115 protein-coding genes (2 of these 115 cut by a window edge) are annotated in these 112,106 nt (G+C 69.7%); 45 read left to right on the forward strand and 70 right to left on the reverse strand.

Annotation, left to right across the window (positions count from 1 at the left end; all coding sequences use genetic code 11):
• From J4030_RS06980 to J4030_RS06990, 3 genes are all read left to right on the forward strand, one after another.
• Positions 1–449: the 3' portion of a VOC family protein gene (locus J4030_RS06980; protein ID WP_208048493.1), read on the forward strand. Its footprint begins 337 nt before the window's first position; the window shows 449 of its 786 coding nt (coding positions 338–786); its start codon lies beyond the left edge, outside the window; the stop codon is at positions 447–449.
• Positions 450–572: 123 nt separating this feature from the next.
• The gene (gene purB, locus J4030_RS06985; RefSeq protein ID WP_208048706.1) at positions 573–1,985 is read left to right on the forward strand and encodes an adenylosuccinate lyase; all 1,413 of its coding nucleotides are present in this window, start codon (positions 573–575) and stop codon (positions 1,983–1,985) included.
• A gap of 347 nt (positions 1,986–2,332) precedes the next feature.
• The gene (locus tag J4030_RS06990) at positions 2,333–2,614 is read left to right on the forward strand and encodes a metal-sensitive transcriptional regulator (protein ID WP_208048494.1); all 282 of its coding nucleotides are present in this window, start codon (positions 2,333–2,335) and stop codon (positions 2,612–2,614) included.
• 13 nt (positions 2,615–2,627) lie between these two features.
• On the opposite strand, the gene J4030_RS06995 is transcribed toward J4030_RS06990, so the two are convergent.
• The 6 genes from J4030_RS06995 to J4030_RS07020 all read right to left on the reverse strand — a co-directional run bounded on the left by J4030_RS06995 (position 2,628) and on the right by J4030_RS07020 (position 8,852).
• Positions 2,628–3,281, reverse strand: a complete 654-nt coding sequence (locus J4030_RS06995; RefSeq protein ID WP_208048495.1) for a VOC family protein — start codon at positions 3,279–3,281, stop codon at positions 2,628–2,630.
• Positions 3,282–3,348: 67 nt separating this feature from the next.
• Complete coding sequence (locus tag J4030_RS07000; protein WP_208048496.1) at positions 3,349–4,176, reverse strand: RNA methyltransferase; 828 nt, start codon at positions 4,174–4,176, stop codon at positions 3,349–3,351.
• A gap of 52 nt (positions 4,177–4,228) precedes the next feature.
• Positions 4,229–5,527, reverse strand: a complete 1,299-nt coding sequence (locus J4030_RS07005; RefSeq protein WP_208048497.1) for an ROK family transcriptional regulator — start codon at positions 5,525–5,527, stop codon at positions 4,229–4,231.
• A gap of 20 nt (positions 5,528–5,547) precedes the next feature.
• On the reverse strand, positions 5,548–6,963 hold the full coding sequence (locus tag J4030_RS07010) for a sugar ABC transporter permease (protein ID WP_208048498.1): 1,416 nt from the start codon (positions 6,961–6,963) through the stop codon (positions 5,548–5,550).
• Complete coding sequence (locus tag J4030_RS07015; protein WP_307864600.1) at positions 6,960–7,733, reverse strand: ATP-binding cassette domain-containing protein; 774 nt, start codon at positions 7,731–7,733, stop codon at positions 6,960–6,962. The genes J4030_RS07010 and J4030_RS07015 overlap by 4 nt, the downstream gene beginning before the upstream one ends.
• A gap of 153 nt (positions 7,734–7,886) precedes the next feature.
• Positions 7,887–8,852: a sugar ABC transporter substrate-binding protein gene (locus J4030_RS07020; RefSeq protein WP_208048499.1), complete on the reverse strand. Its 966-nt coding sequence runs from the start codon at positions 8,850–8,852 to the stop codon at positions 7,887–7,889.
• Between the two features lie 10 nt (positions 8,853–8,862).
• Between J4030_RS07020 and J4030_RS07025 the strand changes: the two genes are divergently transcribed.
• The 3 genes from J4030_RS07025 (at position 8,863) to J4030_RS07035 (ending at position 11,215) form a co-directional block, all read left to right on the forward strand.
• Entirely contained in the window at positions 8,863–9,120 is a 258-nt protein-coding gene (locus J4030_RS07025; RefSeq protein ID WP_208048500.1) for a hypothetical protein, read from the forward strand.
• Positions 9,121–9,405: 285 nt separating this feature from the next.
• A complete protein-coding gene (gene xylA, locus J4030_RS07030) occupies positions 9,406–10,599 on the forward strand; it encodes a xylose isomerase (RefSeq protein WP_208048501.1) in 1,194 nt (397 codons plus the stop codon).
• Positions 10,600–10,684: 85 nt separating this feature from the next.
• On the forward strand, positions 10,685–11,215 hold the full coding sequence (locus J4030_RS07035) for a hypothetical protein (protein ID WP_208048502.1): 531 nt from the start codon (positions 10,685–10,687) through the stop codon (positions 11,213–11,215).
• Between the two features lie 42 nt (positions 11,216–11,257).
• Here the strand turns inward: J4030_RS07035 and J4030_RS07040 are convergent, their stop codons facing one another.
• Positions 11,258–12,178: an SGNH/GDSL hydrolase family protein gene (locus tag J4030_RS07040; protein WP_208048503.1), complete on the reverse strand. Its 921-nt coding sequence runs from the start codon at positions 12,176–12,178 to the stop codon at positions 11,258–11,260.
• Between the two features lie 259 nt (positions 12,179–12,437).
• Positions 12,438–13,016 carry a TetR/AcrR family transcriptional regulator gene (locus J4030_RS07045; RefSeq protein WP_208048504.1) on the reverse strand — a complete coding sequence of 193 codons (579 nt, stop codon included), beginning with the start codon at positions 13,014–13,016 and terminating at the stop codon, positions 12,438–12,440.
• Between the two features lie 84 nt (positions 13,017–13,100).
• Between J4030_RS07045 and J4030_RS07050 the strand changes: the two genes are divergently transcribed.
• From J4030_RS07050 to J4030_RS07075, 6 genes are all read left to right on the forward strand, one after another.
• Positions 13,101–13,982: an SDR family oxidoreductase gene (locus J4030_RS07050; RefSeq protein ID WP_208048505.1), complete on the forward strand. Its 882-nt coding sequence runs from the start codon at positions 13,101–13,103 to the stop codon at positions 13,980–13,982.
• 107 nt (positions 13,983–14,089) lie between these two features.
• Complete coding sequence (locus J4030_RS07055; protein ID WP_208048506.1) at positions 14,090–15,502, forward strand: ferric reductase-like transmembrane domain-containing protein; 1,413 nt, start codon at positions 14,090–14,092, stop codon at positions 15,500–15,502.
• Positions 15,503–15,520: 18 nt separating this feature from the next.
• A complete protein-coding gene (locus J4030_RS07060; RefSeq protein ID WP_208048507.1) occupies positions 15,521–16,039 on the forward strand; it encodes an FMN-binding protein in 519 nt (172 codons plus the stop codon).
• A gap of 56 nt (positions 16,040–16,095) precedes the next feature.
• On the forward strand, positions 16,096–16,827 hold the full coding sequence (locus J4030_RS07065) for an FAD:protein FMN transferase (RefSeq protein ID WP_208048508.1): 732 nt from the start codon (positions 16,096–16,098) through the stop codon (positions 16,825–16,827).
• A gap of 278 nt (positions 16,828–17,105) precedes the next feature.
• Entirely contained in the window at positions 17,106–18,536 is a 1,431-nt protein-coding gene (locus J4030_RS07070) for an HNH endonuclease signature motif containing protein (protein ID WP_208048509.1), read from the forward strand.
• Positions 18,537–18,683: 147 nt separating this feature from the next.
• Positions 18,684–19,331 (forward strand): dihydrofolate reductase family protein, encoded by a 648-nt coding sequence (locus tag J4030_RS07075; RefSeq protein WP_208048510.1) that lies wholly within the window; start codon positions 18,684–18,686, stop codon positions 19,329–19,331.
• Between the two features lie 9 nt (positions 19,332–19,340).
• Here J4030_RS07075 and J4030_RS07080 read toward each other — a convergent pair whose 3' ends face one another.
• The 3 genes from J4030_RS07080 to serS are packed head-to-tail and all read right to left on the reverse strand — an operon-like array spanning position 19,341 to position 22,133.
• Positions 19,341–20,123: an HAD family hydrolase gene (locus tag J4030_RS07080; RefSeq protein WP_208048511.1), complete on the reverse strand. Its 783-nt coding sequence runs from the start codon at positions 20,121–20,123 to the stop codon at positions 19,341–19,343.
• 34 nt (positions 20,124–20,157) lie between these two features.
• The gene (locus tag J4030_RS07085; RefSeq protein WP_208048512.1) at positions 20,158–20,799 is read right to left on the reverse strand and encodes a hypothetical protein; all 642 of its coding nucleotides are present in this window, start codon (positions 20,797–20,799) and stop codon (positions 20,158–20,160) included.
• Between the two features lie 26 nt (positions 20,800–20,825).
• Positions 20,826–22,133, reverse strand: a complete 1,308-nt coding sequence (gene serS, locus J4030_RS07090) for a serine--tRNA ligase (protein ID WP_208048513.1) — start codon at positions 22,131–22,133, stop codon at positions 20,826–20,828.
• Between the two features lie 120 nt (positions 22,134–22,253).
• Between serS and J4030_RS18465 the strand changes: the two genes are divergently transcribed.
• Positions 22,254–23,186: a diacylglycerol kinase family protein gene (locus J4030_RS18465; RefSeq protein ID WP_208048514.1), complete on the forward strand. Its 933-nt coding sequence runs from the start codon at positions 22,254–22,256 to the stop codon at positions 23,184–23,186.
• Between the two features lie 3 nt (positions 23,187–23,189).
• On the opposite strand, the gene J4030_RS07100 is transcribed toward J4030_RS18465, so the two are convergent.
• Positions 23,190–24,200 carry an Lrp/AsnC family transcriptional regulator gene (locus J4030_RS07100; RefSeq protein ID WP_208048515.1) on the reverse strand — a complete coding sequence of 337 codons (1,011 nt, stop codon included), beginning with the start codon at positions 24,198–24,200 and terminating at the stop codon, positions 23,190–23,192.
• Between the two features lie 154 nt (positions 24,201–24,354).
• Here J4030_RS07100 and J4030_RS07105 point away from each other — a divergent pair, with 154 nt between their 5' ends.
• Positions 24,355–26,097 carry an MFS transporter gene (locus J4030_RS07105; RefSeq protein ID WP_208048516.1) on the forward strand — a complete coding sequence of 581 codons (1,743 nt, stop codon included), beginning with the start codon at positions 24,355–24,357 and terminating at the stop codon, positions 26,095–26,097.
• A gap of 84 nt (positions 26,098–26,181) precedes the next feature.
• On the opposite strand, the gene pheA is transcribed toward J4030_RS07105, so the two are convergent.
• Positions 26,182–27,108: a prephenate dehydratase gene (gene pheA, locus J4030_RS07110; RefSeq protein WP_208048517.1), complete on the reverse strand. Its 927-nt coding sequence runs from the start codon at positions 27,106–27,108 to the stop codon at positions 26,182–26,184.
• Between the two features lie 62 nt (positions 27,109–27,170).
• On the opposite strand from pheA, the gene J4030_RS07115 reads away from it, so the two are divergent.
• Complete coding sequence (locus tag J4030_RS07115; RefSeq protein ID WP_208048518.1) at positions 27,171–27,800, forward strand: TMEM165/GDT1 family protein; 630 nt, start codon at positions 27,171–27,173, stop codon at positions 27,798–27,800.
• Between the two features lie 21 nt (positions 27,801–27,821).
• Here J4030_RS07115 and J4030_RS07120 read toward each other — a convergent pair whose 3' ends face one another.
• Genes J4030_RS07120 through J4030_RS07130 form a run of 3 tightly spaced genes read right to left on the reverse strand, consistent with a single transcriptional unit; the run spans position 27,822 to position 30,028 of the window.
• Positions 27,822–28,694: a DUF5926 family protein gene (locus J4030_RS07120; protein ID WP_208048519.1), complete on the reverse strand. Its 873-nt coding sequence runs from the start codon at positions 28,692–28,694 to the stop codon at positions 27,822–27,824.
• A gap of 43 nt (positions 28,695–28,737) precedes the next feature.
• Positions 28,738–29,154, reverse strand: a complete 417-nt coding sequence (locus J4030_RS07125; protein WP_307864601.1) for an ATP-binding protein — start codon at positions 29,152–29,154, stop codon at positions 28,738–28,740.
• 46 nt (positions 29,155–29,200) lie between these two features.
• Positions 29,201–30,028, reverse strand: coding sequence for a glycerophosphodiester phosphodiesterase family protein (locus J4030_RS07130; protein WP_307864602.1), 828 nt, complete (start codon positions 30,026–30,028; stop codon positions 29,201–29,203).
• A 266-nt stretch (positions 30,029–30,294) separates the two neighbouring features.
• Between J4030_RS07130 and J4030_RS07135 the strand changes: the two genes are divergently transcribed.
• Together J4030_RS07135 and J4030_RS07140 are read left to right on the forward strand one after the other, a co-directional pair.
• The gene (locus J4030_RS07135) at positions 30,295–31,104 is read left to right on the forward strand and encodes a sigma-70 family RNA polymerase sigma factor (RefSeq protein ID WP_208048521.1); all 810 of its coding nucleotides are present in this window, start codon (positions 30,295–30,297) and stop codon (positions 31,102–31,104) included.
• A 119-nt stretch (positions 31,105–31,223) separates the two neighbouring features.
• On the forward strand, positions 31,224–32,003 hold the full coding sequence (locus tag J4030_RS07140) for an ANTAR domain-containing protein (protein ID WP_208048522.1): 780 nt from the start codon (positions 31,224–31,226) through the stop codon (positions 32,001–32,003).
• A 30-nt stretch (positions 32,004–32,033) separates the two neighbouring features.
• Here J4030_RS07140 and J4030_RS07145 read toward each other — a convergent pair whose 3' ends face one another.
• The 4 genes from J4030_RS07145 to J4030_RS17885 all read right to left on the reverse strand — a co-directional run bounded on the left by J4030_RS07145 (position 32,034) and on the right by J4030_RS17885 (position 36,458).
• Complete coding sequence (locus J4030_RS07145; RefSeq protein WP_208048523.1) at positions 32,034–33,512, reverse strand: UDP-N-acetylmuramoyl-L-alanyl-D-glutamate--2,6-diaminopimelate ligase; 1,479 nt, start codon at positions 33,510–33,512, stop codon at positions 32,034–32,036.
• Positions 33,513–33,619: 107 nt separating this feature from the next.
• Positions 33,620–34,201, reverse strand: a complete 582-nt coding sequence (locus J4030_RS18470; RefSeq protein ID WP_208048524.1) for a NifU family protein — start codon at positions 34,199–34,201, stop codon at positions 33,620–33,622.
• Complete coding sequence (locus J4030_RS07155; protein ID WP_208048525.1) at positions 34,198–36,141, reverse strand: ferrous iron transporter B; 1,944 nt, start codon at positions 36,139–36,141, stop codon at positions 34,198–34,200. The genes J4030_RS18470 and J4030_RS07155 overlap by 4 nt, the downstream gene beginning before the upstream one ends.
• The gene (locus J4030_RS17885) at positions 36,138–36,458 is read right to left on the reverse strand and encodes a FeoA family protein (protein WP_307864603.1); all 321 of its coding nucleotides are present in this window, start codon (positions 36,456–36,458) and stop codon (positions 36,138–36,140) included. The genes J4030_RS07155 and J4030_RS17885 overlap by 4 nt, the downstream gene beginning before the upstream one ends.
• Before the next feature lie 262 nt (positions 36,459–36,720).
• On the opposite strand from J4030_RS17885, the gene J4030_RS07165 reads away from it, so the two are divergent.
• Positions 36,721–38,391 (forward strand): APC family permease, encoded by a 1,671-nt coding sequence (locus J4030_RS07165; RefSeq protein ID WP_208048526.1) that lies wholly within the window; start codon positions 36,721–36,723, stop codon positions 38,389–38,391.
• Between the two features lie 119 nt (positions 38,392–38,510).
• On the forward strand, positions 38,511–39,494 hold the full coding sequence (locus tag J4030_RS07170; protein ID WP_208048527.1) for a cation diffusion facilitator family transporter: 984 nt from the start codon (positions 38,511–38,513) through the stop codon (positions 39,492–39,494).
• A gap of 65 nt (positions 39,495–39,559) precedes the next feature.
• Here J4030_RS07170 and fumC read toward each other — a convergent pair whose 3' ends face one another.
• On the reverse strand, positions 39,560–41,002 hold the full coding sequence (gene fumC / locus J4030_RS07175) for a class II fumarate hydratase (protein WP_208048528.1): 1,443 nt from the start codon (positions 41,000–41,002) through the stop codon (positions 39,560–39,562).
• Positions 41,003–41,051: 49 nt separating this feature from the next.
• Between fumC and J4030_RS07180 the strand changes: the two genes are divergently transcribed.
• Positions 41,052–42,533 (forward strand): cryptochrome/photolyase family protein, encoded by a 1,482-nt coding sequence (locus J4030_RS07180; RefSeq protein WP_208048529.1) that lies wholly within the window; start codon positions 41,052–41,054, stop codon positions 42,531–42,533.
• A 58-nt stretch (positions 42,534–42,591) separates the two neighbouring features.
• Here J4030_RS07180 and J4030_RS07185 read toward each other — a convergent pair whose 3' ends face one another.
• The 5 genes from J4030_RS07185 to J4030_RS07205 all read right to left on the reverse strand — a co-directional run bounded on the left by J4030_RS07185 (position 42,592) and on the right by J4030_RS07205 (position 47,218).
• Positions 42,592–43,245 (reverse strand): cyclopropane-fatty-acyl-phospholipid synthase family protein, encoded by a 654-nt coding sequence (locus J4030_RS07185; protein WP_208048530.1) that lies wholly within the window; start codon positions 43,243–43,245, stop codon positions 42,592–42,594.
• Positions 43,246–43,314: 69 nt separating this feature from the next.
• A complete protein-coding gene (locus tag J4030_RS07190; RefSeq protein WP_208048531.1) occupies positions 43,315–43,476 on the reverse strand; it encodes a hypothetical protein in 162 nt (53 codons plus the stop codon).
• Between the two features lie 130 nt (positions 43,477–43,606).
• Entirely contained in the window at positions 43,607–44,539 is a 933-nt protein-coding gene (locus J4030_RS07195) for an aldo/keto reductase (protein WP_208048532.1), read from the reverse strand.
• A 64-nt stretch (positions 44,540–44,603) separates the two neighbouring features.
• Positions 44,604–46,583, reverse strand: a complete 1,980-nt coding sequence (gene acs / locus J4030_RS07200) for an acetate--CoA ligase (protein WP_208048533.1) — start codon at positions 46,581–46,583, stop codon at positions 44,604–44,606.
• A 32-nt stretch (positions 46,584–46,615) separates the two neighbouring features.
• Positions 46,616–47,218 (reverse strand): acetate uptake transporter, encoded by a 603-nt coding sequence (locus J4030_RS07205; protein ID WP_208048534.1) that lies wholly within the window; start codon positions 47,216–47,218, stop codon positions 46,616–46,618.
• Between the two features lie 367 nt (positions 47,219–47,585).
• Here J4030_RS07205 and J4030_RS07210 point away from each other — a divergent pair, with 367 nt between their 5' ends.
• Positions 47,586–47,873 carry a hypothetical protein gene (locus J4030_RS07210; protein WP_208048535.1) on the forward strand — a complete coding sequence of 96 codons (288 nt, stop codon included), beginning with the start codon at positions 47,586–47,588 and terminating at the stop codon, positions 47,871–47,873.
• Positions 47,874–48,103: 230 nt separating this feature from the next.
• On the opposite strand, the gene J4030_RS07215 is transcribed toward J4030_RS07210, so the two are convergent.
• Positions 48,104–48,805 (reverse strand): metallophosphoesterase, encoded by a 702-nt coding sequence (locus tag J4030_RS07215; RefSeq protein ID WP_208048536.1) that lies wholly within the window; start codon positions 48,803–48,805, stop codon positions 48,104–48,106.
• A gap of 172 nt (positions 48,806–48,977) precedes the next feature.
• On the opposite strand from J4030_RS07215, the gene J4030_RS07220 reads away from it, so the two are divergent.
• Positions 48,978–49,673 (forward strand): bifunctional 2-polyprenyl-6-hydroxyphenol methylase/3-demethylubiquinol 3-O-methyltransferase UbiG, encoded by a 696-nt coding sequence (locus J4030_RS07220; protein WP_208048537.1) that lies wholly within the window; start codon positions 48,978–48,980, stop codon positions 49,671–49,673.
• Positions 49,674–49,730: 57 nt separating this feature from the next.
• Here the strand turns inward: J4030_RS07220 and J4030_RS07225 are convergent, their stop codons facing one another.
• Together J4030_RS07225 and J4030_RS07230 are read right to left on the reverse strand one after the other, a co-directional pair.
• Complete coding sequence (locus tag J4030_RS07225) at positions 49,731–50,930, reverse strand: ATP-binding protein (RefSeq protein WP_208048538.1); 1,200 nt, start codon at positions 50,928–50,930, stop codon at positions 49,731–49,733.
• Between the two features lie 134 nt (positions 50,931–51,064).
• A complete protein-coding gene (locus J4030_RS07230) occupies positions 51,065–51,406 on the reverse strand; it encodes a nuclear transport factor 2 family protein (RefSeq protein ID WP_243762990.1) in 342 nt (113 codons plus the stop codon).
• A 154-nt stretch (positions 51,407–51,560) separates the two neighbouring features.
• Here J4030_RS07230 and J4030_RS07235 point away from each other — a divergent pair, with 154 nt between their 5' ends.
• Complete coding sequence (locus tag J4030_RS07235; RefSeq protein ID WP_208048540.1) at positions 51,561–52,334, forward strand: helix-turn-helix domain-containing protein; 774 nt, start codon at positions 51,561–51,563, stop codon at positions 52,332–52,334.
• Between the two features lie 87 nt (positions 52,335–52,421).
• On the opposite strand, the gene J4030_RS07240 is transcribed toward J4030_RS07235, so the two are convergent.
• The 3 genes from J4030_RS07240 to J4030_RS07250 all read right to left on the reverse strand — a co-directional run bounded on the left by J4030_RS07240 (position 52,422) and on the right by J4030_RS07250 (position 56,511).
• Positions 52,422–53,132, reverse strand: a complete 711-nt coding sequence (locus J4030_RS07240; RefSeq protein ID WP_208048541.1) for a VC0807 family protein — start codon at positions 53,130–53,132, stop codon at positions 52,422–52,424.
• A gap of 100 nt (positions 53,133–53,232) precedes the next feature.
• A complete protein-coding gene (locus J4030_RS07245) occupies positions 53,233–55,767 on the reverse strand; it encodes an ABC transporter permease (protein ID WP_208048542.1) in 2,535 nt (844 codons plus the stop codon).
• A gap of 3 nt (positions 55,768–55,770) precedes the next feature.
• Positions 55,771–56,511 carry an ABC transporter ATP-binding protein gene (locus tag J4030_RS07250; protein WP_208048543.1) on the reverse strand — a complete coding sequence of 247 codons (741 nt, stop codon included), beginning with the start codon at positions 56,509–56,511 and terminating at the stop codon, positions 55,771–55,773.
• A 135-nt stretch (positions 56,512–56,646) separates the two neighbouring features.
• Between J4030_RS07250 and J4030_RS07255 the strand changes: the two genes are divergently transcribed.
• Positions 56,647–57,747 (forward strand): GNAT family N-acetyltransferase, encoded by a 1,101-nt coding sequence (locus J4030_RS07255; protein WP_208048544.1) that lies wholly within the window; start codon positions 56,647–56,649, stop codon positions 57,745–57,747.
• Positions 57,748–57,814: 67 nt separating this feature from the next.
• Here the strand turns inward: J4030_RS07255 and J4030_RS07260 are convergent, their stop codons facing one another.
• Together J4030_RS07260 and pdxY are read right to left on the reverse strand one after the other, a co-directional pair.
• The gene (locus J4030_RS07260; protein ID WP_208048545.1) at positions 57,815–58,525 is read right to left on the reverse strand and encodes a L,D-transpeptidase family protein; all 711 of its coding nucleotides are present in this window, start codon (positions 58,523–58,525) and stop codon (positions 57,815–57,817) included.
• Positions 58,526–58,667: 142 nt separating this feature from the next.
• Entirely contained in the window at positions 58,668–59,513 is an 846-nt protein-coding gene (pdxY, locus tag J4030_RS07265) for a pyridoxal kinase PdxY (RefSeq protein WP_208048546.1), read from the reverse strand.
• Between the two features lie 64 nt (positions 59,514–59,577).
• Between pdxY and J4030_RS07270 the strand changes: the two genes are divergently transcribed.
• Entirely contained in the window at positions 59,578–59,898 is a 321-nt protein-coding gene (locus J4030_RS07270) for a rhodanese-like domain-containing protein (protein WP_208048547.1), read from the forward strand.
• A gap of 38 nt (positions 59,899–59,936) precedes the next feature.
• Here the strand turns inward: J4030_RS07270 and J4030_RS07275 are convergent, their stop codons facing one another.
• The 8 genes from J4030_RS07275 to J4030_RS07310 form a co-directional block, all read right to left on the reverse strand.
• Positions 59,937–60,131 carry a hypothetical protein gene (locus J4030_RS07275; RefSeq protein ID WP_208048548.1) on the reverse strand — a complete coding sequence of 65 codons (195 nt, stop codon included), beginning with the start codon at positions 60,129–60,131 and terminating at the stop codon, positions 59,937–59,939.
• A 75-nt stretch (positions 60,132–60,206) separates the two neighbouring features.
• A complete protein-coding gene (locus J4030_RS07280) occupies positions 60,207–61,067 on the reverse strand; it encodes an Fpg/Nei family DNA glycosylase (protein WP_208048549.1) in 861 nt (286 codons plus the stop codon).
• 93 nt (positions 61,068–61,160) lie between these two features.
• On the reverse strand, positions 61,161–61,862 hold the full coding sequence (locus J4030_RS07285; RefSeq protein ID WP_307864604.1) for a DUF899 family protein: 702 nt from the start codon (positions 61,860–61,862) through the stop codon (positions 61,161–61,163).
• Between the two features lie 142 nt (positions 61,863–62,004).
• A complete protein-coding gene (locus J4030_RS07290) occupies positions 62,005–63,342 on the reverse strand; it encodes an MFS transporter (protein WP_243762992.1) in 1,338 nt (445 codons plus the stop codon).
• A 54-nt stretch (positions 63,343–63,396) separates the two neighbouring features.
• Entirely contained in the window at positions 63,397–63,834 is a 438-nt protein-coding gene (locus J4030_RS07295) for a MarR family winged helix-turn-helix transcriptional regulator (RefSeq protein WP_208048551.1), read from the reverse strand.
• 86 nt (positions 63,835–63,920) lie between these two features.
• Positions 63,921–65,249: a hypothetical protein gene (locus tag J4030_RS07300; RefSeq protein WP_208048552.1), complete on the reverse strand. Its 1,329-nt coding sequence runs from the start codon at positions 65,247–65,249 to the stop codon at positions 63,921–63,923.
• 2 nt (positions 65,250–65,251) lie between these two features.
• Positions 65,252–65,905 (reverse strand): ABC transporter ATP-binding protein, encoded by a 654-nt coding sequence (locus J4030_RS07305; RefSeq protein WP_307864605.1) that lies wholly within the window; start codon positions 65,903–65,905, stop codon positions 65,252–65,254.
• On the reverse strand, positions 65,902–66,726 hold the full coding sequence (locus tag J4030_RS07310; protein WP_208048553.1) for a CPBP family intramembrane glutamic endopeptidase: 825 nt from the start codon (positions 66,724–66,726) through the stop codon (positions 65,902–65,904). The genes J4030_RS07305 and J4030_RS07310 overlap by 4 nt, the downstream gene beginning before the upstream one ends.
• 179 nt (positions 66,727–66,905) lie before the next feature.
• Here J4030_RS07310 and J4030_RS07315 point away from each other — a divergent pair, with 179 nt between their 5' ends.
• Positions 66,906–67,589 (forward strand): YitT family protein, encoded by a 684-nt coding sequence (locus J4030_RS07315; protein WP_208048554.1) that lies wholly within the window; start codon positions 66,906–66,908, stop codon positions 67,587–67,589.
• Between the two features lie 24 nt (positions 67,590–67,613).
• Here the strand turns inward: J4030_RS07315 and J4030_RS07320 are convergent, their stop codons facing one another.
• On the reverse strand, positions 67,614–68,153 hold the full coding sequence (locus tag J4030_RS07320; protein WP_208048555.1) for a DinB family protein: 540 nt from the start codon (positions 68,151–68,153) through the stop codon (positions 67,614–67,616).
• Between the two features lie 271 nt (positions 68,154–68,424).
• Here J4030_RS07320 and J4030_RS07325 point away from each other — a divergent pair, with 271 nt between their 5' ends.
• From J4030_RS07325 to J4030_RS07335, 3 genes are read left to right on the forward strand one after another with little or no spacing between them, the layout of a single operon-like run.
• On the forward strand, positions 68,425–69,519 hold the full coding sequence (locus J4030_RS07325; protein ID WP_208048556.1) for an acyl-CoA desaturase: 1,095 nt from the start codon (positions 68,425–68,427) through the stop codon (positions 69,517–69,519).
• 53 nt (positions 69,520–69,572) lie between these two features.
• Positions 69,573–70,139 carry an AAA family ATPase gene (locus J4030_RS07330; RefSeq protein WP_208048557.1) on the forward strand — a complete coding sequence of 189 codons (567 nt, stop codon included), beginning with the start codon at positions 69,573–69,575 and terminating at the stop codon, positions 70,137–70,139.
• Entirely contained in the window at positions 70,136–71,020 is an 885-nt protein-coding gene (locus J4030_RS07335) for a hypothetical protein (protein WP_208048558.1), read from the forward strand. Before J4030_RS07330 ends, J4030_RS07335 begins: the two co-directional genes overlap by 4 nt.
• Here the strand turns inward: J4030_RS07335 and fahA are convergent.
• The 3 genes from fahA to hppD are packed head-to-tail and all read right to left on the reverse strand — an operon-like array spanning position 70,996 to position 74,622.
• Entirely contained in the window at positions 70,996–72,192 is a 1,197-nt protein-coding gene (fahA, locus tag J4030_RS07340; protein ID WP_243762993.1) for a fumarylacetoacetase, read from the reverse strand. The two genes, J4030_RS07335 and fahA, sit on opposite strands and share 25 nt — an antisense overlap.
• Positions 72,189–73,394 (reverse strand): homogentisate 1,2-dioxygenase, encoded by a 1,206-nt coding sequence (locus J4030_RS07345; protein ID WP_208048560.1) that lies wholly within the window; start codon positions 73,392–73,394, stop codon positions 72,189–72,191. Before J4030_RS07345 ends, fahA begins: the two co-directional genes overlap by 4 nt.
• A gap of 22 nt (positions 73,395–73,416) precedes the next feature.
• Positions 73,417–74,622, reverse strand: a complete 1,206-nt coding sequence (gene hppD, locus J4030_RS07350; protein ID WP_208048561.1) for a 4-hydroxyphenylpyruvate dioxygenase — start codon at positions 74,620–74,622, stop codon at positions 73,417–73,419.
• 130 nt (positions 74,623–74,752) lie between these two features.
• Between hppD and J4030_RS07355 the strand changes: the two genes are divergently transcribed.
• Entirely contained in the window at positions 74,753–75,271 is a 519-nt protein-coding gene (locus J4030_RS07355; RefSeq protein WP_208048562.1) for an Lrp/AsnC family transcriptional regulator, read from the forward strand.
• A gap of 70 nt (positions 75,272–75,341) precedes the next feature.
• On the opposite strand, the gene J4030_RS07360 is transcribed toward J4030_RS07355, so the two are convergent.
• Positions 75,342–76,049, reverse strand: a complete 708-nt coding sequence (locus J4030_RS07360) for an esterase family protein (RefSeq protein WP_208048563.1) — start codon at positions 76,047–76,049, stop codon at positions 75,342–75,344.
• Positions 76,050–76,113: 64 nt separating this feature from the next.
• Here J4030_RS07360 and J4030_RS07365 point away from each other — a divergent pair, with 64 nt between their 5' ends.
• A complete protein-coding gene (locus J4030_RS07365; RefSeq protein WP_208048564.1) occupies positions 76,114–76,746 on the forward strand; it encodes a hypothetical protein in 633 nt (210 codons plus the stop codon).
• Positions 76,747–76,926: 180 nt separating this feature from the next.
• On the opposite strand, the gene J4030_RS07370 is transcribed toward J4030_RS07365, so the two are convergent.
• On the reverse strand, positions 76,927–77,709 hold the full coding sequence (locus J4030_RS07370) for an alpha/beta fold hydrolase (RefSeq protein ID WP_208048565.1): 783 nt from the start codon (positions 77,707–77,709) through the stop codon (positions 76,927–76,929).
• Between the two features lie 306 nt (positions 77,710–78,015).
• Here J4030_RS07370 and J4030_RS07375 point away from each other — a divergent pair, with 306 nt between their 5' ends.
• Positions 78,016–78,426 (forward strand): ester cyclase, encoded by a 411-nt coding sequence (locus J4030_RS07375; RefSeq protein WP_208048566.1) that lies wholly within the window; start codon positions 78,016–78,018, stop codon positions 78,424–78,426.
• Positions 78,427–78,490: 64 nt separating this feature from the next.
• On the forward strand, positions 78,491–78,955 hold the full coding sequence (locus tag J4030_RS07380) for a hypothetical protein (RefSeq protein WP_208048567.1): 465 nt from the start codon (positions 78,491–78,493) through the stop codon (positions 78,953–78,955).
• Between the two features lie 317 nt (positions 78,956–79,272).
• Here the strand turns inward: J4030_RS07380 and J4030_RS07385 are convergent, their stop codons facing one another.
• Positions 79,273–81,072: a glycoside hydrolase family 15 protein gene (locus J4030_RS07385; protein ID WP_208048568.1), complete on the reverse strand. Its 1,800-nt coding sequence runs from the start codon at positions 81,070–81,072 to the stop codon at positions 79,273–79,275.
• A 184-nt stretch (positions 81,073–81,256) separates the two neighbouring features.
• On the opposite strand from J4030_RS07385, the gene J4030_RS07390 reads away from it, so the two are divergent.
• Together J4030_RS07390 and J4030_RS07395 are read left to right on the forward strand one after the other, a co-directional pair.
• Positions 81,257–82,024, forward strand: coding sequence for an SDR family NAD(P)-dependent oxidoreductase (locus tag J4030_RS07390; protein WP_208048569.1), 768 nt, complete (start codon positions 81,257–81,259; stop codon positions 82,022–82,024).
• A 106-nt stretch (positions 82,025–82,130) separates the two neighbouring features.
• Complete coding sequence (locus tag J4030_RS07395) at positions 82,131–82,883, forward strand: MIP/aquaporin family protein (protein WP_208048570.1); 753 nt, start codon at positions 82,131–82,133, stop codon at positions 82,881–82,883.
• Positions 82,884–82,937: 54 nt separating this feature from the next.
• Here J4030_RS07395 and J4030_RS07400 read toward each other — a convergent pair whose 3' ends face one another.
• From J4030_RS07400 to J4030_RS07410, 3 genes are read right to left on the reverse strand one after another with little or no spacing between them, the layout of a single operon-like run.
• Positions 82,938–83,921, reverse strand: coding sequence for an NAD(P)-dependent alcohol dehydrogenase (locus J4030_RS07400; RefSeq protein ID WP_208048712.1), 984 nt, complete (start codon positions 83,919–83,921; stop codon positions 82,938–82,940).
• A 57-nt stretch (positions 83,922–83,978) separates the two neighbouring features.
• Complete coding sequence (locus tag J4030_RS07405) at positions 83,979–84,737, reverse strand: iron-sulfur cluster assembly protein (protein WP_208048571.1); 759 nt, start codon at positions 84,735–84,737, stop codon at positions 83,979–83,981.
• Between the two features lie 4 nt (positions 84,738–84,741).
• Entirely contained in the window at positions 84,742–85,785 is a 1,044-nt protein-coding gene (locus tag J4030_RS07410; protein ID WP_208048572.1) for an amidohydrolase family protein, read from the reverse strand.
• 139 nt (positions 85,786–85,924) lie between these two features.
• On the opposite strand from J4030_RS07410, the gene J4030_RS07415 reads away from it, so the two are divergent.
• Positions 85,925–87,361, forward strand: a complete 1,437-nt coding sequence (locus tag J4030_RS07415) for a helix-turn-helix domain-containing protein (RefSeq protein ID WP_307864606.1) — start codon at positions 85,925–85,927, stop codon at positions 87,359–87,361.
• A 20-nt stretch (positions 87,362–87,381) separates the two neighbouring features.
• Entirely contained in the window at positions 87,382–87,711 is a 330-nt protein-coding gene (locus J4030_RS07420) for a putative quinol monooxygenase (protein WP_208048573.1), read from the forward strand.
• 101 nt (positions 87,712–87,812) lie between these two features.
• On the opposite strand, the gene J4030_RS07425 is transcribed toward J4030_RS07420, so the two are convergent.
• Positions 87,813–89,231 carry an amidase gene (locus J4030_RS07425; RefSeq protein WP_208048574.1) on the reverse strand — a complete coding sequence of 473 codons (1,419 nt, stop codon included), beginning with the start codon at positions 89,229–89,231 and terminating at the stop codon, positions 87,813–87,815.
• Between the two features lie 103 nt (positions 89,232–89,334).
• Positions 89,335–90,570, reverse strand: coding sequence for an MFS transporter (locus tag J4030_RS07430; protein ID WP_307864607.1), 1,236 nt, complete (start codon positions 90,568–90,570; stop codon positions 89,335–89,337).
• 165 nt (positions 90,571–90,735) lie between these two features.
• On the opposite strand from J4030_RS07430, the gene J4030_RS07435 reads away from it, so the two are divergent.
• Complete coding sequence (locus J4030_RS07435) at positions 90,736–91,632, forward strand: polysaccharide deacetylase family protein (RefSeq protein WP_243762995.1); 897 nt, start codon at positions 90,736–90,738, stop codon at positions 91,630–91,632.
• Entirely contained in the window at positions 91,619–92,869 is a 1,251-nt protein-coding gene (locus J4030_RS07440) for a hypothetical protein (RefSeq protein ID WP_208048576.1), read from the forward strand. The genes J4030_RS07435 and J4030_RS07440 overlap by 14 nt, the downstream gene beginning before the upstream one ends.
• 47 nt (positions 92,870–92,916) lie before the next feature.
• Here the strand turns inward: J4030_RS07440 and J4030_RS07445 are convergent, their stop codons facing one another.
• The 10 genes from J4030_RS07445 to J4030_RS07490 form a co-directional block, all read right to left on the reverse strand.
• On the reverse strand, positions 92,917–94,554 hold the full coding sequence (locus J4030_RS07445) for a phosphoribosyltransferase family protein (RefSeq protein WP_208048577.1): 1,638 nt from the start codon (positions 94,552–94,554) through the stop codon (positions 92,917–92,919).
• On the reverse strand, positions 94,551–95,309 hold the full coding sequence (locus tag J4030_RS07450; protein WP_374221982.1) for an HAD family hydrolase: 759 nt from the start codon (positions 95,307–95,309) through the stop codon (positions 94,551–94,553). Before J4030_RS07450 ends, J4030_RS07445 begins: the two co-directional genes overlap by 4 nt.
• The gene (locus J4030_RS07455; protein ID WP_179478073.1) at positions 95,228–95,818 is read right to left on the reverse strand and encodes a TerD family protein; all 591 of its coding nucleotides are present in this window, start codon (positions 95,816–95,818) and stop codon (positions 95,228–95,230) included. The genes J4030_RS07450 and J4030_RS07455 overlap by 82 nt, the downstream gene beginning before the upstream one ends.
• The gene (locus tag J4030_RS07460) at positions 95,815–96,948 is read right to left on the reverse strand and encodes a DUF475 domain-containing protein (RefSeq protein WP_208048579.1); all 1,134 of its coding nucleotides are present in this window, start codon (positions 96,946–96,948) and stop codon (positions 95,815–95,817) included. Before J4030_RS07460 ends, J4030_RS07455 begins: the two co-directional genes overlap by 4 nt.
• A gap of 59 nt (positions 96,949–97,007) precedes the next feature.
• Complete coding sequence (locus J4030_RS07465) at positions 97,008–97,595, reverse strand: TerD family protein (protein WP_208048580.1); 588 nt, start codon at positions 97,593–97,595, stop codon at positions 97,008–97,010.
• 61 nt (positions 97,596–97,656) lie between these two features.
• Positions 97,657–98,637, reverse strand: coding sequence for a hypothetical protein (locus J4030_RS07470; RefSeq protein WP_208048581.1), 981 nt, complete (start codon positions 98,635–98,637; stop codon positions 97,657–97,659).
• Positions 98,634–99,200: a TerD family protein gene (locus tag J4030_RS07475; RefSeq protein ID WP_208048582.1), complete on the reverse strand. Its 567-nt coding sequence runs from the start codon at positions 99,198–99,200 to the stop codon at positions 98,634–98,636. Before J4030_RS07475 ends, J4030_RS07470 begins: the two co-directional genes overlap by 4 nt.
• Before the next feature lie 13 nt (positions 99,201–99,213).
• Complete coding sequence (locus J4030_RS07480) at positions 99,214–99,621, reverse strand: hypothetical protein (protein WP_208048583.1); 408 nt, start codon at positions 99,619–99,621, stop codon at positions 99,214–99,216.
• Positions 99,622–99,756: 135 nt separating this feature from the next.
• Positions 99,757–101,016 carry a toxic anion resistance protein gene (locus J4030_RS07485; protein ID WP_208048584.1) on the reverse strand — a complete coding sequence of 420 codons (1,260 nt, stop codon included), beginning with the start codon at positions 101,014–101,016 and terminating at the stop codon, positions 99,757–99,759.
• Between the two features lie 139 nt (positions 101,017–101,155).
• Positions 101,156–101,989, reverse strand: coding sequence for a LysR family transcriptional regulator (locus J4030_RS07490; protein ID WP_208048585.1), 834 nt, complete (start codon positions 101,987–101,989; stop codon positions 101,156–101,158).
• Positions 101,990–102,058: 69 nt separating this feature from the next.
• Between J4030_RS07490 and J4030_RS07495 the strand changes: the two genes are divergently transcribed.
• The 4 genes from J4030_RS07495 (at position 102,059) to J4030_RS07510 (ending at position 105,092) form a co-directional block, all read left to right on the forward strand.
• On the forward strand, positions 102,059–102,922 hold the full coding sequence (locus J4030_RS07495) for an NAD(P)H-binding protein (protein WP_208048586.1): 864 nt from the start codon (positions 102,059–102,061) through the stop codon (positions 102,920–102,922).
• A gap of 65 nt (positions 102,923–102,987) precedes the next feature.
• Entirely contained in the window at positions 102,988–103,548 is a 561-nt protein-coding gene (locus tag J4030_RS07500) for an NADPH-dependent FMN reductase (protein ID WP_208048587.1), read from the forward strand.
• Between the two features lie 46 nt (positions 103,549–103,594).
• A complete protein-coding gene (locus J4030_RS07505; protein WP_208048588.1) occupies positions 103,595–103,942 on the forward strand; it encodes a YciI family protein in 348 nt (115 codons plus the stop codon).
• A 16-nt stretch (positions 103,943–103,958) separates the two neighbouring features.
• Positions 103,959–105,092, forward strand: coding sequence for a hypothetical protein (locus J4030_RS07510; RefSeq protein WP_208048589.1), 1,134 nt, complete (start codon positions 103,959–103,961; stop codon positions 105,090–105,092).
• A gap of 15 nt (positions 105,093–105,107) precedes the next feature.
• Here the strand turns inward: J4030_RS07510 and J4030_RS07515 are convergent, their stop codons facing one another.
• The 3 genes from J4030_RS07515 to J4030_RS07525 form a co-directional block, all read right to left on the reverse strand.
• Positions 105,108–105,950: a TrmH family RNA methyltransferase gene (locus tag J4030_RS07515; protein WP_208048590.1), complete on the reverse strand. Its 843-nt coding sequence runs from the start codon at positions 105,948–105,950 to the stop codon at positions 105,108–105,110.
• Positions 105,951–106,057: 107 nt separating this feature from the next.
• A complete protein-coding gene (locus J4030_RS07520; RefSeq protein WP_208048591.1) occupies positions 106,058–106,243 on the reverse strand; it encodes a hypothetical protein in 186 nt (61 codons plus the stop codon).
• A 339-nt stretch (positions 106,244–106,582) separates the two neighbouring features.
• On the reverse strand, positions 106,583–106,831 hold the full coding sequence (locus J4030_RS07525) for a hypothetical protein (RefSeq protein ID WP_208048592.1): 249 nt from the start codon (positions 106,829–106,831) through the stop codon (positions 106,583–106,585).
• An 81-nt stretch (positions 106,832–106,912) separates the two neighbouring features.
• Between J4030_RS07525 and J4030_RS07530 the strand changes: the two genes are divergently transcribed.
• Entirely contained in the window at positions 106,913–107,809 is an 897-nt protein-coding gene (locus J4030_RS07530; RefSeq protein WP_208048593.1) for a LysR family transcriptional regulator, read from the forward strand.
• A gap of 193 nt (positions 107,810–108,002) precedes the next feature.
• Here the strand turns inward: J4030_RS07530 and J4030_RS07535 are convergent, their stop codons facing one another.
• The 3 genes from J4030_RS07535 to J4030_RS07545 all read right to left on the reverse strand — a co-directional run bounded on the left by J4030_RS07535 (position 108,003) and on the right by J4030_RS07545 (position 111,560).
• Complete coding sequence (locus tag J4030_RS07535) at positions 108,003–109,124, reverse strand: phospholipid scramblase-related protein (protein ID WP_208048715.1); 1,122 nt, start codon at positions 109,122–109,124, stop codon at positions 108,003–108,005.
• A gap of 89 nt (positions 109,125–109,213) precedes the next feature.
• The gene (locus J4030_RS07540) at positions 109,214–110,395 is read right to left on the reverse strand and encodes an acyl-CoA desaturase (RefSeq protein WP_208048594.1); all 1,182 of its coding nucleotides are present in this window, start codon (positions 110,393–110,395) and stop codon (positions 109,214–109,216) included.
• 49 nt (positions 110,396–110,444) lie between these two features.
• On the reverse strand, positions 110,445–111,560 hold the full coding sequence (locus J4030_RS07545) for a ferredoxin reductase (protein ID WP_208048595.1): 1,116 nt from the start codon (positions 111,558–111,560) through the stop codon (positions 110,445–110,447).
• A gap of 98 nt (positions 111,561–111,658) precedes the next feature.
• On the opposite strand from J4030_RS07545, the gene J4030_RS07550 reads away from it, so the two are divergent.
• On the forward strand, positions 111,659–112,106 hold the beginning of the coding sequence (locus tag J4030_RS07550; protein ID WP_208048596.1) for a CdaR family transcriptional regulator. 779 nt of this gene lie beyond the right edge of the window; only the first 448 of its 1,227 coding nucleotides appear in the window; it begins with the start codon at positions 111,659–111,661; its stop codon lies beyond the right edge, outside the window.

A 112,106-nucleotide genomic window follows, 5' to 3' on the forward strand; every position in this document is an offset into this window, starting at 1 on the left:
GCGACCTCGGGCGACTGGCGTTCTGCACCGACCCCACGGGCGCGTACTTCGCGCTGTGGCAGGCGGGCGCCCACAAGGGTTTCGGCATCGTGGCGGAGCCGGACACGGTCGTGTTCCACACCCTGCTCACCCGCGATCTCGCCGGTGCCAAGGCGTTCTACACCGAGCTCTTCGGCTACACGTACGACGATCGCTCACCCGACCTCAGCATCGCGCGACTGCCGGACGGCGCCGAGGTGGCCGGCTTCCACCAGGCCGACCAGATGGCCGCCGATGTCCCCGCCAACTGGCTGGTGCACTTCGCGGTGAGCGACCGCGACTCCTCCGCGCAGATCGCGCAGAGCCTGGGCGCCCAGGTGCTGATGACCAGCGACTCCCCGATGGGCCCGGAGGCGCTGCTCCAGGGCAAGCACGGCGAGGTCTTCACCGTCGTACAGGTCACCGACTGACCACCTTGCCGACTGCGCATGTCGTAGCCGGATCCGACCCGAAACGGCGCGCGACATGCGCAGTCGGCGGATCGGCCCGGAGCGATTCGCGGGGTACGACGGTGGGCTGAGAGGATGACCGCCATGCGTTCGCTCGCCTCCGCCACCCCGCCGATCGCCCTCGGTGCCCTCGACGGCCGGTATCGCGGAGTCGTCTCCGCGCTGGTCGACCACCTCTCGGAGCCGGCCCTCAACCGGCAACGCGTGCACGTCGAGGTGGAGTGGCTGATCCACCTCACCACGGTCGGCGCGGTGCCCGGCGTTCGCGCCCTCACCGAGGCCGAGCAGGCCCAGCTGCGCGCGATCCCGCAGGACTTCGACCTCGCCGACATCGAGGAGCTCGCCGAGATCGAGCGCGAGACCGTGCACGACGTCAAGGCGGTCGAGTACTACCTGAAGCGCCGGCTGCCCTCGATCGTCGGCGAGCAGGACGCGCCCGCGCTCTCCGAGCTGATCCACTTCGCGTGCACCAGCGAGGACATCAACAACCTGTCGTACGCGCTGATGGTGCAAGGCGCCGTCACCGGCGTCTGGGCACCCAAGGCGGCGCGCCTCGTCGAGCAGATCGCCGGCATGGCGCGCGAGCTGGCCGACGTGCCGCTGCTCGCGCACACCCACGGACAGCCGGCCACGCCCACCACGATGGGCAAGGAGATCGCCGTCCTGGCCCACCGCCTGGGCCGGCAGCTGCGCCGCGTCGAAGGCGCCGAGTACCTCGGCAAGATCAACGGGGCCACCGGCACGTACGGCGCGCACACCGCCGCCGTGCCCGGCACCGACTGGATCTCCATCAGCCGCGACTTCGTGGAATCCCTCGGCCTGCAGTGGAATCCGCTGACCACCCAGATCGAGAGCCACGACTGGCAGGCCGAGCTCTACGCCGACGTGGCGCGCTTCAACCGAGTGCTGCACAACCTGTGCACCGACTTCTGGACCTACATCTCGATGGGCTACTTCGCGCAGGTGCGCGGCCAGGGCACGGTCGGGTCGAGCACGATGCCGCACAAGGTCAACCCGATCCGGTTCGAGAACGCCGAGGCCAACCTCGAGGTCAGCAACGCGCTGCTCGACGTCCTCGCCGCGACCCTCGTGCAGTCACGCCTGCAGCGCGACCTCACCGACTCCTCGATGCAGCGCAACATCGGCACGGCCTTCGGGCACTCGATCCTGGCGCTGGACAACGCCGGCCGTGGCCTCGCCGGCCTGGACGCCGTCCCCGCGGCCATGGCCGCCGACCTGGACCGCAACTGGGAGGTGCTCGGTGAGGCGATCCAGTCCGCGATGCGCGCGCTCGGAGCGGCCGGCGTCGACGGAATGGACCAGCCCTACGAACGCCTCAAAGAGCTCACCCGCGGGCGCCGGATCACCGGTGACGATCTGCGCGAGTTCGTCCGGGGGCTCGGCTTCCCGGCGGAGGTCCAGGAGCGGATGCTCGCGCTGACGCCCGCAACGTACGTCGGCCTCGCACCGCAGCTGGTGGACTTCCTCGACCGCTGAGCACCAGCCGAACGACCGGTGCGCGCCCGCGTCCCTCGTTGTGGCCCGCTCGGCCCCACACGGCGCCCGCCCGAGTACGTCGTTATGGCCCGCTCGGCCCCAAACGGCACCCGCCCGCACACCGCGGGCCTCGTTATGGCCCGCTCGGCCACAAACGGCGCCCGCCCGCACACCGCGGGCCTCGTTATGGCCCGCTCGGCCCCCAACGACCCGCCCGCGCGCCCCGCGTACGTCGTTACGGCCCGCTCGGCCCCGAACGATCCGCCCGCGCCCTCCGGTCGGATACCCCCGGAGGGTACCCTTGGGTCACTATCAGCGGCACGGCGAGATGTAGAGGATTGGTCGAGATGGCCGGTTATTCAGGCAGCAAGCAGGACTACCTCACCCGTCTGCGCCGGGTGGAGGGCCAGGTCCGGGGCATCCAGCGGATGGTGCAGGAGGACACCTACTGCATCGACGTGCTCACCCAGGTCAGCGCGATCACCAAGGCACTGCAGTCGGTGAGCCTCGGGCTGCTGGAGGACCACATCGGGCACTGCGTGGTCGATGCCGCACGGGACTCCGATGAAGCCGCGCACGACAAGGTGGCGGAGGCCTCGGCGGCGATCGCCCGGCTCGTGAAGAGCTGAGCGACGCCCGCGATCAGATGGTGACGGGACCGGCAGCGGTCTCGAAGCTCACCGAGATCAGGCCGGGCGTGCCGTGCGGTGCGGCGAAGTCGAAGATGATGCCGGGCTCCCACTCGTCGCGGTCGACGCCGGGCTCGCCGTTGAGCCCGAGCCAGTCGCGCACCCGCACGGGCGAACCACCGATCTGCAGGCGCGTCAGGCTCGCGTCCGTCGGACCGTCGCTGGATGGATGCGGCACACCGTCGGCCCACTGGATGAAGTAGGGCACCTGGGCATCGGACGTCAGGCCCTTCACGCCGAGCTGCTTCCAGGACAGTTCGACGCCGTCCGGACGGTGCCGGTTGCCCGGGGCGGCCGCCCGTCCGACCAGTCCCTCGGCGATGCCGATGTCGCTGACGCGCACGACCCAGGCGAGCCATCCACCGCCGGCTTCGGAGCACGCGCGGACGGCCTGCCCGAAGGGCGCCTTGTCCGATGCGGGGTGGTCGAGCACCTCGACGACCTCGACGAAGCGCTCATTGCGCAGCGGGATGATCATGTTGCGAGTGCCGAACCGCGGGTGGATCCCGCCATCGCCGGGTTCGACCCCGAGGAGGGCCCCGACGCGCTTCGCCGTCGCGATCAATCCGTCTGCGCCGGCGGCGTACACCACATGGTCGACTCGCATGCTGAGCATCGTGCCACCCGTTGCCAGGCGGCTCCAAGTTGGGTATGAGATGGCGACTCGGGCGCCCTCAGCCGGGGGTGTGGACGGTGGCCGAGCGACGCTGCCGGACCGCCTCGTAGAGGAGGATCGCCGCCGAGGTGGCGACGTTCAACGAGTTGGCGGTGCCGGACATCGGGATGGCGACCCGCTCGTCCGCCGCGTCGAGCACCTGGTCGGTCAGACCCTGCTTCTCGGTGCCTACCGCGATCGCGACCGCGCCGGTGAGATCGACGTCGGTGTACGACGTGCGGGTGTCGGGGGTGGCCGCCACCAGCCGCACTCCGCGGGCGCGCAGCCAGGCCAGCGTCTCCTCGGTGGGGGCCGTCGCGACCGGCACCGCGAAGACCGTGCCCTTGGAAGCACGTACGACGTTGGGGTTGCCCCAGTCGGTGACCGGGTCGGCCGAGACGACGGCGTCGACCCCGGCGGCGTCGGCCGTGCGGAGCATCGCTCCCAGGTTGCCCGGCTTCTCGACGCCCTCGGCGAGCAGGATCAGCGAGTCATCCTCTGTCGCAACGTCGGTCAATGCCGCCCCCGCGAGCGCGACGACGGCCACGAAGCCGTCGGCGCCTTCCCGGTAGGCGATCTTCTCGAACGCCACACGGTTCAACCTGGCGATCTGCGCGCCCCGCTCGTCGGCTTCCCGGACCAGCTGCGCGACCTCGGTGCCGGCGGATGCCAACTCCGGGCAGTAGAGCAGCTGCCGGGGCGCGACTCCGGCATCCAGCGCGAGCCGCAACTCGTCGTACCCCTCGATCAACGTCAGCCCGAGATCGTCGCGTCGCCGGCGCTTGCGCAGCGCGACCACGTCCTTCAGCCGCGGGTTGGACGGCGAGGTGATGAGGAGTTCGGACACGACGACGACCCTACGGTCCGAACCTGCCCCGCTCCGCCGACCCGGCCGAGGATCACTGGAGGCGCCGGGCGACTCCTACCGCCGCACGCCGGCCGCTACCGTGCGGCGCCTGTGGTGGAACCGCGTCGAGACCCCCCAGCACCTCCGTCTGGCTGCGGTGTGCCGATGCCGTCTCCAACGGGTCGCTGAGCAGACCGGCGAAGACGAGCTCCGCTGCTCCCAATAGGGGCGCGTCCTCGCCGAGAGCGCCGATGCACACCCGCGCCGGTTCACCGGGTGCTCTGGCCATCAGCGCGTCGAGCGACAGTTGCAGACGCTCCTGGCGCTCGTTCAGGAGCAGACTGAGCGACCCGCCGATGACGATGAGCTGCGGGTTGACGAGGTGCGAGATGCTCGCCAGCCCGACGGCCAGCCACTGACACACATCGTCGATCGCCGTCTGAGCGAAGACATTTCCGCCGTCGGCGTCTCGCATGACGTCTTCGATGCCCGCCGCGGGCGTCGGTCCGGAGCGGCCGGCCCGGGCGAACAGGGCGCGCTCACCGACGACCTGCTCGAAACATCCCTGGTTGCCGCAGTAACACAGCGGTCCCCCCGGCTGCACCACGATGTGGCCGATCTCCCCCGCGAGCCCGTGGGCACCCAGCAGCGGGCCGCCGTCGACGAGAAAGCCTGCCCCGACACCCACCCGGGCGATCAGGTACGCGACGTCGTCGACGTCGCGCGCAACCCCGCGCAGATGCTCGGCCACCACACCGAGGTTCGCGTCGTTCCCGAGATAGATCGGGATGTCCGCGCCGAACGCGGCCCCGAGCATCGCGATCAGGTCCACGTCCGCCCAGTGCAGGTTCGGGGCCGTGAGGATCCGGGAGTCGTGCCGGCGGACCGTTCCCGGCACACTCACGCCGACACCGATGAGCCAGCTCTGCCCCGGGATGCTGTCGGCCAGGACGCGGACGCCGGCGACGACCTCTGCGACGATCTCCTGGGGCGCGACCAGATCGGCCAGGTCGATGGAATGGCGCGCCAACACCCGGCCTCCGAGAGCGACCGCCGCCACCGTCAGATGACTGACGGCGACGTCGACCGCCACGGCGTACGGGCCATCGGTCCGCGGCCCGACGATCGGCGATGGCCGACCCGCCGTGCCACGCGCGGCGGGCGCGTACTCGGAGACCAACCCCATTTCCTCGAGCTGCGCGACCAGCACCTTGATCGTGCTGCGGTTGAAACCGGTGTTGTGCGTCAGCTCCGCACGTGACAGGCGACCGTGCCGATGGATCTCGGACAGGACGATGCAGAGGTTCTGACTTCGGATGGACTGGTGGCCAGATGGAGTCGGACGCGCCATAACCCAAACCCGCCGGGACTCTAGAGGCCGGAGGAACCTGCTCGACGACGAGACAGCGCGTCGACGGCGGCGGCCAACATCAGGACCACTCCAGTAACGATGTACTGCACAGCGGCGCTGTTAGTGCCCTTGACGAGGTTCGACATGCCGTTGTAAATGACCTCGACCACGGCACCACCGACCACGGCATCGATCATCCGGCCCTTCCCGCCGAAGAGGCTGGTGCCACCGATGACGGCCGCACCGACCGCCAGCAGCAGGGTGTTGCCGCCGTAGTTGGCGACGCTGACCGACTGCACGTTGGAGCCGATCATGATGCCGCCGATGGCTGCCATCGCCGAACACAGCACGAACACCGAGATCCGGATCCGATCGACCGGGATACCGGCTCGTCGTGCTGCTTCCTCGTTACCGCCGACCGCGTAGACGTGACGGCCGTAGCGGGTGCGGCTCAGGACGAAGGTCCACACGACGAAGAACGCGATGATGATCGGCACGACCCACGGCACACCGAGCAGCTCCGCCGCAGCCACTTTCACCAGCTTGCCGTCGACGGTCTTGAAGCCGGCCGCCTGGTTGATCGAGCGGTTCTTGTTGAGCGCGTAGACGGCGAGGAACGTGCCCACAGCGACGGCGCCGATCTTGAAGGCCAGGACGCCGAGGGGCTCGGTGTTGAGGCCGCGAGTGCGGCGGCCGTTCTGAGCGAGCAGCTTCACGGCCGCGTACCCGGCCACGATGAGGATCGCGAGCAACCACCCCGCCCATACGGGCATCTGGTTGCCTTCGAAACCGTTGACCACCGGGTCGGTGATCGTGATGTCGCCCTTCTGGCCCTTGCCGTTGTTCGCGATGTACAACGCGACACCCTGGAACGCCAGGAAGAAGGCGAGGGTCACGACGAAGGAGGGAATGCGCACCTTCGCGCGCAGGAACCCGATCAGGAATCCGATGATGACGCCGGTGAGGATGGCGGCACCGATGGAGACCGGCCACGGGGCGTGGTAACCCACCATCAGTCGCACCATGACCGTGGCACAGACGCCGGCGGCGAAACCGGCGGAGAGGTCGATCTCACCGAGCAGCAGGACGAAGACCAGTCCCATGGCGATGAAGATCGGGCCGGCGCCCTCGGTCAGCATGTTGCCGAAGTTGAACAGACCCTTGAACGTCGGTTGCAGGATGCTGAACACGATGACGAGCAGGACGAGGCCGGTGACCGCGGGGAGCGAGCCCATCTCGCCGCCGCGCAGCCGCTGCACGTAGTTGGTGACGTACGCCGACACGCTGTTGCCCGTGGGCACCGTCGACGCGACGGCCTCGAGGGAACCGGGACTCGGCGTCGCGGTCTTCGAACCAGCGTCGTTCGCGCTGTGCGCGCCCTCGGCGTTCTCGCCCTGAGCGTCGAGCGGGGCCTGGGGTGTGCTGCTGTCGTTCATTCTCCGACTCCCGTTGTCATGGCCGGCACGCCAGCGGTCTTGCCGGTGGTGATGAGTTCGACCAGCTGCGTCTGATTGACCTGGGAGCGGTCCACGATGGCGGCCATCTTGCCCAGATAGAGCGCGGCGATCCGATCGGACACCTGCAGCACGTCGAGCATGTTGTGGGAGATCAGCACGACGGCCAGACCCCGATCGGCCAGCCGGCGTACGAGCGCCAGCACCTGTGCCGTCTGGGCGACGCCGAGGGCCGCGGTGGGTTCGTCGAGGACGACGAGCTTGGAGTTCCAGAGCACCGCCTTGGCGATGGCGACCGTCTGGCGCTGGCCTCCGGACAGGCTGGAGACGCGCTGACGCACCGACTTCACGGTGCGGACGGACAGCGACGCGAGGGTCTCCTCGGCCGCGTGCTCCATCGAGTTCTCGTCCAGCACCACCCGCGAAACGCGCTCCCGACCGAGGAACATGTTCTGGACGATGTCCAGGTTGTCGCACAACGCGAGGTCCTGGTAGACGATCTCGATCCCCAACGCCGACGCGTCGCGCGGCGTGTGGATGTTCGTCCCCTGTCCGTCGAACGCGTATTCGCCGGAATCGATCGTGTAGGTGCCGCTGATGCACTTGACCAGCGTCGACTTGCCCGCGCCGTTGTCGCCGACCAGGGACGTCACTTCGCCGGCGCGAGCCTCGAAATCGACGTTCTGCAGGACGTGGACCGGACCGAAGCTTTTGTTGATGCCGCGCATCTGTAGGAGTGGCTGATCGGGCACTGGGGCGATACCTCCGGTTCGATGTGTGCCAGGCAGCGTCCCGGAAAAGACACGACCCAGTGATGCCCGCTTCCGGGTCGGCCGGCGGATGCCGACCGACCCGGAAGGGCGGACCTTATTGCTCCGACACCTGGGTGCCGGTCGAGCGGTTCGTTACTTGACGCCGTTGCTGGTGCACATGGCCGCGTAGCTGCCGGTGCACACGGTGTTCTTCGGCACGTAACCGTCGTTGACCGGTCGCGCCACGTTCGCCTTGGTGATCACGATCGGCGTTGCCAGGATCGAGGGCACCTTGGCCTTGGTGGTGGGGTCCTCGACCGTGGCCGTGGTCGAGGGAACCTTGCCGGTCACCAGCTGCGCGATCGCGTTGATCGCCGGGCTGGCCTCTTCGGTGGTCGGCTTGTAGATGGTGAAGCACTGGGTGCCGTCCATGACGCGCTGCAGACCGGCTGCCGAGGCATCCTGTCCGGACACCGCGACCTGACCGGCGAGCTTGGAGTTCTTCAGATCCGTGATCACGGCGCCGGCCATCGTGTCGTTGGCGACCATGACGGCCTTGATCCCCGGGTTCGCGGCGAGCATGGTGCTGAACTCACGTCCGGCGGTCGGTGCGTCCCAGTTACCGTCCTGCTCGGCCACCTTCGACCAGCCGGCGGTCTTGCTGAGAACGCTCTCGTAGCCCTGCTTGAAGAGGGTCGCGTTGTTGTCGGTGGACGCTCCGTCGATCTGCGCGTACTTGACCGCGGACTTGCCCTTGACCTGCGAGCACTGGGTCAGGGCAGTGCCCTGAGCGACGCCGACCTTGACGTTGTCGAACGACACGTAGAGGGACGCGCCGCCACCCGGGGTCAACCGGTCGTAGTCGACGGTCAGGACGCCGTTCTTCTTGGCCTGCTGCTCGATGGCCGCGCCCGATGCCGGGTCGAGGTTGACGATCATCAGGACCTTGACCTTGTTCGCCAGCATGCCGTTGGCGATGGTCTTCATCGTGGCCGCGGAGCCGTTGGCGTTCTGGATGTCGCAGTCCAGGTTGTCCTTCTTGCAGTCCGCCTTCAAGGCCGTGGGGTCCGCGGTGATCCAGCGCGGCGAGGAGGTCGTGTCCGGCAGGATGATGCCCACCTTGGCGCCCTTGCCGTCGAACGAGCCGCTCGCTGCCCCGCCGGAACTGCTGGAGGAACTGCCCGAGGAGGACGCAGAAGAGCTCGAAGAGCTCGACCCCGAGGCGCTGCTGGAGCTGCCGCCCGACTTGCTGGAGCTGCCACAGCCGGTGAGGGCCATGGTCCCCACCGCCCCGGCTGCGATGAGGATGTTCATGCCTTTGCGCATCAATCCCGCCTTTCGCGGTTGTCTGAACGCGCCGGCCTCTACGGTCGACACGGTGATGTAACGCAGCACAACTTATGCCGGTAGCGTTGCTCTCGGTAGCAACCGATCATAAGCGTAACGATTCTGTGACCTGCGCCACAGTCAACCATCAGGGAGCGGCTGATCTCAGTCGTTCCACGAGGCCGCCCCGACAGATCGAACACGCGATTGTGCCGCCACCAGCGGCATATGTCCGCCGTCGAGGGTGCAACGTCATACCCCTGCGGGCGCCGTGGACCGTCATGCGGCCGCGCTGGGTTCGACCAGCAACGATCGTGATCCGCCTACCGACGCATGGGAGTTATGTATGGCACTCATCCCTACCCGCGAAGACAAGTTCAGCTTCGGGCTCTGGACGGTCGGGTGGCAGGCGCGAGATCTGTTCGGTGAGGCCACCCGGCCGGTGCTGGCCGGCGTCGCGGCGGTGCACAAGCTCGCCGAACTGGGCGCGTACGGCATCACCTTCCACGACGACGACCTGATCCCACCGGGCAGCTCGACCACCGAGCGGGACCGCATCGTCACCGAGTTCAAGCAGGCGCTCACCGACACCGACATGGTCGTGCCGATGGTGACCACAAACCTGTTCGGCGACCCCATCTTCAAGGACGGCGGTTTCACCAGCAACAATCGCTCGGTGCGCCGGTACGCGCTGCGCAAGGTGATGCGCAACATGGACCTGGCCGCCGAACTCGGCGCGGAGATCTACGTGTTCTGGGGTGGCCGCGAGGGCTCCGAGGTGGACTTCGCCAAGGACGTCCGCTCTGCACTGGACCGCTACCGCGAAGGCATCGACCTGCTCGCTCAGTACTCGATCGACAAGGGGTACGGGATGCGGTTCGCCATCGAGCCCAAGCCCAACGAGCCCCGTGGGGACATCCTGCTGCCCACGATCGGGCACGCCCTCGCGTTCATCTCCCAGCTCGAGCACGCCGACATGGTCGGCATCAACCCCGAGACCGGCCACGAGCAGATGGCCAGCTTGAACTACACCCACGGCATCGCCCAGGCGCTGTGGCAGGACAAGCTGTTCCACATCGACCTCAACGGTCAGAAGGGTCCGCGCTACGACCAGGACATGGTGTTCGGGTACGGCGACCTGCTGCAGGCGTTCTCCACCGTGGACCTGCTCGAGAACGGCGCCCCCGGCGGCGGCCCGGCGTACACCGGGGACCGGCACTTCGACTACAAGCCGTTGCGCACCGAGGACATGGACGGAGTCTGGGAGTCGGCACTCGCCAACATGGAGCTCTACCTCGAGCTGCGCGAACGGTCCAAGGCGTTCCGGGCCAGCCCGACGGTGCAGGAGGCCCTGGCGGCGTCAGAGGTCGCCGAGCTGGCCCAGCCGACGCTTAACAAGGACGAGACCTGGGAGATGCTGCTGACCGACGACGCGGCGTACGAGGGCTTCGACCGCGACGCAGCGGCCACCAGGGGATACGGCTTCGCGCGCATCCAGCGCCTGACCATGGAGCACCTGCTCGGGGTCGCAGCGGACTGATCACCGAGCTCGGGTCGTCCGCGGGTGCCGGGTTCCGGCCCGATCCCGCGGACGACACGGGTGATCGTTGCTACGTTTTGCAGGCATGACGGAGCTTGCTGCTTTCGACTTCCCCACGTTCGTCGCCGCCTACGACGCGAAGCGGCGCGAGCGAGGGCTCGGCTGGTTCGAGTTCGCGGGCGAACTGTGGGACCAGTCGGCCGACCTCAATGCCGAACGCGAGGATGACCACCCCTTGTGCGGCGGTGCCGTGTCGAGACTGGGCGCGAGGGGCGAGACCTCCTGCCAGTACGCGTTGTTCATGCTGCGCTGGCTCGACCGGGCGCCCGAGGAGTTCCTCACCGGGCCGGTCGCCGACGTCGGTGAGACCCGGCTTCCCGATCCTGGCCCCGACCGCCGACTGCGCTGGGACCTGCCCCGGCTGCACACTGCGCTCGACGACCAACGCCGCGAGCGAGGTCTGACCTGGGCGCATTTGGCGGAACAGATCGACTGCACCCCTGCACGACTCACCAACCTGCGGACCGCGCGTCAGGCCGATCTGGCTCTCGTGATGCGCGTGACGCAGTGGCTGGGCAGGCCGGCGGCGGCGTTCGTCCATTCCGCCCGGTGGTGAGAGCGCACCGCGCCGTCACCACCGGGGGATGTCAGGACCGGATCAGTGACCGGCGTGGGTGCGGATGCCGAGCTGCAGCACGGTCTGGCGCGCGATGGCCGCCTCACCCACGGCGTTCGGGTGCACGGGGTAGGCGTTGATCGGTCCGACCGCCGGCTCGATCCACCGCTTGTTCGCGGGCTGGCACGCGTCGTGGCCGACCGAGCTGGGCGCCATGTCGATGAATCGCGACCCGGTCTGCTGCGCCGCGCGACGTACGACGCTGTTCAACACGTCCTGCTGGTGGTGCAGCCAGGGGACGTCGCCCAGCGAGATCGGCATCGCCGGGTAGCAGGCCAGCGATCCGGTCGACGGCAGGATCTCCGGGTAGCCGATGATCGCGACCGTCGCGTGCGGAGCCTTCTTGTGCACCGCCTGCAGCGCGGTCACCAGGTGCGGGTAGGTCTGGTTGACGATCGCGTCGGTGAACGTCGACCCGTACTTCTTCTGGCACGGGTTGCCCGTCACGTCGGTCGCCGAGATGGCAGCGCAGCCGAAGAACGAGTCGACGAAGACGTTCTCGTCGTTGCCGCCGATGGTCATGGTCACCAGGCGGGTCTTGTTCGTGACCGCGTCGAGCTGCGGGGCGACGCCGGCCGACTGGGATGAGTAGAAGTCCGAGGTCTTCGCACCACTGCACGTGACGTCGGTGAACGAGGTCGGCTTCGTAACGGCAGCGATGTCGTGGGCGTAGTTCAGGGTCGAGCGGCTGCACGCGGGCGGGGATCCCACCACGAAGGGGTTGACGCCGGCCGCGGAGGAGTAGCTGTCGCCGAGTGCCACGTACGGCGAGGTCTTCACTGCGTGATGGTGGTGGCGGTGCCCCCACGACGAGGACGCCGTCGCGGACGCCGGTCCGGCGGCGACGACAGCCATCGAGGCGGCGAACAGGGTGGCAGTGAGAACGCTGGTGGTGCGACGCATGAACATCTCCGGTAACGGTCAGGGGAATCGTTCCTGACCGCGTGCCCCGGGTCAGCAGGCGTCCGGGACGCCCGTCCTGCAACGTAGCAAGCACCTACCCGCGGGGCAATGACCCCGAACGCCGCTCGCATAAGGGTGGGTTGTCGCCCTGGCGGTCACTTTCCTGCGCGCGGGCAGGCCGGTCGGGTGGGTCGTCGGCCTGACGGTCACTTTCCCGCGCAGATGAGCGCGGGAGCCCGATCACGCGGCGCCTCGCCGGTCAGCCCAGGGACAGCGTCGCCGCTCGGAGGTCGTCGAGGGCGGCCACCGCATGATCGGCGAGCCCTTCGCCGTCACCGGAGTCGCCTTCGGACCACGCAGCGAAGCCCCGCTTGAAGGCCAGCACCCCCAACTCCGCGGCGAGGTGGGCCGTCGGGTCCGCGACACCGCGGGAGGTCAGCGCGTCCGTCATGGCCGCCGCGAGACCGACACTCTTGAGGGCGTCGCGTTCCTGGAGTTCCGTGCTGGCCGCCACCGCCGCCCTGATGCGGGGGCCGATCTCGCGGTTCGTGGGGCCCATCGCGCTCGACGCGCGCCGCAGCCCGGCCGCGACGGCCTCCAGCGGGGTGGCGTCCGACGGTGCCTCGGCGATCCCGTCCGCGAGCAGCCGACTGAGAGTCTCCTGGCCGGCGACCAGCAATTCCCGCTTGTCGGAGAAGTGCCGGAAGAAGGTGCTCTTGGTGACGCCGGCCCGGTCGGCGATCTGCGCCACGGTGGTGGCGTCGTACCCCTGCTCGGTGAACAGGTCGACCGCGGCGACGACCAGTCGCTGGGTCGCCCCGGGTTGCCATCGAGCCATCGGCCCATCTTAGGTGATGGGACATCTGTCTCATCACGATGTACGGTGATGGGACATCAGTCCCTTCACTGTCAGGAGCACCTCATGCAGGTATTCGTCACCGGAGGCACCGGCACGATCGGCTCGCCCGTCGTCGCCGAGCTGCTCGCCCACGGCCACACCGTCCTCGCACTGGCGCGCTCGGAGGACTCGGCGCGAGCGCTGGAAGCCGCCGGCGCGGAGCCGTTGCGAGGCGCGTTGGGAGACCTCGACGTTCTGCGCGCCGGTGCGGCACGGTCCGACGGAGTGATCAGCCTGGCGTTCGGGCGCGACTACAGCACTCCCGAAGCGCTCGCCGCGGGCATCGCCGAGGAGAGTGCCGCGCTCGGAGCCCTGGGCCAGGAACTTGTCGGGAGCGACCGTCCTATCGTCGCCGTCTCGGGCACCCCCTGGGTGCCGGGACGTATGTCCACCGAGGCCGATCCGCTGCCGACCGACGGTCCGGTGGGCGGCCGAGGCCGCTCGGTCAACGCGCTGCTGGACCTGGCCACCCAGGGTGTCCGGAGCACGGCCGTCCGGATGCCCCGCACGGTCCACAACGAGGGTCGGGGAGGCTTCGCCGGCCTGCTGACGGATGCAGCGCGTCGTACCGGAGTGTCCGGCTATCCGGGTGACGGCGCACAGCGCTGGCCGGCCGTGCACGCCCTCGACGCGGCGGCCCTGTTCCGGCTGGCCCTCGAGTCGGCGGAGCCCGGCACCGCCTGGCACGCCGTGGCCGACGAGGGCGACGCGGTGCGTGACATCGCGACGGTCATCGGCGGGCAGCTCGACCTCCCCGTCGAGTCGGTGCCGCAGGAGACGTTCGGCCCGTTCGGCGTCATCTTCGCGATGGACCAGCCGGCATCCAGCGCGCACACCCGCGACGCCCTCGGGTGGCGGCCGACCCACCCCAGCCTGCTCGACGACCTGCGGAACCTCCGCCCCTGAACGAGGTTTCCGCTCCCTGAGAGCGGACTGAGAGATTCCCGGGCGCTCACAGGGAGCGCATAGCCTGGTCGCAGCCAGCCTCAGAATGAGCCGTCACAGTCTCGGACATGACCCAGCTCCCGGTGCACCAGATGACGCAGGTGCCTCCGCTGACCCCCCTCCCCCGGCGGGACCGTTCAGCGGTCGTCCGTGACGCGTCCGGGGCCGCGCTGTGGCTGACGCTGCTGTTCGTGTGCGCACTCTGGGTGCACGACGGCGGCGTCTCCGACCTCGCGGCGTGGGGCACCGGAATGACCTCCCTCGGACGCATCTTCGGGCTTCTCGGCTCGGCCCTGCTGCTCGCTCAGGTGTTCCTGATGGCACGGGTGCCGTGGGTCGAACGCGCCTGGGGCCAGGACCACCTGGCCCGCATCCACCGGGTGGTCGGCTTCACGTCGTTCAACCTGATCGTGGCCCACATCGTGCTCATCTGGCTCGGCTACGCCTCGACCGGGCCGCAGGGCCTGTGGGGCACGCTCGTCGAATTCACGCTCAACTACCCCGGCATGCTGCTCGCCATCGCGGGCACGCTCGCGCTGATCATGGTGGTGCTCACGTCCGTGCGCGCGGCACGGCGTCGGCTGCGCTACGAGTCGTGGCACCTGCTGCACCTCTATGCCTACCTCGCCGCAGGTCTCGCCCTGCCACACCAGCTCTGGACGGGCAAGGAATTCCTGAGTTCCCCGGTCTCGACGATCTTCTGGTGGGGCCTGTACGCCGGGTGCGCCGCGGCCGTGCTGGTCTACCGGGTCGCGCTGCCGGCGACCCGCGCGCTGCGCCATCAGGCTCGAGTGGTCGACGTACGCCACGAGTCGCCCTCGATCGTGTCGGTGACCGTGGCAGGACCACGGCTCGGCCGGCTGCCGGTGCGCGGGGGGCAGTTCCTGCAGTGGCGGTTCCTCGACGGTCCGGGCTGGACGCGGTCGCACCCGTACTCGCTCTCGGCCGCCCCCGACGGTCGCACGCTACGACTGACGGCCGCGGTCGTCGGGGACGGGACCGATCGACTGCGCGGACTGCGGCCCGGCACCCGGGTGCTGATCGAGGGCCCCTACGGACGGCTGCACGAAGGTGTGCGCACTCAGCGCAAGGTGCTGCTCATCGGGGCCGGTGTCGGCATCACCCCGCTGCGCGCACTGCTCGAAGCCCTGCCGGCCGCACCGGGCGACATCACCGTGGTGCAGCGGTCGCGATCCAGCGATGAACGGGTCCTGGGTGCGGAGATCGCCGACCTGGCGAGCCGACGCGGAGCGCGCTACGTGGTCGTCGAGGGAAACCGGATCCGCGGACGACGTAGCTGGCTCTCCGAGAGTGCCTCTGCCTGGAGCGACGAGGCGGCACTGCTCGACATCTGCCCCGACCTGGTGGAGCACGACATCTTCATCTGCGGCACCCCACCGTGGATGGACGCGGTGCGCGCGGCCGCCCGCAGCGCCGGCGTCCCCGCAGCGCAGATCCACACCGAGCGTTTCGACTACTAGGCCCACCGGAGAATCCCCATGCGCCGCATCACCATGGCCTTCCTGGCCACCGTCACCCTGATCGTCCTGCTCTTCAGCTACCCCACCTCGACCAACCGGGTCGCTTCCGCCGCCTCGGTCGCGACCACCACCGGTGTCTCGACCAGCAGTTCCAGTTCGGCTGCCCCGAGCGGCTCCAGCACGTCCTCGGGCACGTCCTCCGGATCCTCCGGCGGGTCGGGTGGCCCGACCGGCACCACCAGCAGCAGCACGACGAGTGCCGCCATGTCGTACACAGGGACGGCCGTCGACACGCAGTACGGGCCGGTGCAGGTGCGGATCACCGTCTCCGGAAGCAAGATCACTGCCGCCACCGCCGTGGAGTACCCGTCCGGGAACGGCCGCGACCAGGAGATCAACGCCACGGCGATCCCCCAGCTGAACTCCGAGGTCGTCCAGAAGCAGACGGCGAGCATCGACATGGTGTCGGGCGCGACGTACACCTCCACCGGCTACCTGCAGAGCCTGCAGTCCGCGATCGACCAGGCGCACTTGTGACCGCGGCGGCAGCGAGCCGGCTGACCCGCACGACCCGTGCCTGGGTGGAGCAGGTCATGGGTTTGCCGATCTCCATCCACGTCCGCGCTCAGGACCTCGAGCGCGCCGACATCCGGTCCGCCGTACGACGCACCTACGACCACCTGCGCACCGTCGACGCCGTGTTCTCCACCTGGCGCGACGACAGCGATCTGCTGCGGGTCCGCCGCGGCACCTTGCATCCTCGGGACGCCCACCCATGGGTCGGCGAGGTCCGCACCCTGTGCGAGGAGGCGTCCGCGGCCACCGACGGCCGCTTCACGACAGACCTCGTCGGGCCCGACGGGACCCGCGGGTGGGACCCGACCGGGCTGGTCAAGGGATGGGGGGTCCGCGAAGCGGCACAACACCTGAGCGCAGTCGCCGGCGTGCGGTTCTGTGTGAACGCGGGCGGCGACCTGGTCTGCGGGGGCGGCCCACGCAGCGATGCGATCGACGCGACCTGGCGCGTCGGCCTCGAGGATCCCGTAGACCCCCAGCACATCACCCGGGTCGTCGCCCTGACCGACGGTGCGCTCGCGACCTCCGGGACGGGCGCGCGCGGGCAACACATCGTCGACCCCGCCACGGCCCGCCCCGTCGAGACCGACCTCACCTCGATCAGCATCACCGGCCCGGACCTGATGTGGGCCGATGTGTGGGCCACCGCGTCGTTCGTCGATCCGGGCCTGCTCGCCTCGCATCCGGATCCCCGGTGGCAGGAGTACGAGATTGTCGGCCGAACGCCACAGAATCCCGCGGCGGGGTAACTGGCCCTGACCCAAGACGTTGCACGCTCGCGGGGCTGCTGACCGGACCCGAAATCGCACCATGGATCCCTCTGCGCGAGACGCTCGCCTACGTGGCCCACGGTGAGTGTGGATAACCCCAGAAACCCCCACCTCGAAAGAGGGGATGTGGATAACTCCCGCGCGAATCGACACTATTCGCAGTCCTATTCGACGCGTTTACCCTTGCGCTGCGTATCGAACACGCGTATGATTCAAGGTGTAGGAACGGGTGAGGGCGAGTAGCCGCAGGAGGGGCCATGGCGCAGTCGACGACCGACACGCGGGTGCCTGCGGCACGCGGGACCGGTGCCCGGCTGATGACCCAGTTGGAGCAGTTCTCCGCCGCACTGGATGAATGGCCGGACGCGCTGTGGCAGTTGGACGAGACTGCCCTGGCCAAGGTGGTCGGGTCGATGTTGCGGTTCTCCTCCCGGGCGGAGAACGTCGCTGCGTTGGCGACCTCGGACGCCCTGGGTCGCGGGACCGTGGCGAACTCGACCGCCACCGGGGCTCCGGCGTGGGTCGCCCAGCAGGCGGCGGGTGTCGACCCGACCGTGGTGCGCCGGGTCGGGGTCGTGGGGGTCGACTGTGCCGACCCGCGCAATCACGTCGTGGCGGAGGCGTTGGCGACCGGGTCGGCGAGTGTGCCGGTTGCGGCGGCCGCGTTGCGGGAGGTGCCGCGGATCCTGCCGCAACTGCCCTGCGCGGACCGGGATGACCTGTTGGGTCGGTACCTGTCGCTGTCGGATCACGGTTGGCGGACTCTGCGGGAGCTGAGCACCCGGATCCTGGGCGAGTACGCCCCCGAACGCCTCGTGCGAGACGAGGAACGCCAGCAGGACTGCGAATCGGTGTACTGGGCCGACCTACCTTCGGGGTTGACCCGGTTCGTCGCCGAACTCTCCGGCGGGCACGCCGCGGTGGTCAAACACGCCCTGCGCGCCCTGTCCGCACCCACACCACAGCCTTGCCCGACCGGCACCGACCCCAGCCCGATCAGCGGCGACGCTCATGCTCCGCTCGAAACCGGTCCCACCGTTCCCGAGCGAGACCTGCGCACGCCTGCGAAGCGCCGCGCGGACGCCCTGGTGCGGCTGGTCGACACCGCAGCCGGGGTCCTGGACGGCACTGCACCGCGGCCGGTCGGGGAATTCGGTGGCACCGCCAAGATCCTGATCACGCTGGACTACAACACCCTCCACGCCGGGCTCCGCAAGGCGGGACGACTCGGCCAACACGGTTCGACCGACGGCGGATCCGATCCGACGTACCTGCCCGGGATCGGACACACCACCGACGGGGACTACCTCGACGCGGGCACCCTGCGTCGATTGGCGTGCGACGCCGACCTCATCCCCGCCGTCCTCGGCACAGACTCTGAACCCTTGGACGTCGGCAGGGCCAAACGCCTCTTCACCGGCGGTTTGCGCACCGCGATCATCCACCGGGATCAGCACTGCACCTTCCCCGGCTGTGACCGGCCACCGGACTGGTGCGACGCCCATCATGTGAGGCCCTGGTGGGCCGGCGGAGAGACAACTTTGACCAACGCAGCACTGCTCTGCGCACGGCACCACACCATCGTCCACCGCGACCTGCTCACCGCCACCGTCACCAACGTCGGCGTCACCTGGGACCTCACTCCAGGACGAATGCCCTGCCAACCCCGGCACCGATCAGCCGCCTAGACGTGAGGCTGACGGCGTTCTCCGCCGTTGACGGCGTTCAAAGGCCGTCAACGGATGCGAACGCCGTCAGGACAGGTCGCGTGGCCACACCGCCAGCGCGCCGCCGCTACGGTCGACGGGTCGACCACCACCAACGGAGGCACCAGCATGTCGAAGGTCCGAGTCCACAACTTCTCCGTGTCGCTCGATGGATTCGCCACCGGCGAGGGGCAGACCCTGGAGACACCGTTCGGCCATGCGTCGATGCGGCTGATGCAGTGGGCGCTCGGCACCCGCACCTTCCAGGCGATGTTCGGTGAGGACGACGGCTCCAGCGGGGTGGACGAGGCGATGGCCTCCCGTTGGCAGACCGGTATCGGCGCGGAGATCATGGGGCGCAACAAGTTCGGCCCGCAACGCGGTCCCTGGCAGGACGAGGAGTGGACAGGGTGGTGGGGCGACAACCCGCCGTTCCACACGCCGGTCTTCGTGCTGACCCACCACCTACGGCCCGATCTCACGATGCAGGGCGGGACGACGTTCCACTTCCTGGACGCCTCGCCGGCTGAGGCGCTCGAGACCGCGCGCGAAGCGGCCGGCGACCTCGACGTGCGCATCGGCGGCGGGCCGTCGACCGTGCGCGACTTCCTGGCCGCCGACCTGATCGACGAGCTGCACCTCGCGCTGGTCCCCATCGTGCTAGGCCGCGGAGTGCGGCTCTGGGACGGCCTCGAGGGGCTGGAGGAGCGCTTCGACATCGAGGCGGTCAGCGCCCCCGGTGGAGTCACACACCTGACCCTGACCCGGAAGGCGTGACGCCCGCGCTCACAGCAGCGAGAGCAGCACCGTGGCCAGGCCGTCGTCGTCGACCGTGCCGGTGATCTCGTCGGCCACGGCCAGCACGGCGTCCGGCGCCTGCCCCATCGCCACCCCGCGGGCCGCCCAGGTGAGCATCTCCACGTCGTTGTAGTGGTCGCCCACCGCGACGGTGTCCATCGGCTCGACGCCGAGCGTGCGGCGCACCTGCTCCAGCGCAGATGCCTTGGAGACGCCCTCGGGGTTGATGTCCAGCCACGCGGTGAAACCGATCGCGTAGTTCACCCCGTGCAGGCCGAGGCGCTCGGCCAAGGCGACGAAGTCCTCCGACGTGCCGGTCGGCGAGCGGAACGTCACGCGCGTGGTGCGGGTGTGCAACAGCTCCTCCCATGACACGACGCGCTGCTCCCCGAGCAGCTCACCCTCGGGGAACGGCGCGCTCACCAGGTACCCGACGCCGAGCTGCTCGCTCGCGACGACCCCGTCGGCCCACTGCCCCTCCAGCGCCATCAGGGCTCGCTCGGGGTCGAAGGTCACCGACTCCACGACGTCGTAGCCGCCGCGCCCGTCGAGCGTGATGGTTACCGCGCCGTTGGAGCACACGGCGTACGCCGGGCCGATGCCCAACTCGGTGGCGATCGGCAGCGTGCCGATGAGCGACCGACCGGTTGCCAGGACGACATGGTGCCCGGCGTCGCGCACACGGGCGACGGCGTCGCGTACGACGGGTGACAGCGACTCGTCGTAGCGCACCGTGGTGCCGTCGATGTCGAGTGCGATCAGAAGCGCCATGTGCGCCACCCTACGGAGCGCGAACCGCTTCTCCTCACAACCTGATTCGCAACACGTCGGCGTTGCGTTCGCGTACCAGCACGCCGACCGCGAGCGCAAGTGCCAGGAACCCGAGCAGCAGCTCGATCCACATCGCCCAGCCGACCGAGAACGTCACGGTGATGCCGGAAGCCTTCGCGTTGCTCGCCAACTTGCCGTAGAAGCCGCCCGACTGGGAGTTGACGACGACAGCGGAATAGATGACCACGGCGATCTGGGCGATGGCCGCGACCACTGCCGCGATGCCGGCCGGACGGGGGGATCTGCGTAGCCCGCGGAGCACACCAGCCACCAGGAGCACCGCGGCGCAGATGCACACCAGCCACCCGCCGAGGCTCGACGCGTGACCGGGAACGGGGGGCGCGTCGGCCACGTCAGTGCCGAGGTCGCCGAACCCGTTGAGGTGGATGTGGAACAGGTTGCCGGAGAAGACACCGGTCAGGTGGAAGGCGACCACGGCCCACTGACCCCAGCACAACAGGACCATCACCAGCGCGACGGGCACCAGCAACCACGAGCCGACATTGCGACCTGCGGGTGCCGACTCCTCGGCGCCGGCCAGGTCCTCCTCGTCCACCGTGTCCTCGGAGTCGACCTGCGGTGCTGCGTCCTTGCGCGTGCTGCCCTCGTCCGTCACGCGATCGAGGGTAACGAGCAGGCCTGTCAGGCCGGCCGCAGCACCTCGAGCCCCAGGAAGGGCTGCAACGCGTGCGGCACCACGACGGAACCGTCGGCCTGCTGGTGGTTCTCCAGGATCGCGACCAGCCACCGGGTGGTGGCCAGCGTGCCGTTGAGCGTGGCGACGGTCTCGGTGCGGCCCTCTGCCGTGCGGTAGCGGGTGTTCAGCCGGCGCGCCTGATACGTCGTGCAGTTGGAGGTCGAGGTCAGCTCGCGATAGCGACCCTGCGTCGGCACCCACGCCTCGCAGTCGAACTTGCGCGCCGCCGGGTTGCCGAGGTCGCCGGCCGCGGTGTCGATGATGCGGTAGGGCACCTCGATCTTGGCGAGCATGTCCCGCTCCCACATCAGCAGCCGCTCGTGCTCGGCCTCCGCGTGCTGCGGCTCGCAGTAGGAGAACATCTCGACCTTGTGGAACTGGTGCACCCGCACGATGCCGCGGGTGTCCTTGCCGTACGACCCGGCCTCGCGTCGGTAGCAGGCCGACCATCCGGCGTACCGCTTGGGACCGCCGGACAGGTCGAGGATCTCCCCGGCGTGGTAGCCCGCGAGCGCGACCTCGGACGTACCGGTCAGGTAGAGGTCGTCGGCCTCGAGTCGGTAGACCTCGTCGGCGTGCGCGTCGAGGAACCCCGCGCCCTGCATCACGTCGGCCTTCACCAGCGTCGGGGTGATCATCGGGGTGAACCCGTGGTGCACCGCCTGGGCGATGCCCATGTTGAGCAGCGCCAGCTCGAGCTGCGCGCCGACCCCGGTGAGGAAGTAGAAGCGCGACCCGCCGACCTTGGCGCCGCGTTCCATGTCGATGGCGCCGAGGCGCTCGCCGAGCTCCAGGTGATCCAACGGCTCGAAATCGAACGCCGTGGGGTCGCCGTCGACCTCTCGCACAGTGAAGTTGTCCTCACCGCCGGAAGGCACCCCGTCGACGATGACGTTGCCGATCCTGCGCAACCCCTGCTCGTACGCCGCGCCCGCCTCGCCGGCCGCGGCCTCCAGGGCCTTGACCCGCTCGCTCAGTGCACCCGCACGGTCCCGGGCCTGGTTGGCCGCGGTCTCCAGCTCGGCGGTGTCCCCGCCCTGCTTGCGTGCCGCGCCGAGCGCGCCCATCGCCTTGCCGACGTCCTTGCTGACGGTCTTCTGCTCCGCGCGCGCCCCCTCGAACTCCTGCAGGGCCGATCGGCGGCGCTCGTCGGCGGCCAGCACCTCGTCGACCAGTCCCTCGTCGTCGCCCCGTGCGCGCTGGCTGGCACGCACCAGATCCGGATCGTCCCGCAGCAGTTTGATGTCGATCACGCGGGTCAGGCTACTGGCGTACCGCTGCGGTCTCCCAACCCGATTCGTACGGTGCGCCAGCTCGGACCGACGCTCGGGTAGGTTTCCCTCAACCACCGACGCAACGGAAGAGGCTGACACGTGCGACAAGGCGCGGTCGTCGTCAACCCCAGCAAGTTCCGGCGGTTGGACCATCTGAAGGCCCTGCTCGAGCAGATCTTCCACGACTACGGCTGGGCCGAGCCGGTGTGGCTGGAGACCACGGTGGAGGACCCGGGCGTCGGGCAGGCGCGCGAGGCACTGACCAAGGGCGTGGACCTGGTCTGTGCGCTCGGAGGAGACGGCACCCAGCGCTGCGTGGCCCAGGGCCTGGCCGATTCCGGGATGCCGCTCGGCATCCTCGCCGCAGGGACCGGCAACCTGCTCGCCCGCAACCTCAAGCTCCCCCACCACCGGTTCGCGGACGGCCTGCGGGTGGCGCTGTCGGGACAGGACCGCAAGATCGACCTGTCGATGGTGGAACTCGATGTCCACGGCGACGGGGTGTGGAGCGAGCCCGAGGTCGGGCTCGTGATGACCGGGATCGGCCTGGACGCGGAGATCCTGGCGGCCGCCGACGACACCCTGAAGGACCGGGTCGGCTGGCTGGCCTACCCCGCGGCGGGGATCCGCTACATCGCGCACGACCGGATGGAGGCCACGATCGCCCTCGACGGCGCGGCGGCGGGCCCGGCCGAGCAGATGTCCAGTGTGCTCATCGGCAACTGCGGACTGCTGACCGGCGGCATGCACCTGATGCCCGATGCCGTGATCGACGACGGCATCCTCGACACCGCGGTGCTGCGGCCGAACGGCCTGCTCGGTTGGCTGCCGCTCATCGGCCAGGTCGCGGTGGGCGCCCGCGGTGAGACCCGCACCATCGGCCGGCTGCGCTCCTCCAGCATCGAGGTCCGCTGTGCCGAACCGGCCATGGTGGAGATCGACGGCGACGTGCTGCGCCGCGCGTACGCCGTCCGGGTCACCGTCGACCCGCTGGCGGCGACCGTCCGCGTGCCCCGACCCCGCAGGACCTAGGTCTCAGTTCGCCAGCCGGCTGTGCTCGACGAGGGCGCCGGCCTGCTTGACCGTCCTCATCCGGGGCGACACCTCCAGCGTGGAGATGCCGGGCACCGCGCCGACCTGACGAGTGACGAGTCGGTAGAGGTCCTGGTGGTCCCGGCACACGACCGCGGCCATCAGGTTGTGCGGGCCCGTGATCGCGGCCGCGAAGGTGACGCCAGGGATCCGGGCCAGGGCCTGCCCGCACGCCTCCAGGTCCGCCGGAGCGGCCGTCATCCACAGCTGTGCCGACACGTCCCACCCGAAGGCCTCGGCGGAGATGTCGAGGTCCAGGTGCGCTACCCCGAGACTGAGCAGGAAGTGCAGCCGCCGCGCCGCCCGCCCCTCGGTGATGCCCGCGGCCGCCGCGAGCTGCGCGTACGTCGACCGACCGTCGACGACCAACCGGTCCAGGATGGCCTGGTCCCCCGGGTTGAGCTCGGTGAGCACAGCCGGCGCGATGGTCTCCTCCCCGCCCGCGGTCGCCCGGAGGCGGCGTTCCTGCTCGGCCGTCAGCTCGTGCTGCAACCCGGCCCAGTCGTCGGCGCGCCCGGCCAGGAACGGGTGCAACGTCATCGCGGCGCTCACGCCGAGCACGGGTGCCGTGCGGGCGAGCCGCTCCAGGAGCAGGTCCTCCCGAGCCGCGGCGGTGCGCGACCGCACCACGCAGACCACCTCGGCCGCTCCCCCGCTGATGGACACCCAGCCGACGTCGTCCCGTTTCGCGAGTGCCTGAGCGAGCGAGGCGGTGCCGCTCGGCTTGCACTGGATCCGCACGACCCAGTTGCTCTGGCCCAGCGCCTCGGTGCTGAGCACTGCGGTGACCCGCACCACCCCGTCGGTCCGCAACCGTCGGTAGCGGCGGGCGACGGTCTGCTCGGAGGTCCCCAGCACCGCGGCGTACAGACTGAACGCCGCGCGCGGCGCCACCTGCAGGCATCGAACGAGTGCCTTGTCCAGTGCGTCCAGGCTGGCGGATTCCACGCTCATATGACGTTGTGTAGCAGAAATCCTCACCCGCCCGCCGAGAGGGCAGAGTTTGGGCGCCATTGCGCGGATAGTTCGTAACGAGTAGATATACCTGCGCCCCGCGTCATCGGCGCCCCGACATCCGACCGATCTCCATCCAAGGAGCACCCTTCATATGAGCACCAGCGGGAACACCCCTCGTGCCGACGCCGAACCGCCCGGCGCCTACCGGCCCGCGCACCTGGCCGCCGCGGACACTGCGACCGCGACGGCCACCGAAGCGCGATCCACACCGCGGCACCCGGCCCACCTGGCCGGCTCGGCCACCGATACGGCCGCCTCGCCCGATCAGGATCGGCAGTCCGAGACCACCGCGCCGGGCAACGGCAAGTGGTGGACCCTCGCGGCGGTCTGCTTCGGCACCTTCATGCTCCTGCTCGACGTGACCATCGTGAACGTCGCCCTGCCGGACATCCAGTCGTCCCTGGGCTCCAGCTTCTCGGACCTGCAGTGGGTCATCGACGCGTACGCGCTCACGCTCGCGGCACTCCTGCTCACCGCGGGTTCGCTCGCGGACATCTTCGGCCGACGCCGGCTCTACATCGTCGGGCTGCTGCTCTTCACCGCGGCGTCCGCGCTGTGCGGCGCCTCGCAGAACACCTTGATGCTGCAACTGAGCCGGGGCCTGCAGGGTGTCGGCGGCGCCGTGATGTTCACCGTGTCCCTCGCACTGCTCGCGAGCGCCTTCCACGGCAAGGACCGCGGCACGGCGTTCGGCATCTGGGGCGCCATCACCGGTGTCGCCGTGGCGATCGGTCCGGTCTTCGGCGGTCTGCTCGTCTCGAGCCTGTCGTGGCGGTGGATCTTCTTCGTCAACATCCCGGTCGGCGCGGCCGCCCTGGCCATCACCGTCTTGCGGGTGGCCGAGTCGCGCAACCCGAAGGCGCAGCGCCCGGACTGGATCGGGTTCGTGCTCTTCACGGCATCACTCAGCGCCCTCGTCTACGCGCTCATCGAGTCCGGCCGCACGAGCTTCACCGACCGTCTCGTGCTCGGCTGCTTCGCGGCTGCCGTCGTCCTGATGGCCCTGTTCGTCGTGCTCGAACTGCGTTCCAGCAAGCCGATGCTCGACCTCAGCCTCTTCCGGCTACCGACGTTCTCCGGCGGCGCGATTGCGGCGTTCGGAATCAGCGCCGGCATCTTCTCGATGCTGCTCTACCTGACGCTCTACCTGCAGGACGTGCTGCGCTACAGCGCGCTGCAGACCGGTCTGCGGCTGCTCGTCCTGTCCGGCGCCATCCTCGTGGTCGCCACCATCGCGGGACGCGTGAGCTCGCACCTGCCGGTCCGGTTCCTCATCGGACCCGGTCTCGCGCTGATCGGGATCGGGCTACTGCTCATGCGCGGGATCGACGCGTCGTCCGCCTGGACCCACCTCGTCCCCGGGATGGTCGTGTCGGGGATCGGGATCGGGATGGTCAACCCGCCGCTCGCCTCCACCGCCGTCGGTGTCGTGCCACCGCGCCTCGCCGGGATGGCCTCAGGGATCAACAGCACCTTCCGGCAGGTGGGCATCGCCACCGGAATCGCCCTGCTCGGCACGCTCTTCGCCTCGCGCCTGGACGACGCGATCCGGTCCGCCGCCGCTGGTGGTCCGCTCGCCGGACGCAGCGGATCGCTCGCCACCGCAGTGCAGTCCGGTCAGGTGTCCGCCGCGCTGGCGAAGCTGCCCAAATCCCAGGTGCCGATCGCGCAACACCTGGCCGCCGCGGGATTCACCACGGCGCTCGACCGGATCCTGCTGATCGCCGGGATCATGACCCTGGTGGCGGCCGTGGCGTCGTTCCTGCTGATCCGCACGAAGGACTTCCACACGGCCGGCGACGGCGACTCGGCGGCCGGAGCCGAGCCCGCCTGAGGTCGGCACGCCCGTCGACGGTGACGCAGTAGAGGCCGAGGGACGCAGGTCTACCTGCGTCCCTCGGCCTTTACTGCGGCAGTGTCAGCGCTCGCCGCGCAGGTCGGCGAGCCAGCGGTCGGCGTCGGCGAAGGCGTCGTCGGTGGCGGTCAGCTGGATGCTGGCCTGCTGACCGTCGGCGCGGGGGTAGGAGCCGAGGAAGCGGACGTCGGCCGCGACCCGGCGCAGGCCCGTCAGCGCCTCACCGACCCGTGCGTCGCGCACGTGGCCCTCGAAGTCGATGGAGAAGCAGTAGCGGCCCATCACATCCCCCGTCGGACGTGACTCCAGGCGCGAGATGTTGATCCCGCGGGCAGCGAACTGCTCCAGAAGCTCCAGCAGGCCGCCGGCGTGATCGTCGTACTGATAGACCACGACGGTCGTCTTGTCGGCGCCCGTCGGCGTGGGCAGCTCCCCCGGCCGCGCCGCGAGCACGAACCGGGTGACGGCGCCCGAGCGGTCCTCGATGTCGCTCGCCAGCACCTCCAGATCGGCGCTCTGCGCGGCGACCGGTGCGCACACCGCGGCCTGGTAGCTGTCGACCCGCCCTGCTGCGAGGTCGGCAGCGGCTGCGGCTGTCGACAGCGTCGGCACGTAGACGGCGGCCGGCAGCTGCGAGCCCATCCAGCCCCGCACCTGTGCCCATCCGTGCGGGTGGGTGCCCACGGCGCGTACGTCGTCGCGAGTCGTCCCCGGGCGTACGGCGAGCACGAAGGTAATCGGCACCAGCACCTCGCCGATCACGGCCAACGGCTCGGCGGCGTGCAGCGCGTCGAGGGTCACGGAGACCCCGCCCTCCACCGAGTTCTCGATGGGCACCATGGCGGCGTCGATCCCGCCCTCGCGCACGGCGGTGAGCGCCTTGTCAACGGAGGAGAACGGCACCTGCTCCTCACCCTCGGCCGCCGGCCACCCCGCCAGGGCGGCCTGCGTGAACGTGCCCACCGGGCCGAGGAATCCGTAGCGCGTCATCGGTCTCGCCCTTCGTTGCCCATCACGAGCGCAGGGTAGTCCGGGCTAGCGTGGGCGCCGTCATGGACATCGCCCTGCTGCTCACGGTCTTCGTCACGATCTTCCTCGTCGAACTGCCGGACAAGACCTTCATCGCCACCCTCGTCCTGGCGACCCGCTACCGCCCGCTGCACGTGTGGATCGGGGTGTGCGCGGCGTTCCTGATCCAGACGGTGATCGCCGTCGCGTTCGGTGGACTCATCGGCCGGCTGCCGCAGACACCCGTGCACATCGCCGTCGCGCTGCTCTTCCTGATCGCCGGCATCGTGCTCCTGGCCGGCGCGGCGAAGGCCGCGTCGGAGGAGGCGGAGACCGAGGCGGAGTTCTCCGAGAAGGCCGCAGCGGACGCCGTCGGCTTCCGCGCGATCAGCGCGAGCTTCCTGATCCTCTTCCTCGCCGAGTGGGGCGACCTGTCGCAACTGGCGACCGCGGGGTTCGCCGCCCGTCGCGGCTACCCGCTGAGCGTCGGGGTCGGCGCCTTCGTGGCCCTGGCCCTGGTGTCCGGACTCGCCGCCGTGCTGGGCCGCGCACTGCTGCAACGCGTTTCGCTCGTGCTCATCCGGCGGCTGGGCGGCCTCGTGTGCCTGATCTTCGCGCTCACCCTGGTGCTCGACCTGGCCGGCGTCCCACTGCCGGGCTGGCTCCCCATTTGACCCGCCTGCACGGCGGGTCGCTCAGCGCAGGGTGAGCTGGCGGCTGGAGATGCCGGAGCGCGCACGGCGCTCCTCGACGGTGAGGGGTGTCTCGACGGCCACTGCGTCGTCGAAACGCGCGGCCAGCGCGCCGAAGGCGGCGTCGTACGACGTCGGTTCCGCTTCGGCATCGACCTCCCACACCGGCACGAGCAGTCCGTGCGCCCGGAACGCCCCGAGCAGCCGTCCCTCGTCCAGGCTGCTGGCACCGGCGGCGTGCAGACGTGCCAGTGCGTCGGTGGCCTTGTCCTCGTCGTGCGGCAGCACCCAGCGCACATAGGTGCGGGCACCGATCCGGCACCAGTAGGCGTGCTCGGTCGACGGCAGCGCCACCGTCGGCGTGATCGCCTCGTTGGCCCGCTCCAGGGACGCGGCGCCCTCGGCGTCGAGGTCCTGCCCCTCCACCCAGAAGTCGAACCCGTCGTGCAGCTGCACCTCGAAGTCGGTGCTGGTCAGGAGGTCCTGCAGGCGCGGGCCGCCGGCCGTCGTACGCGGTGCCGATGTGAGCGGCTGACCCGGCTCGAGCGCGGCCGTCGCGAGCATGGTCTGTGCGGCGTCACGACTCGGGTCGCTGGACGTGCCGCCGGTCTGCAGGGCGACGAAGAGGGAGCCGTCGGCGCGGTGCAGGCCGGGCCAGGCGAGCGGGAGGACCGAGGCGACAGTCGCGTCACGCTGCACCCCATCGAGCGTGAAGGTCACCGACGCCGTCGCGGCCGGGACGATCTCGCGCATCGCGACCCAGCCCGTCTCGCCGGGCAGCCCTTCGTACGGACGACGGACGAACGCCGGCGGCTGCTGCGTCGGATCGATCGGCTGGCGCTTGCGGTCGCCCTTGCGGCGGGAGGCTTTACCCATGGCGGGGACTGTAACGAGCCGGTGCCGTCGGCCGTCGGGCCGGTCAGACCCGTCGGCGGGAGGGACCGCCGAGGGCGGCCCATACGGTCACGCGGTCCTCTTCCTCGTTGACGCCCCATTCGTGGGCCACCGACCGGACGATCCGCAGTCCGCGGCCGCCCTGTGCCCAGACCGAGGGCCGGCGCGCCGCCGGAGCGGTCACTCCCCCTCCGTCGGTCACCTCGATCTCCACCCGGTCTCCGCGCACCCGCCAGTGCAACCGGACGGTGTTGTCGTACAACGGTTTCCCGTGCAGGATCGCGTTCGTCACCAACTCGGAGGCAACGGTCTCGGCTTCACCGACGAGGGTCTCGGGCAGACCACCATCGCCCAGACTCTCCACGAGGGCGTTGCGCGCGGCAGGCACCGAGTCGATGGTCCACGGCAGTCGGAGGGTCTGCACCCAGTGTTCGTCGCTCACCGGTGTCCCCTCCTGTCCCCTGGCCGCCGCATCGGGCTCGATGATCTCACTGCAGGACACCAGTGGACCACGCGGCGTCAACGACCTCCCGCACCATCGCGGGCCGGTTGGTGATGATCGCGTCCACTCCGAGCTCCAGGCACAGGTGCACGTCCTGCAACTCATCGACCGTCCACACATGCACCTGGTGGCCGTAGCTGTGCTGTCGCTGAACGAAGGCCGGAATGCGGCGTACGACGGCGACCCGGGTGCCGACCATGTGCACGTTCGGCGGCAGCGCGTCCATGAAGCGCAGCGCCGTCGGCAACTCCGTCAGCTGCACCCGCTCCAGGTGCGGCGCGAGGCGCGCCATCCGCTGCACCGCCAGCGTGGAGAACGACATCAGCCGCACGTTGATCCGCCCGGGGCGCAGCAGCTCGAACTCGGCCAGCAGCGCCACCAGGGCACGCTCGACGTCACCGGAGTAACGCGTGGGGTGCTTGGTCTCGATGACCAGGTCCAGCTGCCGGTCGGCTCGCTGCACGGTGCGGATCAACTGTCGCAGGGTGAGGATCTGTGCCTTGTGCCGCAGCGGCATCTCGGCCTCGTCCAGGTGCGCGGCCTTCCAGCTGCCCCAGTCCAGCCCCTCGAGGGCGGCCAGCTCCAGCGCGGACACCACACCGGCACCGTCCGAGGTGCGGTCGACCCGTCGGTCGTGGACGCACACCAGATGGCGATCCGCGGTGAGCCGTACGTCGCACTCGACGCCGTCCGCACCGTCACGGATCGCCCGTTTGTAGGCGCCGAGGGTGTGTTCGGGCTCGATCCTGCTGGAGCCACGGTGCGCGATGACCAACGGAGGGCCACCACGCAGGGTCTGCGCCGGCGTTCGCACGCCACCATCGTGCCTCAGGAGGACGCGCGTGGACAGCCGACTCGCCAGACGCACGAGGCTCTCACAGACGGCATCTCCATCATCGGTGAGACGAATCACACTGTCGAATATCGGGATTGGACCACTCAATAGTGTCGAGTCCCGAAGTGCCTCCCGTGCGTCTCCGCGCCTCGATTTGTTCGGGGTGGGGGTGTGTGCTTTGCTCGAAATCGAGCCGGCTCAAACAGCGTGGTTGGCACTTTCTTCTCTCCTGCCGAAAGTGTCGCGTGAATGCATCCGTTGTCCATGCCGCCGACGATGTCGCCGACGATCGCGAGACCCTGACCAGGGCTCTGCTCGAACAGGCGCAGGAGACCACCGACGAGGTCGAGGCCGCGCGGCTTCGCTCCCAGGCTGTGGACCACAACTACGCGATGGCCTGCGGGATCTCCCGTCGCTACTCGGGGCGCGGCATCGAGTCGCAGGATCTGCAGCAGGTCGCACTGCTGGCGCTCGTCCTCGCCGTCCGCCGCTTCGTGCCGAGCGAGGGTCGCAGTTTCTCGGCGTACGCGATCCCGACCATCACGGGGGAGCTGAAGCGGCACTTCCGCGACCACGGGTGGGTGGTGCGCCCACCCCGAGGACTGCACGAGACCTACCGGGAGGCGCAGACGACCTCCGAGGAGCTCGAGCAGGCCGGAGTGCACGCACCGGGCACAGCCGCCGTCGCCGCGCGGATGGGGGTGACGGTCGACGTGGTGCGCGCCGCTCGGGCCGTCGAGGGCTGTTTCCGTCCCGCGTCCCTCGACGCACCGGCGCGCGACCGGTCGGGAACGACGCTGGCCGACCGACTCGACCTGAAGGCGGAGGACCAGACGGACGAGTTCGTGTCCTCGATCGCGCTCCGCCAGATCGTGCGTGCCCTCCCGGCCCGCGAACGGATGCTCGTTCGGTTGCGTTTCGAGTTGGATCTCACTCAACGCGAGATCGGTGACCATCTCGGTATCAGCCAGATGCAGGTGTCCAGACTGCTGACCGCCACCCTGTTGGGGCTCCGTTCGACTCTGGAAGCGCAGTCCGGCCAGCGCGCCGGGTAGGCGTCATGGTCCACCCGCGCGTTTGGCATACTCACCTCAGGTCAAGCAGCCGGCCGCTTCCCTTAGCGGATCGCGGCATGGCCCAGGCGCATGTCTCCGCTCATTGCAAGGAGACCCTGATGTTGCCTGACCTCGAGCGGCAGCTCGTGGCATACGCCGACGCCGCCCGCGACCTGCATGAAGTGCCCTCCGGACAGAGCCATCAGCGGAGTGTGGAGTTGGCCACGCGACTGGTGCCCGGGTGCGTCGACGCCGGAATCCAGCGTTTGCACCGTCGCGCCGCCGAGACGCTCGCAGCCACCTCCGGGCTCTGCCAGCAGGCCGACCTGCGGGCACGTGACCTGGCGCGTGGGCCAGGCCTGGATGCCTTCGGCGCGGACGAAGCAGTGGTCAGTGCCGATCTGCGGGCGGAGACTCGCTGGCAGGGGTGGTCTTCGTACGTGGCGGAGGAACTGGGCTTCGTCGCCGTCGTCTCCGTGCCGCTGCGGTCCGCCGAGCACTCGTTCGGTGCGCTCACGCTGTACTTCGCAGAACTCATCGCGAACCCCGATCAGATCGTCGCCCGCACGGAGGCGCTCGCGATCCACGTCGTACTCGCGCTGGCGTGCAACAACACGATCGAGCACCAGACCGTGGCCCTGGAGAACCGCACGATCATCGGTCAGGCCCAGGGCGTCCTCATGACCCACCTGGGGATGACTCCCGATGCGGCCTTCGAATATCTGCAGCGCCTGTCCCAGAACGGGAATCGCAAGCTCGCCGTCGTCGCGGCCGAGATCGTGAACAGCATGGGTCGCAAAGACGCCACCGCTGGATTCACCGACGGACACATGCAGACGCCCCTAGGTGGCAGGACCACTGTGATCCACCCACCTGCGGCCGAAGGCCACCAGGGCTGAGCGGGCCGGCGGGACGTCCCGCCGGCCGCGTCACGTGAGCGGCGCCGCGTCCTGACCGAGCGGGACGAGCAGTTCGCCCACCACCGTCGCGTCGTGGAAGTCGACATCACCGGTCGGCAGGTGCTGCACCCGCTCGTGCCCCTTGCCCGCCACGACGACCACGTCGCCCGGCCGGGCCAGCCGCAGCGCGGCGGCGATCGCCGTCCGCCGATCCAGCTCGATCGTCGTCCGGGAGGAGTCCGCGCCGTCCAGGACCTGCTGCGCGATCTGGGACGGTGACTCGGTGTACGCGTCGTCGGTCGTGACGATGCCGACGTCGGCGAGCTGGGAGGCGACCTCGCCCATCAGGGGGCGCTTGGCCCTGTCCCGATCCCCCGCCGCGCCGTAGACGCAGATCAACCTGCCACCCGCGGCGTCCGCGACGGTGCGCGCCACCTGCAGCACCTCCCGCAGCCCCACGTCGGTGTGCGCGTAGTCGACGATGACCTCGAAGCCCAAGTCGACGGCGGCCGGGATCCGTTCGAATCTGCCTGGCACCTGACGCATCTCGCGGATCGCGCGCACGAGCGTGCCGACGTCCATCCCCGTCTCGAGCGCGATCGCGGCGGCCCCGGCCACGTTGTGCACGTTGTAGTCGCCGAGCAGCGGCGTGGTGAGGGTGAGGTGCGCGCCGCCCGGTCGACGCAGCCGGAAGACGGTGTGCAGCCCGTCCACGTGCTGATCCTCGATCCGGTAGTCCGCCTGGGCCGAGGTGCCGAAGAGCAGGGTGCCGGGGATGTCCTGGGCCAGCCGCGCGCCGTACTCGTCGTCGCCGTTGGCGAGCTTGGGCCCCGCAGTCCACTCGAAGAGGGTCCGCTTGACCCGGTAGTACGACTCCATGTCACCGTGCAGGTCGAGGTGGTCACGGGTCAGGTTGGTGAAGAGCGCTGCGGCGTAACGGGTCCCGTCGACCCGGTGCAGATGGATGCCGTGCGAGCTGGTCTCCAGCACGACCTGGGTGACTCCGCTGTCGCGCATCCGTGCGAGGTTGCCCTGCACGACGGGCGCCTCCCCCGTGGTGCGCACTGCCGCTTCCCGGTGGGTGCCGACCACGATCTCGGCCGTGGTCAGCAGACCGGTGGCCCGCTCGCCGTACGCCGCCGAGAGGATCGAGTGCAGCACGTAGGAGCTGGTGGTCTTTCCGTTGGTGCCGGTGATGCCGTAGACGGTGAGATCGCGCGACGGGTGGCCGGCGAGTTCGGTGGCGAGCGCCGCGAGCGCGATCCGCGCGTCCGGCACGACCGCGGTCGGGACTCCGGCGATGTCCCGTTCGGCGACGACGAGCACGGCGCCGGCGTCGACGGCCTGCTGCGCGTAGTCCGCACCGTCACTGGTGAAGCCCTTGATCGCGACGTACGCCGTGCCGGGAGCGACTGCGCGGGAGTCGTTCGTGACCGCCTGCACCGGCCCCGTCAGCTGCGGCACCGCCGCTGCGAGCAGGTGCGATATCTCGGTGCTGTCCAGGCTCACCGGTGGACTCTAACAAGCCGTCGAGGGCTGGTGGATTCCGTTGTCTCGGTGATTCTCGGGCGGACGCTAGAGACCCTGAGACGGGTGTATCGACGAGCCGGGAACGATCAGCCCGCGCGCCGGCGCCCGATGCTCAGCAGCACCCGCTCACGCGCACCCGGCGTCTCGTGGGCCGTCAACTCGCGCAACCCCGGCGCCAACGCGCGGATCTCGCCTTCGAGGCGCTCGTGCAACGTGATGCCGGCAGCCGGGCAGTGCGAGCACGTGCCGCTCAACCGAAGCTCCACCCGCCCGTCGTGGGCAGCCACCAGCTCGGCGCGGCCGCCGTGCGAGCGGATGTAATCGCCCGCGGCACCGGCCAGCACCTCGTGGACGGCGGCGCGCAGTTCGTCGTCGGGGCTGACCTCGCGCTGCGCACGCCACCGCGCCGGCTCGAGCAGCGCGTCAGCGAGCGCGGCACCGACGGGGGCGCCGTACTCACGCCAGGCGAGTCCGTCGGCCAGGGTGATGTCGATGCCGGTCGCACGGACGACCACCGGGCGCAGGATGCCGCGGTCCAGCAGGTCACCGAAACCACCCGGCGCTGCGACGACCTCACCGAGCACCTGCAGGGTGCCGGAGGGCACCACCCAGTGCACGACCTGAGGGTCGGCGGTGGCTTCGGCGTGCAGCGGGACGGCAGCGGTCACACCAGCCACCCCACGACGGCGTGGGCGAGGAACGCCGCGCCCCACGCGAGCACGAACATGTAGCCGAACGCGATGCCCGGCCACTTCCACCCGCCGGTCTCGCGGCGCATCATCCCGATCGTGGACATGCACTGCAGCGCGTACATGAAGAACGCCAGCAGTGCCGCGATGGTGCCGGCGGTGAAGAGCCGCTGACCCTGGTGCGGACCGTCCTGGAAGGTCATGGCCTTGAGGGCGTCCCGCGGATGGTCGGGGTTGTCCGCCGCGGCGACCTGACCGAGGGTCGACACGAAGGTCTCCCGCGCGGACAGCGAGGCGAGCACCCCGATGTTGATGCGCCAGTCGAAGCCCAACGGAGCGAAGACCGGTTCGACGGCCTTGCCGAGATGGGAGGCGAGGCTGTGGTCGAGCACGTACGACGAGGACGCGGTCTTGTCGGCCGGGTTCACTCCCGCGCTGCGCAGCTCGCCGGCGCCGCGTCCCGGAAGGTTGAGTAGCGCCCACATCACGATGGTGACGACCAGGATGATCCGGCCGACCTTGGACAGGAACCCCTTGCAGGAGTCCCAGACGGCGACCAGCACGCTGCGCGCCCGCGGCAGCTTGTACGTCGGCATCTCCATGTAGAACGGGAGCACCGGGCCGTGCTTGCCGGTGATCCGCTTGAAGAACCACGCGGTGGCCATCGCGGAGACCGCGCCGCCGGCGTACAGCAGGAACATCACTGTGCCCTGCGCGCCGACCGGTCCGATGCTCGCCGACGACGGCACGAGCAGCCCCACCAGCAGGATGTAGACCGGAAGCCGCGCCGAACAGGTCATGAGCGGCGCGCCCATCATCGTCGCGAGCCGGTCCTTGGCCGACGGCAGCGAGCGGGTGGCCATGATCCCCGGGATCGCGCACGCCATCGACGACAGCAGCGCCACGAACGCGCGCCCCTCGAGCCCCGCTCGGGCCATCAGCCGGTCCATCAGGAATGCGGCGCGGGACAGGTAGCCGCTGCCCTCCAGCAGCGAGATGAGCAGGAAGAGCAACGCGATCTGCGGCAGGAAGACGAGCACACCGCCCACCCCGCCGATGATCGCCTGGGACAGGAAGCTGGCGACCCACTGGTTGCCGACGTGGTCGGTGACCAGCACCCCCAGATTGTCGAACGCGTGCTGGACGGCATTCTGCAGCGGCGCCGCCACCGTGAAGATGATCTGGAAGAACGCGAACATCGTCGCCAGGAAGATCAACGATCCCCACACCGGGTGCAGCAGCACCTTGTCGATCCGTTCGGTGCGCGCGTCGACGTCCGGGCTGCGGTACGCCGCGCTGTCCAGCACCGAGCTGACCCAGGCCCGCGCCGCCTCACCCTCGGCGGGCGGCGGGAAGATCGGTCGCGGCCACGCGTCGACGTCGGCGAGCGCGTCCTTCAGCCCGGCCAGGTCGTCGCGCGAACCGCTGGTGACCGGTACGACGCGGACCCCGACGGCCCGCTCGAACCGCGCCACGTCCAGGCTGCCGCCGCGCCGGGCCAGTTCGTCCTGGAAGGTCACCACCACGCAGGTCGGCAGGCCGCGTGCGAGTACCTGCGCGAGCAGGCCGAGCGAGCGGCGCAGCGTGGTCGCATCGAGCAGCATGAGCACGGCGTCCGGCGTCTGCAGAGAGCCGGAGTCGGCGTCGAGCACCTCGTGCACGACCTGCTCGTCGGGACTGATCGGGTCGAGGCTGTAGGTGCCGGGCAGGTCCTCCACGACGACGTCGTGGTCGCCCGCCCGAGCGATCCCTTCGTAGCGCGCGACCGTGACGCCCGGGTAGTTGCCGGTCTTGACCCGCAGGCCCGTCAACGCGTTGAAGAGCGTGCTCTTGCCGCAGTTGGGGCTGCCGACGAGCGCGACATGCAGCCCTGTGGCGACCGACGTCGCCGTGGACCCCGCGCCGTGGTGCCCGCTCACGCGAGCGGGCCGACCAGGATCCCGGCAGCCTGGCGAGCGCGCAGGGCGATCTCGTAGTCGGCGACCCGGAAGACGATCGGGTCGCGCATGGGAGCACGGCGTACGACGGTCACGGCCTCACCGGGTGCGAACCCCAGATCGGACAGGCGACGGGCCGTGCGCGGGTCCACCGCGTCGTCGTACCCGAGGACCATCGCGTCTCTGCCCGGACGGACGTCGGCGAGCGTCCCCTGCTGCGGCGTGCCGGACTCTTCACGGTCGATGACGTCGCCGGAGCGCGGTCGGGTGCGCTGGGTGAGCACGGACGTCAGTGACACGGGGTGGTCCCTTCGGGCTGTGAGGTGCGCCTAAGTAAGCCAAGGCTAACCGCACCTACGTCCCCCACGTCAACCAGGAGCCTCCAAGCGTCCATCTGGTGGGCACGAGCGCCAACACCCCTCGTACCCAGCCAATTCCCAGCAAGAGTTAACACGCTGCACGACGCGCCGACCAATGCCAAGCTGCCAGGTTGGGGCCCTGTCGGTACCGAGTTCCCGCGTCGTGCGGGCGCCCTGACCCCAGAAGAGAAGGGATCGCCCGATGACCACAGCACCACCCAAGCCGGACATCGATGCCCGCGGGGGCCAGCTGCAGCGCAGCGTCGGCTTCTACGGTCTGATGTTCGTATCCCTCGGATCCATCATCGGATCCGGTTGGCTGCTCAGCGCCGCGAATGCCTCGATCATCGCCGGGCCCGCATCGATCCTCTCCTGGATCCTCGCAGCCGCGATGCTCGCGTGCCTGGCACTGGTCTACGCCGAACTCGGTGCGACCTACCCCGTCGCGGGCGGATCGGGCCGGTTCGCCTACTACTCGCACGGCGTGGTCGCCGGATTCGTCTCCGGCTGGGCCTCGTGGCTGCAGGCGGTGTTCATCGCACCCATCGAGGTACTGGCCGCGCTGACCTACCTCGACGCGGTTGGCACGATCCACAAGCACTTCCCGCTGATCCACTCCACCGGAGCGAACAAAGGCCTTCTGAACAACCAGGGACTGGTCATCGCGGTCATCCTGATGATCCTGTTCACCTGCATGAACCTCGCGGGCGCGAAGTTCATGTCCGAGAGCAACTCGCTCGTCGTCGTGTGGAAGACCGCGGTGCCGCTGCTGTGCATCGGGGTCATCGCCGCCAGTTCGTTCCACACCGGCAACATGACCAGCGGGGGCGGCTTCATGCCGTTCGGTGCCCACGGCGTCTTCGCCGCGCTTCCAGGTGGTGTGGTGTTCGCCTTGCAGGGCTTCGAACAGGCCGTTCAGCTGGCCGGCGAGGCGCGCAACCCGCGCAAGGACATCTCCCGCGCCGTCCTGGTCGCGATGGGCATCGGCGCGCTGCTCTACTCGCTCCTCCAGCTGGTCTTCATTCTCGGCGTCAAACCGGGCAACGTCGCGCGCAACTGGGCCAACCCGCTCGGCGGCGCGGGCGTCGGTGGCAACTTCGGCGCCTGGTACACCCTGGCCACCTCGCTCGGCCTGACCTGGCTGGGGGCCGTGCTGGTCATCGACGCGGTGATCTCGCCGTCGGGCACCGGGATCGTGTACGTCGGCACCTCCTCACGGTTGTCCTATGCCCTGGGCCAGGAGCGCGAACTGCCTCGGGCCCTGGCCCGCACCAATGCACGGGGTGTGCCGGTCGCCTCGATCATCCTGGCCGCCATCGTGGGCATCCTCGGTTTCGGGCCGTTCAAGAGCTGGGCGGCGCTGGTCGCGATCGTCACCGATGCCACCGCGATCATGTACGCGTTCGCGCCCGTCGCGCTCGCGTCCCTGCACAAACATGATGGCGACCGGGAACGGACGTACTCCGCGCCGGTGCCGAAGGTGCTGCTGCCGGCGTCGTTCTGCTTCGCCAACCTGATCATCTACTGGGGCGGGTTCGAGTCCACCTGGAAGCTGACCGCCGCGATGATCGTCGGTTTCGGCCTGTTCGCCTACGGCTCGTCGATCATCGGCTCGGAACGGATGCGGTATCTGCGCAACGCCGCGTGGATCGGTCCCTGGCTGATCGGCCTCTGCGTCATCAACTACCTGGGCCGTTACGGAACGGGCGCGAAGAACTACCTGCCCGAGTGGGTCGATCTCATCGTCGTCATCGCGTTCTCCCTCGTCATCTTCTACTGGGCCATCTCCCTGGCCCTGCCGAAGGAGGAGATCGTCGCAGCGGTCGAAGCAGATCGTCAGCACGACCCGATGGACGATCTGGTCACGTCCTGACCTGATCCCGACCGAACGGTCGGTCGGGATGGGTGTCGGCGCGGTTGCGGTGCCCGTCGACCATCCGGGACGCGGCTCGGTCCGCTACCGGTGCTGCGACCCGGCATACGATCGGCGCAATGAGCGACGACCTGCGCGACTCCTGCTCCGGACCGGACATCACTCCGGTCTGTGACGCAGGCTCGGCTGTGCCGCAGGGCCATTCGCACAGTCACGGGGTGCGGCCCGGAGCCAACGCCCGCTGGCTCTGGGTCGCGCTCGGGCTGCTGAGCGCGTACCTGGTGGTGGAGGTCGTCGTGGCCCTCCTGGCCCGCTCGCTGGCCCTGCTGTCCGATGCCGGGCACCTGTTGACCGACGTCGGGTCGCTGGCGGTCGCTCTGTGGGCGATCCGGCTGGCGGCGCGGCCGGCGGGCGGTGCCATGACGTACGGCTGGAAGCGCGCGGAGATCCTCTCGGCGGCCGGGAACGCCGCGACGCTGCTGGTGGTCGGGCTGATCGTCCTGATCGAGGCGGTACGCCGGCTGGCGCACCCGCCGCACGTCGACGCCGCCCCGGTGCTGGTCACCGCTCTCGTCGGCATCGCCGTCAACATCGTGGTGGCGTGGGCGGTGGCACGCGCGGACCGCTCGAGCCTCAACGTGGAGGGCGCCTACCAGCACATCCTCACCGACCTGTACGGGTTCCTGGCCACGGCGGCGGCCGCGGTGGTGATTCTGGTGACCGGCTGGCAACGCGCCGACGCCGTCGCGTCGCTCCTGCTCGTGGTGCTGATGGCCCGATCGGGGCTGACCCTCGCGCGGCAGAGCAGCCGGATCCTGCTGGAAGCGGCCCCGCCGGGGATGCAGATCTCGGACATCCGCGAGCACCTGCTGCGCGTCGACCACGTCCGCGACGTGCACGACCTGCACGTCTGGACGGTCACCTCTGACGACCACGCGCTGTCCGCGCACGTCGTGGTCGACGAGGGGTGTTTCGCCGATTCGCATGCGCCGCAGCTCCTGGATGCGCTGCAGGCCTGTCTGCACGAGCACTTCGACATCGGGCACTCGAGCCTGCAGCTGGAGCCGCCGACCCACGCGGCCCACGAGACCGCCATTCACTAAGCCCGGCAGGCCGCCCCTCCCCCTTTCGCCGACTGGGTCCGGCGCGAATCGCGCAGTCGGCGGGGTCAGCCGGGGTGGATCATCGTGGCCGGATCGACCACCCGGTCGAAGTCCTCACCGCTGATCGCACCGGAGGCCAACGCCGCCTCCCGCAGCGTGCTGCCCTCCTGCGAGGCGGTGTGCGCGATGTGGGACGCCTGGTCGTAGCCGATCACCGGCGACAGTGCCGTCACGAGCATCAACGAGCGGTCGAGGTACTCCTGGATCTGCGGGCGGTTGAGCTCGATGCCGTCGATGCAGTGCTCGCGCAGCAGGTCGCACGCGTCGCCGAGGATGAGCGCCGAGTGCAACACGTTGTTGATGATGATCGGGCGCATCGCGTTGAGCTCGAAGTTGCCCTGCGAGCCGGCGAACGTCGTACCCATGTCGTCGGCGATCACCTGGATGCAGACCATCACCGTCGCCTCGCACTGGGTGGGGTTGACCTTGCCCGGCATGATCGAGCTGCCCGGCTCGTTCTCGGGCAGGATCAGCTCGCCGATGCCGCACCGCGGACCGGAGGCGAGCCAGCGGATGTCGTTGGAGATCTTCATGATCGGCACCGCCACGGCACGTATGCCGGCCGATGCGCCGACCATCGCGTCGAGGCCGCCCTGGGCCGCGAACTTGTTGGCAGCCGTGACGATCGGCTCGCCGGTCATCCGGGCCAGCTCGTCCGCCACCTCCTCGGCGAACCCCTGCGGCGCGTTGATACCGGTGCCGACAGCGGTCCCGCCGAGCGCCACCTCGTACAGACCCTCGCTGGACTGCTGCAGCCGCTCGATCGCCTGCGCGAGCTGCGCGGCGTAGCCCGACCACTCCTGACCGACGGTCAGGGGTACGGCGTCCTGCAGGTGGGTGCGGCCGGTCTTGATCACGTCGGACCACTCGTGCGCCTTCGCGTCGAACGACGCGTGCAGCCGCTGCAGGCTCGGCAGCAGCTGGGTGCGCAGCTGCAGCAGCGTGGCGATGTGCATGGCGGTCGGGAAGGTGTCGTTGGAGCTCTGGCACATGTTGACGTCGTCGTTGGGGTGCACCGGTTTCTTGCTGCCGAGCTCGCCGCCGAGCAGCTGGATGCAGCGGTTGCTGATGACCTCGTTGACGTTCATGTTCGACTGGGTGCCCGACCCGGTCTGCCACACGTAGAGCGGGAAGTGCTCGTCGAGGTCGCCGGCGATGATCTCGTCGCACACTCGTGCGATCAGGTCGGCCTTCCACTGCGGCAACCGGCCGCCACGGCCGTTCGCGATCGCGGCCGCCTTCTTCACGTAGCCGAACGCTCGGCATACGGCCACCGGCATCCGGTCCTCACCGATCGCGAAGTGCACCAGCGACCGTGCCGTCTGCGCGCCCCAGTACCGGTCGGCGGGCACGTCGATCGCACCCATCGAATCGGTCTCGGTGCGGGTGCCGGCCGCCTCGATACCGACGGGGACCTCGTGGACGGTGGGGGCGGTCTCGTCGCTCATCCTCCGAGTCTGGCACCGGCCCACGTACGCCGTCGGGCAGACTGGCGGGGTGGCCCGCGCCGACGCTCCCGTGCGTCTGATCTATCCGCACCAGCTCTTCCGGGCCCAGCTCGACGTCCCGGCCGACACGCGGCACGTGCTCGTCGAGGACGACCTCTTCTTCCGGCAGTACCGCTTCCACGCACACAAGCTCGTGCTGCACCGCGCGAGCATGGCGCGGTTCGCCGACCTGCTGCGGTCGAAGGGCTTCGACCCGGTCGTGGTCGAGTCCTCGGCCGACACCACCTCCGGCGACGGCCTGACGCGGGCGCTGGAGAAGTTGCATCCCACCAAGATCACGGTCTACGACGTGGTCGACGACTGGCTGTCGCGGGACTGCTCGGCGGCCGTGCGCGCCGCCGGTCGCGAATTGCGCCCGGACGACGTCCTCGAGACACCCAACTTCCTCACCACGCGAGCGCAGCTGCAGGACTGGTTCGGCGCGAACGCCGCGCAGATGCAGTACTTCTACCGTTGGCAGCGGCAGCGTCTCGACATCCTGGTCGAGGGGCGGCAGCCGGTGGGCGGCAAGTGGTCCTTCGACCCGGAGAACCGCAAGAGGCTCCCCCGCGGTCACCCGGTGCCGGACCCGTGGTGGCCGGAGCGCAGCGCTGCGGTCGAGGACGCCATCGAGTGGGTACGCCGCGAATTCCCTGATGCTCCAGGCGATCCCGCGACGTTCTCCTGGCCGACCACGCACGAGGAGGCCGAAGCGGCGTACGACGTTTTCCTGGCCGAGCGGTTCGTCGAGTTCGGCCCGTACGAAGACGCCATCTCCAAGGCCCACCCCGTGCTCTTCCACGCCGCGCTCAGCCCGTCGCTCAACCTGGGACTGCTCGACCCGGGGGAGGTGGTGCACCAGGCCTTGGATGCCGCCCACGAGCACGACGTGCCGCTGGCCTCCCTCGAGGGCTTCGTGCGGCAGGTGATCGGTTGGCGGGAGTACATGCGCGCGACCTACCACCTCTACGGCCGGCGGATGCGCGGGATGAACGCGCTGCACCACACCCGCTCGCTCGACGACGGCTGGTGGACCGGTCACACGGGGCTGGGCCCCGTCGACCACGTGATCGGCCAGGTGCTCGAGCGCGGGTGGGCCCACCACATCGAGCGGCTGATGGTGCTCGGCAACGCGATGTGCCTGCTGCGGATCGACCCGGAGGAGATCCACGAGTGGTTCATGGCGATGTTCATCGACGCCTACGACTGGGTGATGGTGCCGAATGTGTATGCCATGAGCCAGTATTCGACCGGTCCGGCGATCACGACCAAGCCGTACGTGTCGGGCAGCAACTACCTGCGCAAGATGTCGGATCTGCCGCGCGGTGACTGGGATCGCGACTGGGACGCCCTCTACTGGACCTTCGTCGCCGACCACCGCGACGTCTTCGACAGCAACCGACGGTCGCAGATGATGACCCGGATGTGGGACGGCATGGACCCCGCCAAGAAGTCCGGCCACGTACGCCGCGCGCGCCAGCTCCTGGCCTGACCGCCAACCGGAGTTGTGTGAACGGGCGCGCTGTATAGAGCGCGCCCGTTCACACAACTCAGTCGCGGCGCGCGTGCAGGACCGCGTCGTCACGCGTGCCCGGCTGACCCTCCGGTCCCGGGAAGTCGCGCGGCACCCGCTCGCTGCGCACGACCGCCCACCCCTCGCGCGGCAGCCCGACGGACGCGAGCAACTCCTCCGGGGTCGCGAAGTCCACCTCGTGCGGAGACTCGGTCATCCAGCTCGGCCAACCCGTGTGGCTCATCACCATCAGCCGCCCTCCTGGGGCGACGGCGCGCATCGCCTGCTGCAGAATCGCCGTGCGCTGACTGTCGCCCGCGACCGGGGTGTGCAGGAACTGCGCTGACACCAGGTCGAACTCGCCCTCCGGGAACGTCGCCGACAGGTCGTGCTGCTCCCACCGGATCCGGTCGGCGACCCCGGCGACCTGCGCGTGCTCGGCGCCCTTGGCCAGAGCCGTCGGGGAGACGTCGACTCCCAGCACATCCCACCCCTGCTGGGCCAGCCAGATCACGTCACCGCCCTCGGCGCATCCGAGGTCCAGTGCACGCCCGGGCCGCACACCCGCAACCTCAGCGGCGAGCAGGTCGCTGTTGCTCGGTACGGCGTCGGCCGGAGTCGCGCGCTCCAGATAGATGGGTTCCCAGTAGCTCTCGGCCGTCGCATCGTCCGGCACCTGCGGCATCGTCATACGGAGAGCATCCGACGGCGCGACCCCGCTGAGCAAGCCACGTTGCCGGAACGGCAAACGGCGACCTGGTTACGGACTCTTGCCGGCTACGGCGCCCGAGTTGCCGTCGGGATCGGCAGGGAACGGGCCGCGCCCGCCGTACCGCCGGAACGCCGCCTCGAGTCCTGCCCGGTACGACGCCGGCGCGTCACCACCCGGCCCGAGCACGAACGTCTCCAGAGCCAGCCTCATGTACGCGCGCCCCGACGGCGTGCATCTTGCTGCGATACGACGCCGCCGCGTGGGGAACGTGATTTTGAACTGGCCTGTGGCCAGAGGCGAGTACTGCGTGCCCGGGTCGGACCTGGAGCTGCGTGCACGATCAGGCATCGAGCGTTGCCATCTCGTCGGGGGACAGATCCATCCGGACCGCCTCGACCGCGCTGGTCAGCTGTTCGGAACTGCTCACCCCCACGATCGGGCGCACCGCGGGCGTGCTGTGCCGCATCCACGCAAGCACGATCTGGCCCTGCTGCACACCGTGCTCCTGGGCGATGGACGCGAGCCGCGCGAGGCGGTCGTGGGTGCCGGGATGGTCGTACGACGGCGGCAGCGCCTTGTCGGCCTTGTCGTAGAAACCGGTGAGCAGCGCTGTGTAGCCCCACAACTCGACGTCACGGTTCTCCTGGGCGTAATCCAGGGTCTCCGGCGTCAGCATCCCGTACGGGTGGTCTTCACCCTCGACCTCGATGTCGGGCCGGGGGTGCAGGTAGGACCAGCGCTGCTGGATCGCGGTGGGCGCAGGCAACCCGGCCGCCACCGCGATCGCGCGCGCCCGCTCGACGCGCCATACGGGGTGGTTGGACCACCCCACCCGGTCGACCAGGCCCTGCACCTGCGCCTCGCCGAACGCCGCCACACTCTGCGCCAGGTCGACGCCCCGGTCCTCCTTGTGCGCCCAGTAGAGATCGACGCGGTCTGTCTGCAGGCGCGTGAGGCTGTCGTGCAGCTGCTGCCGCACGACAGCCGCCGACAGGCCCGCGGCGCCGACGTCGTCGGGAAGGGGAACCCCCACCTTCGTGCCGATCAGGACGCGCTCGCGCATGCCCGGACGGGCCGTCAGCCAGTCGCCGATGACCTGCTCGCTCTGACCGCTGGCACCGGCCGGATCGTTCCAGAAGGCGTAGCAGTTCGCAGTGTCGATCCACCGGCCGCCGGCGTCGACGTACTGGTCGAGCAGCGCGAAGGAATCGTCACGCCCGACCCTCGTGCCGAAGTGCATGGTGCCGAGGGCCATGGCCAAGCCGTCGCTCATGGTGTAGTCCTGCCGTCGTGGGGTGGTCGCCCCACGATCTCACCCTGAGCGACGGCTCTCGGCGTCACTCGTCGCCCGACCCCTTGCCGACGCCCTGCTGGATCTGGTCCATCACGGAGGAGTCCGCCAGCGTGGTGACGTCACCCACGTCGCGGTGTTCGGCGACGTCGCGCAGCAGCCGCCGCATGATCTTGCCGGACCGGGTCTTGGGCAGCTCGGGGACGACCAGGATCGACTTGGGCTTGGCGATCGCCCCGATCTCGGTGGCCACGTGGTTGCGCAACTCGGTGATCAACGCGTCCGGTGCCTCCTCGCCGCCCTTCAGTGCCGACTCGCGCAGGATGACGAACGCGTTGATCGCCTGTCCGCTCTGCTCGTCGGTGGCACCGACGACCGCGGCCTCGGCGACCTTCGGGTGGGAGACCAGCGCCGACTCGATCTCGGTCGTGGAGAGCCGGTGCCCGGAGACGTTCATCACGTCGTCCACGCGGCCGAGCACCCAGATGTCCCCGTCGTCGTCGAGCTTGGCGCCGTCACCCGCAAAGTAGTAGCCCTTCTTGGCGTACCGCTCCCAGTAGGTCTCCTTGAACCGCTTGTCGTCGCCCCAGATGGTGCGCAGCATCGCCGGCCACGGCTTGGTGACCACCAGGTAGCCGCCGTTGCCGTTGCCCACGCTCTCGCCGTCGTCGTCCACGACATCCACCGAGACACCAGGGATCGCCTTCATGGCCGAACCCGGTTTGCCCGCAGTCACTCCCGGCAGCGGACTGATCAGGTGCATGCCCGTCTCGGTCTGCCACCAGGTGTCCATCACCGGTGTCTTCCCGCCGCCGATCTGGTCGCGGTACCAGACGTAGGCCTCGGGGTTGATCGGCTCGCCGACCGAGCCGAGCAGCCGCAGCGAGGACAGGTCGTGCTCCGCCGGGATGTCCCGTCCCCACTTCATGAAGGTGCGGATCGCGGTCGGGGCGCAGTAGAGCGTCGTGACCTTGTACTTCTCCACGATCTCCCACCAGCGGCCCTTGTGCGGGGTGTCCGGTGTGCCCTCGTACATCACCGACGTCGCGCCGTTCGCCAGCGGCCCGTACACGATGTAGCTGTGCCCGGTCACCCAGCCGATGTCGGCGGCGGTCCAGTAGACGTCGGTCTCGGGCTTGAGGTCGAAGACCGCCCAGTGCGTCCACGACGTGCCGACCAGGTAGCCGCCGGTCGTGTGCAGGATGCCCTTGGGCTTACCGGTCGTACCCGAGGTGTACATGACGTAGAGCGGGTGCTCGGCGTCGAACGCCTCCGGCGTGTGCTCGGTGCTCGCCTTCTCGACGGTGTCGTGCCACCACACGTCGCGTTTGTCGTCCCACGCGACGTCCTCGCCGGTGCGGCGTACGACGAGCACGTGCTCGACACCCGGGCATTGCGACACCGCTTCGTCGACCGCAGGCTTCAGCGCGGCCGGCGCGCCCCGGCGGTAGCCGCCGTCGGAGGTGATCACGACGTGGGCGTCGCAGTCCTGGATGCGGTCGCGCAGCGCCGAGGAGGAGAACCCACCGAAGACCACCGTGTGCGGGGCGCCCAGCCGTGCGCAGGCGAGCATCGCCACGACGGTCTCGGGGATCATCGGCATGTAGATGGCGACCCGGTCGCCGGTCTTCACGCCGAGGTCGATCAGCGTGTTCGCGGCCTGGCTGACCTGGTCCTTCAACTGCGCGTAGGTGGTGTCGCGGGTGTCGTCGGCCGGCTCGCCGACCCAGTGGAACGCCACCCGGTCGCCGTGGCCGGCCTCGACGTGCCGGTCGACGCAGTTGTACGCCGCGTTGAGTTTGCCGCCGACGAACCACTTGGCGAACGGCGGCTTGTCCCAGTCGAGCACCCGATTCCACTTGGTCTCCCAGGTGATCCGCTCGGCCGCCTTCTCCCAGAACGCCTCCGGGTCCGCATCCGCCTCGTCGTACGCCGCCGCGGTCACGTTCGCGTGCTCGGCGAGCTCCTTCGGCGGCTCGAAACGACGGTTCTCATGGGCCAGGTTGGCCAGGGTCTCGTTGCTCATCGGGGCTCCTCGGGTGCTCGAGACAGGACGGTTCAGCGCGGTCCGATAGGCAGCATCGGCCGCTTGTGCGTGAACGACAGGACACCGGCCAGAGACATGTACCAAGCGCCCACCGCCGTCGCCAGACCAACGTATCCGCCGGCCTTGACGATCGAGTCGGAGGTGGCGAAGTTGCCCCAGGCGAGGAGCAGGAAGGTGATGCTCAGCAGCACGAAGACGGCGAAGAGACCAAGGGCGATACGGCTCGTGGCGATGGTCATCATGACGGTGAAGATGCCCCAGACCAGCAGGTAGAGGCCGATGCCCTTCGAGGCGTCCTTGGCGGGGATCTTGTCCAGGCCCGAGTGGCCCGTCAGCCACCAGTAGGACAACCAGAACGCGCCGTACGACCCGAATGCGGTCGCGCCGAAGGTGTTGCCGCGCGCGAATTCCCACATACCAGCCGCGAACTGGGCGATGCCGCCGTAGGCGAGGGTGAGCCCGAACACCACGGGCAGGACGGTCGCCGGGACCCAGCCCGCGTTCACGGCACTGAGCACGGCCGTCGTCAGAGCGAAGGCGGCCAGACCGAGGGGGGCCGGGTCCGCAAGGTGCGACCCGGGTGTGATCTCGGGGGTCGGATCGTTCGTGGCCATGGGGGGTCTCCTCAGAGGATGCGGTGGCGTGGCACGGACATGGACACCGGTGCGAACTCAGCAGTGCCGCCCAGCGGGTCTCCCCGCCGAGGCCACCGCAATGTGACCATCCCCACACCGTAGGGCTGAGCGGGCCCCCGGTGGGCTGTCATGCGCGAGGACCGACCGACCGGCCAATCCTGAGCCTCGCCGTAGAGGAATCGGACTGTCCGAAGGGATAGTTGGTTACCCGCACCTGGCAGAGGAGTTGTGCGTCCCGCGCGGCGGTATCCGCCTTCGAGGTGCACTCATTGCTGCGTGGGTGCACCTCAGCGCCGACCCACGCGCGGGCAGGTCATGCCCGTGTCAGGGCGTCGGGGCGGGGCCCGTGACCGTCGTCGTCGCGGTGCTCGTCGTGGTGGTGGTCGACGTCTCCGTGGTCGTCGACGGCGACCCCGTCACCGTCGTGGTGGATGTCGAGGGCGATCCGGTCACCGTGGACGCGCTGGCCTGGCTGGTCACGGTCGTGGTCGACGTCGGGTTCGAGGTGCTGCTGGACGAGGTGGCGGAGTGCAGCAGGAACCCCACCACCCCGCCGACCACCAGCGCCAGCGCGATGGCCGAAGTCAGCACGCCCCCACTGATGCCGGACCGCCCCTGGCTCGGCGGCGGGTAGTCACCGCGAGGTTCGCGCCACTGCTCGCCCGGACCCTGCGCGTACGCCGAGTCGGCCGCGTTGCGGTAGTCCGGCCGACCCTGCGGCAGCCGCTGGGTACGGTCGGGATCGCGGTCGTCGTACCCGTCGCCTTGGCCATAGCCGTTGCTCATCACCCCACGATGGCACGCGCGTCGCCGCGGTCGTGGTTCCGGCGCGAAGCGCACGCTGCAGAGCACCGGCTGCCACCGTCAGGCTTGGATGAGATGCGCTCTGCTCGATCCTTCGTCATCGAGGTCGACGACCAAGGCGCCGGTCGGTGCGCCGTGCGGTGTCCATTCGTCACCGTCGTGAGCGATCCCATAGAACGTCGCGGGCGCGCCGTACAGACGCGTGCCGCCGACGGTGCCGTCGAAGGCCTGGTGCAGGTGGCCACTCAGCATGACCAACGGTGAGCGGTGATCCCGCAGCCGCTGCTCGAGCTGCGATGCTCCGCGCAGGGTGAACCACGGGTGCGTGCTGCGCGAGCGCACCGGGTGGTGCATGAGGACGACGGTCGGACCCTCGCACTCGTCCAACAGGTCCAGCACCGGGTCCGCTCGACCGGCCACCTCGCCGGGCACGTTGGTGGCGGCGGCACGGATCTGCCATGCACCGACGCGGACCGGGTCGGTGCCGAACGCCTGGGCCACCACGTCGGTGACGTCGTGGTTGCCCGGCGCCGCGACGACGATCGGCGCCAGCGGGCGTACGAAATCGCGGACGCGTTGGACCGCTTCGTCGGAACCGTCATCTGCCAGGTCGCCCGTCACCACGACCGCGTCGAACGGCCCGGCGGCGGTCGCCGCCGCGAGCACTGCGGTCAGTCGCGCCTCGGGATCGATGTGCGGATGGGGTGACGTCGACCCCGGCCCGAGCAGATGGGTGTCGGACAGATGCAACAGACGCGGCATGGCATGCAACCTACTCAGCGGGCCGCTGCCTGGACAGCATCCCCACAGGGCCCTTGAAGCACGCTGACCGGGGCACTCACCTGTGCCCACACGAACGCATCAGCAGGGCAGCGTGGGTGCACGCCCCCGCTCGGCGGTATCGATCCGGGACGAGGTCGTCCTACGCTGCGGCATGGAACGAGACCGTCGTCCAGGGCCCGCGTCCGGGCGCGGCAGCGGCACGATCACCTCGGACGGCTGTCCCGTGGAGATCTACGCCGCTCTCCCGCCGCACGGTGAGGCGGACATCATCCACGACGCTGTGCCGGCCGGCGCAGCCGTTCTCGAGCTGGGATGCGGCACCGGGCGTATCGCGGATCCACTGGCCGCCCTGGGGCACAGGGTCGTCGGCGTCGACGATTCGCGCGACATGCTCGCGCATCTGCGTGCGGCAGAGCCGGTGCACAGCAGCATCGAAGATCTGCGACTCGGCGAGCGCTTCGACGGGGTCATCCTGGCGAGCACGATGGTCAACACCTTCGACCCCGCCCAACGGGCGCGGTTCCTGCGTACCGCCGCACACCACCTGACCCCTGGCGGCATCCTCGTGCTACAGCGTCACGCGCCGGGTTGGGCCGAGGCTGCGGCGCCGACCACCTGGCACGACGGCCCCGTCGAGCTCGAGCTGCGCGACGTCGTACGCCACGGGGGTGGGCTCGTGTCGGCGACCTTGGTGCACACGTTGGCGGGGATGGTGGAGGAGCAGGACTTCACGGGGCAGGTCCTGGACGACGAAGAGCTCACGTCCGTGCTGCGCGACGCCGGACTCGTCTTCGACCGCGTCCTCACCCCCGACCGCCGCTGGGTCACCGCTCGTCTCGCAACCTGACTTCGAGCTGACTTCGCCGCGCGCAAATCCCCGAGCCTGACCGGGCTCAGCGCCACCTCACGTCTGCGACCGCAGGTAGCGGCCGAAGTGGGGGACGGTGAAGGCGATGCGGCCGCGTTCACCGGAGTAGATGAGGCCCTTCTTCAGCAACGCGTCCCGCGCCGGCGAGAGCGACTGCGGTTTGCGACCGAGTACGTCGGCCACGGCGGCCGTGGTGACCGACTCGATCTCGTCGACATCGGGCTCGTCCGAAGCCGCATCCGCCATCCCCCGCAGATACTCGCGCTCGCCGGGTGTCGCTCTCTCGTAACGCGATCCGAAGAAGCCCACCGCGAGCTCGGCATCCGCCTCCGGCGCTGCGACCGCGACGTCCGCCGCGGTGATCGGCGAACGCGGTGCGAGATCCCAGGCGACCTTGCCGTAGGCCTGGATGAAGTAGGGGTATCCCCCGGTCACGGCGTACATCGCGTCGAGAGCGTCCTGCTCGAACGCCGCGTCCTCGTCCTGCGCCGGCGACTGCAGCGCCCGGTCGGCAGCGTCACGCGGCAGACGGTCGATCCGCGCGTAGCGGAAGAGACGCTCCGAGTACGACTTCGAGGCACTGAGCACCGTCGGCAGATGGGGCAGTCCGGCGCCGACCACGATCACCGGCAGACCCGCCTGGCTGATCTCGTGGCAGGCCGCGCACAGCGCCGACACGTCGTCGGGGTGCAGATCCTGCATCTCGTCGACGAAGAGCGCGATCCCCCGCCCGACGTCCGCGGCAAGACCGCCGACGTCCGTGAGCAGCTCCACCAGGTCGATCTCGATATCGCCGGAGTCGGCCCGTCCGGAGACGGCGGGCGCGTCGATGCCCGGGTTCCACTTCTCCCGCAGCTTCGCGCCCGGAGGGGTGTCCCGCTGGGCGAACGCCTTGATGACCCCCAGCACCTGCTGGACGTCATCGGTCTGGGTGTGCCCGAGCTCGCGGACGGCGACGTGCAGCGCCGCGCTGATCGGCCGCCGCAGCCGCTGCTCCGGCCGCGCCTCCCACTTGCCGGTCCCCCACTTGGCCCGGACGGCAGCCGATCGGAGCGCGTTCAGCAGCACCGTCTTGCCGACGCCGCGCAACCCGGTGAGCACGATCGAGCGCTCCGGCCGGCCGCGGGCGACCCGCTCCAGCACCACTGCGAACGTGTCGAGTTCGCCGTCGCGGCCGGCGAGTTCGGGCGGTCGCTGGCCGGCGCCGGGCGCGTACGGGTTGCGTATCGGATCCACGATCGGATTGTATGCGCAAATCTAGTGTCAGCCCGATACATCAGTAGCGTGTCGCATCGACCATGCGCGGTTGTCCGCAGTTTCGTGGCGGGGGTGTCACGAAACTGCGGACAACCGGGCAGCGCCCGGGGCGCTCAGGCGGGCACCTTGTCCAGGAACCCCAGCACGCTGGCGATGCGGCCGTCGTCGTCGGTCATCACGACGTCGAAGCCGACGATCACCGGCTCGGCGTCCGCGGGGCCGAAGCCCCAGGTGAAACGCGCCTGCTGGTGGTGGGCGTCGACCGGGCCCGCCGGCGTGAAGACGAACTCGGGGAACCGCTCCTGTACGGCGCCGATCGTCGCGTCGACAGCGTCGCGGCCGCGCACCTGCGCGATCGGGTCGAAGTAGCTCGCCTGTTCGGTCCAGTGCTGCTCGATCAACGCTCGACGGGCGCCCGGGTCGGTCTCGTTCCAGCAGGCGAGGTAGGTGGTCATCAGGTCGTTCATCGCAGTGCCTTCCATCGAAGCGGTAGTGGTGTGGACGATCTTGAATCGCTGCGTAGGAGAGCGCGATTCCCTCGCAGGTAATGCCGCACGATGACCTGCGAGGTAATCGCGCGCCGTACCTCGCTCGGCTAGCGTCGCGTCGGTGACCACCACCGCACTGCCCGCCCGACCGGTCGGCGAACTCCTGCGCGGATGGCGCGAGCGGCGCCGTCTCAGCCAACTGGACCTCTCGATCCAGGCGGACGTCTCCACCCGGCACCTGAGTTTCGTCGAGACCGGGCGCGCCCGACCGACGCCGGAGATGATCCTGAGACTGACCGACCACCTGCAGGTCCCGCTGCGCGAGCGCAACCAGCTGCTGCTCGCCGGCGGGTATGCACCCGCGTACCCGCAGCACGGCTTCGACGCCCCCGAGCTCGCCGGCATCGCGGACGCGCTGCGGTCGGTGCTGGCCGGGCATCCGCATCCCGCCCTGGTGATGGACCGGTGGTGGGACCTGCTCGATGCGAACGACGCGACGCTTGCTCTGACGGCCGGGTGCGCCGCCCACCTTCTGGAGCCGCCCGTCAACGTGCTGCGCCTCAGCCTGCACCCGGACGGACTGGCGCCGCGGATCGTCAACCTCGCGCAGTGGCGCGGGCACCTGCTGACCCAGCTGAGGCAGCGCATCGAGCGCACCGACGACGACCGCCTCCGAGCGCTGGAGGAGGAGTTGTTGGGCTACCCCGGCGGCGAGGGCGAGAGCACGCCGGCTGCGGGCGTCGTACTCCCGTTGCGCCTGCGCAACGACGCGGGTGAGCTGTCGTTCTTCTCCATCGCGGCGACGGTGGAGACGGCCGCCGACGTGACGGTCGACGAACTGGTCCTGGAGACGTTCTACCCGGCGCGGATCACGGACGCGCAGGGCGCACCCTGACGGTGTTCACCTCCGTTGACGGCGTTCGAACACCGTCAACGAATGCGAACGCCGTCAGCGTGGAGCGGAGCGCGGGACTGGAGCGGGCTACGGTCGCGCGGATGCCGGCGCCGCCTCCGGCTGCGGGTCGGACGCATCGCGCGACAGGCTGCGCGAACGCTCGACGAACCACACGTTCCACCCGATGCAGACCGCGAAGACGGCCAACGCGACGATGTTGGTCGCCCCGACCGACTGGTCGAGAGTGAGGGTGTAGATCAGGGCAATCTGCACGGTCCCCGACAGGATGAGCCCGACGCCCCAGACGATGCCCATCAGGTAGAAACCCATCCGGAACGGCGCCGACGTCGCCCACCCCTGCTTCAACCCGGCGGCGGACGTCTCGTCCGACCCGGCGAGCCGTTGCGCGACGGAGAAGGTGAGCGGGCGTCGTACCGCGACCGACCCGAGGAAGACCAGGCCCGACAGCACCGTGAGAGCGGCGCCCTTCAGCAGCAGGAAGCGCGGGTCGCCGGTGATGAGCGAGAGCGTCAGCCCTCCTCCGAAGAGGAAGAGCATGAAGATCGCGAACGCGTCGGCGCGGCCCTGACGCCAGATCAGCCAGCACAGCCGGATGCCGGCGAGCACGGTGGAGATGAGCAGTGCCGCGGTCATGCCCGCGCCGAACACTCGCGCCAGGTAGTAGCCACCGACCGGGATCGCAATATCGAGCGCGAGCATCCGCAGCAGCCCGGACATCCGGATCGAGGGCGCGAACTGACCGGCCTGTGCCATCTGCTCGTCCAGCGGAGTCTTCACGCTCTCATCCTGACAGCCCGCAGCAGCTCCGTGAGGGGTTGGGAGTACGCGCGCGCTCAATGGAGCGCGCCCGTACTCCCAACGTTTCCCGCCGCGTCACTCAGGCGTCGACGATCGCGGCGAGCGGGGGCGTGCGGGCGGCTCGGACACCCGGCCACAGCGCCGCCAACACCCCGACGATCCCGGCGACCACGAGGAAGGCCAGCGCCTGGGTCCAGGGGATCACCAGCACGTCGAGGCCCTGGTCCTTGAGCAGCTTGGTGAAGAGCACGCCGTAGACGATGCCGAGGGCGAGGCCGAGCAACGCCCCGAAGACCGCGATGAGGAACGACTCCAGATAGATCGTGCGGCGCACCTGCCGGCGCATCATGCCGACCGCCCGCATCATCCCGATCTCCCGGCGTCGCTCGACCACCGACAGCGCCAGGGTGTTGATGATCCCCAGGATCGCGATGACGATCGCCAGCGCGAGCAACGCGTAGAGCAGCCCGAGCAGCGTGTTGACCTGCGCCGCGATCTGGCCTTTGAACTGAGTACGGGTGTCGACCGAGACCACGTAGTAGGGGTTGGTCGCCTTCTCCACCCGACTCTGCACCTGGGACAGGTCGGCGCCCGGCGCGATGCGGATGAGGCCGACCTCTGCGGCCCGCTCGTTGGCCGGCGTCAGCGCTCGATAGGTGGCGCCGCTGACGAGCCAGGCGCCGGCGAGCTGACTGTCCTGGTAGATGCCGACCAGCTTCAACCGCACCGACCCGACACCCGGGTGGGTGAGCGTGTGCATCGACCCGATCTTCCAGCCGCGTTCCCGGGCCTTGGACTCGCTGGCGACCAGGTTGTTGCCGACGGGCGCGATCGATCCCGAGACCGCCGGCAGGGCGAGCACTGCGGGCAGCGGGCCGTCGATGCCGCTGCCGGCCTCCTCGGCGCCGTCGAGCAGACCGAAGGCCAGGTGGAACTGGGTCATCGACCCCACACCGGACTGCTTGGCGGCTGCGTCGATGGCCGGCTGCGGCACGGTGCCCTGCTGGCCGGCCGTGAGGACGAGGTCGGCGCGCACGTTGTTGTCGAAGAGGTGCTCGACGCTGCCCTTGGCCGACGCCCCGATCACCGAGATGCCGCTGACGATGAGCAGCCCGAGGGTGAGCGCGAAGGCGGTGGCCGCCGTACGACGTGGGTTGCGGACCGCGTTCGCCGGCGCCAACGTGCCCGGCCGGCCGAACGGACGCCCGGCGACCCAGCCGATCGGAGGTATGACGATGCGCGCGAGCACCGGGGACAGCATCAGCGCGGCGCCACCCACCCCGAGCAGACCGGCGCCGATCAACGCCGATCCGTGCGACGTGGAGGACGACGTCGCTCCGAGCACGGTCAGGACCACGCCGAGCACCAGCAGCGCGAGTCCGAGGATGGTGCGACGGGTGGAGCTGGAGGACGACGGGAGCGCGAACTCCTCGCGCATCGCCTCCACCGGCGCGATCGACGACGCCCGGCGCGCGGGGATGTATGCCGACAGGAGGGTGACGCCGACGCCGAGGACCAGCGCCACGATCAGCGTCCGCGGTCGCAGGAGCAACGACCCGGACGGGAGTCCGACGTTGAACGCGTTGAGCAGCTCGCGCAGGCCGATCGCCAGACCCACTCCGCCGACGATGCCGAGGACGCTGCCGATCACCCCCGTGAACAACGCCTCCAGCAGCACCGACCGGCGCACCTGCTTGCGGCTCGCGCCGACCGCCCGCAGCAGCGCGAGCTCGCGCAACCGTTGGGCGACGATCATCGAGAACGTGTTGTAGATGATGAAGGTGCCGACGATCAGAGCGATGAACCCGAACGCCAGCAGCAGATAGTTCACGAACGACAGAGCCGTCTGGATCTGGGCGTTCGTGTCGTCCCGCAGCTTGGTGCCGGTCTCGACAGTCAGCCCGGACGGCGCCACCTTCGCGATGCGGGCAGTGAGCTCCTGCTCGCTCACACCGGGTTTCGCCGAGGCGTCGACGGAGGTGTAGTGCCGGCCGTCGGACAGCACCTGTCGCGCCTGGCCGGGGCTCAGCAGCACCCCGATGTAACCACCGCTCTCGGTCTTGGTGCGGTAGATGCCGGACACCGTCAGGGTGAGCACCGGACGGTTGGACAGCACGATCCGCACCCGGTCGCCGACCCTGATGTGCCCCTTGTGCGCGGCCCCCGCATTGAGCACGGCCTGCCCCGAGCGGGTCGGTGGACCGCCGGACTCGAACCGCGTCGGATCGCCGATGCGGTCGGCGGGCACGGTCCAGGTGTCCGCCACGCTGGGCGCTCCCCCGCTCGCGACCTTGGTGCCCTTGGAGTCGACCAGCGCCGCCGGACGCTCCACGCCGGGCGCGACCCGGTCGACCCCGGGCACCCGCCGGATGGTGGCCAGATCCGCGAACGGGATGCCCGCGTCGTAACTGTGCGCCGGCTCCACGTGGGTCGCGATGCCCTTGTACGCGTCGTTGAAGATGCCGGTGAAGCTGCTCTTCAGCGTGTCGGTGAAGACGTAGGACCCGGTCACGAACGCCGTACCGAGGATCACCGACAGCACCGTCAGGATCAGCCGCACCTTGTGCGCGCGCAGGTTGCGGATCGACACCCGCCCCATCGGGCGGCGCGCCACCGGTCAGTCCTCCATGTTCTTCATCAGGTCCAGCACCCGCGCCTCGGTCGGGTCGCGCATCTCGTTGACGATGTCGCCGTCGGCGAGGAAGAGCACCCGATCGGCGTACGCCGCGGCGCGCGGGTCGTGGGTGACAACTACCACCGTCTGCCCGAGGCGGTCGACGGAGCTGCGCAGGATGCCCAGCACCTCCGCGGAGGAGCGGGAGTCCAGGTTGCCGGTCGGCTCGTCGCCGAAGACGATGTCGGGCTGGGAGGCGAGGGCCCGGGCGCACGCCACCCGCTGCTGCTGACCACCGGAGAGCTCGCTCGGACGGTGTCCCAGCCGATCGCGGATGCCGAGGGTGTCGACGACGGTGTCGAGCCACTCCCGGTCCGGCTTCCTCCCGGCGAGGTCCATCGGCAGGGTGATGTTCTCCAGGGCGGTGAGCGTCGGCACGAGGTTGAAGGACTGGAAGACGAAGCCGATCCGGTCTCGTCGAAGCGCGGTCATCTTGTTGTCCGAGAGTCCCGACAGCTCCGCGTCGCCGATGCTCACCGACCCGGACGAGACCGAGTCGAGGCCGGCCAGACAGTGCATCAACGTCGACTTGCCCGAGCCGGACGGCCCCATGATCGCGGTGAACTCACCCCGTACCAGTTCGACGTTGACGCCGTTCAACGCCTGCACCGTGGTGCCGCCGCTCCCGTAGGTCTTGACCAGATCGACAGCGCGCGCGGCGATCTGCGTGGTCGTCGTGGTCATGTGGGGAGCCTTCCGTGGCGGCCGTCCGTGGGCGATGCCGGTCGTCGTGAACCGCCCCTGATGATTGTCACCCATGGCGCCGACACCCGTCGGCGGCGGTGCGACGCTGTCGCACCCGGGGGTTACGTTTCCGGTATGCCGCCCGGCCACCGTCCGCCCCGCACCGTCACGACCGCGCATCTGCGCCTGCGACCGATGACGGACGACGACGCGCTGGATCCGCGGATCCTGAGGTGGCACACCGACCCTCGCGGATACGAGCTGATGTACGAGCGGCCCTACCGCGACACCGCGACCGCGACCGCCCGGTTGCGGTCGTGGGCCGCGCGGTGGGGCAGTGTCGGCGTGGGCTACTGGATCGCAGAGCGTGACGGCCTCCCGGTCGGCATCGGCGGGGTCGACCCGTTGCAGCACGAGGGTCGCGACCACCTCAACCTCTACTACCGTCTCGACCCCTCGGCCCGTGGTCAGGGGTTCGCCCGCGAGATCGCCACCGCTGCAACGGCATACGCCGCCGAGTGGTGGCCCGATCGTTCGGTCGTCGCGCGGATCGCGCCGACCAACGGACCGTCGCTGAAGGTCGCGCGGGCCGCAGGCCTCGTCGACCTCGGACCGCGACGGGCACCGCAGGATCCAGGCGACCTGCCCGCCCCGCGCTTCCTGCGCTCACCCTTCGCTCGGGTCGGTCCGGTCCATGCCGGCGACAGCGCGTACGACGAGCTACTCGACCTGTGGTGCCGGGTCAACGACAGCGGCGGCGCCGTCGGTTTCGAGCCTCGTGCTCCTCGCGAGGCGGTCGCCGAGGCGCTCGACCGGCACCTGACGGATCCGCACACGACGCTGGTGCGGTTGCACGCTCCGACGACCCGCGGGCAGGACGACCCCCCGGCGACCGGGCCGCTGCTCGGGTTCGGCTTCGTGGTGCTGGCATCGCATTTCGCGATGCGCCACCGGTGCTCCCTGATGCGGGTGATGACCGACCCCGACCAGCGGGGAGTGAATCTCGGACGGCTGCTGATGAGCGCGTTGCACGCCCGGGCCCGTAAGCACGGACGCGAGCTGGTGCAGATCGACTACCGCGGCGGCACGGGGCTAGGCGCGTTCTACGAACGCTGCGGCTACGTCGAGACCGGGAGGATGCCCGGCGGGTTGCGGTTCAGTTTCGGGGACCGCGATGACGTGGCAATGACCCGCCGTCTCGACGGGCTGCCGCTGCCGGGCTCGACCAACACCTGACCGAGCCGAGCTCACGCGACGAGAAGGCCCGACGGTCGACGCCGTCGGGCCTTCTCATGCGGATCCCTCAGTAGACGTAGACCTGTTCGCTCATCTGCAGACCGCCGCCGGAGATGAGGTAGTCCTGGGCCGCCGTGGAGACCCGGCAGCACCCGTGCGAGTCGGGGTACGGCGGGATGCTCGGCGAACCGTGCACGGCGATGCCGCCCACGAAGTAGAAGGGCTTGTACAACCCGCCGAGCGGACCGTAGACCCAACCCGTCGTGGTCTTGCGGTAGATCTTGAAGTTGCCGGACGGGGTACGCGCGATGGCCGGGTGGCCCATGTAGTTGAACGTCCGGCCGGAGCCGGTGGAGGTGTTCAGAGTGATCGCGCTACGTCCGCCACGCGCGACGAGCAACAGCTGACGAGTCTTGTCGATCTCGATGTGGTTGCCGGAGTAGCGCGGCGTCGGGCGGTACTTGCCGTCGATGGCGGTCCAGGTAGCGGCGTCGATGATGCCGGTGCGACTGATCCCGTTGGCCTTCTGCACGGCCCACACCGCCTGCTGGACGACGAACCCGAACTGGCCGTCCATCGCGCCGCACCAGTAGCCGGTGTTCCACATGGCGTGCTGTGCCGCCAGCACCCAGTTGCCGGACGACCCCATCTTCAGCACCGGTCGGGTGGTGGTGGTCGCCGCCCCGGCGGGTGCCGCGATCGCCGCCCCACCGGCGATCGCGAGGGCGGAGGTGCCGACCGTGGTGGCGAGGAGGGTACGTCGATCGATGGCAGTCATGATTCCCCAGGTGCAGAAGGAGTACGCCGAGCCAGGCCGCGGCCAACGCCTCGTAGCTGTATGTCCGGGATCCCCCGGTACCACACAGCTTAGACGTTTGAAAGGACATTGCGGTTGTCCTTTTCCACCGGGGCCGACCGGCTCAGAGAGGGCGCGCCTCGAACCGGCCGCCGGGGTGCGCGATCGCCTCCTGGGCGCCGATCAACTGCAGTTCGCGGGTGCCGGCCGCGTGGGTCGCCTCGATGATCGCGAAGACGGAGTCGGCGGTGGTGGACAAGGCGTGGGCGACCCCCTCGGTCATCACCCGCGCCAAGAAGATGGCCGCGGTCGCGTCGCCGCACCCGCTGACGTGCAGCGGCATGAGCGGGGTGGTCACCTGGAAGGCACCCGCACGACCCACCGCCACCATCTGCACCGAGTCGGCCGGCGTCTGGTCCGTCTGCACGGACGTGACCAGGACCGTGTCCGGACCCTGTCTGCGCAGTGTCTCCACGGCCGCGAGCAGATCGGCGACCGAACGGATCGAGCTGCCGGTCAGGTACTCCAGCTCGAACTGGTTGGGCGTGAGGATGTCCGCCGCGGGCACGATGCGGTCGCGCATCAACTCCGGGATCCCCGCCTGCACGTAGAAGCCGCGCCCGACGTCCCCCATCACCGGGTCGGCGCAGTAAACCGCCGCCGGGTTGGCCGACTTCACCCGGGCCACCGCGTCGAGGACCACTTCCGCGACGGCCGGGGCGCCCTGGTAGCCCGACAGCACGGCGTCGCACTCGGGCAGCACCCCGCGTTCCTCGATGCCGGTGATGACGTCGGCCACCGTCTGCGGCTCCAGGACGATGCCGCGCCACTCGCCGTACCCCGTGTGGTTGGAGAAGTGCACGGTGTGCACCGGCCACACCTCATGCCCGAGACGCTGCAACGGGAAGACGGCGGAGCTGTTGCCGGCGTACCCGTAGGCGACCGAGGACTGGATGGACAGGACCTTCACCAGCGCAGGGTATGACGCTCCCGGCGCCGGGTGCCCCGTTGCGGGCATGCGGGACAATCTCCGAATGAGTGAATCGACCACCCCGCAGCAACTGTCCGACGACGCGGTCGTCCTCGACGTCCGCGAGCAGGACGAGTGGGACGCCGGCCACGCCCCCGGCGCGGTGCACATCCCGCTCGGAGACCTGCCGACCCGCCTCGATGATCTTCCGTCCGACGACACCACCCTGCCGGTCGTCTGCCGCTCGGGCGGTCGCTCCTCGCAGGCCGTGGCATGGCTCAGCCAGCAGGGGTTCGACGTCGCCAACCTCGAAGGCGGCATGCGTGCCTGGGCGTCCGCGGGCAAGCCGCTGACCGCCGATTCCGGCGAGCCGCGCGTGATCTGACCTGCGCGCAGGTGTCGTCCGGGAGCTGCCCGACCGGGTCAGGTGCGGTTCTTGGCGATCGTCCGACCGATCAGGGTGGCGACGACGAACGTGATGATCGCGACCACCACGAAGAAGACCAGCCCGACGCCGATCGCCGCACCGACGCTGCCGCCGGTCGCGATGGCGATCACGGCGTAGATGACCCCGGCGATCACGCCGGCGATGAGTCCACTGCGGACGTTCGGATTCATGATTCCTCCGTCAGGCTCGGGTAGCCGACCCTACTGGCGCGAGAGCCCCCCGCGCCGTCGTTCCCGGCGCACGCGTCACTTGAGCAGCCGCGACATCCGGCGGTCCGCGAGCACCTTGCCGCCGGTCTGACAGGTCGCGCAGTACTGCATCGACCGGTCGGCGAACGACACCTCCCTGACCACGTCGCCACACACCGGACAGGCCTCGCCGGTGCGGCCGTGCACCCGCATGCCTGCCCGCTTGGCGTCCTTGAGGTCCTTCGCGGGTTTGCCGGAGGCCGTCGCCACCGCCGTGCGCAGGATCTGTTCCAAGGCGTCGTACAACACCGAGACCTGCGCCTCCGACAGCGAGCCCGCGACGGCGTACGGCGACAGCTTGGCGGCGTGCAGCACCTCGTCGGAGTAGGCGTTGCCCACCCCGGCGATGACGGACTGGTCGCGCAGCAGGCCCTTGATCTGGGTGCGCCGCCCGTCCAGGATCCCGGCGAACACCTCGCGGGTGAAGGTCTCGTGCAACGGGTCGGGGCCGAGCGAGGCGATGCCGGGCACGTCCTGCGGCGAGCGGACGACGTACGCGGCGAGGCGTTTCTGCGTGCCGGCCTCGGTGAGGTCGAAACCCGCGCCGTCGGAGAACCGGACGCGCAGGGCGATCGGGGACTTGCCCGGCCGCAGCATCGTCGCGGGCGACTGCTCGGACCAACGCAGCCAGCCCGCGCGCGCCAGATGGAAGATCAGGTGGATCCCGTCGGCGTCGATGTCGATGAACTTGCCGTGTCGCTCCACACCGGTCACCAGCAATCCCTGCAAGGCCTGGGGTGGTGGGTCGAACGTCTTCATCACGCTGAAGGAGCCGACCTCGACACCGGTCACCGCGAGATCGACCACGCGGGCGCGCAGGAAGTCGGTGAGCCCCTGCACCTCGGGCAGTTCGGGCACGTCATCTCCTCGGGCCGGCGGTGGCGGACCGTCGGGCACGCCCTGGCGACGACACTAGCCACCCCGTCCGACGACCGCGGGAGGACGACGAAGTCAGCCGTACGTCGGCTCCTGGGGCCACCCCACCGGGCTGTCCTCCCAGTCCTGCCGGCGTCCGTAGCAGGTCCGGTCCATGATGTGCGCGACCGGCAGGATCGCCTCGGTGCCCCGGGCGGTGGTCATGTACGTCAGATACGGGATGCCGTCGCGCAACAGGTAGTAGGAGTACCCGGGCAGCTGGCCCTCGGTGCCGGTGTCGTCGGTCTGCGTCCAGCCCCAGTCGTAGTGGTAGGTCGTCTTGTACGAGGAGACCCACCGGTGGTCCCAGCCACGCTCCTTCGCCCACCCCTGGAGCTTCTCGATCGGCGCCTGCGACACCATCGCGAACGAGATGCCCTCGTCGGTGAGCCGGCCCATGTTCGACGGCAGGTTGTCGACCGCCCAGGTGCAGCTGGGGCAGCCCTGCTCCCATTCGGGGTCGAACATCACGTGCTGGACCAGGAGCAACAGCCGGTCGCCGAACAGCTCCACCAGGCGCACCGGGCCGCACCGGCCGGCGAACACGTAGTCCTCGACCTGCACCATCGGCAGCCGGCGCCGCGCGGCGGACACCCGGTCGTCGTGCCGGGTGACCTCCTTCTCGAGCGCGACCTGCGCGGCGAGTGCGGTGTCGAACTCGGCGCGTCCCACGGTCGGCGGCGCCGCCGCGGGCGGGTGCGTCCGGTCGACGGTCTCGACGGTCTCCTGATCGGTCACGACGTCCTCCGACGGGTGCTCGGTGGCGGAAGGGACCATTCGACGATACGCGCGCCTGCGACGTACGGAAGGGGAAGTCGCGAACAGCGGGAGTAGGTGCGCGCTCCTGCGAGCGCGCCCCTACCCCCGCTGTGGACCTGGCTCAGCCGCGGATCGTCCGCTCGTGCTCGCGCTCGACGTCGTCCAGCGCACCGGCCGCGCCGCCGAGCTCGTCGCCGACCTCGCCCGCGACCTGCGCGTCGTCCTCCGCGTGGCGGTGTCCGTCCTCGTCCATCCCGCGATCCGCGGCGGCCAGCGTCCGGTGCGCGGTGGACAACAACGCCGCCGCGATCAACGCGGCGACCGCCGCGAGCGCGAACGGAACGTGCAGGTTGAAGTGCTCGACCAGCTTGCCCGCGGCGAACGGCGCCAGGCCGCCGCCGATGAAGCGGACGAATCCGTACGCCGCGGACGCGACGGGTCGCTCGACCGGCGAGATCACCATCACGGCCTGGGTGGTCAGCGTGTTGTTGATCCCGATGAAGATGCCGGCGGTGACGACGGCCGCGATCAGCACGGTGCGGTTCGTCGGCCAGATCGCGATCACGGCGAGATCGACCGCGAAGAGCCCGAGCGCGACGTACAAGGTGGGAGCGGTGCCGAAGCGACGCTGCAGATTCGGGGCGCCGAACACCGCGAAGAGGGCCACGAGGACACCCCAGGCGAAGAAGACCAGCCCCAGCTTGATCGCGGACAGGTGCATCGGGAACGGCGCATACCCGAGCATCGTGAAGAAGGCCCAGTTGTAGAAGAGCGCCGCCAGACCCATCGTCAGCAGCCCGCGGTGCCGCAGCGCGGCCAGCGGAGCAGTGATCGAGGTGCGGTGCTGCGGTTTCGGGGTGTCCGGCAGGAAGAGCACCGTTGCCACGAGCGCGATCGCCATCAGCACGGAGACGCCGAAGAAGGGACCGCGCCAGCTCCACGTGCCGAGCAGTCCGCCGAGCAGCGGACCGACCGCGATGCCGACACCCAGGGCGGTCTCGTAGAGGATGATCGCGCCGGCGAACCCGCCCGTGGCGGACGACACGATCACGGCCAGGGAGGTCGCGATGAAGAGTGCGTTGCCGAGGCCCCACCCGGCACGGAAGCCGACGATCCCGCCGATCGACCCGGCCGAGCCCGCGAGCGCGGCGAAGACCACGATCAGCGCCAGGCCCGCGATGAGGGTCTTCTTCGCCCCGATCGTGCTGGACACGGCGTTGGTGACCAGCATCGCGACGGCGGTGACCACCAGATAGCTGGTGAAGAGAAGGGTGGTCTGGCTGGGCGTCGCGTGCAGCTGGCTGGAGATCGCCGGCAGGATCGGGTCGACCAGACCGATGCCCATGAAGGACACCACGCAGGCGAACGCTACGGCGTACACCGCCTTGGGCTGGTGGAACATGCCGGAGTCGCCGCTCTCAGGAGATTTCGCGTGCATCGCCGTCCTCGTCAAATGCATAGTTTTTCTATACGTTAGCGTGCGGGCTGATCCTCCGGCAACCCGGTACGGCGGTCAGTCCGCCTTTTCCTCCGACCGGGCGATGATGCGCTCGATCAGCGCGGTGGCCTGGGCCACCGAGTCCCGCTCGGCGTCGGTGAGCGTGTCGAAGACCGGTGCCAGCGTCGCCCGGCGCGCCGTCCGCACCTTGTTGAGAACGGCCCGGCCGGCGGAGGTGACGTCGATCAGCGCCACCCGGGCGTCGTTCGGGTCCGAACGACGCCGCACCCATCCGGCCGCCTCGACGCGCTGCACCTGGGTGGTCATGGTCGGCTGGCTGCAGTGATCGGCGGCGGCGAGGTCGCCGATCCGTGCGGGGCCGATCTCCTCCACGAGCGACAGCAGTCGGGCCTGTGCCGGCGGCGTGTCGAAGTCCGCGTGCCGCGTGGCCCAGCGGTTGAGGCGGGCGACCGCCAGCAACAGCCTGGCGCCCGTGTCGTCCACATTCGTCATCGGCTCAGCTTATAGAGCAGCTATCCAGCCCGAGACGCTTACGGCGGATCGACATGCCGATGATCGGCTCTGCGATCTCGCCCCGGTCAGCGCGGACGGGCCGGTGTGAACTGCGACGACGTCCGGCTCCACGCGAGGGAGGTGAGCAGGAGCGCCGCGAGCAGCGCTTCGGACGGGCCGAGCACACCGGCCAGCGCGACGAGAGCGACCGCCATCGTCGGGTGCGCCACCCACAGCAGCCCGACTCCTCGACCGCCGCCGCTGCCCATCAGCGCGAGCGGCGGCGGGCCCTTGTGCACGTAGAGGAGCTGGCCGGCCCCCAGCGCTAGCGCGAGCGCGGCCGCGTGGGTCAGAGCGAGGGGTACGGCGACGCCGGTCGCCACCGCGGCCACGAGGGCGACGACGAACTGCAGGGCGACGACCGGCGCCAGGTGCAGCACCGTCTCGGCCTGCCACGGGATGCCGAGGATGGAGGGCTCGCCGGCGGTGCCGGCGTGGTGCTGCAGGCCTCGGGTCAGCCCCGAGGTGGTGAGGTGCGCGAGGACGAGGACCACCGGGAGCACGAGCGGCGAGCGGCTGTGCACCACCGGCGCGATCGCGGCCAGGACCACCGCGGCGATCTGCACGACCAGCCACCCGAGCGACACCCAGCCGAGCCGCCGCAGGCCGGCGATGTCCGCACCGACCGTCGTACCCCACCGACCCAGCGCCTTGATCCGCAAGGGGGTATGACGCAGGCGCAGGTTGAACGCCTGGGCGCGGGCCCGACGGGTGTCTCCCGCGACCAGTGCCGAACTGACGCTGTCGCTCATCAGGGACTGGGTGCGCAGCAGGCTCATCGGCAGCGAGTCGAGCAACGCGGCCGCCGACGAGCCGCCGGCGTGGCCCGCCGCCTCGCCGCGCAGCCACGCGTAGAGCAATGCGGGCGCGCCGACCAGGGCGAGCAGGAGGCCGAAGACGAGAGCCCATCCGGAGCCGCCGGCCATCACGAGACCGCCGGGGACGGCGATGCCCAGCCCCAGCAGGCCGGCCGCCACCACGACACAGGTGCTGCGCCAGGCGTCGCGCAGGGTGAGTGCGCGCGGCAGGTCGGTCGCGCTCACGAACTCCAGATGCCCGGGCTCGGGGACGACCGGACCTCGGCGCCTCCCGGCGCGGCCCGCGAGCAGCGCCACCACCGCCACGAGCAGCACAGCAGCCAGGGCGCACAGCAGCGGATGGTCCTGCACCCGGTGCCGGGCGGCGGGCCATGTCTGGAAGACGTAGTGCGAGGCCAGCACGCCGTACACGACGCCGAAGAGCCCCACCACGTACGCCGTGAAGAGCGCCGAACGCAGCTGGGTCCCCTCGCCGCGGTAGCGCAGGTGGTAGGCCTCGGCGAGCCGGTGGTCGTCGGTCGGTGCCTGCGGCGACACGCTCACGAGTGTTGGGGGAAGCGTTCGATGCGGGTCGCCGTGCGCTCGGCGAGCTCCTGGTCGTGGCAGACCCACACCACGGACGACGCCGCATCGACCCGCTCGCGCAGCACGTCCGACAGCAGTTCGCGGCGGCCGGTGTCGAGACGCTGTTCGGGTTCGTCCAGCACGAGCAGCGCGCTCGGGCGCAGCAGGACGATGGACAGCTCCACCAACTGCCGCTGCCCGGAGGACAACTGGGACAGGTAGCGGTCCCGGAAGTCGTAGATGTCGAGGCGTTCGAGCACCGCGATGATCCGCTCGGCGGCGCCGTCGCGGTCGCCGCCCCACGTCTGGTCGACCAGGATCAGATGGTCGCCGACGGTGAGGTCGCGGTATCCGGCGATCGGCCCGATGAGCGGCGCGATGACCCGGCGGATGGTGCGGTCGCGCTCGTCGACGCGGGTGCCGTCGAGGGTGATCGTGCCCGCCGTGGGCAGCATGTTGCCGGTCAGGATGCGCAGGAACGTCGTCTTGCCGGCGCCGTTGGGGCCGGTGATGACGACGTTCTCCCCCGGCCGCACCGTCAGGGAGGTCTCCGGAAGCATGCTCACCCCGTCGACACTCGCGGTGACGCCGTCGGCGACCAGTTCCTGGAAAGCAGTGCCCGCCGTCACCGGAGCCAGCCGATGTGGTCGTGCAGTAACGAATAACCCACGAACGAGACGATATCCAGGATGGCGTGAGTGATGATCAGCGGTAGTACCCGCCGGGTCCTCAGATAGACGGTGCCGAGTATGAGACCCATCACAATGTTGCCGGCGAATCCGCCGAAGCCCTGGTAGAGGTGGTAGCTCCCGCGGATCAGGGCGGAACCGAGAACGACGATCCACACCCGCCAGCCGGCCTGGGTCCAGCGGGTGAAGAGATAGCCCACCATCACCACTTCCTCGAGCACCGCGTTCTGGATCGCCGAGGCGATCAGGACCGGCACGGTCCACCAGTGCTGCCCCAGCGCCGAGGCCACGACGGTGGTGTTGGCGCCGAGGTCGCGCGCCACGACGTACAGCACCAGACCCGGGATGCCGATGCAGGCGGCGAGCAGCGCACCCAGTCCGAGGTCGCTGGGAAGCCGGGTGCGGTCGAGGCCGAAATATGCTGTGCCGGAGCGTATTTCGCGACCGATCAGGTGGATCGCGAGCAACGCCGGCACGACCCCCAGCCCGATGCCGACGACCTGGTAGACGAGGTCGAGCCAGGACTGCTGCGCCTGCGAGGCGTTGAGTGTCGAGGTCTGGTGACCGAGCGACACGGTGCTTTGCAACGACTTGATGATCGACAGGATCGAGTAGATCGCCGAGGCGCCGAGACTGAGCAACAGGACGAACGCCGTCTCGCTGATCAGCGTGCGGGGTGGGTAGGGGGTGGCCGGCACGTCGAGTGGCCCACGCCACAGTGCGGCGACCGTCGCGCGGGCACCCCGCCGCTCGCTCGTCATACCGACATCCTCACCCACGATCCTGGGGCGGACGCGCCGAGTTGCGTGGCGAGCCGCGGGTGCCGCATCGTGTGGCTCACCACCCCCAGTTTTCCGCCGACTGCGCATGTCGGAGCCCCCTTTCGAGCGAATCCAGGCCGCGACATGCGCAGTCGACCAGCCCGACTAGGAGACCCGACGTGACCGCCACCACGGCCACCCCGACCAAGCGCCCGACGGACCCGGCGCCCGAGGCGAGCACTGTGTCTGCCGTGTCCGCTGTGTCCGCTGGGCAGCCGCACTCGGTGTTCGAGGACGTCTTCGGGATGGCGACCGGTGCGATCGTCGCGTCGCTCGGACTCTTCCTGCTGAAGTCCGGGCACGCGGTGACCGGAGGCACGGCGGGGATCGCGCTGCTGCTCAGCTACGCCACGCACCTGGCGTTCGGCGGTGTCTTCTTCGTGGTCAACCTGCCGTTCCTCGTGCTGGCCTACTTCAAGAAGGGGCCGACCTTCACCGCGCGCACCCTGGTCGCCGTCGCGGCGGTGTCGTCGCTCGCCTACCTGCACCCGCACTTCATCCAGACCACCCACCTCAACCCGGTGTACGCCGTCCTGCTCGGCAACCTGCTGGCCGGCATCGGGATGCTCATCGTGTTCCGTCACGACGCGAGCCTCGGCGGACTCAACACGGTGGCGCTGATCGTGCAGGAGCGCACCGGTGTACGGGCCGGCTACGTGCAGATGACCTCGGACCTGTGCATCATCTCGATCTCGCTCACCGTCGTCCCCGTGCACATCGTGCTGCTGTCCGTCGCCGGCGCGGTGCTGCTCAACCTGGTGCTCGCGCTCAACCACCGGCCCGGTCGCTACCTCGGCATCTGACCCGCCTGACCCGCGACCGCCGGGTCAGTAGCCGGTGCGGCCGTCGACCGTCTCCCGTAACAGGTCCACGTGGCCCAGGTGCCGCGCGTACTCCTCGACGAGGTGCACGAGGATCCAGCGCAGGTTGACCTGCTGCCCGCGCCGCAGCCCACGGACCGGTGCGCCGAGATCGGTCCAGTCGGAGACGTTCGCCCGGCACCGTTCGACCTCCATGCGGTACGCCGCGACGTCGGCCTGCGCGGTCGCCGGGTCGACGTCGTCGAAGTCGCCGTCCGGACTCTGCTCGGTGCAGTAGTAGTCGGGCACGTCCTGCTCGTCCCGCAGCACGACCCGCAGCCAGTAGGCCTCCACCTCGGTCAGATGCCGGACGACCCCGAGCAGACTCATCCCGGACGGCGGCACCGAACGGCGGCAGAGCTGCTCGGCGTCCAGGCCCGCGATCTTCAGCAGGACCGTCTCGCGATAGAGCTCCAGCCAGTGCTCCAGCACGACGCGTTCGGCGCCGGTCATCGGACCGTCGGACCGTGTGTCGGGCAGGTCGGCCACCACGGGCTCGCTCGTCATGCGGCGACCGTGCCACCCCGGTTCTGCACTCCGCAAACCCTTTTCGCGCCCCGTGACGCGGGGCACACCGACGTACGAGAGACCCGGTCGTCGACGGGTACGATTCGAGGTAGTGGGCGCCTCCCCGGACCCGGATCTCCCTGTCATCACAGCTCGATCTGTGTGGTCCTCTACGGTCGCCATCTCCCTCGCTGAACCCAGCGACACCCGGCCCGGCATGGCTATACGTGAAGGGTCGCCGCGCTCCCAGCCGGCCCCGGAAAGTCACGACATGCCTGGCTCCTCCGACGCCGTCAGCACCCTGCCCCCGCCGCCACCCGCGACGGCGAGCGGCACCAGCTCGTTCACCGCGCTGGCCCGCCAGGTCACCGATCTGGGTCTGATGCGCCGCCGCTACGGCTACTACTGGAGCAAGCTGGTCGGTGCCGTCGTCGTGCTGGCCGCATGGGTCGCGGCGTTCGTGTGGATCGGCGACAGCTGGTGGCAGCTCGCCTGGGCCGGCGTCCTGGCCGTCATCCTCACCCAGATCGCGTTCCTCGGCCACGATGCCGCGCATCGGCAGATCTTCAAGTCCGGCCGGTGGAACGACTGGGTCAGTCTCATCGTGGCCGACCTGCTCGTCGGGATCAGCCACGGCTGGTGGCGCGGCAAGCACAACCGCCACCACGCCAACCCCAACAAAGAGGGCTACGACCCCGATCTGGCCCTGGGCAGTCTGGCGCTGACGCCCGACGCGGCCACCCGCCCGCGGCCTCGCGTCATTCGCTGGTTGGTCGACCACCAGGGGTGGTACTTCTTCCCGCTGACCCTGCTCGAGGGGTTGTCCCTGCATTGGAGCGGCATCCGCCGGGTGGCCTCCCGCGACAGGGTGGAACGACGCTGGACGGAGGTGGCGTTCCTAACGATCCGCCTCCCCCTGCTGCCCGCGCTCTTCTTCTGGGTGCTGTCGCCCGGCAAGGCGCTGGCCTGCCTGGCGCTGCAGCTGGCCGTCTTCGGCGTCTACATGGGTGCGTCCTTCGCGCCCAACCACATCGGGATGCCGCTGGTGTCCGCCCGGCTCAAGTTGGACTTCCTGCAGCGTCAGGTGCTGGTCAGCCGCAACATCCGGGGCGGTCCCGCGGTCTCGATCGCGATGGGCGGGCTGAACTACCAGATCGAGCACCACCTCTTCCCGTCGATCGCCCGGCCGCACCTGCGCAAGATCCAGCCCCTCGTGGCCGCGCACTGCGCCGCCGAGGGCATCCCCTACACCCAGACCGATCTGTGGACGGCGTACCGGCACGTCATCGGGCACCTCAACACCGTCGGTGTACGCGGGTCGGACCCGTTCGTGTGTCCGCTGGTCGCCCAGCGCCGCGCACTCTGACCGATCCCAGTGACGGACCCCCCGCGCGTAGACGTCATGCGTAGGGTCGATCCGTGTTGCGCGCCGAAGATCCGTTGCCCCGGCGACCTCGGCGCATCCTGGTCGCCGGAGTGTCCGGCACCGGTAAGACCACGCTCGCCGGGCGGGTGGCCCAGGCGACCGGCGTACCGCACACCGAGATCGACTCGCTCTTCCACGGGCCCGACTGGACGCCGCGCCCGCAGTTCATGGCCGAGGTGAGCGCACTCGTCGCAGGACCCTGCTGGATCACCGAGTGGCAGTACGGCGAGGCGCGACCCCTGCTCGCCGAGCACGCGGATCTGCTGATCTGGCTCGACCTGCCGTTCACCCGGGTCACCCTGCCGCGCGTCGTCCGTCGCACGCTGCGACGCCGGCTGCAGCGAGAAGAGCTGTGGAACGGCAACGTCGAACCACCGTTGCGCACGATCCTGCACGACCCCGAGCACATCGTCCGCTGGGCGGTGCGCATCCGCCGCAAGTACCGGACCCTCGTTCCCGACCTCGAGGGGGCACGGCCCGACCTTGCCATCGTCAGGCTCCGGACCACCGCCGAGGTCGAGCGTTGGCTACGCGGACCGCTGCGCGAGGCGCTCGGATGACCACGTTGGACAAGGATCCGGACGCATCGCAGGGACGCCGGTGGCTGGGCGACCTACCGGAGGAGTTGCACCGGCAGCGGGCGATGCTGACCCTGCTCCTCGACCTCTGTGTGGCGACGCCGTCGATCACCTCGTTGTCCGTCGGCTGCTCGCTCGGCCGCGGCGCCGGGGATGCCCTGTCGGATGTCGATGCGGCCCTGGGGGTCGATGCCTCCCGTGGCGAGGACGGCGCACGCGAGGTGTCGGGTGTCGAGCACGCCGTCGTGGCCGCGCTGTCGCAGGGCCAACCGCCAGTGGGCGTGCTGCGCGACAGGGTCGGACCCGCGGACAGATTCGTCCGGCGGCTCTTCGCCCAGTTCCGGGACGGCACACAACTCGATCTGGCGATCATGGCCGAAGCCGAGGTGCGCCGGGGTGCCTCCGCGCCGGACTTCGTGCCGTTGTACGTCTCGTCCGCGACGAGCAGCTCGCCGGCGAGGGCGTACCCTCCCGCGGACACTGCGACCGCGGAACAGATCCATGACTGGACGTTCCTCGGCTGGTCCGCGCTCGCCGACCTGGACAAGTACCTGCAGCGAGGGTCGGCGTGGGAGGCGCATTCCCGCCTGCACGAGGCGCGTCACCGGGTGTGGCAGCTCTGGGCGGCGGCCAACGGTGCGACGTACCCCTGGCACGGGCTCTCCCAGGTGCTGGACGAGGACCCGCACCACCTGCCGTCCGGCATCGACGCCACCGTCGCAGGGCTGGATCTCGTGGATCTTCGGCGCGCGGCGCGGGCTACCGCCGACGTCCTCGCCCGGGTCAGCGGGCTGGCGGCGGACACGCACGACGCGACCCTGCCCACCGAGATGGCGCGCTACGTCACCGACCGACTGGGATGAACGATGCCGCGCACCTCGCCCAGCGAGATGCGCGTGCCGCCCGCGCCGGGTGCCGTCGCGCTGATGACGACCTCGTCGCCGTCCTGCAGGAACGCGCGAGTCGTGCCGTCTTCCAACGGGAACGGCTCGCGACCGCCGTTCGACAGTTCGAGCAGCGACCCGGCCTGCCGCTCGCCGGGCCCGCTCACGGTGCCGGACGCGTAGAGGTCGCCGGTGCGCACCGACGCGCCGTTCACGCTCAGGTGCGCCAGCATCTGCGCGGGCGTCCAGTACATCCCGGCGTACGGCGGCTCGCTGATCACCTCTCCGTTCAACCGCACCTGCAGCTGCAGGTCCAGACCCCAGGGCGGGTGGTCCGCGTCGTCGAGGTAGGGCAGCACCGGTACGTCGCGTGCCGGCGGGGCGGTGCGGGCGTGTTCCAGTGCGGCCAACGGCACCACCCATGGCGAGATGGACGTCGCGAAGGACTTGCCGAGGAACGGGCCGAGCGGCACGTACTCCCAGGCCTGCAGGTCACGGGCCGACCAGTCGTTGACCAGCACGACCCCGAAGACGTGCTGATCGAAGTCGCCCAGGCCCACCGGCTCGCCGAGCGCGGACGGCGTACCCACCACGAAGCCCACCTCCGCCTCGATGTCGAGGCGGGTCGAGGGCCCGAAGACGACCTCGCCCTCCGGCGTACGCCGCTGCCCGCACGGCCGCACGATCGGCGTCCCGGACGGCACGACGGTGCCGGCCCGTCCGTGGTAGCCGATCGGCAGGTGCTTCCAGTTCGGGGTCAGCGCGTCGCCGTCCGGGCGGAAGATGCGCCCGACCGCGGTGGCGTGCTGCTCGCTGGCGTAGAAGTCGACGTAGTCGGCGACGGCGAACGACGCGAGCATCCGTACGTCGGCCGCCGGGAGGAAGTGCTCTCCAAGGGCCGCCCTGATGCGGGGATCATTCACCCACCCCTCGACCGCGGAGCGCACGGTCGCCCAGGCATCCGGGCCGGCCCCAAGGAACCGGTCCAGCGTCCCGGCGGCGAACACCTCGGCGTACGCCGGGAGACGCTGCGCCGATGCCGCGGTCAGATCCAGCACCTGGTCGTCGACCGCGACGCCGACCCGCGGGCGCGGATCCTGGATCGTGCAGAAGGATCCGTACGGCAGGGTCCGCAACCCGAACGACGTCATCCCTTCGGACCGCGCCCCGACCACGACCATGCGTACGCGCCGTCGTCGGATGCGGTGCCGCCCTCACCGAGCGCGAGCGGCCGGAAGGTGTCGACCATGACCGCCAGCTCGTCGAAGTACTCCATGCCGAGGCTGCCCTCGATGGCGCTCGGCTGCGGCCCGTGGCTGTGCCCGCCCGGGTGCACGCTGATCGACCCCTTGCCGATGCCGCTGCCCTTCCGCGCCTCGTAGTCGCCGTCGACGTAGAACATGATCTCGTCGCTGTCGACGTTGGAGTGGTAGTACGGCACCGGGATCGACAACGGGTGGTAGTCGACCTTGCGCGGCACGAAGTTGCAGATCACGAAGCCGGAGCCCTCGAAGACCTGGTGCACCGGCGGGGGCTGGTGCACCCGGCCGGTGATCGGCTCGAAGTCGGCGACGTTGAACGCGTACGGGTAGAGGCAGCCGTCCCAGCCGACCACGTCGAACGGGTGCTGGGGTACGACGTGCACGGTGCCCGCCAGACCGCCCGGGCCGTCGCCGCGGTGCTTGAGGTAGACCTCGACGTCGGTCTCCTCGACGACCCGTGGCTCGGTCGGCGGGCGCAGGTCGCGCTCGCAGTACGGCGAGTGCTCCAGGAACTGGCCGAACTTCGAGAGGTACCGCTTCGGCGGCCCGATGTGCCCGTTCGCCTCGATCGCGTACAGCCGCAGCGGCCCGTCGCCCGTGGGCACCCACCGGTGGGTGGTCGACCGCGGGAGCAGCACGTAGTCGCCGGGTCCGACCGTGAGGTCGCCGAAGACCGTCTCCACCACGGCGGTGCCGGCCTCGACGAAGACACACTCGTCGCCGACCGCGTTGCGGTAGAGCGGCGAGGTCTTCCCCACCACGGCGTAGCTGATCCGTACGTCGCCGTTGCCGAGCACCAGCCGGCGGCCGGTCACCGCGTCCAACGACCGCCATCCGTCACCGGGGAAAAGATCGTGCAGCTTCAGGTGCCGGGGCAGCAGCGGCTGGTTGGGCGTCGTGCTCTGATCCGGCAGCTCCCAGGCGCGCACGTCGACCAGGGACGACGGCACTCCCGCGTGGTAGAGCAGGCTCGAGTCGGAGCTGAACCCCTCCTCGCCCATCAACTCCTCGCGGTAGAGGCTCCCGTCGGGTGCCCGGTGCTGGGTGTGGCGCTTGGGCGGGATCGAGCCCGCCGCGCGGTAGTGGGCCATGTCTCCTCCGGTCCGCGGGCGATCAGGCGTTGCCGCGTAGTTCCTGCTCGCGCTCGATGGCCTCGAAGAGCGCCTTGAAGTTGCCCTTGCCGAAGCCGAGCGACCCGTGCCGCTCGATGAGCTCGAAGAACACCGTAGGGCGGTCGCCGAGTGGGCGGGTGAAGATCTGCAGCAGGTAGCCGTCCTCGTCGCGGTCGACCAGGATGCCGCGCTTCTGCAGCTCCTCGATCGGCACCCGCACCTGCCCGATGCGCTCGCGCAGCTCGGCATCCTCGTAATAGGTGTCGGGGGTGGCGAGGAACTGCACGCCGCGGGCGCTCAGCACGTCGACGGTCTGCAGGATGTCGTTGGTCGCGAGCGCGATGTGCTGGGCGCCCGCGCCGTCGTAGAACTCCAGGAACTCATCGATCTGGCTCTTGCGCTTGCCCGGCGCCGGTTCGTTGAGTGGGAACTTCACCCGGTGGTTGCCGCTGGCGACCACCTTGGACATCAGCGCCGAGTAGTCGGTGGCGATGTCCTCGCCGATGAACTCGGCCATGTTGGTGAAGCCCATGACGCGGTTGTAGTAGTCGACCCACTCGTCCATCGCGCCCAGCTCGACGTTGCCGACCACGTGGTCGACGGCCTGGAAGAGGCGCTTGGGCGATCCCTCCGGGTGGACGACCTGGGAGGTGCGCTCGACGTAGCCGGGAAGGTAGACACCCGTGTATGCCGACCGGTCCACCAGCGTGTGGCGGGTGTCGCCGTACGCCGCGATGGACGCCATCCGCACCGTGCCGTGCTCGTCGGTCAGGTCGTGCGGCTCGGTCAGGATCGTCGCGCCGACCTTGCGCGCGTGCTCGATGCAGCGGTCGACGTCGGTGACCTGCAGGGCGATGTCGCTGATGCCGTCACCGTGCTTGGCGTGGTGATCGACGAGAGGCCCGCCCGGTCGCACAGACCCCTCGATCACGAAACGCGCCGCGCCCGAACGCAGTACGAAGGACGTCTTGGACCGTTCCCCTGTCTCCGGTCCCGCATAGGCGACCAACTCCATGCCGTAGACGACCTGCATCAGCTGCGCCGTCGCGGTGGCGTTGCCGACCACCCACACCAGCGCGTCCCATCCCACGATGGGGAAGCTGTCGGCCGACGCGTCGTAATCCACCAGCCCGACCAGCTTCTCGAGCTGCTCGTGGCTGAGCCCGGCCAGCTGCTCCTGGTCGGTGAGGGTGTCCTGGATCGTCATCGCGCCTCCGTGCGGTTCGTGCTGTGTGGCAGGTCACAGCCATTGCAGCGCCTTGGTGTTGCGGTGCGCAAGTGAGGTGTCTGCAGGTGCCTCGATTGCGCAATCGGCACGCTGTCTGCACACTCCAGCTATGCAGAATGCGCATCCGGATGCCCGCCCGCTCCTGGACGACCTCGACGTCACTCTGCTGGAACTGCTGACCGAGCACCCCCGCATCGGCGTCCTGGAGCTGTCGCGGTTGGTCGGGGTCACTCGCGCCACCGTCGGCGCCCGGATGGACAAGCTGCGCGCGTCCGGGGTCGTGACGGGCTACGGCCCGCAGCTCGACGTCGTCGCGGCGGGCTATCCGGTGCAGGCGATGGTCACTCTGGAGATCGCCCAGGGTGACCTCGACACGGTGGCCGCGCTGCTGCAGGAGATGCCGGGCGTGCTGGAGGCGTACTCGACCACCGGCACCGGCGACGTCGTGGTCCGGCTCGCCGCCGCGTCCAACGACGACCTGCAGCAGTCACTGCTCGTGCTCGGCCAGTCCGAGGCGGTACGCCGCTCGACCTCGGTCGTCGTACTCGCGACGGTCGTCAGCGCGCGCGCCCTGCCTCTGTTGCGCCGCGACGTGCCTCCCGTGCGTACGCCGCGCGCCTCCCGCTGAATCGCCGACTACCCGGGCGAGGTCGCCAGGAATCCGATCGATGGTGTGCCCCGGGCTCGTCCGTGCCGGGTCAGGACCCGAACGCCCACGCCACCATCCGGGGGAACTCCTCCGCCCAGAAGGGGTCGCCATGCCCGCCGGCCCGCTCCGTCATCACGACGTCAGCGCCGGCATCCCGCAACGCATCCGCCCAACGGATCGCGTTGCCACGGAAGAACGGCTCGCGCGTCCCGGCGACGACGTAGGTGCGTGGCAGGGCACGCGGCATCACGGCAGGCGGACGGTAACCGGCGCCCGGAGAAGCGGAGAACACCGCGCCGTAGATGTCGGCGTGACGAAGCCCCATGGCGATCGAGAACTCGCCACTCGCGGACACGCCGCACACAGCGGTGCGCTCAGCCGGCGTCGCGACGCCGAAGCGCGAGCGCACCCACCGACGGATGTCCTCCACGAAGAACTTCTCGTGCGCCGCGAAGCGCTGCGCGTCGAAAGGCGGCGAGTATTCACGAAGGCGCGCCATCTCGTCCTCATCGTCCGCCCGGTGCGCGCCGACGATCATCGTGGGCGGCACATCGGCCGCCTCGAGGTAGCCGCCCCACTGCGAGATCAGCTGCCCGTCACCGGCGAACACCACCGCCTCGGGAGGATCCGGCGGGAGGTACACCGTGACCTGCCGACCCCCGTCGTACTCGAAGGTCTCCGTGACCAGCTCCCCGGCGATCGGATCGACCCCCACGGGACCCGAACCGTTCGCATTGTGGTCCGCTCGATCGTTCATGAATCGATCATGTCGCGGGCCGACGTGGGCGGGCAGGGTGCGAGCTCACCCGAAGGTCGATGCAATGGACGACGCCCGTCGCGACAGCGGGGTGCCGGAGACTGTGCGGGTGCACAAGGTGATCCTGCGACCGCGATTCGGTTGGACCGCCGGCGTGGTGGTCACGACCGGCGTTCTGTGCCTCCTGGCAGGTGCCGGTTTCGTCGTTGCCCTGGTCTCCACAGATGTCCCGGTCGATCCTCTCGCGGTGGTGCTGGCCGTTCTGGCCCTCGGGTTCGGTGCGACAGCAATGCCGCTATTACTGATCGGCCGCACGGGACGACTTCACCTCGACGCCGAAGGCCTGCGAATCGAGCACCCGGCATTGCTGCGTCGACCGTGGGATCTGCCGGGCACCAGCATCCGGTTCGCGCGCTACGCCCCACCCCGATTCAGCGGCAGATGGACATTGGGGCTCGCACCGTCCCACGACAGAATCGAGATTCGCTTCCGAGAACCCTTCCCCACCATGCCGATCCGGTACAGATTTCTGATCTACGCGGCGGTCACGGCCAGCGGTGCGCCGGCGACCTTGCCGGTGCCCGGCGTCCGGATCGAGGCGCTCACCATCCGAGTCGATCTGGACTTCACCGACCGGTACTTCCTCGACCGCCTGACGTTCCCGTCTGAGACAAGGACCGCGACGGCGGTCGATTGACGCGATCGCGAAGGCTTCAAGCAAGCGACTGAGCTTCCTCCCCCGCACGTCCGAATCCGAACCGGGAACAAATCCGGAGGAGGCCAAGGCGCCGTCACCGGCCGCTCGAAACCGAGGCGCCGTAGGCGGATCCGCTTAACGGCGAACGCTGCTCTCACCGGTCGAGGCCGGCAACCGATCTCACGCGGTGCTGTCGAGGATCAGCCGGACCGCTTCGTCGGGTGCGTCCCACTGCGGGAAGTGACCGCACCGCTCGAACCAGTGCAGCACAGCGTCGGGGAACAGCTCCGTGGCACGTGCGGCCTGTCCCGGCACGGTCACCAGGTCCCGGCGCCCCCACCCGATCGTGACCCGGCCGGGCACGGTGCCAGCCGGGGCACCCTGTTGCTTGGGCCCCTTGATCAGGGCGTTCAAGGCGGCCCCGGTCGACGGCGAGTCGGCCAACCCGCGCACGTCCGGAAGTACGGTCTCGGGCGAGAGCGCCCACGGCCGCGCAGACAACTGCGCCAGCAGAAGGGTCCTTCCCGCAGAAGTGCCGAGCAGTGCTGGCAACCTGTTCCGCAGCACTTTGACCAGAGCGATCGACGGTCGCAGCGTGGCGCCGAAGACAGCGACCTCGCGGTCACTCCAGAAGCCGCCCGGGTCCAACGCCACGGTGTCGCCGCCGACTCCGCGCCGCGCGAGCTCCAGCACCATTCGGCCGCCCATCGACTGGCCGACGGTGGAGACCCCGTCCAGCCCCTGTTCGCGGATGAAGTCCGCGACGGAGTCGGTGAGGGTGGCGATCGACACCTCACCGGTCAGCGGTGGTGTCTCTCCGAAGCCCGGGAGATCGACGGCGATGACCTCACGGTGCTCGGCCAGTTCGTCCAGGATCGGAGCCCAGGACTGCCCCCCTGCGCCCAGGCCGTGCACGAGCAACAATGGGGCGCCGCTTCCGCGTCGAACATGATTCAACGTCATGCCCGCGACGTTATCCCGCCTGCGTCTCGGGCGCGGACCCCTGCCGAGGCGCCCTGGTCGAGGCCCGTGCGTACGGTCCGGGCTCGTCGATCACAGCACCGACGCGGCAGTCGCGAAGACGCCGCCAGACGAATCACGGTTCGATAAAGGCGCTGGTGGGTAACGCCATCACAGCGGTCGTCATCAACGCCGCTGTCCAGCCCGACCGGGTCGCGGTCGACGAGATCCTCGTCCGCCCCACCGACCGCATGCAGCCGTAGCGGATGCGTCCGGACCATGGCATCAACACACCGAGGAGACACTCACGTGTTCGACAAGAAGACCAACATCGCCTCGCAGGAAGCTTTCGGAGAGGCGGTCAACACCGGCAACCTGGACGCGTTCGACCAGCTCGTCGCGCCCGACGCCGTCGACCATGACCCCGCACCCGGCCAGGTCAACGGTCCCGACGGCTTCAAGACGCTCTTCTCCGACATGCGGACCGCGTTCCCTGATCTGCATGTCGAGGTCGAGACCCTCGTCGCCGACGACGACCAGGTCGCGTTCGCGTACACGCTGACCGGGACACACAACGGTCCATTCCAGGGCCACGGCGCCACCGGCAAGGCGTTCAAGGCACGTGGTGTCCAGATCAGCAAGTTCGCCGACGGCAAGCTCGTCGAACGGTGGGGCAGCAGCGACGAGCTCGGCATCATGACCCAGCTCGGCTTGGCCTGACCCAAGTCGCGACGACGCCCGCCGGCTCACGGCCTGATCATCTCCGACGGAAGAAGAGTTCATCATGACGAACGGGTTCCTACGCGGCACGATCGCCGGGGCGGCAGGCACGACCGCACTCAACGCAACGACGTACCTGGACATGGCTGTCCGCGGTCGAGGCACGAGTTCGGCACCCGAGGATCTGGTGGAGGCGGCGGCGGGCAGCGCCGGCGTCGCCATCCCCGGAACGGGTGACGAGCGGGACAACTGCCTCGCCGGACTCGGCCCGCTGTCCGGCACGGGCGTCGGCGGGGTCGCCGGAACGGTGCATCGCGCGCTGCTCAGCCGTGGCCGATCGATCCCGGCAGCGGCCGCGATCGTGCTGATCTCGGCCGCGGCGATGGCGATGTCCGACGCCCCGCTGAAGTTGTTCGGGATCAGTGATCCGGCCGACTGGAAGGGCGCGGACTGGGCCGCGGACGCGGTCCCGCACCTCGTCTACGGCGCGATCACCTACGCGACACTGCGTCTCACCGACGACGCGTAAGTCGGCTTCGCCCGAGCGCGGCCGGTGTCGGCCAACGCTGGGGCCGACTGGTCCTTCGGGTCAGGTCGGGCTCAGTTCCTCGTGGGCGACCCGTAACCGCCCGGACGGCGTGAGGACCAGCAGTCGCCGGTTGATCGCTTCACCCATGGGTGGCACCGGTCATCGAAGTGCGCGGTCGCGCCGGTCGCACGGCGTCGCAACGGGCCACGTGGTCGACCACGCACTTGTCACCGGCCCGCTGCCGCAGGGCCGTTTTGGCCGAGGGGCGGTACGCCGTGAGCCCGGCGTCCGTGAGCCACGCCCGCGGGCTCGAGTGGTCATGAACCCCGGATGGGGTGTTGGCTGTGATGGGCTTTGCCGGCGTGCAGTTGCAGCGCGCTGGTGACGAGCGGGAAATGACTGAACGCCTGAGGGGTGTTGCCGAGTTGGCGGCCGGTGGCGGGATCCCACTCCTCGCTGAGCAAGCCGACGTCGTTGCGAAGGTCAAGGAGCCGCTCGAAGAGTGCGGTCGCCTGTTCCTGTCGCCCGGCGAGGTGCAGGGCGTCGACGAGCCAGAACGAGCAGGCCAGGAACATCCCTTCGCCACCGGTCAGTCCATCGTCGGAGCCGGTGGTGTTGTAGCGCTTGACCAGCCCATCCTCGGTGAGTTCGCTCTGGATCGCGGAGATCGTGCCCAGCACCCGAGGGTCGTTCGGGGGCAGGAATCCGACACGGGGAATCATCAGCAGGCTGGCATCCAGGCCGGGTGCGCCGTACGACTGGGTGAAGGTGTTGCGATCGGCGTCGAAACCGTGGGCGATGACGTCGTCGTGGATGGTGGCACGCAGGGCCTCCCACTTCTCGACCGGTCCGTGCAGGTCGGGATGTGAGCGGACGGCGGTGGCCATCCGGTCGGCAGCGACCCAGGCCATCACCTTCGAATGGGTGAAGTGGCGGCGGGCACCGCGCATCTCCCAGAGACCGTTGTCGGGCTGGTCCCAGTTGCCCTCCAGGTGCTCCATCAGCGCGGTCTGCAGGTCCCAGGCGTCGTCCTGGTCAGCGAGACCGGCGTTGCGGGCCAACGCGAGACCGTCGAGCGTCTCCCCCCACACGTCGAGCTGCAGCTGGTCGGAAGCGGCGTTGCCGGTACGAACGGGCGTGCTGCCTTCGTACCCGGCCAGCCACGCCAGTTCTGCTTCGGGTAGTCGGCGCGTGCCATCCAGGGAGTACATGATCTGCAGATCGGCGGGATCGCCCGCCACCGCGCGGAGCAACCATTCCCGCCAGGCTCTTGCCTCGTCGAGGTACCCGGCGGAGATCAACGCCTGCAGGGTGTACGTGGAATCGCGCAACCAGCAGTAGCGGTAGTCCCAGTTGCGCGGACCCCCGATCTGTTCGGGCAGTGAGGTGGTGGCCGCTGCCACGATCCCACCGGTCGGTTGGTAGGTCAGGGCCTTCAGGGTGAGCAGCGATCGGCGTATCGCCTTGCGGTACGGACCGATCACCGGCGTACCGCGCTCGGCCCAGGCCGACCAGAACGTCGTCGTGTCGACCAGGGCCTGCTCGGCGTCGACGGTCTTCGGTGGGGGAAGGTGACTTGGGTTCCAGGTCAACACGAACGGCACCCGGTCCCCGGCCCGCACGGTGAACTCCGACACGGTGGCCAGGTCACGACCCACCGTCGGCGCAGGAGTGCGCAACCGAACCCGGTCCGGGCCGGCGATCGCCTCCATCCGGTCACCGTGGTGGCGGACCCATGGCACCACCCGCCCATAGTCGAACCGCAACCGCAGCTCGGACCGCATCGCGACCGAGCCCGAGACACCCTCCACGATGCGGACCACATCGGGTGCGTGCCCGCGCGGAGGCATGAAGTCGATGACGCGCACCGTCCCCTCCTGGCTGCGCCACTCGGTCTCCAACACCAGGGTCTCTTCGACGTACCTGCGGGTACTGCAGACCCCGCCCGTCGCGGGCGCGATAAGCCAGTGACCGGCGTCGGGAGTGTCCACCAGCGCCGCGAAACAGGCGGGAGAATCGAAGGCCGGCAGGCACAACCAATCGATCGACCCGGTCGTACTGACCAGGGCAGCGGTCTGCAGATCTCCCAGTAACGCGTAATCCTCGATGCGGCTCACCGATTGATCGTGCCAGCCCCTTGCCTTTTACGGGGACAGGTTCGTTCCTGGGTGTGCATTCAGCCCTCTGTGACAGTCTCACCGCCGTGATGCAGGTGCTGTCGTCATCGACTGACGGCTTGCATCGGCTGAGTGGCACGTCACCGAAACCCGGTCATCACGTCGACCATCACTGGGAGTTCTCATGATGTTGCAGGGCAAATCGATCGTCGTCACCGGCGGTAACAGCGGTATCGGGGAAGCAATCGTGCTGGCCGCAGCTGCGGAGGGTGCCAACGTGGTCATCGACTACGTCGCCGACCCGCAGGAGACCACCGCACTGATCGCCAAGGTCGAGGCGGCCGGGGGCCACGCCGTCGGAGTCCAGGCTGACATCACCAAGGCAGCCGACCTGCAGAAGATGATGCAGGCGGCCGTGAGCACCTACGGACGCCTGGATGTGCTGGTCAACAACGCCGGGGTCGAGACGCGCACCTCTCTGCTGGAGACCACGGAGGCCGACTTCGACAAGGTCATGGCGATCAACATGCGCAGCGCGTTCTTCGGGGCGCAGGCCGCAGCGAAGCAGTTCATCGCGCAAGGCGGGGGCGGGCTGATCCTCAACATCTCCTCGGTCCATGAGGATTGGCCGATGCCGGGCAACATCGCCTACTGCGTTTCCAAGGGCGGGATGCGCATGCTGACGCGCACGGCCGGCGTCGAGCTCGGCGCACATGACATCAGGATGATCAACATCGCTCCCGGGGCCGTCTCCACCCCCATCAACGCCTCCACCGAGGCCGACCCCGACAAGATGAAAGCACTCAATGCCGCCATCCCCTTGGGACGGATGGCGAAGTCGTCGGAGATCGCCGACGTCACGGTGTTTCTGGCCTCAGGAAAGGCCGGCTACATGACCGCCACGACTATCGTCGTCGACGGCGGAATCATGCAGGGCAGCGTCGGTCTGTAGGTATCGACGTGCTCATCCGACTCTTCCGGACCCCAGCTGAAAGCCAGCATTGACCCCAACAGCATCGGAGACACCAGCACGGGGTGGTTGGCACTGGACGCCCTGGGTGTGCGAATTCCTGGGCACCGCACTGCTCTTGGTTGGTGGCCTTTCCGCGGTGTTCCTGGATTTCGGGCCGTCCAGCCCGGTGGTCGGACATCTGCCGAGTACGTCGGCGCGGCTGCTGTTGACCGGGTTGCTCTTCGCCGGCACAGGAAGCCTGGTCGCAATCAGCCCGCTGGGACGGCGTAGCGGGGCACACCTGAATCCGGCTGTCACCCTTGCGTTCTGGACCCAACGCAAAGTGCATCCTCACGACCTTGTTGGATACATCGCCGCCCAACTGTCGGGAGCGCTCGCCGCTGCCGCCGGACTGCGCCTGGCGTGGGGACATACCGCGCGGGTCCTGCACCTGGGCGCGACCCAGCCGGGCCATGGACTGAATGCCGTCGGTGCGGCAGGGCTCGAGATGCTCATGACCGCCGCCCTGGTGCTCATGATCTTCTTCTTCACCTCTCACACCCGCACCGCACGATGGACGCCGATGGGCAACTGGGTGCTCGTCGCAGCCCTCGTGTGGCAGGGCGCCCCATACACCGGCACGAGCCTCAACCCGGCCCGCAGCCTCGCGCCTGCCCTCCTCGCCCCCCAGCTGAACGATCTGTGGGTCTATCTCCTCGGTCCCCTGACCGGGGCGCTCCTTGCCGCGGTCGTGTTCGCCGCGTTCAGAGACACCACCCCACTGACCGCGAAGCTGTTCCACGATCCCCGTTACCCCAGCACACTCGCCAGCACCCTGCCCACCTCGCCGACCCGGTAGTCGACGCCGCGGCGCGCCGGCTGTACGCCAGCGGCGGCACCCGGTGAGTATGGATCAGGGGATCAGGATCGCCCGGCCGCGGACCCTCCCGTTGTCCAGGTCGTCGACGGCCTTCTGGAAGTCGTCCAGCGGGTACTTCGCGGTGTGCAGCGTGACCTTGCCCTGCGCGGCCAGCGCCATCAGCTCCACCAGATCGTTGTAGCTGCCGACCAGGTTGCCGATGATGTTGACCTCGGTGGAGACCAGGTCGATGGTCGGCACGTCGATGTTCTCGCCGTACCCGACGATGAGGTAGTCGCCGCCCTGCCGGGTCATCGAGATGCCCTCCTTGGTCGAGCCGCCCTCGCCGACGAAGTCGATGACGACCTCCGCGCCCTTGCCGCCGGTGAGCTCCATGACCTGGTCGACCTGGCTGCCGTCGCCGACGACTGCGTGGTCGGCCCCGATCGACAGCGCGAGCTTCACCGCATCGGGGTTGCGGTCGACCACGATCAGTTCGGCCGGCGAGATCGCGTGCATCACCTGAATCCCGATGTGCCCCAGGCCTCCCGCGCCGATCACCACGCACTTGTCACCGGCCCGGAGCCGCAGCGCCGCCTTGGCCGCGGCGTGGTACGCCGTGAGCCCGGCGTCCGCGAGCGCGGCGACGTCCGCGGGTTCGAGCGCATCGTCGATCTTGACGCAGCTGCGCGCGGACGTCAGCAGGTACTCGGCGTACCCGCCGTCGGTGTCGATGCCCGGGAACTTGGAGTTCTCGCAGTGCACGTCGTCACCGGCACGGCACGCGCGACACAGCCCGCAGGTGACGAGCGGGTGCAGGATCACCTTGTCCCCCACCGCGACGTTCGTCACGGCGGACCCGATCGCGTCGACCCAGCCTGCGTTCTCGTGGCCGATCGTGTAGGGCAGCTCGACCTGCGACTTCTCGGCCCACTGACCTTCCAGGATGTGCAGGTCGGTGCGGCACACCCCGGCCCCGCCGATCCGTACGACGACGTCGTGCGGCCCGTCGGCGGTGGGCTTGTCGACCTCCCCCATCTGCAGCGGCTGGTGGTACCCGGTGACACGGACGGCTCTCACGGTGAGACCTCTTTCTCAGGACAGGACGGACAGGGGCAGCAGCGGATGGGCATCGTCGGCGCGAGGGACCTGGTCGTCCTCCGCGCCCGGATACCGGGTGGCGAGCAATCCGCGACAGAAGTGGGCGTTGCCGTCGACCGAGATGCGCACCGAACGCGCTCGCCGCAGAACAGGACTCGCCTGTTCGCGGGTCGGTCGGGTGCCGTCGTCGTTCAGCAGCACCGGTGCGTCGGCGTCGACCGGCAGACCCAGCGTGGCCCGGCGGCGTACCAGCGCCTCCGTGCCCGGGTCCTCCGGCAGGTCACCAAGGCGCACGTCGGCGAGGTCCGCCTCGGTGCGCGTCGGGTCGGCGCGCAGGTACGCCGTGAGCGCACGCTCCATCGCCGCCGTGTGCGCCTTGCGCTGGAAGGTCGCCCGCAGCTCGTCCAGGTTGTCCAGCGCCTCGTGCTTGAAGGTGCCCCGGTAGCCGGCGCCCGCGGCGAGCCCGCGATTGATCAGGTCCGAGTCGTGGTGGTCGTCCAGCTCGACGACCACCCGCTCGACACCCTCGAGCGCGGACACCGCGTCGTACGCGTCCGACACCATCAGCCATGCGAAGTTCGGCGAGCAGAACGACGTCGGCAGTCGCAGGTGCACCTCGACGCGTCCGCCGTCGACCACCACGGACGCCACGAACCCCAGATCGGTGACCGGTTCGTCGAGCTCGGGGTCGACGACGGTGTCGAGCGCGCGGCGTACGTCGTCGTACCGCACCCCGGTGAGTACCGCACTCATCCCGTCAGACCGAGGCCAGGTCGGCCGACTCGGGCTCGCGCGGACCGGTCTTCGTCTCGTCGGCATCCGGCACCTGCAGCTCGGACGGCACCGGGATGTCGTAGAGCTTCGCCGCGTTGAGGCCGAGGATCTTCTTCTTCTGCTCGACGGTGAGCTGGCCGTACTCGGTCATGTCCGACGGGATCTGGAAGTCCACAAACTGCTCCACCAGCCACTTCGGCGTCCACAGCGCGTAGTCGCTGGAGAAGAAGATGCGGTCCTCGCCGAGCCAGTAGATGAGCTCGCCGATGATCTGCGCGAAGTAGCGCGGCCGGGTGTGGATGAACGGCATCGCGACGGCGAGACCGGCGTAGACGTTCGGCTCCTGGGTGGCGATCCAGCAGAAGTCCTCCAGCCGGGGCAGGCCGCAGTGCTCGACCACGAAGTTGAGGTCGGTGAAATCGGTGGCCGCGTGGTCCACGTCGGAGACGTCGAACGCGTCCCGGTCCAGCGGGCGGATCGTCGGGCCCTTGTGCACGTGGATGTTCTTGATGCCGAGCTCCCGGCACAGCTCGAAATACCGGTAACACCACGGGTCGGACAGCTTGTACCCGCGCGAATCCCCATGCCACTCAGCGGTATAGAGCTTCACGCCCTTGAGGTCGAAGCGCTCCGCGTCGGCGCGCAGCTGGTCCAGGCCGGCCTCGCCGTTGCGCGGGTCGAAGTTGTGGTTGTACGTGAGCTTCTCGGGGTGCGCCTTCGCCAGCGCGGACGCCTCCTCGGTCTGCCCGAAGCCGTTCTTGTAGAACTCCCCGAGGTGCGCGGGCTGGAAGATGGCGTGGTCGACGTACCCGTCCTCGAACAGGTCCTTCATCAGCCGATCGCCACCCTGGTAGAGGTAGTCCTCGTACGGCCAGACCTCCGACTCCGGGCTGAGATTGCGGTGGTAGTCGAAGAAGCAGTCGATGAACTGTTTGCCGTGCACGTTGAGCTGGTTCTCCGGGCGGGCATCCCACAGCGCGACGTGCGCATCGAGGATGAAGTACTTCTCGCCGTCCTTGGTGTACATGGGTCCTCCTAGACCTGGGGTTCGCGGCAGCGGGGGACAACGCGCGCGAACGGGTTCACACTGGAGACGCTAGGTGTGATGCACACCACATCGTCCAGGTGCGGTGTCTCACTTTGAGACAGGTGCGAGGGGCGCGTCCGTGGGCGATGAACTCTCCGGACCGGCGCCGCGCGGACTCCTGCGGTCCGGTCGGATGCGTGCGTCCTGGGCTCGCAGCGAGCAGTACGGCGTCTCCCCCGAGGAGGTCGGCGAGGTGTACGCCGACCAGCTCCCGACCGGGTCGCTCTTCTTCGAATGCGGCGCCCAGGTGCTGCAGGGACTGCGCACCACCCTGGCGGACGAGCCCGTCGGCGTGATGCTGACCGACCCGCACGGCCTGGTCCTCGCGCGCTGGTCCGATGACCACCGCATCGAGCGCTCACTGGACCGGGTGCACCTGGCGCCCGGCTTCTACTACGACGAGCAGACCGCCGGCACCAACGGCCTGGCGCTGGCGCTCGTCGACCGGGTGCCGGCGATGGTGCGCGGAGCAGACCACTTCGTGGCACCGCTGCGCCGCTACACCTGCGCGGCCGCTCCCGTGATGGACCCGGACGACGGGCAGCTGCTCGGGTGCATCAACCTCACGACGTGGTCGCAGACCTCCTCGCACCTCCTCCTCGCACTCGCGCAATCAGCGTCGGCCAACACCAGCTCCCTCATGCAGGTGCGCAGCGTGGGCCTGCACGAGCGACCGGCACCGCGTGGCGAGGTCTTCCACGTGCTCACCGGCGAGCGCCCGCTCGGCGCGGACGACCCGTGCGTCTCGGCCGCCTGGCACGCCGCACGCGCCGAGACCTCGGCAGCCCTGGCGACCGGTGGCCTGGTGGCAGTGGTGGGCGAAGCGGGGAGCGGGCGTACGACGCTGGCGATGCTCGGCCGGCGCGCCGGCAACCGACGCGGCAGGGTGCTGGTCGCCCGCGCCCCGCGGTCCTCCGATGTCGCCGGATGGCTCGCGCTCTGGTCGCCGGAGCTGCGCGCCGACGACATCGGGGTCGTCGTCTCCGGGGTGGACATGCTGCCGTCGTCAGCGGCCGAGCAACTGGCGACGGACGCCGCGGGGGCGCGCCGACCGCATCCCCTCACCGTCACGGCCTCGTCCTTCGAGGCGATCCCGGCCCCGCTGCGGGAGATCGTGCACACCGTCGTCGAGGCGCCCCCGCTGAGGCATCGCGCCGAGGATGTCGCGCCCTTGGCGGCGTTCTTCACCCGGCAGTTGCGCCACCGGGATGTCGGCTTTACGCCGCGGGCGATGCGGGCGTTGGCTGCGGCGTCCTGGCCGGGCAACGTCGCCGAGCTGCGGGCCGCCGTACGCGACGCCGCCGCGCGCAGTGACCTCGTCGACGTGCGCCACCTGCCGGCCGAGGTCGTCAGCGACAGCGACCACGTCCTCACCCGGATCGAGGCTTTCGAGCGGGACGAGATCGTCCGCTGCCTGGCGGCGCCCGGTGCGACCGTCGCGCACGCGGCGACGGAGCTGGGCATGTCCCGCGCAACCCTCTACCGCAAGATCGCGAAGTATCGGATCGCGCTCTGACCCGGCGCTACAGTCGCCCGATGATCTTCATCGTGGTCAAGTGGACGATCCGGCCCGAGTCCGCGTCGCGGTGGCTGGACATCGTGGCCGACTTCACGAAGGCCACCCGCGCCGAGGACGGGTGCCTCTTCTTCGAATGGAGTCGCAGCGTGGACGCGGACGACGTCTTCACGCTGGTGGAGGCGTTCGAGGACTCCGACGCCGGCGCTCGACACGTGCAGAGCGAGCACTTCAAGACGGCGACGGCGATGCTCGGCGACCACGTGGCGTCGACGCCCCAGATCGTGAACTTCGAGACGCCCCAGCATGGTTGGGGCGAGATGGGCGAGATCACCCCGACCCACGCCTGACCCGCGCCCCCTCCCGCCGAGTGGCATACATATGTTTCGAGTGGCGCACCTGTAACGGGTGCACTCGATAGATATGTATGCCACTCGGCGGCGCGGAGGAGTCAGTCCTGGATGCGGCGCCAGGGGTGGGCGGCCTCGACCTGCAGCGCGAGACGCAGCAGCAGCGCGTCGTCGCCGTGGGTGCCCGACACCATCGCGCCGATCGGCAGACCGTCGGCGGTCTGCCCGACCGGCAGCGAGATCGCCGGTGCACCGGTCGCGTTGTGCAAGGGGGTGAACGCGCACAGGTCGACGAGCCGCTCGAAGTGCAGGGCGGGGTCGATGTCGGCGCCGAGGTAGCCCAGCTGAGGCGTCGTACCCGTCAGCACCGGCGACACGATCAGATCCGGACCGCGGTGCATCTGCACGCGTGACACGACGTCGGACGCCAGCAGCCGGGCCAGCGAGATCGGCATCTTGAGCAGCCGCTTCCTCCCCTGCGCCCCCAGGAACTTGGTGAGTCCCTCGAGTCGCTCCGGGTCGTACCCCTCACCGAAGATCCGGTCGGTGCCGCTCGAGGCCAGCAACCCGAGCAGCATCCAGTACGAGGAGAAGTCGTCCTTGAAGTAGGACGGCAGCTTCAGCTCGTACGGTTCGACGTGGTGCCCGAGCTCTTCGAGCTGACGCCCGAATTGCTCGATGGCGGCGCGGGTTTCGGGATCGGTGCGGGTCTCCACCGCCGGTGAGTCGATGAGCAGTCCGATCCGCAACGGCGTCGCCTGCGGCTGGTCGACCAGCCCCATCGGCTTCAGCAACCGGTTGTGGTGCACCTGCTCGGCGGCCGCGAAGAAGCCGGCGACGTCGCGCACCGAGCGAGCCAACACCGACTGGCTCACCACGCGTACGGGCGCCACCCGGTCGGCGACCTCGATCCGCAGTCGGCCCCGGGTCGGCTTCAACCCGACCAGCCCGCACGCGTGCGCCGGGATCCGGATCGAGCCGCCGCCGTCGTTGCCGTGCGCGATCGGCACGACGCCGGCCGCGACGTACGCCGCCGATCCGCCCGAGCTGCCGCCGGAGGAGTACGACGTGTGCCACGGGTTGTGGGTGCTGTACTCGAGCGTCTCGGTCGAGCAGGTCCACCCGAACTCCGGCATCGTCGAGGTGCCGATCGGGATGAGTCCGGTCGCCCGGAACTGGCGTGCGACCGGGCCATCCTTCGGGTGCGGTGTCATGGCGAACGCGCGCGACCCCTGGGTCATCGGCATTCCGCCGACCATGATGTTGTCCTTGAACAGCGTCGGCACCCCGGCGAACGCGCCCTCTCCACCGCCGGTCGCGCGCTTGCGCGCCCGCTCGAAGTCCTCGAACCGCAGTCCGCTCAGCTGCTCCTCGACGGCTTCGCTGCGCGCGATCGCGGCGTCGACCGCCTCGCTCGCGCTGATCGCGCCGGAGGCGATCCGCGCGGCGACACCGGTCGCGTCGTCCTCCCCGAGAGCGTCGTCGGTGAAGGCATGCACCCGCTGGTTCGTGGTCTCCATCCGCCCAAGCTACCGGTGGGTACGCCGTCGTGGGCCGGGTTCACGGTGGCACAGGTACGACCGAGAGCCACAGGTCGACCTGCGTCCCTCGGTCATACCTGCGTCAGGGTGCGGACTGCCAGGTGTCCGGACGACCCAGGGTCACTACCTCGCGGTTGGTGAGGAGGGGCGCGAGGCTGATGAGCAGGAACACGGAGCCGGCGAGCATGCAGCCGACGTCGCCGAGCGCCACGATGAGGACGCCGGCGACGGGCGGGGCCAGCGGAGCGAGGCCTAGCGCGATCACACCGGCTGCGGCGTTCATCCGCGCCTGCAGGTGTGGGGGTGTGACGTTGCTGATGTAGGCCGAGATGCCCGAGTTGTTCGCCGGCAGCAGCAGGAAACCCCCTGCGAAGAGCGCACCCGTCACGATCACGTTCGTGGTCAGCCCCATCGGCGCGACCAGCAGCGCGAGCGCCAGCCCGGTCGCGACGGTGAGGAGCCCGCTGCGGAAGCGGGTGACGATCGCGGGCGCGATGAGGGCGCCGAGGAGCCCGGCAGCTGCGGCGCAGGTGTCGACGAGCCCGATCGCCGCAGGCGTCACTCCGGCCCGGATCAGTCGCAGAGTGACGGCCGTGAAGACGTAGGCCATGGCGAAGTTGAAGAGTCCGCCCCACAGGAGCACCGACCGGATGACGCGGTGGTGCCACACGAAGTGCAGGCCCGCCCGCGCATCGGTCAGCAGAGAGTTGCCCGTGGGTGTATCGGCTCGCAGATCCGTGCGCAGTCTGCTGGCGCCGATGCCGTACGCCAGGTAGCTGACGGCGTCGACCACGAACGGGACACTGCGGGCGAGGGAGTACAGCGCACCACCGAGCGGAGGGCCGATCAGGCTCGCGAGGTGGTCGCGTGCCTGCAGCCGGGTATAGGCCAGCGGCAGTTGTTCGCGGGGGACCACCTGACGCACCGAGGCCGAGGACGCCGGGGCCAGGAACGCCTCGGCCAGCCCGATCACGAGGCCGGCGGCGATCAGGTGCGCCAGGACGAGGTGCCCGAGAAGCTCCGCGACCGCGAGACCCGCGACGGCGACGGCAGCGGCCAGGTTGGCGAGCACGATCACCCGGCGCTTCGCCCACCGGTCGACCAGCGCTCCGGAGACGAGCCGGCCGAGCAGCTCACCGACGAGCACGGACGTCGCCGCGACTCCCGCCAGGAGCGTCGAGCCCGTGAGGGCATACCCGATGAGGGGGAAGACCAGGCCGGTCATCGACGTGCCGACGGAGGAGGCCGTCTGACCGATCAGCAGGACCATGAACGCGTGGTTGCGATGCAGCGGCCCCGGTTGCCCGTCAGCGCTCACTCAGGTCCGCCCCCTCTCGACCAGTCGCCGCAGCCTACGAGAGGGCGACGACGAACGGTGCCGCCGACCCGCGGCAATCAACGGAGCGGGGCGTCGTCCGCCCGCTCTCTGACCACGCGTCCGTGTTCTCATTCGGCTCTCAGCAGGGTCGACAAGGCTGCAGGGATGACGGCCCCGCCCGACCCCGAGTCCGACCGCCCGCTCGACCTCGTGTCGGCCGAGGGCCCGAGCCGCGGGTTGCCCCGTCGGGTGGCGGTCTTCGCAGGTCTGGGCGCTGCCGCTGCCGGTCTCGCGGCGTGCAGTACGACGTCGGCTCCCACGAGCGGGACGACAGCCCGATCCAGTGAGGCGACCGGGTCCAGTGGCGCGACCGCATCCGCCGGTCCCTCGCCCCACACCAGCCAGACGCAGATCCCCCACATCCTGATGACCCCAGGGCCGGACATCGTCGCCGGGCCGCGGTCGAGCGGAGAGGTGGCGCTGACGTTTCACGGCGCCGGGGACCCTTCGATCGCCCGGGCCGTCCTGGCCGCTCTCGCCGCACACCAGGCCGAGGTCACCGTCTTCACCGTCGGCACCTGGGCGCGGCAACACCCGGATGTCGTTCATGCGCTGCTCGGGGCAGGGCACGACGTCGGTAACCACACCTGGAGCCATCAACCCATGCGGTCGCTGAGCGCGGCCGCCGCGCGTGTCGAGGTCCAGCGCGGCGCGCATGCCGTGGCAGCCGTGCGCGGTTCGGCCGGAGCATTGTTCCGCCCGTCAGGAACACCGACGAGCACCGCCACGATTCGCGCGGCGGCTGCCAGCGCGGGCTACCACCGGTGCATCTCCTACGACGTCGACTCGCTCGACTACACCGACCCGGGCTCGACCGCCATCGTCCGCAATGTCGAAGCCACCGTCCGTGGTGGGTCCATCGTGAGCCTGCACCTCGGCCACCCGGGCACCGTCGCAGCCCTGCCAAAGATCCTCGATCTGCTGACCCAGCGCGGTCTACGAGCTGTGACCATCACCCGGCTGCTTGCACACCCTGGGGAGCCGGTCCTTGCGCGCTCCTGACCGTCGCCGGGGAATCATCGCCGCTGCGTGCCTCTCGGTACTCCTGGCGGCCTGCTCCTCGGGCGCCGCGCCGCGCCTTGCGGCATCGACCTCCGCCACGTCACACCCGTCGGTCAGTACGACGGGCAGCCCCACTCCGGGCGGCGCGATCACAGCTCCCGACGGGCTCCCCGTCTACGCTCACGTCCGCCCTGGCGACCTCAGCCCGGTCGCGCGTACGGCGCGCCAGCTGGTCTACGTGCCGGACCAGCAGTCGGGCCGCGTGGACATCATCGATCCGCACACCTACCGGGTCATCGGGCGGATCCCGGTCGCCGCCTCGCCGGAGCACGTGGTGCCGAGTTACGACCTGCGGACCCTCTGGGTCAACAGCGACGCGGGATACCGGCTCACCCCGATCGACCCGCGGACCGGCAGGGCGGGAACCGCCGTCACCGTCGACTTCCCGTACAACCTCTACTTCACCCCCGACGGCCGCTACGCCCTGGTCATGGCGGAGAAGCTCGACCGGATCGACGTGCGCGACCCCCACACGATGCGGTTGATCCGATCGCTGAGGGTGCCGTGCGCCGGCGTCAACCACGCGGACTACAACGCCGGCCTCACCACTTTGATGGTGTCGTGCGAGTTCAGCGGCAAGCTGCTCGTCATCGACTCGAACGTGACGCGTATTCGAAAGGTCATCGACCTCAATGCCATTCGTACGCCGGGTGCAACCTCCCCTCAGATGGCGAAGCGGATGGGCGGTCCGAGGGCGGAGCTGAAACCGGGCGCTTCCTCCATGCCGCAGGACGTGCGGCTGAGCCCGAACGGCCGATGGCTCCTGGCCGCCGACATGCTCCGTAACGGGGTCTGGGTGATCGACGCCCGGACCTTCGCGGTCGACCGGTTCGTGCCGACCGGCTTCGGCGCACACGGCATCTACCCCTCCCGCGACGGCACGAGGATCTACGTCAGCAACCGGGATGAGGGCAGCGTCAGCGTCCTCGACGCGAACACCCTGAAGCCCGTGGCCAAGTGGCGCATCCCCGGTGGAGGCTCGCCCGACATGGGAGGTGTGAGCGCCGACGGGACCCAGCTGTGGCTGTCCGGGCGCTACAACTCGGTCGTCTACGTCTTCGACACCCGGACGGGTCGGGTGCTGCACGAGATCCCTGTCGGCGCCGGGCCCCACGGGCTGCTCATCTGGCCTCAGCCCGGCCGGTTCTCACTCGGCCACACCGGCAACATGCGCTGACCCGACCTCCCAGCAGGTACGGGGACGGACGGTCCTCGACGGCCGGGTCAGGGCCGCACGGCGGTGAGGCCGCGCAAGCGGCGTACGCCGTCGGCGAACTGGTCGACGTCGGCCAGGTGGTCCGCCTCGATCGCGTCGCAGACCCACCGCAGCACCTGCGCCGGCACCTGCTCGACGAACCTCACCAGCTCGTCCGGAGGCAGTCGCAGCACCCGCCGGCACACCCGGGCGTTCGGCACGAAGTCTGCTGCCCGCATGATCGCAAGCAGGTCGTCGAGCCGTGCGACCGCCGCGGCGTTGAGCATCGACTCCAGCTGGGGCGCGGTGGCGAACGCGGCCGCGTCGACCAGGTAGAGATGGTCGATCCACCGCGCGCCGGCCGCCGTCAGGCAGGCGTTCATCGCGCGCTCGTGGGTCCCGGTGACCCGGATGTCGTCCAGGGCGACCACCAGCTCACCGCGCAGGTCGGCGCCGTCCTCGACGTACATGCAGTCGTCGCGTAGCGCTGCGTCGCGATCCGCGGGAGTCATCGCCGCGTAGTCGCCGGGCGTGCGACCCGAGCGGTGCACCCGCAGCTCGCGCACCTGCAGCCCCGGCACCAACTCCCCCAGCGCCGCCACGAACGGCGCCACCAGCGCGGCGGCCGCCGGCGGGACCGTCGCGTACCCCGAGCCCGTCACCCAGACCCGCGACGTCGAAGACAGATCGTGATGATCGGCGTACTGCTGCGCCAACAACCGAGCGAATCGCGTTGCGAGAGCGCCGCTTCCGTGCTTGAACCGGCTGTAGGACGCCGCCCCGACGGGGCCGCCGTCATCCGGCGGAAGCGCGGTGTCGCGCGGGTGCAGCCGCACGAGCGCGTAGCGGAACTCCCCCAGCCCGGCCCGCAGGACCGCGACACCCGGCGCGTACGCGTCGGCGAACGCCGCGCCGGTCGCGAGCACCCCGTCGTACATCTGCAGCAGCACCGGCTGCGGGCAGCGCGCGACGAACTCGGCGAGGTCGGGGCTGGCGAGCGCGAACTTCAAGAAGCGGATGGTGAGGCAGAAGCGATCGGCCTGGATCGCCGGCAGCAGGTCCAGCGGCGAGGTGACCGCCGTGTGGTTGAGGACCCGCTCCACGTGCGGTGCGGCGGCGAGCTGTGGGGTGCACACCGCGACGTACGCCGATAGCACAGCGACAGGGTCCGCCGTCGCCAGGGCGGACACGATCGTCTGCTCGGCCAGGCCGGTCACGCGCACGTCGTCGACAACGACCGCGACGCACCCGGAGAGCGACTCCTGCACCTCGAACCCGATCGCGGCCAGCTCCGCACGGCGGTCCTGCTCGCTCGCGGCGGCATAGTCCCCGGCAGTCACCGCGTCCTTGCGCACGTGCACCAGACGCCCGGCGGGCAGCCCGCGCGCTGCCCGCGCCTCATCGACCACGGCCAGCGCCTCGGCCGCCAGGTACCAACATGCGGGAGGCACCGCGAGATACGCGACGGGGAAGACAGGCACCGCGTCGGCGAGCAGCCGCCCACCGTGTTCGTGCAGCAGGTGCTTGCCGAGGCGCGCCCCGAGACCGTGGATCGCGGCGCCGTCACCGTGTTTCATCAGCGAGTACGCGGTGTGGTCGAAGTGGTCGTGCTCGTCGAGGGACCGCACGTCCTCGGGGGTGCCCGTGAGGGTCCAGAGTGCGGTCATGCGCGAGCGATCGTCTCCAGCCGCGCGGCCAGCGCAACCCCGTCGGGCTCGACGAGCAGGGTTCGCAGCCCGGCCGCACCGGCTCCCCGGACGTCGGCGACCGGGTTGTCGCCGACGTGCAGCACGTCCGGCGCGGGCACCGCGACCACGCCGACCGCGATGTCGAAGATCTCGCGCGACGGTTTGGCGGCTCCCACCTCGTTGGAGAAGACCATCCCCAGATCATCGCGGAACCCCGCGAGCCGCAACAACTTTCGCATCAGCTCCCCCGGCAGCATGCCGGTGTTGCTGGTCAGCACCACCGGCATCCGTTCAGCGACCGCCGCGAGCAGCTGCGGCAGCCGATGGGTGAGCGGCCGGGGCGGATGGGTCAGCGCGAGAGCAGCCTGCTCCGCCATGAGGTACGCCGATCGGTCACCGAGCGCGGCACCGCCCACGCCCAGCCGATCCAGGACGAGCCCGACCCGCTGGTCGAAGCCGACGTCGCGGCCGGTCGCCATCGACAGCTCGTCACCGTCGTGGTCGGCCGCGCGCAACGCCACGTCGAAGTCGCCACCGGCGACGCCCGGAGCCAGCGCGCGTCGCAGCATCTCGTTGCGCGCCGGCTTGAACGCGGGGTCGCTGCCGATCAGCGTGCCCCAGATGTCCAGGCTGAGGGCGCGCGGCCACTCGCTCAGATCGCCGAGAGGGCGAGCGGCACCAGTTCCTGCGCCACCCGGCCCTGGCCCGGCTGACCGATGGCGGTGAAGCTCCACCCGGAGCCCGAACGGGTCAGCTTGGCCATCACCATGGCGGTGTGCGGCCCGGTGCCGGTCAGCTCATAACGGACCAGCTCGGTGTCCCCGGCGGCGGAGTCGACCGCGCGGACGAAGGCGTTGTCGATCTCGGTGAAGTTCTCGCCGCTATAGGAGTTGACGACGAAGACGATCTGCTCGACCGAGCCGGCCACGGCCGGCAGGTCCACGATGATCGACTCGTCGTCGCCGTCGCCGGCGCCGGTGCGGTTGTCGCCGGTGTGCTGGATCGAACCGTCACTGGAGCGCAGCTTGCCGAAGTAGACGATGTCGAGCACGTTGCCCGCACCGATCAGAATGGCCGACGCGTCCAGGTCGATGTCGCGCTGCACCTGCTTGCTGCCGCCGAAGAGACCCTTCTTGGTCACGATCTTCGCGTCCCACCCGAGGCCCATCCGGACCCGGGTGAGGGATCCGCCGTCCTGCTTGGCGAGGTTGACCGACTGGCCCTTGTTCAAGTTGATCGTCATGGGTTCGATGCTCCGTTCACGGCAGACGCCGGTGTCTGGTCGATGGATTCGGTCGGGGGCTGGTTGGCGTCCCGCTTCTTGTTCTCGCGCACCGAGGTGAGCCAGGCCGCCACGATGAAGGCGATGCCGGTGCCTCCGATGACGACCTCGCCGAGCTTGAACTTGATGGTCAGGATCAGCATGACCGCGAGTGCGCCGATGGCCCAGTGGGCGCCGTTCTCCAAGTAGCGGTACTCCGCCAGGGTGCCGTTACGGACCAGGTAGACGGTCAGCGAGCGGACCGCGAGTGCTCCGACGCCGAGACCCATGGCGATGATGATCGGGTCCGGCGTGATCGCGAAGGCTCCGATGACGCCGTCGAAGGAGAACGTCGCGTCGAGCACCTCCAGGAAGAAGAAGAGTGACAGCGCCGCCTTGCCGGCGAGCAGGACCGTCCCGCGGGCATTGGTCTGCTGCTCCAGCTGTTCGTCCTTGGCCGCTTCCTGGTCCTCCATCACCGAGGACAGGCCGTTGACGGCGAGGTAGAGCACGATGCCGAGCACGCCGGAGAAGAGCACGGTCGCCTTCTCACCCCCGGTGGTGAGGAACTCGGCGGCGAGCAGCAGGCCGATGCCGGCGACGATGACCCCGAGCATGTCGAGGGCGCCGATGCGCTGCAGCGCCCGCTCGATCGGGCCGAGCCAGTGCACTTCCTTGTCACCGTCGAACATGAAGTCCAGGAAGAGCAGCAGCAGGAACATCCCGCCGAACGCCGCGATGGCCGGGTGGGCCTGGTCGAGGATGTAGCCGTACGTACCCGGGGTGTTGTGGTTGCCCCGTTCGAGCGCGAGGTGCACGGCCTGGACCGGGCTGATCTGTCCGGAGAGGCAGACGATGACGAACGGGAAGATCAGCCGCATCCCGAAGACGGCGACTAGCACGCCGACGGTCAGGAACATCTTCTGCCAGAAGTCGTTCATCTTCTCGAGGTACTTGGCGTTGACCGCCGCGTTGTCGAAGGAGAAGACGATCTCCAGCACGATCAGGATCGCGGTCAGCGAGACCGCGTCGATCCCGGCGTAGAAGAAGGCGATGACGAGCACTGCCGCGGCGACGACGAAGTCGACACGGAAGTGTTTGAGGGTGGACATGAGGTCCCTTCGTAAGGGTGGGAGGTACGACGGTGACGGCCGTCGTACGCCGAGGCAGGTCAGCCCGCGGAGATACCGAAATCGGAGATGACGCCGGCCAGGCCGGAGGAGTAGCCCTGCGCGACGGCGCGGAACTTCCACTCGGCGCCGTTCTTGTAGAGCTCACCGAAGATCAGTGCGGTCTCGGTCGAGGCGTCCTCGCCGAGGTCGAACCGCGCACCCTTCTCGGCGTTGTTCGCGTCGTCGGCGTCGAAGAAGCGGATGTAGGCGTCGGAGACCTGCCCGAAGTTCTGCGCTCGCGAATCGGCCTGGTCGATGGAGGCCAGGAAGACGATCTTGGCCACGTCGGGCGAGACGGCCGCGAGGTTGACCACGATCTGCTCGTCGTCGCCGCCGCCCTCACCGGTGCGGTTGTCGCCCTGGTGGTTGACCGATCCGTTGTCGCCGGACAGGTTGTTGTAGAAGACGAAGTCGGCGTCGGTGCGCACCTTGCCGTCCTGGCCGCAGATCAGCGCCGAGGCATCCAGGTCGAAGGGCGCGCCGTCCGTCGTGCGCGGGTCCCAGCCCAGCCCGACCACGACGTTCGTCATGCCGGGGGCCGCCTTCGCCAGTGAAACGTTGCCGCCCTTGCTCAAGCTGACTGCCATTGCCCATTCCTTCGTCTCAGATCGATCTCCGCGGGCCCACGAACGACGAGAGCCCCCTGCCTCAGACCAACGGGGTCGCGGGGTCGCGCCACGTTAGGTCGGTATAACCGTAGGCCCCACACACTTGTTGCAACGTTCCGGAAAACGGATCCAGTTCCGCACGCAGCACAAGTCGTCCCTGCACGACGTACGCGGTGAGCAGCGCCTGGGCGCCCAGGGTCGCCGTGGCGGGCAGGGTGATCTCCATCCGGGAGCCGCCGTACGTCGTAACCACGAGGGTGCCGCCCGGCAGCCGCGGAGTCACGGCCACCACCAGCACCCGGGACAGCGAGTGGATCCGGCGCAGGTCGATCTCGACGCCCTGCCCACCGCACCGGACCATCGGCCGACGCGGGTCCGGGCCCTGCCGGTTCAGAGTGCCGAGCACGATCGACTCCTGCCGATCGGCGGTCTCCAGGACGCACCCGAGGTCCAGATGCTCGCCGGCGCCGAGAGCGGGTTCGATGCGCAACCGGCCGACCGCGGACTGCATGCGGGTCAGGTGGACCACCCTGTCGGTGGCGCTCAGCACCCGGCGCTCGTGCTCGGTGATGGTGGGCAACCGCAGGTCATAGGACTGTTCCCGCACGTGCCGGCTCGCCGGGGCCGCTGCGGACGCGCCACCGCTCAGATCCAGGGAGGTGCTCGCGCCGCCGGGAGCAGGGGCCGGCACGGACCGCGACGTCGGCGGCGCGGCCGGCTGCTCGCTGCCGAGGTCCAGAGATGTGCCCGACCGTGCGGGGGCCGGCGCGGACTCGGCCGGCCCGCCCAGGTCCAGCGACCCGACCGCTGGAGGGGCGGCCGCGGGGCGGGTGGGCTCGGGAGTGGGAGCCGGTGTCGGCGGGCGCGCGGGATTCTGTCTACCCGGGCGCACCGATCGGCCGGACAGGAAGTCCGCGACCGCCGTACCGGCCGGCGCGGTCGCAGGCGGCGCGGTCGCGGGCGGCGCGGTCGCGGGTCGGACTCGGCGGCGCAGATAGGGCAGGTCGGTGCGGGTGGTCACAGCGAGACGCCGAAGTCCTTGGCGACGCCGGCGAGCCCGGTGGAGTAACCGGCGCCGAGCGCCTTGAACTTCCACTCCTCGCCGCGCCGGTAGACCTGGCCCAGGGCGACGGCCGTCTCGCTGTCCAGCCCGGCGGCCAGGTCGACGGTCTGCACCAGCACGCCGCCGCCGTCGAGGTTGAGCACCCGCACGGTGCACCGGCGCAGCTGCCCGAGGGTACGGCGACCGGTCACCCCCTCGTTGACGTAGACGATCACCACGATCCGGTCGACCGCGGCGGGGACGGCGCCGAGCTCGATCTCCAGTTGCTCGTCGTCGTCGCCGAGCGCGGTCTCCAGCTGGGCGGTCGACAGGTCCGCCGACACCAACTGGTTGAAGTACACGACGTGGTCATCGGAGAGGGCCTTGCCACGCTCGTCGCACAGGATCGTCATCAGGGTCAGCGCGTCGGCGAGCACCCGCTCGGCGCCGGTGTCCCAGTCGATGCCGACCACGACGCCTCGAAGACCCGGATTCTCTTTGGTGAGAGAGGCGTTGGCGCCCTTGGGCAGGGCGGTCACCATGCGGTTGCCTCGTTCACAGGTCGAGCTCCGAGCCGCCGAACTTGTCCTCCAGGAAACGCCCGTGCACCTGCAGGGCCTGCAGGTCGCGCTCGTTGCTGGCGGCCGCCAGGTCGCCGACGCTCGCTCGCAGGGTGGTGAGCTGGTCCACGACCGCGGCCGTGGCCGCGTGGACGGCCGGGTCGCCCGCGGCGCGTACGGCACCGATGTAGCTGCGGATGGATCCGGGCACGTAATCGGTCAGGACGGCGTGGACGGCCACCCGCACACCGATGTCCAGGCGGTCGACCTCAGGGGAATCCAGCACGCTGGCAACGGTATCCGTCACCGCCCGCGCGAGCACCACCGCGATGGGCGGCAGATCGCCCGCACTCGCGTTGATCTCCAGCACGAGCGCCTGGGTCTGCTTCCTCAGGGCCGACACGCTGTCGTCGTGCTCCGCGGAAGCGCTCGGACGCGGTCCCGTCGAGGCAGCCGGGTCGTGGGGACGGTCACTGTGCTGCCCTGGACGCCCGGGCTGCTGATCCGGCTCGAAGAGCCGGGAGAGCAGACCCACGACTCAGGAGCCGATCTGACCCTGCGGAGGCTGGCCGCCGCCGAGCTGGGCACTGGTCGAGGCGTCCATGCCCTGAGCGCGCATCGAACGCTCCAGGTAGGGCTTGGCACGCTCGACCTGACCCTGCAGCGCCGTGATGGTCTGCGCCATGTTCGCGGTCGCCTCGGTGCGGAAGGTGTCGATGGCGTCCATCGTCTGGAAGACGTTGTCGAACGCCGCCTGCAGCTTCTCGACCTCGACGCCGCTGCTCGCCGCCTGCTTGTTGATCTCCGCGCCCTGCTGCTTCAACTGCAGCGACGTCGACTCGATCAAGTTGGAGGTGGTGGTGTTGAGCGAGGTGATCTGGTCCAGCACCAGCTTCTGCTGCGCGAGCGCCTGCGACACGATGACCGCCGTACGCAGCGCGGCGACCGTCGTCGTCTGCGCGCGGTCCACACCACGGATGAGTTCCTGGTTGTTCTTGCGCACCAGGTCCAGGGCGAGGTAGCCCTGCACCGACACGGCCATCTGGGTCATGATGTCCTGCCGCCGCTGACGCACCGCGAAGAGCACGTCGGACTTCATGGTGTCGGCCTCCTCGGTCTTCCCAGCGGCCTGCAGCTCGGCGATCTTCTGCTCGATCGCCGTGTCCAACGCCGTTGCCAGCTGGTTGTACTCGCCCAGCTTCTGCATCGCCTGCCACATGTTGCCGCGCTCCATCTCGATGGAGGCGTTGTCCTTGCGCAGCTCGTCCTGACCGGACGCCAGTGCCCGGATGATGGCGTCCAGGTGCGACTGGGCGGACTGGTACTTGGCGAAGTAGTTGTCGATCTTGCTGCCGCCCGGCAGCCACTTCAGCACCTTCTTCACGCCCTTGAGGTCGGCGCGGTTGGGGTCGAGATCGGTCACCGTGCGGCGCAGGTCGATCAGGGTCCCGCTGACCTTGCCCTGCGGGCTGGTCTTGTCGCCCGACGCGGCGGCCGGCCGCTGCAGCATCCGGTTGGACACCTCCGAGGAACGACGGATGTCCGAGTCCCCCATCAGCACGATGGAGTTGACCTTCTCGGTGAACGCCGGCGCCTTCATGTCCATGGAGGTCAGCTCGGTGACGAAGGACTGCGCCTTCTTCTCGATCTCGGTCTGCGCCTCTGGGGCGACCTTCACGGCCTGGACGGCCTGCTGCTCCTGGACGACGGGGGTGGGCGCGGGTGCCTCGAGCACCAACGCGTCGGGCGCGGGCGCCTCGGGTGTGCGGCCCTGGCCACTCAGATCAAGCTCGGACATCTTCGCTGCCTCCCTCTGGGGGCGTTGTCACCGCCACCGATTCGTTACCCACTCTAGGTAAGACGCTTCGCGGGCAACCATGGGTTCCGCCAGGACATCCGTCATGACTTTCCGTCCGGTCGCGCCACGCGTCGATCGTTCAGTCCACGGCGCTCAGTCGGACCGGCGCGGTGCCGAGGGTTCGGGTCGCCACCGCGAGGAAATCGAGCACCCGGCGCTCGCGGCTGTCGCGCGCGACGACCAGGCACGTCTCGACGTCCTCGGCGTCGGTGACCGGCCGGTGCACGAGGTCGGGGCGCAGATAGGACCGGGCGACGCTGAGCGGCACCACGGCGATGCCGTCACCGGAGGCGATGAGTTCGAACTTCTCCTCGGCCGAGGACGTACGGCGTGCGTGCGCGTCCAGGATCCGCTCCCCTTCCAGCTCGGCCAGCGTCAGACTCCGGCGCCGGGCCAGGGGGTGGGTCACCGGCAGGCAGGCCACCTTCGGCTCGCTGCCGATGGTCACCGACCGCAGCCCCGTCTCGTCGAACGGGCGCCGCAGATATCCGACGTCGGCCCGTCCGTCCCGGAGCGGGGCGTCCTGCTCCCACCACTTCAGCGGTAGCAGTTCGATCTGCACGTCCGGGCTGGTCGCGGCGTACGCGCGGACCGCCTGCGACACGTGCAGGCCCGTGGCGAATCCGACCACCAGTCGCTGCACCCCACGATCGGCCTCGTGCACCCGACGGATGCCGGCGTCGACCGTGGCGAACAGCACGCGCGCCTCCTCCTGCAGCTGCCGCCCTGCGGTCGTGAGCTGCACGCTGCGGGTCGTTCGCGTGAGGAGTGGGCAGCCGAGCTCCCGCTCCAGGGCCCGGATCTGCCTGCTGAGGACCGGCTGGGCGATGTAGAGCGACTCGGCGGCGCGTCCGAAGTGTCCGTGCTCCGCCAGAGCCACGAAGTACCGCAGCTTGCGCAGATCCAGATCCATGCCTTCAGGGTATCAATGCGTTGCAGGAGGTATTGGACCTGCGCCCGGGGGCGGCCGCACGGTGGAGTCATGATCGTGATCACGACGCCCACGGGCGACATCGGCAGTCAGGTGCTCGAACTCCTCGCGGCGGACTCGGAGGATCTGCGGGTCGTCGTCCGCGACCCGGGCAGGCTCGCGGACTCCGTGCGGGACCGGGTCGACATCGTGCAGGGATCGCACGGCGATGCCGAGGTGGTCGACCGCGCGTTCGCCGGAGCGGACGCGGTGTTCTGGCTGGCCCCGCCGAACCCCGGCGCTCCCAGTCTCGATGCCATGTACTCCGACTTCGCCCGACCGGCGGCACGGGCGATCACCACCCACGGCGTGGGCCACGTGGTCGGCGTGTCGGCTCTCGGCCGCGGCACCCCGGTCGCGGGTAGGGCCGGGCTGGTCACCGGGACCCTTGCCATGGACGACCTGCTGGGCGCCACCGGTGCGGCCTACCGCGCGCTCGCCAACCCGGGGTTCATGGACAACGTGCTGCGCCAGGTGGATTCCATCCGTGACGAGGGGGTCTTCACCGAGGCCGCGATCCTCGACCGCCCGGCCCCGAGGGTCGCGACCCGGGACATCGCCGCGGCAGCCGCGCGGCTGTTGTCGGACAGGTCGTGGTCCGGCACCTCGACGCTGCCCCTGCTCGGCCCGCAGGACCTGTCACCGCAGGACATGGCGGGCATCATGTCCGAGGTGCTCGGCCGGCCGATCCGCTGCGAGCGTCAGTCCTACGACGACCTGTCGGGGACGTTGTCCGGCTACGGAGCGGGCGCCGCTTTCACGCAGGGCATGGCCGACATGATGCGGGCCAAGGACGACGGCCTGGACGCAGGCGTCCCGCGCACCCCCAGACAGCGAGCCCCACGACGTTCCGGCAGTGGTGCGAAGAAGTGCTGAAACCGGCGGTGCACACCTGATCGATCGGCTCCGCGGCGACCGCGCGGCGTCCTACGCTCGGGGGCATGAGCCCTCTGAGCGTCGCCGTCGTCGTCTGTAGCACCCGTCCTGAGCGGGTCGGCCCCGCCGTTGCGCAGTGGGTGATGGATCAGGTCGCGAACCGAGCCGACGCGACGTACGAACTGGTCGACCTCGCCGACCAGGACCTGCCGTTGCTGGACGAGCCGCAGCCGGCCTCCGCGCAGGAGTACACCAAGGACCACACGAAGGCCTGGTCGCGCAAGATCGCCGGGTACGACGGTTTCGTGTTCGTTTTCCCGGAGTACAACCGCGGGCTGCCCGCCGCTTTCAAGAACGCCCTCGACTTCCTCTACGTGGAGTGGAACGACAAGGTCGCCGGCATGGTCTGCTACGGCTCCAGTGAAGGCCTGCGCGCGGCGGAGCAGCTCAAGCAGGTGCTGGGCGAGCTGCAGATCGCGACCGTCCGCGGGCAGGTGGCCATCTCGACGTACGACGACATGCAGGACTACTCGAAGATGACGCCCCGGCCCTACCAGGCCTCGAACCTCGACACGATGCTCACGCAGCTGGTGCGCTGGGGCGGGGCGCTGAAGACGCTCCGCTGACCGCGGCACCGGACCCACCCGATCCCCCACGAAGGACGACTCCCGGATGAAGTACCTGATGATGGTCGCTGTCGACGGCGACCCGGACACCTCCGATGCACCGGAGGCCAGCGTCGACGACTGGTTCGCGCGGGTGACCGAACGTGGCCAGTGGGTGATGGGCGAACGGCTGCGGCCCCCCGGGTCCGCCACGCTGGTCCGGGTCCGCAACGGAGAGACGATCGTCACCGACGGGCCGTTCGCCGAGACCAAGGAGTGGCTCGCCGGCTTCGACATCCTCGACTGCGCGACCCTGGACGACGCGATCCAGGTCGCGGCCGCCCACCCGATGGCGCGCGGGGGACGCATCGAGCTGCGCGCGTTCTGGCCGTTCGAGGAAGACGCAGACGCCTAGGAGCCGGTGAGGACACGTGCGGTCGCGTCGACTCCGCGCCCTGACCGTCGCGGCCGTCGCCGTGGCGACCGCCGGACTGTCCGCCTGCAGCCGAGCGCCGACCGCGAGTCCGGCGCCGGTCGACCCCGGGTGGGAGCGGGTCGCCCTCGCCGGCTCGCCGGACATCGCGACGTTGACCAGCGGCGACCGCATGGTGATCGGCACCTCCGCCCACAACGGCGCGGCCGGTATGTCGACCGTCTCCGGGAGCGGAGCACTCGCGCCGGTCACGCTCCGGCCGGTGTCCGGCTACGCCCGGACCGCCAGGTGGCTCCAGGTCAGCATGGGCGGACCCGGCATCCTCGCCGTCGGCGGGGCACGCGGAGGTGCGCACGGCAACGTGCGGTGGACGGTGTGGCGGGCGCCGCGGACCACGGACGGTTTGGGCACGCTGTCCGAGATGCCCCAGACCTTCGAGACGTTCGGGGGGCTGCAGGCCGGTGACCTGGTCGGGGCGGCGTACGCCGGCTCCGATGCGGTGATCGTCGGGTCCTGGGTGGGGAGTCACGGCCTGGACGTGACGACGTGGCATCCGTCGGGCAGCACCTGGTTGCGCGATCCGCCGTCGCCCGTCCTGCGCAACACCTCCTCGACCCTCAAGTCCGCCAACGGCGTCGGAGTCGTCGGCGACCGGTTCGTCGTGGTCGGCGATCTGCTGGACCTCGACCACGGCATGGCCTTCTACCCCGTCGTGTGGCTGAGGGCGGCGACCGGCGGCCCGTGGGAGCAACACCGGGTCCCCGTCGCCGGACACGCGCGCAGCATCGGGTGCTCTCCGCAGCGGTGCGTCGTGGTCGGAGCAACCGGCGCGGGCGCCGCACGCGCGTGGCAGGTGAGTGCCAACGGGACCGTCACACCGATCGACCTTCCGTCGGCCACCGTGACGGGCACCGACATCCCGACTCCCGTCGTCGTGTCGGACACCGCATGGATCGTCCTCCCGACGCGCTCGGGATCACTGCTCGTGCGGATCGCGGGGGCGCGCCGAACCGTGCTCAGGACCCCTGCCGGGCACCCTGTCGCCCTCGCGGCCGTCGGTACGCAGCTCTATCTCGCGATCCGCGCCGCCGACGGGTCCTCGCAACTGTGGCGGGCCGCCGGCACCCCCTGACCGGTCAGGTCGCGATCACGCGTGGGCGGCGAGGCGTTGCTGGAGCGATTCGTGCAGCAGGATCGAGCCCGCGGTCGCGGCGTTCAGCGAACTCGCCGCACCGATCATCGGGATGCTGACGACGGCGTCACACGCCTCACGCCAGATCCTGGCGAGTCCGCGCGTCTCGTTGCCCACCACCAGCACGGTCGGCACGCCGAAGTCGACGTCGCGCACGCCGAGGTCGCCCCCCTCGTCCGTGCCGAGCAGCCGCATGCTGCTCCCGGCCGCGCGCAGTGCCCGTATCCGGTCGATCACCGGTTGCGGGCCGTCCGCCCTCACGGTCGGCACCGCGAAGAGCGAACCCGTGCTGGCGCGAACGGATTTCGGGTCGTACGGGTCGGCTGCGTGCCCGGTCACGACCAGCCCGGACCCACCGAAGGCATCGATCGAGCGCAGCAGGGTGCCGACGTTGCCGGGGGTGCTCGGCCGGTCGAAGACCACCGCAGGGGCGTACGCCGCGGGGTCGGCCCGCGTCAGGTCGTTGGCCGGCATCGCGACGACGGCGAGCAACTCCGCCTGCCCCTCGTCCTTTCCCGACAGCTCGGCGAACAGCTCGGGCTCCAGCTCGTACCGGCGCGCCCCGGGGAGACTCCAGGTCTCGCGCGCCCAGCTCGACGGTGACACCCTGACCGGCCGCAACACCGCCGTGAGCTGCCATCCGTGCTGCACGGCCAGCGTGATCGGACGCACGCCCTGCACGACGAACTCGCCCGCGCGGTGCCGCTTCGTACGGTTGCGCAGCAGCGTCTCCCAGTGCTGGAAGGTCGCATTGCGGCTCCCGACGCGGATCGGCCGGAGGGCGGAGTCGGCAGTCATGCGCTCACGCTAGTGGTGGGGGGAGAGATCCCCTCGGGCACGCAAAAGCGGACACCCACGGGCCGAGGCCGGGTGGGGTGTCCGCGTGCTGACGCCGAACGGTCGGGTCAGATCTGGCGCATGAACGCCCGGGTTGCGTGCTCGTTGCCGTGCAGTTGCTCGCGCACGGACCGCCAGATGGAGCGGGTGCTGCGCGGCGCGGACTGCGGGGCGGTGGCATAGGCCAGGTCACCGAGCATCCGGGCGTGGTCGCGGTCTTCGATGGGGCTGAAATCACTGTGGATGGGTCGCATGGCCGCAATGCTTCCATTTCGAACTAATCACGACAAGTCCAAATTACTGTACGACTATTCAGTTTTACTGAAGAGTCTGATCGGTGATCCTGCGCTGCTCAAAAGCGCTGTCTCACAATAGATTCCGAGACCTTCTGCGCGTCGCATCGCGTCGACCGTTCGCCGTTCGTGCCCGGCTGTGGGGGAACTCACACACGGCCGTTCAGTGCGCCGGGCGCAGGCCCGTCCTGGCGGCATCGGAGGGCCGCGTCGACGCGTCGGGCCCGGTCGCTCGCGGCCGCCGGGCAGCAGCCTCATCACCTGCCCGATGTGACACGCGTACGGCACCGTGCGCACCGTTCACCCAGTCCGGCCCTCGTAGATCCACGGCCGGTTGATCCGGTCGAATCGCTCGTTCGCCTCTGCGATCCCGTCGAGGACTTCCCGGACCGCGGTCACGGCCTCATGCAGGCGGACGAGCAGGGTGCGCCGGGGCGCCCGAGGTGCGGTGGCGGGCCGGCCCGAGTGGGCGCGTACGGCGTCCAACTCCTGGCTCAGCCGCTGAGCGTCGCGATCGATCGGTCCGTGATTGCTGTAGTCGATGTTCATGTATCCAGCGTGGCGCCGGTAATACTTCAGCACAAGCGATTGTTCGTGACGCACCATGTAGCACTGCTGTATGGTTTCGGAATGCTCGACGTCAACCGTCTCCGGGTGTTCCGCGCCGTGGTCGCGAGCGGGTCGGTCCAGGCCGCCGCTCTCAACCTGGGCTACACGCCGTCCGCCATCAGCCAGCACGTCAGCGCCCTACAGCGCGAGACCGGGCTGCAGCTCTTCGAGAAGTCCGGCCGGGGCATCAGCGCGACGCCCACCGGCCGGGCGCTGGCGGCGCAGAGCGATGAGCTCATGAACGACCTCGCCCGGCTGGACGGCGTGGTCGACGACCTGCGCGAGGGGCGCACCGGCACCCTCGCCATCTCCTGTTTCGCCTCGGCCGGTGAGCAGTGGATCCCGCTCGTGGCGCGCGCGCTGCAGCGTGACTTCCCCGACGTGCAGTTCACCGTGGACCTCAACGAGATCCCGTCGCCCAACGGCCCGGGACGGCCCGACATCGACGTACGCACCGAGCAGCCGGACGAGCCGGCCAGCCGGGTCAACGGGTACACCCGCTACGAGCTCACGGAGGAGCCGTACTGGGTGGTCTGCGCCGCTGACAGCCCGCTGGCCGAGCTGGAGGTCGTGCCGATGTCGGCGCTCGCGGACCATCGGTGGGTGATGGACAACCAGGACGACGACGTCTGCAACCGCATCGTGCGCGGCGCGACCAGGGCTGCCGGATTCACGCCCCGCTACGCGGCACAGACCGTCGACCACCACACCTCGATCGCCTTCGCGGCCGCAGGGATCGGCGTCGCCGTCATCCCGCAGCTGGCGCTCGGCATCCTGCCCGCCGACGCGTGCGCACGACCCATCGCCGATCCAGCCCCGCGTCGACGCATCGTGGTGTTCGTGCGCGACAACGCCAGCGCCAACCCCGCTGTCGCCCGCACGCTGCAACTGCTGCGGGACATCACCGCCCCGGTCTGACCTTCGGTCACTCCGTTCCCCCCGCTCGTGGCCGGCCGGCGCCCACGACGTCGCGTCTTCAGACGGCCTCGACCGGGGTGCGACCGGCTCACTGCCCAGGCAAGGGCCCCGCGTGGGCCTTTGCAGGTCGCACACTCGTGGTGCGGCTGGGTATGGGCGCCGCGCGGGCCCTTGTAGGCGGCGCAGTCGCGACCTACCGGCTGTCCTGCTTCAACGCCGTATCGATGGTGAGCGCGGCGGCGATGCAGAGCGAGCGCAATGGGTCGGGCATGTCCTGGTGCAGATGCACCACGTAGTTGTCCGCCGTGGTGAACATCGTGGTGAGCAGGCCCTCCCAGGTCTTGGTCACCCGGGCGACCTCGGCGCCGGAGTTGTCGAGCATCGCGAAGTTCCACGCCCGCCAGTTCTCGGCGTTGAGCGATCCCACCTCCGCTCCGCCGGCCAGCAGACCGAAGCGGATCTTGCCGAAGACGTTCTGCTGCACCAGTCGGCCGATCTCGGTGCCGTTCGGCGCCTCGACCACGATGGTGGACTTGAAGACCTTGGCGGGACGGGTCAGCCGCAGCAGCACCTGTCCCCCGTTGTCACGCACCTCGAGGCGGTGGGTGAGGAACTGGTCGTAGTTGGAGAGGAGCCGGACCGCTTTCTTCATCCCGCTCTGACCGACCTCGACCACCGCGCCCAGCTGCGATCCGTCCTGCGCGTAGACGGCGTACTCATTGGTGATCTCGATGATCTTGCGCTTCTGACTCACCACCAGCACCGGCTCGGTGAACACGTTGCGCCCGTGCTCGGCGGGCCGCCCGTCGACCGGTCCGCCGACCTGGCCGCCGAACGACTGGTCGCCGTACCCCTGCGCGATGGAGTCGCCCCAGCGCCGCACCCGACTCTCGCCCGGGAAGGAGTCCGGCTGCTGGGTACGCGCTTGCTGCGCGTACGGATCGTGCGGCTGCTGGGTACGCGCCTGCTGCGCGTACGGATCCTGCGGCTGCTGGGTACGCGCTTGCTGCACGTACGGATCGTGCGGCTGCTGCGGACCGCCCTGCTGGGTACGCGCCTGCTGCGCGTACGGGTCACCGACGTCGCGACGGGGGGCACCGCCCTGTCCGGGCAACTGGGCCGAGTGCGACCCGGCGTTCTGCTGCTGCGGGGCCTGTTGGGCCGACGCACCGGGATAGGGCATCGCCTGCGGGGCAGCAGGCTGCTGGGGCTGCATCGGCTGGGTCTGATGCGTCCACGAGGCGCCGTCCCACCACCGCACCTGGGTGGGGTCGAGGTTGTCGGGGTACCAACCGGGAGGGGTCGCGTTCGCCATACGGCATGTTTTCACGCGCCGCACGCACAGGTGGGGTCGTTGCGCGCTATATACGGCGCGCAACGACCCCACCTGGGAGTGGCGACGGGTCAGGCGGCGACCTCGCCGGTGTCGACGCGACGCGACGGCAGCGCGGTCGGTGTCACGGGCTTGCGACGGCTCGGGAACTTCACCTTCGCCGCGATGTGGTTGGGCAGCGAGAGGCGGATGACCTTCATCCAGGCCGAGGCGACCTGCTTGGGCAGCGGGCCACTCGTGTACTGCAGGCCGTAGCGCTCGCAGATGTCGCGCACCTTGACCGAGATCTCGGCGTACCGGTTGCTCGGCAGATCCGGGAAGAGGTGGTGCTCGATCTGGTAGCTGAGGTTGCCGGTCGCGATGTGCATCGCCTTGGAGCCGGAGATGTTGGCCGAGCCGATCATCTGGCGCAGGTACCACTCACCGCGGGACTCCCCCTCGATCGAGGTCTTGGTGAAGGTCTCGACACCCTCGGGGAAGTGCCCGCACATGATGACCGAGTGGGTCCACAGGTTGCGGCCCAGGTTGGACAGCGCGTTCGCCATCAGCGTCGTGCCCCACGAGCCGGTCGGCGCGGCGAGCAGCGGGTGGATCACGTAGTCGCGCGTCATCTGGTTGCGGACCTTCTGGCCCACCTTGCCCAGATCGCGCTTGAAGACCGCCTTGTCCTTGCGGCCCTTCATGTACTTGCCGAGCTCCAGGTCGTACGCCGCGATGCCGTACTCGAAGAAGCAGGCGTTGATGAAGTTCCACACCGGCTGGCCGAGGTAGAACGGCACCCACGGCTGGTCCTCGTCGACCCGCATGATGCCGTAGCCGAGGTCGTTGTCGCGCCCGAGCACGTTGGTGTAGGTGTGGTGCAGCTCGTTGTGCGAGTGCTTCCACAGGTCGGCCGGGCTGGCGTTGTCCCACTCCCAGGTGGTCGAGTGGATCTTCGGGTCGCGCATCCAGTCCCACTGACCGTGCATGACGTTGTGCCCGATCTCCATGTTCTCCAGGATCTTGGAGACGGTCAGACCGGCGGTGCCGAGGGCGAAGGCCGGCTTGTACTTGCTGAAGAGCAGCACCGCACGCGAGCCGAGCTCCAGCTTGCGCTGCACGTCGATGGTGCGACGGATGTACGCCGCGTCCTTGGCACCGCGCGAGTCGATGATCTCGGCGCGTACGGCGTCCAGCTCCTTGCCGAGGCTGTCGATGTCCTCCGGCGTCATGTGCGCGACCGGGTTGTGTTCCTTCTTCTGCAAAGCGGTCATCAGCTGTCCTTCCGTCGTGCTGTGGGAAATCGTGGGTCGTGTGACGTGATCAGAGAACGAGGTCGCAGCGCCCGGCGGCGGCCGAGATGCAGGTCTGGATGAGGATCCCGTCGCCGGGGGTGGCCGACGTGACCTCACCGGTGCGCAGGTCGCGCACGGAGCCTTCGCGCATCGGCAGCACGCAGCCGTAGCAGATGCCCATCCGGCATCCCGACGGCATGAGCACGCCGGCTTCCTCGCCGATGTCGAGGATCGGTCGGGCACCGTCGCACTCGATCTCGCGGTCGGCCTTGGTGAAGTAGACCGTGCCGCCTTCGCCGGGCTCGGCGAGCGCGGGACGGAAGCGCTCGGTGTGCAACCGGTGTGCGTGTCCGGCCTGCTGCCAGTGCCCCTCGAGCATCTCGAGCATGCCGGCCGGGCCGCAGGCCCAGGTCTCGCGCTCGCGCCAGTCGGGCACCAGCGCCTCGAGTTCGACGGTGTCCATCAGCCCGTGCTCGTCGGTGTGCCGCTCGACCAGGGTGATCCGGTCGTTCGCACCTAGCTCGCGCAGTTCGTCCGCGAAGATCACGTCCTCCGGACGCGGCGCGGAGTGCAGCAGGATGACGTCGTCCAGGTCCTCCACGGCGTGCCGCAGGATGCCCATGACCGGCGTGATGCCGCTGCCGCCGGTGAGCAGCAGGATCTTGTGGGGCAGCACCTCGGGCAGCACGAAGGCTCCGTCGGCCTGCTCCATCTGCACGATCTGGCCGACCTTGAGCGACTCCACCAGGTGGGTGCTGACGGCGCCTCCGGTGATGGCTTTGATGGTGATGGCGATGCAACCGTCCTCGCGCGGACCGGACGTCACGGAGTACGCGCGCCACATCCGTACGCCGTCGACGTCGACGCCGATCCGGATGTACTGCCCGGGCACGTGGCCGCGCCAGGTGCGTCCGGGGCGCAGCACGACGGTGGCGGCGTCCTCGGTCTCCGCGACGATGTCGACGACGCGGGCGCGCAGCACCGTGGAGGTGCGCAGGGGGTCGAACAGGTCGACGTAGTCCTCCGGGAGCAGCGGCGTCGTGGTCGCCTTGAGGAGTTTGAAGGCACGCGAGCGCCACCCAGCGCCGCCCGGGGCGCGCCCGGCCGCGTTCTGGGTAGGTCCGTCACTGAGGAGATGTGCCATATGAACACCATGCCTGCCGAGACAAGACAATTTCTTGTCCGCCTCACGTGAATCGAACCCGCTGTATTGTTCGCTGAGAACAACGAAACGAGGCTGTCGTGACGGAGACCCCGGTCGAGGACCCCCATTCAACCCCCCGTGCGCCTCTGCGGTTCGAGCCGGACGTGGTGGCCTCGCTCCAGGCGCGGCTGCCCGAGTTCGCCGAGAACTGCGTCGATCAGATCTTCGCCCAGGTGCCGGAATACGCGCGGACCTCCAGCGGAGAGCTGCGCGGCACCATCGAACTGGCGGTGGAGGCGGCGCTGGGCGGGTTCCTGCGGATGGCCACCGGTTCGCGCCGCGGTGACACCACGCCGCACGCGGTGGCGCTCGACGGCGCGTACAAGCTCGGAGCCGGCGAGGCCCATAGCGGCCGCCCGATGGATGCGCTGCTCTCGGCGTACCGGATCGGCGCGCGCGTCGCCTGGCGCGAGATGTCGGCCGCGGCGGTCGCGGCCGGGCTGGACGCCGCCATGACCGCGGAGTTCGCCGAGGTGGTCTTCGCCT

Origin of the sequence: Allobranchiibius sp. CTAmp26 (assembly GCF_017565405.1) — a bacterium.
Taxonomy (GTDB): domain Bacteria; phylum Actinomycetota; class Actinomycetes; order Actinomycetales; family Dermatophilaceae; genus Allobranchiibius.

Bases quoted from the DNA above. Each gene is read 5' to 3' on its own strand.
- purB (WP_208048706.1), top strand. From the start codon at position 573: ATGCGTTCGCTCGCCTCCGCCACCCCGCCGATCGCCCTCGGTGCCCTC.
- J4030_RS06990 (WP_208048494.1), top strand. From the start codon at position 2,333: ATGGCCGGTTATTCAGGCAGCAAGCAGGACTACCTCACCCGTCTGCGC.
- J4030_RS06995 (WP_208048495.1), bottom strand. From the start codon at position 3,281: ATGCGAGTCGACCATGTGGTGTACGCCGCCGGCGCAGACGGATTGATC.
- J4030_RS07005 (WP_208048497.1), bottom strand. From the start codon at position 5,527: ATGGCGCGTCCGACTCCATCTGGCCACCAGTCCATCCGAAGTCAGAAC.
- J4030_RS07010 (WP_208048498.1), bottom strand. From the start codon at position 6,963: ATGAACGACAGCAGCACACCCCAGGCCCCGCTCGACGCTCAGGGCGAG.
- xylA (WP_208048501.1), top strand. From the start codon at position 9,406: ATGGCACTCATCCCTACCCGCGAAGACAAGTTCAGCTTCGGGCTCTGG.
- J4030_RS07035 (WP_208048502.1), top strand. From the start codon at position 10,685: ATGACGGAGCTTGCTGCTTTCGACTTCCCCACGTTCGTCGCCGCCTAC.
- J4030_RS07040 (WP_208048503.1), bottom strand. From the start codon at position 12,178: ATGCGTCGCACCACCAGCGTTCTCACTGCCACCCTGTTCGCCGCCTCG.
- J4030_RS07045 (WP_208048504.1), bottom strand. From the start codon at position 13,016: ATGGCTCGATGGCAACCCGGGGCGACCCAGCGACTGGTCGTCGCCGCG.
- J4030_RS07050 (WP_208048505.1), top strand. From the start codon at position 13,101: ATGCAGGTATTCGTCACCGGAGGCACCGGCACGATCGGCTCGCCCGTC.
- J4030_RS07055 (WP_208048506.1), top strand. From the start codon at position 14,090: ATGACCCAGCTCCCGGTGCACCAGATGACGCAGGTGCCTCCGCTGACC.
- J4030_RS07060 (WP_208048507.1), top strand. From the start codon at position 15,521: ATGCGCCGCATCACCATGGCCTTCCTGGCCACCGTCACCCTGATCGTC.
- J4030_RS07065 (WP_208048508.1), top strand. From the start codon at position 16,096: ATGGGTTTGCCGATCTCCATCCACGTCCGCGCTCAGGACCTCGAGCGC.
- J4030_RS07070 (WP_208048509.1), top strand. From the start codon at position 17,106: ATGGCGCAGTCGACGACCGACACGCGGGTGCCTGCGGCACGCGGGACC.
- J4030_RS07075 (WP_208048510.1), top strand. From the start codon at position 18,684: ATGTCGAAGGTCCGAGTCCACAACTTCTCCGTGTCGCTCGATGGATTC.
- J4030_RS07080 (WP_208048511.1), bottom strand. From the start codon at position 20,123: ATGGCGCTTCTGATCGCACTCGACATCGACGGCACCACGGTGCGCTAC.
- J4030_RS07100 (WP_208048515.1), bottom strand. From the start codon at position 24,200: ATGAGCGTGGAATCCGCCAGCCTGGACGCACTGGACAAGGCACTCGTT.
- J4030_RS07105 (WP_208048516.1), top strand. From the start codon at position 24,355: ATGAGCACCAGCGGGAACACCCCTCGTGCCGACGCCGAACCGCCCGGC.
- pheA (WP_208048517.1), bottom strand. From the start codon at position 27,108: ATGACGCGCTACGGATTCCTCGGCCCGGTGGGCACGTTCACGCAGGCC.
- J4030_RS07115 (WP_208048518.1), top strand. From the start codon at position 27,171: ATGGACATCGCCCTGCTGCTCACGGTCTTCGTCACGATCTTCCTCGTC.
- J4030_RS07120 (WP_208048519.1), bottom strand. From the start codon at position 28,694: ATGGGTAAAGCCTCCCGCCGCAAGGGCGACCGCAAGCGCCAGCCGATC.
- J4030_RS07140 (WP_208048522.1), top strand. From the start codon at position 31,224: ATGTTGCCTGACCTCGAGCGGCAGCTCGTGGCATACGCCGACGCCGCC.
- J4030_RS07165 (WP_208048526.1), top strand. From the start codon at position 36,721: ATGACCACAGCACCACCCAAGCCGGACATCGATGCCCGCGGGGGCCAG.
- J4030_RS07170 (WP_208048527.1), top strand. From the start codon at position 38,511: ATGAGCGACGACCTGCGCGACTCCTGCTCCGGACCGGACATCACTCCG.
- fumC (WP_208048528.1), bottom strand. From the start codon at position 41,002: ATGAGCGACGAGACCGCCCCCACCGTCCACGAGGTCCCCGTCGGTATC.
- J4030_RS07185 (WP_208048530.1), bottom strand. From the start codon at position 43,245: ATGACGATGCCGCAGGTGCCGGACGATGCGACGGCCGAGAGCTACTGG.
- J4030_RS07190 (WP_208048531.1), bottom strand. From the start codon at position 43,476: ATGAGGCTGGCTCTGGAGACGTTCGTGCTCGGGCCGGGTGGTGACGCG.
- J4030_RS07195 (WP_208048532.1), bottom strand. From the start codon at position 44,539: ATGAGCGACGGCTTGGCCATGGCCCTCGGCACCATGCACTTCGGCACG.
- acs (WP_208048533.1), bottom strand. From the start codon at position 46,583: ATGAGCAACGAGACCCTGGCCAACCTGGCCCATGAGAACCGTCGTTTC.
- J4030_RS07205 (WP_208048534.1), bottom strand. From the start codon at position 47,218: ATGGCCACGAACGATCCGACCCCCGAGATCACACCCGGGTCGCACCTT.
- J4030_RS07215 (WP_208048536.1), bottom strand. From the start codon at position 48,805: ATGCCGCGTCTGTTGCATCTGTCCGACACCCATCTGCTCGGGCCGGGG.
- J4030_RS07220 (WP_208048537.1), top strand. From the start codon at position 48,978: ATGGAACGAGACCGTCGTCCAGGGCCCGCGTCCGGGCGCGGCAGCGGC.
- J4030_RS07230 (WP_243762990.1), bottom strand. From the start codon at position 51,406: ATGACCACCTACCTCGCCTGCTGGAACGAGACCGACCCGGGCGCCCGT.
- J4030_RS07250 (WP_208048543.1), bottom strand. From the start codon at position 56,511: ATGACCACGACGACCACGCAGATCGCCGCGCGCGCTGTCGATCTGGTC.
- J4030_RS07255 (WP_208048544.1), top strand. From the start codon at position 56,647: ATGCCGCCCGGCCACCGTCCGCCCCGCACCGTCACGACCGCGCATCTG.
- J4030_RS07260 (WP_208048545.1), bottom strand. From the start codon at position 58,525: ATGACTGCCATCGATCGACGTACCCTCCTCGCCACCACGGTCGGCACC.
- J4030_RS07270 (WP_208048547.1), top strand. From the start codon at position 59,578: ATGAGTGAATCGACCACCCCGCAGCAACTGTCCGACGACGCGGTCGTC.
- J4030_RS07275 (WP_208048548.1), bottom strand. From the start codon at position 60,131: ATGAATCCGAACGTCCGCAGTGGACTCATCGCCGGCGTGATCGCCGGG.
- J4030_RS07290 (WP_243762992.1), bottom strand. From the start codon at position 63,342: ATGCATTTGACGAGGACGGCGATGCACGCGAAATCTCCTGAGAGCGGC.
- J4030_RS07295 (WP_208048551.1), bottom strand. From the start codon at position 63,834: ATGACGAATGTGGACGACACGGGCGCCAGGCTGTTGCTGGCGGTCGCC.
- J4030_RS07310 (WP_208048553.1), bottom strand. From the start codon at position 66,726: ATGACGAGCGAGCGGCGGGGTGCCCGCGCGACGGTCGCCGCACTGTGG.
- J4030_RS07320 (WP_208048555.1), bottom strand. From the start codon at position 68,153: ATGACGAGCGAGCCCGTGGTGGCCGACCTGCCCGACACACGGTCCGAC.
- J4030_RS07325 (WP_208048556.1), top strand. From the start codon at position 68,425: ATGCCTGGCTCCTCCGACGCCGTCAGCACCCTGCCCCCGCCGCCACCC.
- J4030_RS07335 (WP_208048558.1), top strand. From the start codon at position 70,136: ATGACCACGTTGGACAAGGATCCGGACGCATCGCAGGGACGCCGGTGG.
- fahA (WP_243762993.1), bottom strand. From the start codon at position 72,192: ATGACGTCGTTCGGGTTGCGGACCCTGCCGTACGGATCCTTCTGCACG.
- J4030_RS07345 (WP_208048560.1), bottom strand. From the start codon at position 73,394: ATGGCCCACTACCGCGCGGCGGGCTCGATCCCGCCCAAGCGCCACACC.
- hppD (WP_208048561.1), bottom strand. From the start codon at position 74,622: ATGACGATCCAGGACACCCTCACCGACCAGGAGCAGCTGGCCGGGCTC.
- J4030_RS07355 (WP_208048562.1), top strand. From the start codon at position 74,753: ATGCAGAATGCGCATCCGGATGCCCGCCCGCTCCTGGACGACCTCGAC.
- J4030_RS07360 (WP_208048563.1), bottom strand. From the start codon at position 76,049: ATGAACGATCGAGCGGACCACAATGCGAACGGTTCGGGTCCCGTGGGG.
- J4030_RS07365 (WP_208048564.1), top strand. From the start codon at position 76,114: ATGGACGACGCCCGTCGCGACAGCGGGGTGCCGGAGACTGTGCGGGTG.
- J4030_RS07370 (WP_208048565.1), bottom strand. From the start codon at position 77,709: ATGACGTTGAATCATGTTCGACGCGGAAGCGGCGCCCCATTGTTGCTC.
- J4030_RS07380 (WP_208048567.1), top strand. From the start codon at position 78,491: ATGACGAACGGGTTCCTACGCGGCACGATCGCCGGGGCGGCAGGCACG.
- J4030_RS07390 (WP_208048569.1), top strand. From the start codon at position 81,257: ATGATGTTGCAGGGCAAATCGATCGTCGTCACCGGCGGTAACAGCGGT.
- J4030_RS07400 (WP_208048712.1), bottom strand. From the start codon at position 83,921: ATGGGGGAGGTCGACAAGCCCACCGCCGACGGGCCGCACGACGTCGTC.
- J4030_RS07405 (WP_208048571.1), bottom strand. From the start codon at position 84,737: ATGAGTGCGGTACTCACCGGGGTGCGGTACGACGACGTACGCCGCGCG.
- J4030_RS07410 (WP_208048572.1), bottom strand. From the start codon at position 85,785: ATGTACACCAAGGACGGCGAGAAGTACTTCATCCTCGATGCGCACGTC.
- J4030_RS07420 (WP_208048573.1), top strand. From the start codon at position 87,382: ATGATCTTCATCGTGGTCAAGTGGACGATCCGGCCCGAGTCCGCGTCG.
- J4030_RS07425 (WP_208048574.1), bottom strand. From the start codon at position 89,231: ATGGAGACCACGAACCAGCGGGTGCATGCCTTCACCGACGACGCTCTC.
- J4030_RS07435 (WP_243762995.1), top strand. From the start codon at position 90,736: ATGACGGCCCCGCCCGACCCCGAGTCCGACCGCCCGCTCGACCTCGTG.
- J4030_RS07445 (WP_208048577.1), bottom strand. From the start codon at position 94,554: ATGACCGCACTCTGGACCCTCACGGGCACCCCCGAGGACGTGCGGTCC.
- J4030_RS07455 (WP_179478073.1), bottom strand. From the start codon at position 95,818: ATGACGATCAACTTGAACAAGGGCCAGTCGGTCAACCTCGCCAAGCAG.
- J4030_RS07460 (WP_208048579.1), bottom strand. From the start codon at position 96,948: ATGTCCACCCTCAAACACTTCCGTGTCGACTTCGTCGTCGCCGCGGCA.
- J4030_RS07465 (WP_208048580.1), bottom strand. From the start codon at position 97,595: ATGGCAGTCAGCTTGAGCAAGGGCGGCAACGTTTCACTGGCGAAGGCG.
- J4030_RS07475 (WP_208048582.1), bottom strand. From the start codon at position 99,200: ATGGTGACCGCCCTGCCCAAGGGCGCCAACGCCTCTCTCACCAAAGAG.
- J4030_RS07485 (WP_208048584.1), bottom strand. From the start codon at position 101,016: ATGTCCGAGCTTGATCTGAGTGGCCAGGGCCGCACACCCGAGGCGCCC.
- J4030_RS07490 (WP_208048585.1), bottom strand. From the start codon at position 101,989: ATGGATCTGGATCTGCGCAAGCTGCGGTACTTCGTGGCTCTGGCGGAG.
- J4030_RS07495 (WP_208048586.1), top strand. From the start codon at position 102,059: ATGATCGTGATCACGACGCCCACGGGCGACATCGGCAGTCAGGTGCTC.
- J4030_RS07500 (WP_208048587.1), top strand. From the start codon at position 102,988: ATGAGCCCTCTGAGCGTCGCCGTCGTCGTCTGTAGCACCCGTCCTGAG.
- J4030_RS07505 (WP_208048588.1), top strand. From the start codon at position 103,595: ATGAAGTACCTGATGATGGTCGCTGTCGACGGCGACCCGGACACCTCC.
- J4030_RS07515 (WP_208048590.1), bottom strand. From the start codon at position 105,950: ATGACTGCCGACTCCGCCCTCCGGCCGATCCGCGTCGGGAGCCGCAAT.
- J4030_RS07520 (WP_208048591.1), bottom strand. From the start codon at position 106,243: ATGCGACCCATCCACAGTGATTTCAGCCCCATCGAAGACCGCGACCAC.
- J4030_RS07525 (WP_208048592.1), bottom strand. From the start codon at position 106,831: ATGAACATCGACTACAGCAATCACGGACCGATCGATCGCGACGCTCAG.
- J4030_RS07530 (WP_208048593.1), top strand. From the start codon at position 106,913: ATGCTCGACGTCAACCGTCTCCGGGTGTTCCGCGCCGTGGTCGCGAGC.
- J4030_RS07535 (WP_208048715.1), bottom strand. From the start codon at position 109,124: ATGGCGAACGCGACCCCTCCCGGTTGGTACCCCGACAACCTCGACCCC.
- J4030_RS07540 (WP_208048594.1), bottom strand. From the start codon at position 110,395: ATGACCGCTTTGCAGAAGAAGGAACACAACCCGGTCGCGCACATGACG.
- J4030_RS07545 (WP_208048595.1), bottom strand. From the start codon at position 111,560: ATGGCACATCTCCTCAGTGACGGACCTACCCAGAACGCGGCCGGGCGC.